Raw genomic sequence first — 115343 nt, 5'->3', positions numbered from 1 at the left:
GGGCAAAGGCCGCGCCGCTCGACAACGTCAGCACGCAGGCGAGCGCCATCGTCCCGAAGATCGGGCGCGAGCCGGCAATGTCGGCGCGGCGCTTCACGTCGTAACTCGAAGCCTCTCTGGACCGGCCGCAAGGCGCGCGCAGGCGCACCCGCCCGCGGACGGCGGGAAGTGGTTAACGGACGTTAAAGCGCTATGGTTAACGAGGTGTTGAGACGGCCGGGTCCGCTAGACCCAGCCCTGCAGCTCGCGGGCGACAACGTCGCGGATCACAGCCATGCCCTCGGCGGAATCGTTGAGGCAGGGAATCGCCGCGAAGTTCTCGCCGCCGTGCTCTCTGAAGATGCCGGCATTTTCCATGGCGATCTCTTCCAGCGTCTCGAGGCAATCCGACGAGAAACCCGGCGTGATGATGGCGAGGTTCTTGACGCCGCGCTGGGCCAAAGCCTCCACCGTCTTGTCGGTGTAAGGCTTGAGCCATTCCGCCGGGCCGAAGCGCGACTGGAAGGTCATCATCAACTGCGTGTCGTCGAGCTTGAGGCGCTCACGCAACAAACGAGCGGTCGCCGCGCACTGGCAGTAATAGGGATCGCCCTTGGCCAGATACTCTTCCGGCATGCCGTGAAACGAGGCGAGGATGACGTCCGGCTTGAAACTTAGTCCGGCCAGCGACGCCTGCAGCGAATTGGCCAATGCCTCGATATAGACCGGGTTGTTGAAATAGGCCGGCGCGATGCGAACCGCCGGCTGCCAGCGCATTTGCGCCAGCGCCTCGAAGGCCTTGTCGGCGACGGTGGCCGTGGTCGCCGCGGCATATTGCGGATAGAGCGGCACGACCAGAATGCGGTCGCAGCCTTGCGCCTGCAGCGCGTCGAGCCGCGATTTGATCGATGGATTGCCGTAACGCATCGCCCAGTCGACAACGAGGCGCGTATCGCCGCTCATGGTGGCGGTGAGCTTCTCGGCCTGCGAGCGCGTAATCGTCTTGAGGAAGGACTCGTTGCGCGCCTTGTTCCAGATCTTGTCGTAATCGCGGCCCTTCTTCGACGGCCGGAAGGTCAGCACGATCAGGTTGAGGATGAGCCACCACTTGACCGGGTTCTCCTCGATGACGCGGCGATCGGACAGGAACTCCTTGAGGTAACGCCGCATCGACCAATAGTCGGTGGCATCCGGCGTGCCGAGATTGACCAGAAGCACGCCGATCCGGCGCGGCGGTATCTTGGGATGATCGGGCGGGAGGTGGGGATTCTGGGCGTCGGTCATGTCCCGCTAATCAGCGGGAAATGCGCGAGGGCGTCAAGAGCGCTCACGACCTCTCCCCGGCATGACGGGGAGAGGTCTATCGGCGTCGCCTTGATTGCTCGAGGCGTTAGTCGGCAAGCAGTTTTTTCAGTTCGGCGCCGTATTGCGGGCTCGCCGCGAGAATGGCGGCCCAGCCGGCATCATTGGCCGTGGCGATAAACTTGGCCGCGTCGGCGGATGGCAAGGTCAAGACCTCGATCCCGGCCTTAGCCTGCTTTTCGGCCTCGGCTTTTCCTTCCGCCACATAGCTCTTCGACTGGTCCTCAAGCCAGGCCATCTGCTCCTTCAGAAAGGCCTGCTGGTCGGGTTCGAGGGCGCTCCAGCTCTTGAGACTCATGAAAATGCCGGTCTCGACCGCATAGAAACCGGGATCGACACGCACCTTGGTGCGCTCCTGCCAGCCAAGATCGAACACGCCGGCGATCGGCCAGCCGTAGCCGTCGATGACACCGCGTTCAAGCGCGGTGTAGACCTCGCCCGGCGCGATGGTCATGGGATTGGCACCCAGCGCCTTGAAGAATGCGTTGTAGACCGGCACCGAGCGCAAACGCAGGCCCTTGAAATCGGCATCGTTCGGCTTCTTCGTCAGATAGATATGATACTGGAGATGCTGCGCGTCGCGGCCGAGCCAGTAGATCTGCGCCTTGTCCTGATGAATCTTGTTCATCAGGTCGTAGGCGCCATTCTTGCGCAGTTCAGCTATCGGCTTGGTCGTCAGTGTCAATGCGACGGCTTCAGGCACCAGATTGGCATGAAAGACACCAGTGGTGTTCGCCAAATCGATCACGCCGCCTTTGAGAGCATTGCCGACCTGCAGCGGTGGCATGGCGTCTGGTCCGCCGAGCAACTTGATCTGCACCTTGCCTTTGCCTTGCGCATTGACGCGCTCGACGAAGGTCTCGAAATGGCGCGCGAAGAAGTTGCCTTTCGGAAAAACCGAAACGGCTTTCAGGGTCACTTCTGCGGCATTGACGCCGGTCGCGGTAAAACCAAGCAAGAGCGCCGTTAAGCCCAGCCGGATCATTCTTGTATTCATCGCCCACTCCATCGTTTGTGTCGCGTTCGTCAGTCAGTCGAGCAGTCCGGGTAGCCAATTGACCATGACCGGCCAGGCGAACATCAGCCCCAGCACCATGACTTCGATCACGATGAAGGGGAATGCCGCGCGATAGATTTGCGCCAGCGGCGTGCCGCGCGGTGCCGCGCCCTGCATGACCATCAGAAGAATGCCGAATGGCGGCGTCAACAACCCGATTTCGATCGCGACCAGCATCATGAGGCCGAGCCAGATCGTGTCGATATTCGCAGCCGCCGCCAGCGGCATGAAGAACGGCAGCGTCACGAGCATCATCGACACCTGATCGATGACGCAGCCCAGTAGCAGCAGCAACCCCAGCATCGCCAGCACCAGCATGTCGGGGCTCAAACGAAGGCTGCCAATGACCTCGGTAACGCCCGTCGTGACGCCGGAAAACGACAATATCTGCGAAAACGTAGTGGAGGCGGCAATGATGAAAAGAATGGAAACCGATACTTTCGCAGTTTCGAGAAGCGAGGTCTTCAAGGTCTTCAGGCTGAGCGCACCATAGCACGCGGTCGCGACGAGCGAGGCAACCGCGCCGAGCGCGGAGGCTTCGGTCGGCGTGGCCAGGCCGCTCAACATGCCACCGATAACCGCGACGAAGATCAGCGACAGAGGCATGACGTCTCGAATGAAAGGCCAGTAGCGCTCGCGGAAGCTGCCGCCGGAATGAATCTGCTCCCGAGGCGCCACATGCGGCCATAGCCAGCAGATCGCGAGGATGTATAGGAGGAAGCCGAGACTCATCAGCAGACCCGGCACGATGCCGCCGATCAGCAGCTTGGAAATCGAAATTCCGGACAGACTGCCGAGCATCACCGCCAGCGCCGACGGCGGAATAAGCACGGCAATGCCGCCGACCGCCATGACAGGGCCGAACGAAAGCGTTGGGCTGTAACCGCGGCGCAGCATGTCCGGAGACAACGTGCCGCCGAGCAGCGCCGTATTGGCGATGGACGAGCCGGACAAAGCGGCGAAGACCGTGCCGCCTGCCAGAGATACGACCGCGAGCCGCGCGGGCACACGCTGCAAAAGACGATCGATGGCATTGATCGAGCGGTAGGCCACGCCGGTGTGGAACAGGATTTCGCCCATCATCACGAAAAGCGGGATCGGCAATAGCGCGAACGAGTTCACCGAAACGCCGGTGTTGCGCACGAGCTGTTCCAGCCCCGCTTCGCCGCCGAGAAACACCCAGGCACCCGCCAGGTTGACGCCGAAAAAGGCGAGCGTCACCGGCATCCCGATGGCGAACAGCAGGAACAGGAACGATCCCAGCCCCAATCCGGCGAGCGCCCAGCTCATGGCAGGGCCTCGCGCTTTGCGAGGAAGCGTCCGACAAACTCGACCGTGCAAAGCGCGAAGCAGAACACGATCGGCGTCGTCAGGTACCACTCGGGGAACACCAGATTCTTGAACACCATCGAGCCGTCGGCATAGCTGCCGAGCAGCACGCGAAGCGCCTCATAGAGCAGGATCGCGGAGATGATCAGGCCAGCCCCATCGCAGGTTCGCGCCAAGGCGCGTTGGGCCGACGCAGACAGATTGGTCACGATGATGTCGATGTTGACGTGGCCGTGGTGGTGCAACACCCATGGCGCGCCGACAAAGGTCGCGAACGTCAACAGATACTCCGTCACCTCGTTGACCCAGGCCAGATTGGCAAGACGGAAACTTCGGGTCGCAATATCCGCGCTCACCAGGACGACAATGGCGCCCAAGAGAAGCGCCGATAACAAGCCGCAAAGATCGAAAATCGTTGTCAGCGCGGAATGGGGACGCGTATGCGAGGGTGAACTGGCCATACTCGATTTTCCGCGGCGGTTGATCGACCACGCTTTCGACGATTTATTTTAAGCATAAAATAACGGGGCAGCAAGCATTTGGCTGCCCTTTCGTCGGTCACCTGTTGCTGATTTGCGCGGCGTTGCGATGCCCGCACGTGCATATGTGAACGCCCGGTGGCTTAACCGACCGGCCGCTCGTCCGCGATCACCTTGCCGTCATTCGGCAGCGAGCCGGGCGAAACCAGCCTCACCTCGCCGCGCAGTTTGGTCACCGATTGCAGTGTCGCAGCGACCGCTTCGGCGAGCGCAGCGTCAGAGCCCGCCGCCTCGGCCAGCAGCGTCATGGTGTCCTGCTCAGCCTCGCGGCCAACCACCAGGCGCAACCGCTTCAGCTCGGCATGCCGCGCACCGACCTCGGCCACCTGCTTGGGATGCACGAACATGCCCTTTACCTTGGCGGTCTGATCGGCACGACCCAACCAGCCTTTGATGCGATGATTGGTGCGGCCGCACGGCGACAGACCCGGCAGGATCGCCGACAGGTCGCCGGTGGCGAGCCGGATCATGGGGTAATCCGGGTTGAACGAAGTGACGACCACCTCCCCGACTTCGCCGTCGGCAACCGGATCGCCGGTACCGGGCCGCACGATCTCGAGCATGAGGTGTTCGTTGACGACCATCCCCTGCATTGCGTCGGTCTCATAGGCGATGACGCCAAGTTCCGCAGTCGCGTAGCACTGGACCACGGCCACCCCGCGCGAACGCAACTCCTCGCGCAGCGAGCCCGGCAGCGCCGCGCCCGAAACGAGGCCGCGCTTGATCGAGGAAGCGTCCTTGCCCGTCTTCTGCGCGGTATCGAGCAGGATCTTCAGAAAATCCGGCGTGCCGATATAGGCCGATGGCCGGTAATGCGCGATGGCCTCAAGCTGCTGCTCGGTATTGCCGATGCCGCCGGGAATAACGGCGCAGCCGAGCTTGTGCGCGCCCGACTCGAGGATGAAGCCGCCGGGCGTCAGGTGATAAGCAAACGAGTTATGGACGATATCGCCCTCGCGCATGCCGGCAGCGAAGCAGGCCCGCGCGGCGCCCCACCAGTCATCGCCATGACATTCCGGCTCGAAGATCGGCCCCGGCGACATCAGCAGACGCTTGGCCCTGCCCGGCGGCGTGACGTTCAGGCCCCCGAACGGCGGATACTCTTTCTGTAGCGCGACGATGTCGGATTTGCGCAGCACCGGCAGCTTTGCCAGGGTCTCGCGCGAGGTGACATGCCGGACGTCGACGCCGGCCAAATGCTTGGCCCAACCCGGCGCCTTCATCGCGTGAGCGATAATGCCATGCAGGACAGCGAACTGTTCGCTGTCGCGCAGCGCCGCGCCGCGGGTTTCGAGATGGTCGTAGTGGTCGGGCATTGAACTCACTCCGTCATGCCCGGCCTTGTGCCGGGCATCTACGCCTTACTGAACTTCCACGCCGCAAGACGTGGATGGCCGGGACAAGCCCGGCCATGACAATTGATAGGCTGCGGCGATGAATGTTCACGCCAGCCACCGCTTGCGCCGGCGATAGTGCTTGCCCTCGCGGAACGACTTGCGGCGGCCTTCGGAGATGCCGAGGTAGAATTCCTTGACGTCTTCGTTCTCGGTGAGCGATTTGGCCTCGCCGTCCATCACCACGCGGCCGTTCTCGAGGATGTAGCCGTAAGTGGCGTATTTCAGCGCCATGTTGGTGTTCTGTTCGGCGAGCAGGAAGGACACACCCTCTTTCGCGTTCAGATCCTTCACGATCTCGAAGATTTCCTCGACGATCTGCGGCGCCAGCCCCATCGACGGCTCGTCGAGCAGGATCATCTTCGGTTTCGACATCAAGGCGCGGCCAACTGCGCACATCTGCTGCTCGCCGCCCGAGGTATAGCCGGCCAGCGAGCTGCGACGCTCGCGAAGACGCGGGAAATAGGCATAGACCTTTTCCATGTCGCGCTTGATCGCCGCGCCGCCGTCGCGCCGGGTAAAAGCGCCGGTCAGCAGATTTTCCTCGATCGACAGATGGCCGAAGCAGTGCCGGCCTTCCATCACCTGGATGCAGCCGCGCCGCACCAGATCGTTCGGCGACTGGTCCTGCACCTCGGCGCCGTCGAAAATGATGGAGCCCTTGGTGACGTCGCCGCGCTCGGCGTGCAGCAAATTGGAAATCGCCTTCAGCGTCGTGGTCTTGCCGGCGCCATTGGCGCCGAGCAGCGCCACGATGCCGCCCTTCGGCACTTCGAGCGACACGCCCTTGAGCACCAGAATGACGTGATCGTAGATCACCTCGATATTGTTCACGGAGAGGATGTTCTCCGTCGCGGGGGTGGGCGCTGTGCTTTCGGCGATCGACATGGGTGTTCCTCTTTACCCTCCCCCTTGTGGGGAGGGTCGGCGAGCGTAGCGAGCCGGGGTGGGGGTCAATGCGATATCGATCACCCCCACCCCGCTCACCTCACTCCGTTCGGCGAGCGACCCTCCCCACAAGGGGGAAGGTAAGAGTCCTCACGACGACTTGTCGCAGGGCTCCGTACGCTTCGGCCAGCCGGTGTTGGACTCAACGTAAGCCTTGGCCGCCGACTCGATCAGCGGACGAACCTTGTCCTTGATCGGCTCCATCCAATCCGACGACTTCACCCACTTGGTGCCGTCCCAGGTGGCCATGAAGACCTTGTGATGGCCGTTGTGGTCGGTGCAGGACGTGCGCACCGGCGCGGCAAAGCCCGCGGCGCCCATTTCCTTGAGACGCGCCTCGGTGACGTTGAGCTGCTCGAGACCACGCCGCACGTCTTCGCCGGTCACGACCTTCTTGCCGGTGATCTGCTGCGCAGTGCGGATCGCTTCCGCGATCAGCATCGAGTTGTAGACGCCGCGGTTATAGAGGTTCTCGCCGACCTTTTCCTTCTGGACCTGGCTCTTGCCCTTGTCGACCACGAACTTCTGGATGTCCTTGATGACCGGGAAGTCGGTGCCTACAGCGTGGAAGTCGAGCGACGAGTAGCCCTTGGCTCCGTCGCCGGCCGGCCGCGCGTCGTCATCGCCACCCGACCACCAGACACCGATGAGCTTGTTCATCGGGAAGTTGATCTTGGCGGCTTCCTTCACGGCCGTCGGGTTCATGGCGCCCCAGCCCTGCAGGTAGATCCAGTCCGGACGATCGCGGCGCACATTGAGCCACAGCGAGGACTGGTTCTGCATCTCGGAGGCCGGCACCGGGTACAGCTTCAGTTCGAAGCCATATTCCTTGGCGAGCGCCTCGAGCAGCGGGATCGGCTCCTTGCCGTAAGGCGCGTCGAGATGGACGAGGCCGAGCTTCTTGCCCTTGAGCTTGTCGAAGCCACCTTCCTTCTGCGCCGCGTATTTCACGAACACCGAGGCGCCGTCCCAATAGGTGACCGGCGGGTTGAACACCCACGGGAAGTTGGTGCCGTCAGCCGAAGCCGACAGGCCGTAGGCCATCGACAGCACCGGGATCTTGTCGACCGCGGCCTTCGGAATGAGCTGCAGCGTGATGCCAGTCGAGTAGGGATTGGTGATGACCGGCTTCTTACCCTTCGAGGCTTCGTAGCACTCGACGCCCTTCTTGGTGTCGTAGCCGGTTTCGCACTCCTCGATCTGCAGCTTGACGCCGCCGATGCCGCCATCACGCTCGTTGAGCATGGTGAGGTAGTCCGACATGCCGTTGGCAATCGGAATGCCGGAGCCGGCGAACGGGCCGGTGCGATAGGTGAACAGCGGTACGTAGATGGTGTCCTGCGCCTGCGCGGGGCGCGCATCGAAGGCGCCTCCGATCAACGCCGCAATGGCAGCGCCGAGTACGAGATGCTTCTTCCGCATCGTCTTTCCTCCTTTGTTTCCCTCCGAGGCCCGCGGCGGTTGCCGCGGCTCGTCTTATGGGCCCCGGACGGGGCTGTTTCCGGCCCCGTTCCCGGGGCGGAATTGGAAGCGATTGTGCGCCCTCAATAGGGGAAAGGCCACACCCGCAATTTCTGCTTTCCGATCTGCCAGAGCCGCGCCAGGCCATGCGGTTCGACGATCAGGAAGACGACGATCAGCGCGCCGACAATGATGAAGGTCAGATGCTCGACGGTGGCGGCATGCAGCGGCACGCCGAGTTCCGCCGGCACGAAGCGCAGAATAATCGGCAGGATATAGATCAACGCCGCGCCGAAGAACGAGCCGATCAGGCTTCCGAGCCCGCCGATGATGACCATGAAGAGGATGGTGAAACTCTGGTTGATGTTGAACACCTCGGCTTCGGCACCGCCGTACCACAGGAACACCATCATCGCGCCGGCCACGCCGCAGTAGAACGACGACACCGCGAAGGCGAGCAGCTTGGTATTGAGCAGGCGGATGCCGATCAGCTCGGCGGCGATGTCCATGTCGCGCACCGCCATCCACATCCGGCCGATGCGGCCGCGGATAAGATTGGAAGCAAGCCAGGTCATGACGATCACGATCGCCAGCACGATCATGTAACGCGTGAACGGCGTCGAATTCGGTCCGGTGATCGGGATATCGAAAAGTGTGTGCTGCGGCACCTCGATCGCGCCGGAGACGTTGTAATTGTACAGCCACGGCACGCGGATGAAGCACCAGGACAGGAAGAACTGCGCGGCGAGCGTCGCCACCGCGAGATAGAAGCCCTTGATGCGCAGCGACGGCAGGCCAAACAGAACGCCGACCGCGGCTGAGAAGAAGCCCGAACACACGATCCAGACGATGATGTTCACGTCCGGGAAGACCGAGGTCAGCTTGTAGCAGGCATAGGCGCCGACCCCCATGAAGGCACCGGTGCCGAGCGACAGCAGCCCCGTATAACCGGTAAGCAGATTAAGCCCGATGGTGGCGAGCGCGAACACCAGGAACGGGATCATCACCGCCTGCAGCAGGAAGTCATTGCCGAACAGCGGAATTACGACAGCGGCAATGAGAATGATGGCGACGATGCCAATCCGATCCTGCAGGATCGGAAACACCGCCATGTCCTTGGTGTAGTCGGTTTTGAACTGGCCGGCCTCGCGGTACAGCATGACTACTCTTTCTCGACCATGATCTTATCCGAAAACCGGCATCCACTTTTCGGGATCATGGTCATATCCGTTCGATGATCTTCTCGCCGAACAGGCCCTGTGGCCGGTACAGCAGGAACAGGAGCGCGATGAAGTAGGCGAGCCAGCTTTCGATGCCGGAGCCGAGCAGCGGGCCCCAATAAAATTCGCCGAGCTTCTCGCCGATGCCGATGATGAGTCCGCCAACGATGGCGCCGGGGATCGAGGTGAAGCCGCCGAGGATCAGCACCGGCAATGCCTTGAGCGCGATGATCTGCAGCGCAAAGGACACTTCCGAGCGCGCGCCCCACATGATGCCGGTCGCCAGCGCCACGACGCCGGCGGCGAACCAGACGATCACCCAGATCTGCTCCAGCGAGATGCCGACCGAGAGCGCCGCCTTGTGGCTGTCGGCGACGGCGCGCAGCGCGCGGCCGACTCGGGTTTTCTGGAAGAACACGGCGAGCGTCGCGACCATCACCGAGGCGATGACGGTGGCGGCAATGTCAATCTTCTGCAGCGAGACGAAGCCACCAAGCATGTTGACGTCAATCGTACCCTTGGGCAGGCCAAGTTCACTCGCGATCATGACCTTCGGATTGCCGCCGAACACCAGTTCGCCGAGACCGATCAGGAAGTAAGTGAGGCCGAAAGTGGCCATGAACAGGATGATGTCGGGCTGGTTGACCAGCGGTCGCAGCATCAGCCGTTCAACGCCAACCGCTAGAGCGAACATCACCGCGACAGTGATGGCGAGCGCGATGTAGGCCGGCACGCCCTTCTCGTGAAGCCCGACCAATGTCAGCGCCGCGAACACGACCATGATGCCCTGGGCAAAGTTGAAGACGCCGGAGGCCTTGAAGATCAGCACGAAGCCGAGCGCGATCAGGGCATAGAGCACGCCGGCGACCAGGCCGTCCCACAAGGTCTGCACCAGCAGATCCGGCGCCGCGCCCATCTGCACGAAGGGGTCGATGAATATCTGGTAGAGGATGTTCATCATCCGCCCCTAATGCGCCACGCCGAGATAAGCATCGATCACCGCCTGATTGCGCTTGACCTCGTCCGGCGTGCCGTCGGCGATCTTCTCGCCATGGTCGAGCACGACGACGCGATCCGACAGATCCATGACCACACCCATGTCATGCTCGATGAGCGCGATCGTGGTGCCGTAGTATTCGTTGACGTCGAGAATGAAGCGCGACATGTCTTCCTTCTCTTCGAGGTTCATGCCGGCCATCGGTTCGTCTAGCAGCAACAGCTCCGGCTGCATCGCCAGCGCGCGGCCGAGTTCGACGCGCTTCTGCAGACCGTAAGGCAGACGGCCGACCGGCGTGCGGCGGATGTCCTGAATCTTGAGGAAGTCGATGATCTCCTCGACGAAGCGGCGGTGCTCGACCTCTTCGCGCACCGCCGGACCGTGGCGGAACAGCTGCCAGAAGAAGCTGACATTCATCTTCAGCGTGCGCCCGGCCATGATGTTGTCGAGCGCCGACATGCCGCGGAACAGCGCCACGTTCTGGAAGGTGCGGGCGATGCCGCCGGTGGCCGCCTCATAAGGGCGCATGCGGCTGCGTGTCTGACCCTTGAAGGTGATACGGCCCTGCTGCGGGTGATAGAAGCCGTTGATGACGTTGAGCATCGACGTCTTGCCGGCGCCGTTCGGGCCGATGATGGCGCGTATCTCGCCTTGCCGGATGTCAAACGACACGCCGCTGATCGCCTTGACGCCGCCAAAGGCCAGCGACACGTCCTCGACCGAGAGTAGCACCTCGCCGATACGGGCCTTCGGTGAATCGTCGGGCGCTCTCATGCCGCCTTCTCCATCGCGGCGGCCGCAGGCTCGACCTTCATGTCGCGTATCTTGACGCGGGCGCTGATGACGCCCTTGCGGCCGTCCTCGAACGTCACCTCAGTAGAGATGTCGGCCTCGTTCGAACCGTCATAGAGCGCAGTGATCAGCGGCGCGTAACGCTCGGCGACGAAGCCACGGCGAACTTTCTGCGTGCGCGTCAGTTCGCCGTCGTCGGCGTCGAGCTCCTTGTGCAGGACCAGGAAGCGCCTGATCTGCGCGCCGGCCATCATCTTGTCCTGGGCGAGCGAACGGTTCACCTCGGCGACATTCTTCTCCAACATTTCGTAGACCAAAGGATGGCCGGCAAGCTCCTGATACGAGGCATAAGCGACGTTGTTGCGCTCGGCCCAGGAGCCGACCGCCGTGAGATCGATGTTCAGCATCACCGTGACAAAGTCGCGGTCATCTCCGTAAGCGACCGCCTCGCGAATATTGGGGAAGAACTTGAGCTTGTTCTCGATGTATTTCGGCGCAAACAAAGTTCCGTCCTTGAGCTTCCCCACGTCCTTGGCGCGATCGATGATCTTGAGCTGCCCGGTCTTGTCGTCGAAGAAGCCGGCATCGCCGGTCTTCACATAGCCGTCCGGCGTCATCACCTCGGCAGTCTTGGCGTCGTCCCGGAAGTAACCGGTGAACATCCCGGGCGACTTGAACAGCACCTCGCCATTGTCGGCGATGCGGATGTCGACATGCGGGGCGGCCGGACCGACCGTGTCGGAATAGATGGCGCCGTCGGGCTGGCAGGTGACGTAGAGGAAGGCCTCGGTCTGGCCGTAGAGCTGCTTCAGGTTGAGGCCGATCGAGCGATAGAAGGCGAACAGGTCCGGCCCGATCGCCTCGCCCGCGGTGTAGGCCGTGCGCACGCGGGTGAAACCGAGCACGTTCTTCAGCGGGCCGTAGACCAGAAGATTGCCGATGCCGTAGAGGATGCGTCCTTTGAGCGGCACGCTTTGGCCGTTGAGGATGCGTTCGCCATATTGCCGGGCAACGCCGATGAAATAGTGGAAGATCCTGCGCTTGAGCGGGCTTGCATCTTCCATGCGGATCATGACGCGAGTCAGCAAAGCTTCGAGCGTGCGGGGCGGCGCGAAATAGAAGGTAGGTCCGATCTCCCGCAGGTCGGCCATCGCGGTCTCGGCGTTCTCCGGACAGGCCATACAAAAGCCGGCCACCATGCCCTGGGCGAAATTGAGGTAGTGGTCGCCGACCCAGGCCAGCGGCAGATAGGCCAGCGCAACGTCGTTCTCGTCGAGATGGTCGAAATTCACCGTGTCGGTCGCGGCGGCGATCGAGCGCTCGCCCGACAGCACAACGCCCTTGGAGGTGCCGGTGGTGCCCGACGTATAGAGGATGATCGACGGATCGGAACCCCTGGTCGCGGCGATCTCGCCGTCGAGCCAGGCTCCGAGCTTGGCGTCGGCGGCCAGCGCCTTGCGGCCGTCGGCGATGATGTCGTCCATCGAACGCAGGCGGGCGTGGTCATAATCACGCAGGCCCCGCGGCTCGTCATAGAACATCCATGCGAGGTTCGGCAGCCGCTCCAGCACCGACTGGATTTTGTCGACCTGTTCCTGGTCTTCGACTGCAGCGAAGCGCACGTCGGCATGCTTGAGCACAAAGGCCAGTTCGTCGGCGACCGCGTCGGCATAGACCGGGACCGGGACGGCGCCGAGCGTCTGGGCCGCCAGGATCGACCAATAGAGCTTCGGACGGTTGGAGCCGACGATGGCGATGGTGTCGCCGCGCTTGAGACCGAGCCGCGACAGACCGACCGCATAGGCGCGAACGATGTCGAGCGTTTCGCTCCAGCTCCAGCTTTGCCAGATGCCGAGATCCTTGTGACGCATGGCCGGCCGCGCCGCGAATTCGACGGCGTTACGGACCAGCAGCTTCGGAAACGTATCTGCGCGCGCGGCGTTATTCGCCACAGCCAACCCTCCCAAAGACCGCGCGCTTGTCATCGCCGCGGCCGCATTTCCCCTCGCGCCCCTATTTGGGCCGTCTTGATTTCCGTCGATATGAAAACACCGCCCGATGCCGGTCAAGCCCGAGGGGCTCCGGTATTGGGCTGCGGGATGTGCTTAAACCGTTCCGCAGCCTTGCGAAGTTCTCTTGTTTCGACTGTCGTCTTTGCATTGCAGTGTGAAGCGAAACAGGCGTGCCGCAACAGGTCGCTTGACAGACAAGACCCCACCTTGTTGGCTATGTGTGCCGGGATGTCGACTCCCAATGTCGCACCGCACAATTTCGCACGAAGCAAATTCCGCTGCCGAAGCTCACGCACCGTAACGTGACAGCCGTTCCGTATCCAAAACCGTGATGCCGCCGTGCTCGACCCGCAGCAGACCCTTCTTCTCGAGAGTCTGCAGACTCTTGTTCGCCATCTGCCGCGACAGACCTGACAGCAGGCCAACTTCTTCCTGCGAGATCTCAAGATGCGGCGCCGGCTCGTGATACAGCACCGGATTAAACAGCCAGGCGATGCTGCGCGCGAGCCGCGCCGCCGCATCGAGGCTGCGGTCGTACTCAACAAAAGCGATGAACTGGCCAAGGCGCTCGTTGAGCTGGCGCACCAGAAGGCGATTAAAGCCGACGCTGTTCTCGAACAGCCACATGAAGGTTGCGCGCTCCATCAGCGCGAGGCGCGTGTCGCGCAGCGCGACAAGATCGTACTGACGGAGCTCGTTCTTGAGAACTGTGCCTTCGCCAAACCAGCCACCGGTCCGCATGCCGGCCAGCGTTATGGCTTTGCCGGAGCGAGAGATCGCGGCGACCTTCAGCAAGCCTTCCGAGACGCCGGTCCAGGCGTCGAAGCGGTCGCCGCGGTGAAAAACATAGCCGCCCTTGGCGTATGTCTTTTCGGCTATTCCGCGGCGCGCGCGCTCGAACTCTTGCTCAGGCAGCTCATGCGACCAGAACGCGATGCGCCGCAGATGATCGGCTGAAATCACGAGACAATGTCCTTCAGCAGCGGGCCTTCGGCTGTATGAAAAGCACTATGGCCCTGATCGAGCCCCCAACCAAGCGCCGCGCTCATTCGCACGCAGGACTGCGACAACTTTACTCCGCCGCTTTGAGGAAAGCCGTGGCGCCCGAGCGGAATTGCTCCCACAGGCCCTGCTCTTCCGCCTGCGCAATCTTCAGGTGGCGCGCCTTGACCGGGCCGTAACCGCGAATCTTCTCCGGGATCGAAGCAAGCGCCACCGCCGCCGGATAATTGGCCGGCGTCAGATCGGCGATCAGGGCGTCGAGCTTGTTCAGATATTCGCTCACCAGCCGGCGCTCGGTGCGCCGCTCCTCGGTATAGCCGAACGGATCGAGCGGCGTGCCGCGCAAGAATTTGAACTTCGCCAAAACGCCGAACGCCTTCAGCATCCACGGCCCGAACGTCATCTTCTTCGGCTCGCCGGTCGAAGGATCGTGCTTGGCCAGAAGCGGCGGCGCCAGATGGAATTCGAAACGCAAGTTGCCGGGTGCGAACTGGCCCTTCACGCGCTCGATGAAACCGGTATCGGTATAAAGCCGCGCGACTTCGTACTCGTCCTTGTAGGCCATCAGCTTGAACAGATAGCGGGCGACCGCTTCGGACAGCGCGCTCTGACCCGGCGCCTTCTCGGCTTCGGCGACCACGATCTTCTCGACCGCGGTGCGATAGCGCGCCGCGTAGCGCGCGCTCTGGTAGGCCGTGAGGAAAGCGACGCGGCGCTCCACCGTCTCCCCGAAGCTTTGCGACAGTTTCAGCGAGTCATTGTCTTCGGTCGGCGCCGGCGTGATGAGCTTCTCGAGCGCCACCGGATCGACCGCGGCTCTCCGGCCATAGCGGAAGGCCTGGATGTTCATCTTCACGGCCTCGCCGTTCATCTCGATCGCCTTCTCGATCGCCTCGGGCGACAACGGCAGCGCGCCGTTCTGATAGGCATAGCCGAGCATGAACATGTTGGCGCCGATCGAATTGCCGAGCAGGGCCGTCGCCAGACGCGAGGCATCGATGAAGTGACTGTTGTCGCGGCCGGCCGACGAGACGATGGCGCGCTTGAGGCGTTCGGTCGGCAGCGAGAAATCGGCGTTGCGGGTGAAGTCGCCGGGCAGGAATTCGGCGGTGTTGACGATCATCCTGGTATTGCCGGACTTCACCGCGCCCAGCACTTTCTTGTTGCCGACGACGACAATGTCGCCGCCCAGCACGAGGTCGGCGCCGGCGGCGGACACCCGGATGGCATGTATGTCGTCCGGGTTATTGGCGATGCGGATGTGGCTGTATACGGCGCCCCCCTTCTGGGCGAGGCCGGCCATGTCGATGATACCGACGCCCTTGCCTTCCAGATGCGCCGCCATGCCGATGATGGCGCCGATGGTGACGATGCCGGTGCCGCCGACGCCGGTGACGATGATGCCATAAGGATGATTGATCAGCGGCACGCTCGGCGACGGCAGTGCCGGCCAGTCGGCCGGCTCGGCGATTGCGTCGGCCTTCTTCGGCTTGGCGCCGTGCACCGTCACGAAAGACGGACAGAAGCCCTTTACGCAGGAGAAGTCCTTGTTGCAGCTCGACTGGTCGATGGTGCGCTTGCGGCCCCATTCGGTGGCGAGCGGCTGCACCGAGACGCAGTTCGACTTCACGCCGCAGTCGCCGCAGCCTTCGCAGACGAGGTCGTTGATGACGACGCGCTTGTCGGGATCGGGGAATGTGCCGCGCTTGCGGCGGCGGCGCTTCTCGGCGGCGCAAGTCTGGTCGTAGATCAGAATGGTGACGCCCGGCACCTCGGCGAGTTGCCGCTGCAGCAGGTCGAGTTCGTCGCGGTGATGCAGCGTCAGGCCCTTCGGCCAGTCCGTGTCTTTCGGATATTTCCACGGCTCGTCGGAGACGACGACGACACGTTTGGCGCCTTCGGCGGCGACCTGCGCGGCGATCTGCGGCACGGTCAGCCCGCCTTCATGGTGCTGGCCGCCGGTCATCGCCACCGCATCGTTGTAGAGAATCTTGTAGGTCATGGTCACGCCGGACGCGATGGCGGCGCGGATAGCGAGATAGCCGGAGTGATTGTAGGTGCCGTCGCCGAGGTTCTGGAATACGTGGTCGCGCTTCGAGAACGGCGCCTCGCCGATCCAGTTGACGCCCTCGCCGCCCATCTGCGTGAAGCCGAGCGTCTTGCGGTCCATCCACTGCGCCATGAAGTGGCAGCCGATGCCGGCATAGGCGCGCGAGCCTTCCGGTACGCGAGTCGAGGTATTATGCGGACAGCCTGAACAGAAATAGGGAATGCGCACAGCGACGTCGCCGGTTTCCGCCAGCGCGCGCTGCGCGCCCTTCAGCCGTGCCACATGCGCGGCGATCTCGTCATTGGCGCCGATGTGCTTGAGCACGCGCTCGCCGATGCAGATTGCAATATCGTTGGGATCGAGCGCGCCCTTGACCGGGAACAGCCAGTTGCCGCTCTCGTCCTTCTTGCCGATGCAGATCGGTTGGTTCGGCATGCCGTACAGCTCTTCGCGCACCTGCACCTCGATGAGCGAACGCTTTTCCTCGACGACGATGATGAGGTCGAGGCCGCGGGCGAAGTCGACCAGTTCCTCGCGCGGGATCGGCCACGGGCAACCGATCTTGAACAGGCGGATGCCGAGGTCGTTGCACTTGATCTCGTCGATGCCGAGTTCGTCGAAGGCCTGACGGACATCGAGATAGGATTTGCCGGTGGAGATAATGCCGATCTTCGGCGCGCGGCCGCCGGTCGTGATTATCTTGTTGATCTTGTTGGCGCGCACGAAGGCGAGCATAGCGTCGCGCTTGTAGTCGTGCAGACGCGCTTCCTGACCGAGGATGGTATCGGCGAGGCGGATATTGAGGCCGCCTTCGGGCATGGCGAAGTCGGTCGGCGTCACGATCTGAAGGCGCTCGAGGCTGCCGTCGATGACGCCGGTCGACTCGACCGTGTCGTGCATGCACTTGAGCGCGGTCCAGCAGCCGGTGTAACGCGACATCGCCCAGCCGAGCTGAGCGTAATCGACAATTTCCTGAACGCCGGCCGGGTTCAGGATCGGGATCATCACGTCGACGAAATGGAATTCAGACTGGTGCGCCGTGGTCGAGGATTCCGCGGTGTGGTCATCGCCCATCAGGGCCAGCACGCCGCCATGCTTCGATGAGCCGGCAAGATTGGCGTGGCGGAAAACGTCACCGGAGCGATCGACACCGGGGCCTTTGCCGTACCACAGGCCGAACACACCATCGAACTTGCCTTCGCCGCGCAGCTCGGCCTGCTGGGTGCCCCATAGCGCGGTGGCGGCAAGTTCCTCATTGAGCCCAGGCTGGAACTGGACGTCGGCAGCGGCCAGGTGCTTGCCGGCGCGCATGAACTGCTGGTCGAGGCCGCCGAGCGGCGACCCGCGATAACCGGTCAGGAAACCGCCGGTGTTGAGCCCGGCGCGGCGGTCGCGCTCCTTCTGCATCAGGATGGCGCGGATCAGGGCCTGGTAGCCGGTGACCAGGACATGCGTCTGGTTCAGGTCGTATTTATCATCGAGGCTCACCGGTCGGAGCGTCATTGAATGGCCTCCCGCCGGGCCTTCCGGCCCACGCCGTCACTGGCTTGAATACGATACCGGCTGCGCACGACATTCATATAGGCACTTGATGCGATAGGCAAAACCGATCCAGCCAGCCTATCCCCCGGAACATGCGGGTCAATTTCGTTGTCTCGCATGGCTCTAAAAGGAAATTTCCGCGACCCCGGCTGCGGCGCAGTTTTCGGCACGAAAGGCCGCGGTTTGACACACCTTGCACCCGGCAAGCCGCGTCCGGACCCGATCCTCGCTTGCCCGAATTGCGATGGTCTCGCCGGACCGCCGGACTACAACCGGAATGCCGGCCCCGTGCCTTTTGCAATGCTGCAAATTCCAGCCTCGATCGAGACCAGAAGCTCATGGCTGATCGCCGGCGTTGCGCTGACGACGCTGATGATGTCGTCCGGCGCCGCGTGGATCACCGCGGTCGGGCTCAAGGACATCGCCGCGGACGCCGGCGCGCGCTCGGTGCCCGCGCTTGCCAGTGCGCTTGCCTGGCTGGGCTCAGGCGTTGGCGGCATCATCCTCGGCCAGGTAGCCGATCGGGTGGGCACACGGTGGACGGTGGCCTGCGGCGCGCTGATGATCCTGGCTGGATTGTGGCTGTCGAGCCTCGGCCCATCCTGGCCACTGTGGATCGGCCACGGTCTGTTCATCGGCCTGATCGGGCTGGGCGGCATCAACGCGCCGCTCTACGTCTATGTCAGCCGCTGGTTCGACCGGCGGCGCGGGTCGGCGCTCGCGCTGATTTCGAGCGGCAACTATCTCGGCGGCGTGATGTGGCCGCCGCTGGTCGAGCACGCCATCTCGACGCATGGCTGGCGCGCGACGATGGAATGGTACGGCGTCCTCGAATGCCTTGTCGTCCTGCCGCTGGCGCTCATTTTCCTTCGCACTCCGCCCGATGCACCAAAAACCGCGGCCGTCGCCGCACCCGGCAATGCACCGGATCGGGTGATCGGCCTGCCACCGAACCTGGTATTCGCGACGATCTGCGGCGCCACGTTACTGTGCTGCATCCCGATGGCGATCCCGCACAGCCATCTGATCGCCTTCTGCACCGATCTGGGCGTTAGCCGAGCGACAAGTGCCGCGATGCTATCGGTGCTGCTCGGTTCGGCCTTTCTCACCCGCCAGTTCTGGGGCGTCATGGCCGATCGCGTTGGCGGGTTGCCGACCCTGCTCGCCGGCTCGGCCCTGCAATGCCTGTCGATGGTGGCGTTCCTGTTCACGCAAAGCGAAGCCGGCCTGTTCACCGTCGCCAGCCTGTTCGGCCTCGGTTACTCGGGCATCATACCGGCCTATATCCTGACGGTGCGCGAGCTGTTTCCGGCGAACGAAGCTTCGTGGCGCGTTCCGACCGTTCTCTTTTCGCTCGCCATCGGCATGGCCCTCGGTGGCTGGCTGGCCGGTGCGCTCTATGACAGCTTCGGCTATTACGCTCCGGCTTTCACCATTGGCATCGGCACCAACAGCCTCAACATTCTGATCGTCGGATTGCTCGTCACCAAACAGCGCGCCAGTTCCGCCCAGAGAAAAAGCTAGGACTGCGCGCTCCATAGTCAGGTACGTGCAACCGGTCCTCGATATTGCGACGCACTGTCACATTAATGCTTTGTGTTGCGCGCAAATGGCAGACGTATAAACTTTTACAAAAGGGTCGATCAAAAACGGGGGATTGCGATGGCGGGAGAAGCACTGGCCGCGGGTACGGCGGCCGTCCTGGGAGCGGTCGTGGCGGTGGCAGGCACCGCGCTCGTGATGTGGAAGTCGACCGCGGATCAGCGTACGAAATTCGTGACGCAGATCGAAACGCTCAACGCCAAAGTGGAGCGGACCAACGTCGCCATTGCCGACCTCGGCAAAGCATCCGCGAGCGGCGGCCCGGATATCGCCCTCGCCGGGCTCTCGGCCAAGCTCGATACCGCGAACAAATCGCTCGCCGCGCTGACCGCCAAGATCGACGCCACCGACAAGGCGCTTGCCGATATCAAGAAGGCCTCCGGCGGGGTCGGCGAACTCAAGACCGCGACGACCGCGCAGGAGCAGGCGCTGCAACGCATTGCGCTGTCGGTCGACAGCATCAAGGTCACGACCGAGGCGCAGAAAGCCGCCATCGCCTCCCTGAACATGTCGTCCACCACCGTCGCCAAGGACACCACGCAGGCGGAGACGGCGAAAGCGCCGGCCGAGCGCGAGTTGATCGTGGTCTATGTGCCGCAGGCGGCGGTTGCCGCTGCTGCTTCCGCCCCGCCCGGATTGTCAGTGCGCTTCGACCGGACCGCCAATGCGATTACCCAGACGCAGAAGCTGGCCGCCGATCTCAAGAAGATCATCGGCGACCGCAAGAGCTGCGTCGTGACGGTGGCCGGCTATGCCGACACGCTCGGCAGCGACAATGTCAATCTGGCCGTGTCGCGCGAGCGCGCGCAAGTCGTGGCCAACGGCCTGCGCAACGCCATGCCCGGCGTCGAGGTCAAGGAAGTCGCCTGGGGCGAACGCAGCCTTGCGGTGTGGACGCCCGACAACAAGGTCGAAATGGCCAACCGCCGCGTCGACGTCAACGTCGAATGCAAGTAGCCGAACCGTTCGTCCCCGCGCATAGCCGTTCGAAGAACGGCGTTCTTTCAGAACGCCTATGAGCGGGGACCCAGAATTCTAATCACTGGATTCCCGCTTACGCGGGAATGAACGGAGTTTGCGTCAGCGCCGAAAACACTTAGCCCTTCGTCGCCCCGAGCTTCCCCGACGTCTTCAGGATATAGGACAGCACCTCGGCCACCGCGCGATAGAGCTGTTCGGGGATTTCCTGATCCAGCGGCAATTTCGACAAAGCCGCGGCGAGCTGCGGATTTTCGATGAGCGGCACGCCGTGATGGCGCGCGATCTCCTGCATGCGTTCGGCCGTATCGCCCTGGCCCACGGCGGTGACACGTGGCGCCGTTTCATGGTCGTATTCCAGCGCCACCGCGAGCGGCGACTTCTGCGGAGGCTGGCCACTCATGAGGCGCGGTTCACGAACTGGCCTTGCGGCGCCGTGACCCTGGTCTGATCGTGACTGAGGCAATGCAGATCGCCCGGCTCCAGGCTAGCCTGCGCCAGCGCCGCCCGGAGCGAGCCGATGTCCTGCTGCAGGGCGGCGGCGCTTGCCGGCTTCTCCGCGACCATGGTTACGCTGGTCTTGCCGCCGATATGCGTCACACGCGCGCGCACGGGACCGATCGGCTCGATATCGACGGCGAAACGCACGCTGAGCACCGGCGCCTGGGCTTCGCGCTGCGGCGCATCGCGCTCGACCTGGACTTGCACGATGGTGGTGCCCTGCGGCGTCGCGAGCGGAATATCGAACACCAGGCGCACCGAGTGATCGTCGGGCGGATGCGACGGCTGCTGCGAGGCCGGCAGCGAGGCGATCTGCAGCATGACATGGCGGGCAATGGCCGCATCGGTTTGCGTCAGCATTGTCGTCGCCGCTTCGTGCAAGCTGGCGCCGGCGATCGTCGCTTGTATCGGAGGCTGCGCCACCGGCAGCGAGCCGCGGAATGGCGGCGGCAAGGGCGTGGCACGTTTGTCCGTCGGCACGCTGTCGACGCCAAGAAATCCCTTGAGCGCATCGCGCAAATTCTGCGTCGCCATCCTTACCGCAGCGTCGGCCATAGCCGCATCCGGTAGCAGGACGCCGAGCGGCAGCGCCGATGTCGCGCTGGGCAGTTGCGGCGTGGCAGCGAAGCGCAGACCGAGCAAGGCCTTGGCGGCGTTGCGGACCGTCTCGGGCAGATTGGGCTGCGCCAGCAGCGCATCGAGATTATCGGACAAAGGCTTCATGCCGTCCGCGCGCGCCGCCGCGGCGGCCGGGGCCGGGGCCGGGGCAAGAATCGTTTCGGTTTCCGACAGCATCGCCATCGCCGCCTGACGAACGCCCGGTTCCGCCACCACGGCAACCGCCTGCGGTGGCACCACGGCCGGCGCGCCGGGCGCCGGCGTTGCCGACGGCACTGCGAGGGACGCCGCAGAACTCGTCGCAACCGGCGCCGGGCCAGTATCAACCAGACTCTGCAGCACCGTGCGCAAATCCTGCAAAGCCGATTTGATATTGGCGGCGGGCGTCAGGCCCTTCGCCTGCACCGCTTCGAGAAACAGACCGGAGCGGCCGAGGGCCTGGCGCAATGTGCCGCCCTCAATCGCCGTGCTGGAGAGCCGCAGATTGAGCAGTGTCTGCGCGGCATTGCGCACCGCCTCGGGCAAATCGCTGCGGCCGATCAGTTCTGTAAGATTGGCAAAGAGGGGTGCCAGCCCGTTCTGACGCGCGGCCGCGGCGCTGAGCGCCTGCGACAGTGCGGCCATCAGAGGATCGAGCGGCGGCGCCTGGGTTCCGGTAGCGGAAGCCGCGGCAGCGGACGCAACGCCGCCCCCGCCATTGCCGACAACAACCGTCGGCTCCGGGCGCGCGCCGGTCGCGGCATAAGACAGGCCGGGCTGCACGGGCACGACGGACATCCAGGGGGCCCCATGATTCGGCAGTTATTTATTCTAGCCGATTTCACAGGGTCGCGCGCGGATTCGTCCGCCGCCTACCGGACGTTGCGCCGCCCCTCGCCCGGACCCCATTGCCAGAAGTCCTGGCCTTCCTGGCGCATGAACTTGGCGAGCACCATCATGTGCACTTCGGAGGCGCCATCGACGAGCTTCGCCGAGCGCGCATAGCGATAGATCCATTCGACGATGGTGTCCTTGGAGAAGCCCCGCGCGCCCTGCAGCTGGATGGCGACATCGGCGGCCTGATGCAGCGCATTGGCGACATGCACCTTGGCCATCGACACTTCCTTGCGCGCGCGCCCACCCTGATCGAGCATCCAGGCCGCGTGCATGGTGAGAAGGCGCGCGATCTGAATCTGCTGCGCGACCTCACCCAATTTGATCTGCACGCTTTCGCGATCGGCGAGCTTGATGCCGAAGCCCTCACGGTGCGCGATGTACTCCTGCGCGATCTCCATGCAGCGCTTGGCCCAGCCGGTCCAGCGCATGCAGTGCGTCAGCCGCGCAGGTCCCAGCCGCACTTGCATCAGGCGCAAGCCCTCGCCTTCGCCGAGCAGCACGTTCTCTTCGGGAATTTCCAGACCGTCGAATTCCAGCTCGCAGTGGCCGCCATGTTCTTCCGGGCCCATGATCTCGATGCGGCGCGTAATGCGCCAGCCCGGCTGGTCCTTGTGATAGAGAAACGCCGTTAGGCCCTTGCGCGCGTCGTCCGACGTACGCGCCATCAGGATGAAATGTTCAGCGCCGTCAGCGCCGGTGATGAACCACTTGCGGCCGTGGACGACATATTTGCCACCCTTCTTCTCGGCCCGGGTGCGGATCATGGTCGGATCGGAGCCGCCGCCGGGCGCCGGCTCGGTCATGGCGAAGGCCGAGCGCACCTTGCCGGCGACGATGGGCGCCAGCCATTTGTCCTTCTGCGCCTGTGTGCCGACGAGGCGCAGCATGTTCATGTTGCCGTCGTCCGGCGCCATGCAGTGGATGGCGAGCGGGCCGAACAGCGAGCGCGCGGCTTCCTCGTAGATCGCGGCCCAGGCGACCATCGGCAATTCCATGCCACCATATTCCTTCGGGCTTTGCGGCGCCCACAGACCCGCCGCGCGCGCCTTGGCCCGCACCGGCTCCAGCAGGCGGTGCGGAATGTTCTCGTGCTCGGAGAAACTTGCCGGGTCCTTCTCCAGCGGCAGAACTTCCTTGTCGATGAAGGCGCGGACTTTGAGGCGCAGCTCTTCGTGTTCGGGAGAGAGATTGAAGTCCATGATGCGTTTCCTCGTGAAGTCTTTTTATCCCTTGAGCTGCACCACCTGCCCGCCATCGACCACGATGGTGGCGCCGGTCATATAACGTCCGGCATCGGACGCCAGCAGCAGCAGCGCGCCGTCGAGATCGCCTTTTTCGCCGAAGCGGCCCATCGGGATGTCGCGCTTCATGGCGTGACCTGCCTCGCCGTTGAGATAGGTGTCATTGATCTCGGTCACGAACCAGCCCGGCGCGATGGCGTTGACGCGCACGCCCTTGAAGGCAAGTTCGATGGCCAGCGCCTGCGTCGCCTGCACCACCGCGGCTTTTGCCACCGCATAGGCGGCCGTACCTTTCGACACGCCGAAGCCGAGCACCGACGCAATGTTGATGATGGAACCCTGCTGGCCGGCGGCGATCATACGGCGCGCGCCCTCCTGCGCCCAATAGAACACGGCATCGAGATCGACATCTAGCACGCGCCGCCATTCCTCGGGCGCAACCTCGACGGCCCGCAACGGTTTTTGCGCCACGCCGGCATTGTTGACCAGAATGGTGACGGTACCGAGTGCCATTTCAGCATCGTCGAATGCGCGCAGCATGGCGTCGCGGTTCGTCACATCGGCTTCGATGGCGATGGCGCGCGCGCCGGTTTTTTCCAGTTCCGCCTTGAAGGCTTCGAGCCGGTCGGTGCGCCGCGCCACCAGCGCCACCGCCGCGCCGTTGTCGGCGAGCGCGCGGGCAAATTGCTGGCCGAGACCCGACGACGCGCCGGTGACCAGCGCGACGCGGCCCTTGAGGCTGAACATGTCGGCGGCGTTCATGGGGGATTCCTTTGGACGTTTCCTCTGGACGTTTTCTTTTGTCTCTACCGCCCATAAAACGCGTGCGGCAGCGCGGTGGCAAGCCCCGGCCAGAACCACAGAACCACGAGCGCGAAAAGCTGGATCGCCACGAAGGGGATGATGCCGACATAGATGTGCCGGGTCGCGATTTCCGCCGGCGCGACGCCGCGCAGGAAGAACAAGGTCGGCCCGAGCGGCGGGTGCATATAGGAGGTCTGCAGGTTCACCGCGATCATGATGCCGAGCCAGACGGGATCGATGCCCGGCAGTTTCAGCAGCGCCGGCGCGACGATCGGGATGACAACGAAAATGATCTCGAACGCATCCATGACGAAGCCGAGCAGGAACACCGCCAGCATCACGATCAGCACTGCGCCGCTAGCGCCGCCCGGCAGATCGGTGAGTGCATGCGAGACCATGTCGTCGCCGCCGAGGGCGCGGAACACCAGGCTGAACAGAGTGGCGCCGATCAGGATGAGGAAGATCATGGCCGTGATCTGCGCCGTCTTGTCGACCACCGGCCGCAGCATCGGCCAGAGCGGCGCGCGCCGCCAAGCGAGCAGGATCGCGCCGACCGCGCCGACCGAGGCGGCTTCGGTCGGTGTCGCGACTCCGAACAGGATCGAGCCGAGCACGGCGACAATGAGCACGACCGGCGCCAGCAGGACTTCGAGCAGGCTGCCCTGCGGCAAATCGGTCGTGGCGACGGCCGGCGCGCTGGCCGGCTTCAGCCAGGCGACGAGTGCGATATAGGCGAGATAGAGTACGACCAGCAGCAGGCCCGGTCCCAGCGCGCCGGCGAACAGATCACCGACCGAGACGACGTCCGGCGCGAAAGAGCCTTTGGCGAGCTGCGCCGCCTGAAAGGCGATGTTGATCTGATCGCCGAGCAGGATCAGCACGGTCGACGGCGGCACGATCTGCGCCAAAGTCGCCGAGGCCGCGACCGTGCCGGAGGCGAGTCGCGGATCGTAGCCGTGACGCAGCATCGACGGCAGCATGATGAGGCCCATGGTCACCGCCGTGGCGCCGACAAGGCCTGTGGAAGCCGCGAGCAGCGCGCCGACCAGCACGACCGCGTAGCCTAGACCGCCGCGCAGCGGACCGAACAGCCGGCCGACGCGCTCCAGCAGCTCCTCGGCGATGCGCGATTGCTCCAGCATGACGCCCATGAAGATGAACATCGGCAGCGCCAGCAGCACATCATTGGTCATGACGCCATAGATGCGCTGCGGCAGTGCGCCGAGAATGGCGATGTTCATCAGGCCGAGCGCGTCGCCCAGCAGCGCGAAGATCAGCGACACCCCGGCCAAAGTCAGCGCCACCGGATAACCAACCAGCAGAGCCGCTACCGCGGCAACGACGAGCAGGATGGAGAAAATTTCAGGAAGCGACATGCGGCTCCCCGGTGCGCAGCACGGCGAGACTGCGGATCGCCTGCGCGATGCCCTGCAGCGCCAGCATCAAGGCGAAAACGGGCAATAGCGACTTCAGCACGAAGACCAGCGGCAAGCCGCTCGCTTCCTGCGACCGCTCCAGGATTGCCCAGGACCGCGCCGCGAACGGCACAGACAGCCACAAAAGCGCCAGCGCGAACGGAACGAGCAGCAACAGCGCGCCGAGGAGATCGATCAGGGCGCGAGCGCGCGGCGAGGCATCGGCGTAGAATATGTCGACCCGGACATGGCCGCCGCTGCACAACGTCCAGGCCGAGGCCAGTAAAAAGAGCGCGGCGTGGCCATAGGTGACGCTTTCGGTGACCCAGATCGAACCGACGCCAAACAGATAGCGCGCCACCACGAGGGCGAACTGCAGCAGTACGATGACCAGTGCCAGCCATGCCACACCGCGGCCGATAAATGCCGAGACGCTGTCGATTGTGTCCGCAATCCGGTTCATGATGCTATGATGACATAGCAGCCGGCGCCGCGCGATGCGACCCGGGAGTATTCCTTTGAAAGCCTTTTGAATGTCGGCCTCCGATGAAGACCTGTTGCGGCTCGCTTTCGATGTCGCCGAACGCGCCATGGACAATGGCAATCATCCCTTCGGCGCCGTGCTGGCCGACGCCAACGGCGAGGTGCTGCTCGAGGTCGAGAACGGCTACCTGCCCGATGGCGACATGACCGGCCACGCCGAGCGGCTGCTGGCAACGCTGGCCTGCAAGACCTTCGAGCCGGAAGAACTGGCCGAGTGCACCATCTATTCCTCGGCCGAACCCTGCGCGATGTGTGCCGGCGCCATCTACTGGGCCGGCATCGGCCGCGTCGTCTATGGCTTGTCGGAGGAGCGGCTCAAGACCATTACCGGCAACCATCCCGAAAATCCGACCTTGTCCCTGCCCTGCCGCACCGTGTTCGCCGCCGGTCAGCGCAAGGTCGAGGTGATCGGGCCGCTGCTCGAGGATGAGGCGGCGGAACTGCACGACGGCGTTTGGGAGTGAGGCGCCTTTCGCGCCGCCGCCGGCCACGTTAGACTGCCGCCATGGCACACGATCACGACCACCATCATCACGACCACGACCATTCCGAGCTGTCGGAAACGCAGTTGCGCGTCCGCGCGCTGGAGACGATCCTGACCGAGAAGGGCTACGTCGATCCCAAGGCGCTCGACGCGATTGTCGAGATGTACGAGACCAAGATCGGCCCGCGCAACGGCGCGCGTGTCGTCGCCAAAGCCTGGACCGATCCGGCCTTCAAGCAGGCACTGCTCGACGACGCCACCAAGGCCATCAACACGCTCGGCCATGTCAGCCGTACCGGCGACCATCTGATCGCGGTCGAGAACACGCCTCAGCGGCACAACATGGTCGTATGCACGTTGTGCTCCTGCTATCCGTGGGAAATGCTCGGCCTACCGCCGGTCTGGTATAAGGCCTCGCCCTATCGCTCCCGCGCGGTGAAAGACCCGCGCGGCGTGCTCGCCGACTTCGGCGTCACGCTGCCGAAGGACATTGAAATCCGCGTCTGGGATTCGACCGCGGAGACACGTTTCATCGTGCTGCCCATGCGTCCCGCCGGCACCGATGGCTGGAGCGAGGAGCAACTCGCCGAACTCGTCACCCGCGATTCCATGATCGGCACGGGATTGCCGAAGAACCCGGCGGAGCTGACGTCATGAACGGCGTTCATGACATGGGCGGCATGGACGGCTTTGGAAAAGTCGAGGCCGAACCCAACGAGCCGACATTCCACGAAACGTGGGAAGGCCGCGTTATGGCCATGGTCCGCGCCATCGGCACCAATGGCGGCCTCAATATCGACTCGCAGCGTTTTGCCCGCGAGTCGCTGCCGCCCGAGGTCTATCTCGCCAGCTCCTATTACAAGAAGTGGTTTCTCGCCTTCGCGAACCAGCTCGTCGAGCGCAAGCTGGTCGGTGCCGACGAACTGGAAGCCGGCCATTCGCTGCATCCGAGCCCGCCGCTGGCACGCGGCCCGTTCACGCTCGATGATGTCAAGCGTTGCGAGACGCGCGCCAATTTCGACCGACAGCCCCAGGGTCCGGCCATCTTCAAGCCGGGCGACAGAGTGCGCGCAAAGAACATCAATCCGCTGACGCACACACGCCTGCCCCGCTACGTCCGCGGCCACACGGGCGTGGTCGAGCGCATCAACGGCTGTCACGTCTTCCCCGACACCAATGCGCATGGCCAGGGCGATCATCCGCAATGGCTCTACACCGTGGTGTTCGACGCCCGCGATCTGTGGGGCAACGACGCCGACCCGACGCTGAAGGTGTCGATCGAGGCTTTCGAGCCCTATCTGGAGAAGGCCTGATGGACCGCGCCGGAGCATTGAAGGCGGCGCGCGAAGTGCCGGGCGTGCCGCAGGACGACGACGGGCCCGTGTTCAAGGAGCCGTGGCAGGCGCAGGCTTTCGCCATGACTTTGGCGCTGCATGAACGCGGCGTTTTTACCTGGCCGGAATGGGCGGCGACGCTAAGCGACGAGATCAAGCGCGCGCAAGCGGCGGGCGATCCCGACACCGGCGAGACCTATTATCTGCACTGGCTGGCGGCGCTGGAGCGGCTGGTCGCCGAGAAAGGCGTCGCCTCGCGCGATACCCTGCACGACTATCGCCATGCCTGGGAGCACGCCTGCGATCGCACGCCGCACGGCAAGCCGATCGAATTAACGCCCGCCGACTTCCACCATTAAAGTTCGCACCAGTTCAGCCGCCGGCATTTCGCGCGCGCGCGTGACGCCACGCCCCGCCCACAGCGAGATGTAATCCGGCAAGCCCTTCTTGCCGGATTCGGTGCGCATCGGCCGCGTCAAATCGTTCTGCTGGCGGAACGGCAGCACCGGCACGCCGTCGCATTCGTCGATGAACAGATTACGCAGGCCGCGGGCGGCGCGACCGGAATAGACTCGCGTGATCACGGTGGTGTCGTCGCGCTTGCGCAGCGCGGCGCGGTACGGCTCGGGAATGCCGCTTTCCGGGCACAGCAGAAACGCCGTGCCGAATTGCGCGGCCTGCGCGCCCGCCTCGAAGGTCCGTTTCATATCGGCGCCATCCATCAGACCGCCAGACGCGAAGACCGGCAGTTTGGTCGTGGGCGCAATGGCGCGGGTGAGGTCGAGTGTCGGCACCATCGACTCCTCGGCGGAGCGCAGGAACGTGCCGCGATGCGCGCCGGCTTCCTCGCCCTGCGCGACGATGGCATCGACGCCGGCGTCGGCGAGCGCCTTGCCCTCCTCCAAAGTCGTCGCGGTGCCGCAGGTCGGAATGCCCGCCTTTCGCAACCGCGCCATCGCATCGGCCGATGGAATACCAAAGGTGAAGGAAAAGAGCGCAGGCTTTGCCTCGATGATCGCGTCAAGTTGATCATCGAACGGCGACGTCGGATTGGGCGGCAGCACAAGCGGCGCCAGGCCGAGCCGCTCATGCGCTTTCGCCACCACCGCCAGCATCGGCGCGGGATCGACCACACGATCCGGCTCATAGCCGCCGGCGAACAGATTGAGCGCGATGGGCTTCGATGTCAGCCCGCGAATTTCTTTCACCGTATCGAGGATCTGCTGCGGCGAGAGATAAGCCGCACCGAACGAGCCGAGCCCGCCGGCATTCGACACCGCGGCGACCAGCGCCGGGGACCCGGCCCCGCCGGCCATAGGGCCGAGCACGATGGGATGATCGACACCGATGCTGCGCAGAAACTCACCCGCCATGAGGCCCTCCCTGTCTCGCGCTTTTTGTTTGAGCATGATCTTTTCCGAAAACCGGTTTCCACTTTTCGGGATCATGCTCTAATGGCGCGGCGCACAGCCTGCCATTCTCCTTCGGCGATAGCAGCCTCAAAAATGCGCGATGGGATGATTGACCTTCATCAAACGCCGATCATGCGCTCGCTCACCATGTAGCCAGTGAGCAGCAGCACGCCGAAGATGACAATGGCGAATGCGGCCGCGGTTTCGATGCCGCGCAGCAGCAACAGACCGCCGCCGGACTTTGTGGCGGCGATCTTGCCGGCGACGCCGCGGGCCGCGACCGCCAGCATGGCGATGGCCGAGACGGTGATGGCGGTGCCGATGCCCATCACGAAGGTCGAGGCGATGCCGATCCAGAAAATGCCCTGCGCCAGCGCGAAGACGAGAACGATGATCGCGCCCGAACACGGCCGCAGGCCGACGGCGACGACGGCGGCGAGGCCGCGGCGCAGCCAGTGCTTGCCGGTCAGCTCGCTCGGCTCCGGCGCATGGGCATGACCCCAGGCGTGGCCGTCGTCGTGATCATGCGCATGATCATGCGCATGCGCGTGGTGATGATGATCGTGGTGGCTGTGCGGACCGTGATGGTGGTGACCGTGCGCACAGGCTTCCGTATGGACATGCGAATGGCCATGGTCGCCACCATGCGCGTGCGCATGCGCCAGTTGCGCCTCTTGTTGCGGCACCAGAAGCTTGAGGAAAGCGCGGCCTTTGACCCAGACCAGCCGCAGGCCGATCAGAACAATGAGGCCATAGCTGACGATCTCGATGATGCGCACCGTGTCGCCCATGACTTTCGACGTCGCGCCCAGCAGCACGGCGGCAATGCCAACAATGGCGACGGCGGTCACGGCCTGCAGCACCGCCGAGATGAAGGACAGTGCAATGCCGCGCTTCCAGGTCTCGTTGTTGGCGACGAGATAAGACGAGATCACTGCCTTGCCGTGGCCCGGGCCGGCGGCGTGGAAGATGCCATAGGCGAACGAGATGCCCATCAGGCCGATGGCCGCCGTGCCGTCCGCCTTGGCGGCGCGGATCGCACCCGACAGCATGCGATAGAAACGCGCCTGCTCGGCGAGAATCCAGCCGGTGAAGCCGTCGACCGGCTGCGGCGCGCCGCCCGCCGCGGCGCCGAACGGCGCGGCCAATGCCGCGTCGATCAGCCCGGCGATGCCCAGGACAATGGCGACAAGCAGAAGCGATTGCGTGAAGGCGGAGCGCCGTGCGAACCAAATCATCGAAGATTTCCCCGGATCGCCGCCCCGCGACTAATCAGATGCAGCTCAAGGACAGTGCACGAGAATCTTGTTGGCGAACTCGGCGCCGATGGCCATCGCGACATTGGGCTGATCGGCCGGTATCTGGCTGAGCGCCTTGCCCTCGGCAAAGGTCATCTCGCGCGGCAGCGCGACGTCGAGCTTGCAGCCCGCCGGAGCATCAACCAGCTTGGCCGGGTTCTGCTTGGCGAAAGAGAAATCGACGAAGATCGACGGATCGTAGACATCGACCACCATCTCGCGCGTCTTCGCCGGCTGCTCGAAAGGCAGCGTGAAGTGCAAGGTCAGCACCGCATCCTTCCAGTCGAGATAATAGCCGGGCGCCGGCTCCTTGAGCTTCACCTTCTTGCCGTCGATCTTCACGTAGGTGAAATAATCGTAGTCCTTCAGCGACTCGACATTGACCTGCGCCAGCGGCTGCAGCTCCTCGCGGGTGAACTGGCCTTTCACCTTGCTCTCATAGCCCTGCGTGGCGAAGGCCGAGAACATGTCGTCGAAGGCCCAGGCGTGGCGGATGCCGGTGATGGTGCCATCGGGCGCATAGACCAGCTCGGACTGCATGGTCACCCAGACATGGGGGTGGGCGTGGGCCGGCCCGGCGGCAATGATGACGCCGTAGACGGCGGCCAATACGGCGAGGAAGCGAGAGCCGGTCATAGGAATCCTGTTTGCGAGCCTGTCCGGGTCCGAATAAGGCGCCACCATTAGCACAGTCTGCGGCGGAAACGGGGCGGCCGGCCGAAACAGGGCTAACGGGCCGCCGCCGCGTGGCAGGCGGTGGCGCAGGCGCCCCGATCTTCCATCTCGATCTGAACGGTGCTGTGACCAATGCCGAAACGGTGCTCCAGCTCGGCCGCGATTTTATGCAGGAAGGCGTCGCCCGGATGGCCAGCCGGCGTAACGAGGTGCGCCGTCAGCGCGTTCTCGGTCGTGCTCATGGCCCAGATGTGCAGGTCGTGAACGCCGGCGACCTCCGGCAAGCCTTCGAGGTATCCGCGCACGACGGCCGGGTCGATATCGCGCGGCGCGGCGTTGAGCGTCAGCCGCAGCGAGTCGCGGAGCAGCCGCCAGGTGCCGATCAGGATCACGACCGAGATCAGAAGGCTCACCGCCGGGTCGAGCCACTGCCAGCCGGTCAGCCAGATGCCGAAACCGGCGGCGATGACGGCGACGGATACGGCGGCATCCGCCACCATGTGCAGGAAAGCGCCATGCATGTTGAGGTCGGACTTGCTGCCGCGGCTCAGCAGCCAGGCCGACGCGCCATTGACCGCGACGCCGACGGCGGCAATTAGCATCACCGTGCCGCTGGCGACCGGCTGCGGCGCGGCGAAGCGCTCGATCGCTTCCCAGGAAATCACCGCCACCGCGCCGATGAGCAACAGGGCGTTGGCCAGCGCGGCAAGGATCGAGGCCGCGCGCATCTGATAGGTGTAGCCGCTCGACGGCCGCCAGCCGGCGAAAGCGAAGGCGGCCCAGGCCAGCACCAGCCCCATGACGTCGCTGAGATTGTGGCCGGCGTCGGCAATCAGCGCCAGCGAATTGGCCCACAGGCCGAAGCCGAACTGCGCAACGACCAGCGCGACATTGAGGCCGGTGGCGATCGCGAAGGTGCGGCCGAAATTCGTCGGCGCGTGATGATGACCGCCGATACCGTGGCTGTGCGAATGAGCGTGATCATGGAGATGAGAATGGTCGTGCGGCATGCGACTGACATAGCGCGCACGAAAACGAATACTAGAACGTGATAGTAGAACGCTGATGAAGAATGGCGAGCGCGTCAGACGCGCTTCCCCTCTCCCCTTGAGGGAGAGGGGAAGCGAGAACGCCGCGCTGCATGCGATTCAATTATCAAACAGCAGGCGTGTTTCATCGCCCCTGTTCTTGAAGGCCCGGGGCGGCCTGCCTTCCCTTCCGTTCCCCTCGGAGACGCCGAGGGGATGGAGCGCCGCGAGGCGCTCTTTTGATTTCGCACCTTGCGGTGCGCGGTCTCTCCTTGCGATCGGAGAAACCCGCGCCCCGCGGCGCTCCATCGCGGTGTCGTTACGATGACGGGCCGCGCTTCTGGCGGCTGATCCGCTTTCGCGGGTAGCGCTCACCATCAGCAAGCTCCTTGCAGGAGGTCATAGTGCCTCCGGGCGGAGCCCCGTCGCCGCCCGAGCCCGGAGGTTGCGTTACCTCCCCCGGCCGCGGGCACCGCGCCCTGCTCCGTCAAAAAGACGCCTCTAGATGACGCCCTCGGCCGAGCAGGACGGGGTGAGCCTATACTATCCTAGGAATTATAGTCAAGGATTATTTTCTAATGAGTGCGACCGGTTGTAGCCCGGGTGAAGCGAAGCGAAACCCGGGACAACAATCACCGTCGTCCTCCGCGAAAGCGGAGGACCCAGTGTTTTCTAATTCGCCAAAAACGCTGGATCGCCCACCTACGCGGGCGATGACGCCGAGAGGCACCGCCCCGGATTTCGCCATCGGGCGACGCTTCGCTCCGGCCCGTTGGCTCATCCGGGCTACAGCCTTGAGCGGTAGCTCACACCCCCGCCGCGCCGCCGTCGGCGCGCGGATCATGGCCGCCTTCGAGCGTGCCATTCGCATGCAACACCACGGCGCCGGCATGGCCCATGGTGTCGGAGTAATCGGCGTCCAGCACTTCGACGTCGTGCCGTGCCGAGACCAGCCGGTCGATGAGGTCTTCATCGAAGCGCCGCTCCAGCCGCAGATTCATGTGCGACGAACCCCAGGTGCGGCCCAGCAGCCAGCGCGGCGCATCGAGCGCGCGCTCGAGCGGCTGCTTGTAGGTAACGTAGCGCGTGAACAGCGCGCTCTGCGTCTGTGGCTGGCCCTCGCCGCCCATGGTGCCATAGGCCATGACGCGGCCATCCTTCAGCACGGCGAGCGCCGGATTGAGCGTGTGGAACGGCCGGCGGCCCGGCGCCAGCGCATTGAGCGCCTTGTCATTCAGCGAGAAGCTGGCGCCGCGATTCTGCATCAGCACGCCCGTTTTCGGCAGCACGACGCCGGAGCCGAACTCCCAGTAGATCGACTGGATGTAGGACACGACGAGGCCGGATGAATCCGCAGCGCCCATCCAGATGGTGTCGCCGCGCGCCGATGGATCGGGCCACGGCGCGGCTTTCTTCATGTCGATTGTCGCCGCCTCGCCGTCGAGGAACGGCGCGTCGAGATACCGCGACAGCGGACCCTCGACACGATCCGGATCGGTCACGACGCGGTCGCGCACCAGAAAGGCGCGCTTGGTGGATTCGATGAGGCCGTGGATATGGGCAAAGCTCTCGCCATCGGCGACGCGCAGGCGATCGAACAGCGCGAGAATGATCAAGGACGCCAAACCTTGCGTCGGCGGCGGCGAATTATAAAGCGTGCCCGAGCTGACCGCGACACTCAAAGGATCGGTGATCAGCGCCTCGTACTTCGTGAGATCCTCGCGCGTCACCGGCGAGCCGATGCGTTCGAGGTCGGCGGCCATTTCGCGACCGACATCGCCGCGATAGAAATCGGCAAGACCCGCATTGGCGAGATGATCGAGCGTCGCGGCGAAAGCCGGCTGCTTCATCGTCGCGCCTTCGTCCGGCGCCTTGCCGTCGATCAGAAAAGCCTCGCGGAAGCCGGGCACTTTTTCCAGCTCAGCGAACTTGTCGCGCGTGAGCGCGGCCTGGCTGCGCGTCACCTTGTAGCCGTCGCGGGCATGTTTGATCGCGGGAGAGAGCAGAAGATCGAGCGGCAGCTTGCCCCGATGCGCGCGCGCCGCGTCGAACGCCCGTTGCCAGCCGGCGATGGCGCCGGGCACGGTGAGCGCAGCGCGCGGCCCGCGCGTCGGCATCTCGTGATGGCCGGCATCGCGGTAGAAACGGATAGTCGCTTTCGCGCCGGCGCGCCCGGCGCCCATGATGGCGCGCACGCGACCATTGGGTTCGCGGATCAGCCAGAAGCCGTCGCCGCCGATATGGTTCATGTGCGGATAGACGGCGGCGATCGAGGCCGCCATGGCGATCATCGCTTCGATGGCGTTGCCGCCCTCGGCGAGAATGGCACGGCCGTCTTCGACGGCGGCGGAATGCGGCGCGGCGACGACGCCACGGCGATGGCCGGCGGTGTGGAGATTCATGCCGCGTCCGCCAGCCCGCGCTTCTTCAACAGCGCATCGACCGACGGCAGCTTGCCGCGGAAGGCCTTGTAGGCCTCGGCCGGGTCGCGCAGGTTGCCGGCGCTGTAAATGAAATCGTGCAGCCGCTTGGCGGTACCGGCATCGAAGGCATTGCCGGTTTCCTCAAAAGCCTCGAAAGCGTCGGCGTCGAGCACCTCAGACCACATGTACGAGTAATAGCCCGCGGCATAACCATCGCCGGAGAACAGATGCTGGAAGTGCGGCAGGCGATGCCGCATCACGATCTCGGCCGGCATCTGGATGGCGGCCAGCCGATCCTTCTCGAATTGCGTAACGTCGAGCTTGTCGGCGACACCCTTGGCATGAATGTCGAGATCGACCAGCGCGCAGGAAGTGTACTCGACTGTGGCGAAGCCCTGATTGAAGGTGCGCGTCGCCAGCACCTTGTCGAGGAGCGCCTTCGGCATCGGCGCGCCCGTTTTCGCATGGCGGGCATATTTCTCGAGGATCGCCGGCACTTCCAGCCAGTGCTCGTAAAGTTGCGACGGCAGCTCGACGAAGTCGCGCGCCACCGCGGTGCCTGAGAGCGTGGGGTAAGTCACGTTCGACAACAGGCCGTGCAGGCCGTGGCCGAATTCGTGGAAGAGCGTGCGCGCATCGTCGAAGGACAACAAAGCCGGCTCGCCCGCCGCGGGCTTGGAGAAGTTGCAGACATTGAGGATGACCGGCCGCGTGTCGCCGGTGAGCCGCTGCTGGTCGCGCAGCGACGTCATCCAGGCGCCGGAATGCTTCGAGGCGCGAGCAAAATAATCGCCGATGAACAGGCCGACATGATTGCCCTTGGCGTCACTCACGTCCCAGGCGCGGGCGTCGGGATGATAAAGCGGCACGGTCACGGGCCTGAACGACAGGCCGAACAGCCGCGTCGCGGTGTCGAAGGCGGCCTCGATCATCTTGTCGAGCTGGAAATACGGCTTGATCTCGGACTCGTCGAGATCGTATTTCGCCTTGCGCAGCTTCTCGGCGTAAAAGCGCCAATCATGCGGCGCCAGCGCGAAGTTGCCACCCTCGGCGGCGATCATTTCCTGCAGCGCGTCGCGCTCGCGGCCGGCCTTGGCACGGGCACGGCCCCAGACTTCGTTCAGGAGTTCGCGAGCCGCGTCCGGCGTCTTGGCCATCTGGTCCTCGAGGCGGTAGTCGGCGAAGGAGGCAAAGCCGAGCAACCTGGCGCGCTCGTCGCGCAACTTGACCATCTCGGCGATCAAAGCGCGGTTGTCGGTTGAACCGCCATTCTCGCCGCGTTTGATCCAGGCGTCGAACACCTTCTCGCGCAAATCGCGGCGTGAGGAGAATTGCAGGAAGCCCTCGCAGGACGAGCGCAGCAACGTAATGGCGTATTTGCCGGGATGGCCGCGATCGGCTGCCGCCGCGCCGGCCGCGGCCTTGGCGAAGTCCGGCAGGCCGGCAAGATCGCCCTCCTCCAGGATCAGCGCCCAGGACTTCTCGTCGGCGAGCACATTCTGGCCGAACTGGGTGCCGAGCGAGGCGAGACGCTCATTGATGGCAGCGAGGCGGTCCTGCTTGTCCTTGTCGAGCGCGCCGCCGGCGCGGACGAAGCGCGAATGGATGCGGTCGAGGAGACGGGCCTGCTCGTCGTTGAGGCCAAGCGTGTCGCGGCGGGCGTAGAGGTCGGCGATGCGGGCGTAGAGCTGACGATTGAGATAGAGCGCGCTGGAATGGCGGGCGAGCAGCGGCGAGATATCGCGCTCGATGGCCTCGATCTCGTCGCCGGTATCGGCGCCGGCCTTGATGAAGAAGACATTGGCGACCTTGTCGAGGTCCCGGCCGCTTTTCTCCAGCGCCTCGATGCTGTTGGCGAAGGTGGGCGCGGCCTTGTCGGCCGCGATGGCGTCGATCTCGGCGCGATGACGCGCGAGGGCGGCGTCAAAGGCCGGGCGAAAGTGCTCCGGCTTGAGGTCGTTGAAGGACGGCAGGCCGAAGGCCTCCGTCCAGTCGGCGAGCAGGGGATTCGTGGCGGTGTTTGTCATGCTCCTGATCTAGGCCATGCGGGCGTCAGATAGAAGCCTCCCGGGGGCAGCATACAGAAAGGCCCCGCGCCATATCGGCCGGGGCCTTTCCGGATCGCCGCGGCGTCCTGCCTGACCGGGCGATCTCACTGCCCGCACGCGGGCAGCACTTTGCGACGCCAATCAGGCGGCCAAATCACGCAGCCAAATTACGCAGCCTTGGCGTTGATGCCGCGCTCGGCGAGGCCGGTCAGCTTCATGTCGGCCGCCTTCTCTTCCTTCAGCGTCTGCTCCAGCACACTGGCGCAGTCATTGCGGCCGAGCTGCCTGGCCCAGGCGATCAGCGTGCCATAGCGGGTCATCTCGTAATGCTCGACGGCCTGGCTGGCGGCAATGATGGCGGCATCGAGCACCTTCTTGTCCTCGACTTCGCCGGCGATCTCATTGGCTTCCTCGATGATGCCGTCGATGGCCGGGCAATCGACGCCCTCGGCCTTCACCCCATGCATCTTGAACACCTGTTCCAGCCGCGAAACATGGTTCTTGGTCTCGCCGAGATGAGCCTGCAGGCCCTGTTTGAGGCCGGAGTCGCTCGCCTTCTCGATCATCTGCGGCAGCGCCTTCAGGATCTGGTTTTCGGCGTAATAGATGTCCTTCAGGGTGTGGACGAACAGATCGTCCATGGTCTTGATATCTTTGCTGAACAGGCCCATGGGGTCCTCCTTGTTCACAGCGGTTTTGTGGAAGCCGGCGCGCCCGGTCGTGCTGTCAATGCACGAGAAGCAGGCACGTTCCTGTTCCGACACAAAAGCGTGGGGGAACTCAGCCGCGCAAGGCGCGTAGCGCATTGAAGATGACGGCGACGTCGATCACTTCCTGCAGCAGCGCGCCCTCGACCGGCTGCAGATGACCGGCGGCGGCGGCAAGCATGGCGGCGATCGACAATCCCATGCCGACGACGACGCTTTGCAGAGCGATGGCACGCGAGCGGCGGGCAATCGCCATCGCCGGCAGGATGCGGTCGAGATGATCGACCAGCAGCACCACGTCTGCGGCTTCGGAACTCGCGGCGGCGCCGCGCGCGCCCATGGCAACACCGAGATCGGCGGCCGCTAGCGCCGGCGCGTCGTTGACGCCGTCGCCGATCATCATCACCGGGCCGTTCTTGCGCTCGGACAGCACCACCAGGACCTTCTGGTCCGGTGTCAGGTCGGCGCGCACCAGATCGAGGCCGAGGCCGGTGCTGACGAAGCGGGCGACGTCCATGCGGTCCCCGGTCGCCAGCACGATGCGCTCGATACCGCCCGCGCGCAGCCGGCGCAGCAGTTCCTCGCTCCCTTCGCGCACCGTGTCGGCGAGGATGATGAGGCCGGCGGCCTTGCCGTCGATGGCAACGGCGACGCCGACCGCGCCGGGGTGCCGGTCGCGGCTCAGCTTGCGCAGCTCGGCGTCGCCGACGCGAGCCGAGACATATTGGAAGCCGCCAACCGAGACCAGCCGTCCGTCGACCCGGCCGGTCAGGCCGGCACCGGGCGTATCCTCGACCGTGGTCGGAACCGACAGCGCCAGCCCCTGTGCCCGCGCCGCCGCGACCAGGGTTTCGGCAATGATGTGCTTGGAGGCCTGATCGAGCGAGGCGGCCATGCGCAGCAGTTCGGACGGCGAGATGCCGGGCGCGACGTGGGTATCGACGATGTGTGCGGTGCCGGCGGTCAATGTTCCGGTCTTATCGATGACCAGAGCGCGCACGCGGGCCAGCATCTCCAGCGCCTTACCGCTCTTGATCAGGATGCCGCTCTTGGCGGCGCGCGAGATGCCGGCCATCAGCGCCACCGGCACGGCGAGGATCAGCGGGCACGGCGTCGCCACCACCAGCACCGCGACGACGCGGACCGGCTCGGCGGTCAGCCAGCCCGTCAGGCCAGCCAGCAGGACAGTCACGCCGAGGAACACCATGGCGTACTGGTCGGCCATGCGCGCCATCGGCGCGCGCGAGCGCTGCGCCTCCTCGGCGAGGCGCACGACGCCGGCATAGGTCGAGTCGGCGGCAGTGCGGGTGGCCTCCAGGTCGAAGGCGTCGCCGGCATTGGTCGAGCCGCTGAGCACGTCGTCGCCGTCGCCGAGGCGCACGGGCATCGATTCCCCGGTCAGCGCCGACTGATCGAGCACGGCGACACCACCGGCGACCCGGCCGTCGACCGGCACCACGTCGCCGCGGCGGACGAGCAGCCGGTCGCCCGGCTCGATGCGCTCGACCGGCACCTCTTCCAGCGCGCCGTCCACATGGAGCATCGCGCTGCGCGGCACCCGGGCGAGCAGCGCCGTCATCTCTCGCTGGGCGCGCCGCTCGGCGAAACCCTCCAGGTACTGGCCGCCGGCATACATCAGCGCGACGATGGCGGCGGCGAGGTGCTCGCCGATGACGATCGCCGCCGACATCGACAGCGCCGCGACGATATCGAGGCCGAAGTCCCCGCGCCGCAGTCCGCCCACGATCTCGGCGAGCAGCACGGCGAGGACCGGCGCGCTGGCCGCAATCCAGAGGGCGGAGGCTAGGCCGTCATGGCCGGCCCAACGCGCGGCAAGACCGGCGGCGAGCCCGATCAGGGGCCAGACCACCAAAAAAGGCCGCAAACGGCTGACAAACGGGTCTTGTGTCATGGCGACACTCTGGACGGTTCGCCTCATTTTGCCCATGAGGCAGATCAAACGCTGCCATCGGGTCGGCCCAGCGGGCTTGATCGGCGGGGCCAATTCGGAGAGATTGCGCCCGCTCAAGAGGAGAATGAGATGGCTACTGGCCGCCGCATCAACTGGCTCAACGTGTCGACCGTCGTCTCGGCGGCGATTCTGATCGGCGCCGAGGTGTTCGGCGCGGCCTTCGCCGGCTCCTGGGCGCTCGCCACCTTGTTCGAACTTGGCACGACCGGCCAGCGCATCCTCGACGTCGCCTTCGTGCTTGGCGGTCTCGTCGTGATGACACAGTTCGTGCGCTTCGCGCACCGCATCGAGCCGTTTACGTCGCGCTCGTAACGCGACGCCGCGTCGTTCGGCGACGAAGCAGCGACCACTCAGCCAAAAGTTAAGGATGAATTGTCGCGCGGCGAAGAAATTCGCTTGCAACCAGCGCGAAAGGTGTTATTTCCACTCTTGCCCAATTTCGCACGTGCCTGTGGTCGTGTGTCAATCGGTAGGTAGCGGGACAAGAGGCCCGCCAGCCGCCTGAGGCAAGCGAGCTCCTCCTACGGGAGAAGTAAGTAGCCTCAAGTTTTCTGATTGGCAGCCGGAGGCGAAACCGGCGCACTCTGCTCTCCGCAGGGGACGCGACTTAAAGCAACGACGGAGCGGGCTTCTTTGGTCTCTGCTGGCCTTCCACCGCCAGCGACGGGTTACCGACGAGGCTTGTCCATCTTTGCCAACAGTGCGGCGGGGATCCCCCACCAATCTCACGGCAGCACCTAGCGGTTAAGAGCCTGCGGCACGGCTGCGTCCCCAAAGCGCACCTGCTCGAGGCTCCCAAACGCATCATCCGGGCGACGGACGTCGCCCCTTGAGCTGGGAGTTTGCGCCAATGACCGAGCGCATCCGTGAGTTTCTGCGCGACCGCCGCGAGCGCGGCATCGACGAAGGCCCCGTCCTGGTCGTCGACCTCGACGTGGTCAAGGACAACTACAACGCCTTCGCCAAGGCGCTGCCGGACACGCGCGTGTTCTACGCCGTGAAGGCGAACCCGGCGCCGGAAGTGCTCGCGCTTCTGGCCAAGCTCGGCTCGTGCTTCGACACCGCCTCGGTCCAGGAGATCGAGATGGCGCTCGCGGCCGGTGCCACGCCGGATCGCATCTCGTTCGGCAACACGATCAAGAAGGAACGTGACGTCGCGCGCGCCTACGCGCTCGGCATCCGTCTCTTCGCGGTCGACTGCCAGGCCGAGGTCGAGAAGGTAGCGCGCGCCGCCCCCGGCTCGAAGGTCTTCTGCCGCATCCTGTCGGACTGCGCCGGCGCCGAATGGCCGCTGTCGCGCAAGTTCGGCTGCGAGCCCGGAATGGCCGTCGATGTCCTGGAGCACGCGCTCCGCAACGGCCTCGAGCCCTACGGCGTGTCGTTCCATGTCGGTTCGCAGCAGCGCAACCAGCATGCCTGGGACCGTGCGCTCGCTTCGGCGGCGTCGGTGTTCAAGGAGTGCGGCGAGCGCGGCATCAACCTGTCGATGGTCAACCTGGGCGGCGGCTTCCCGACCAAGTACCTGAAGAACGTGCCGACGGTGAAGACCTATGGCAACGCCATCTTCAAGGCGCTTCGGAAGCACTTCGGCAACCGCATCCCGGAAACGATCATCGAGCCGGGCCGCGGCATGGTCGGCAACGCCGGCATGATCGAGACCGAAGTCGTTCTCGTCTCCAAGAAGAGCGAGGAAGACGACGTGCGCTGGGTGTACCTCGACATCGGCAAGTTCGGCGGTCTCGCCGAGACGATGGACGAATCGATCCGCTACGCGATCAAGACCCCGCGTGACGGCGACATCCTGGCCCCGTGCGTGCTCGCCGGTCCGACCTGCGACTCGGCCGACGTGCTGTACGAAAAGCAGCCCTACCCGCTCCCGGTCAGCCTGGAGATCGGTGACAAGCTGCTGATCGAAGGCACCGGCGCGTACACGTCGACCTACTCGGCGGTGGCGTTCAACGGCTTCCCGCCGTTGAAGACGATCCACATCTGATCGCTCCGCGATCTGAGCGTTAAGGGAGGCGGTTCTCCGCCTCCCCCTTTCCTCCGAACTTGAACTGACGGCGCTCATCGCGCGCGTGCACGCACGCGCCTTGAGCGGGGAAGGAGTACGACCATGATCCAGATTCGCCACGAACGGCTCGCCGATTTCGACGCGCGCGAGGCGCTGCTCGACGCTTCGTTCGGCGAGACCCGCTATCGCAAGTCGTCCGAACGCCTGCGCGAAGACCGCCTGCCGGCCGAAGGCCTGTCCTTCATCGCCGCGGAAGGCCGCCGCGTGATCGGTACCGCGCGCCTGTGGGACGTCTCGATCGGCAACGGACGCCGGGCGCTGCTGCTCGGCCCGGTGGCCGTGGCGGAGGACTGCCGGAGCAAGGGCCTCGGCGGCGCCATGGTGCGCCGCGCGATCCAGACGGCGCGCAAGCTCGGCCATGACGCCATCGTGCTGGTCGGTGACCCGGAATACTACAACCGCTTCGGCTTCTCCGGCGAGAAGACCGGTGCGTTGTGGATGCCCGGCCCGTTCGAACGCCGCCGCCTGCTCGGCCGCGAGCTGACTGCCGGCGCGCTCGACGACGCCCGCGGCATGATCGCGCCGGCCGGCCGTTTGGCCCCGACGCCGGACCTCCACGAACTCGTGGCGCAGGATGCCCGCGCCAACGGTCTTCGTGGTGCGCGTCCGCGCGCCGCGTAAACCTCGGCAGACCTGACGATGGGACGCTCCGCCACAGCGGGGCGTCCCTTCCGTTTGTCACACAGGGCGGCTATCACGACCTGATTATCTGGAGGAAATTAGAAATGACCGATTGGCCCGTCTACGCCACGATCACCGGACCCATAGTGATGGTCGGCTTCGGCTCGATCGGCAAAGGCACGCTGCCGATGATCGAGCGCCACCTCAAATACGACAAGTCGCGCATGGTCGTTCTCGACCCCAAGGACGAGGGCCGCAAGGCGCTCTGCGAGAAGCACGGCGTCAAGTTCATCCAGAAGGGCCTGACCCGCGACAATTACCGCGAGATCCTGACGCCGCTGCTGACCGCGGGCGGCGGCCAGGGCTTCTGCGTCAATTTGTCGGTCGACACCGGCTCGGTCGACATCATGGAGCTGTGCAACGAACTGGGCGCGCTCTACATCGACACGGTCAACGAGCCGTGGCTCGGCTTCTACTTCGACAAGTCGAAGGGCGCGGCGGCGCGTTCGAACTATGCGCTGCGCGAGGCAACGCTCGCCGCCAAGAAGGCGCGCAAGCCGGGCTCGACCACGGCCGTGTCGTGCTGCGGCGCCAATCCCGGCATGGTGTCGTTCTTCGTCAAGCAGGCGTTGCTCAACGTCGCGGCGGACCTGAAGCTCAACGTGCCCGAACCGAAGACCAAGGGCGAATGGGCGGACCTGATGCGTCATGCGGGCGTCAAGGGCATCCATATCGCCGAACGCGACACCCAGCGCTGCAACAAGCCGAAGCCGCCGGAAGTATTCGTCAACACCTGGTCGGTCGAGGGCTTCCTGTCGGAAGGCATGCAGCCGGCCGAACTCGGATGGGGCACGCACGAGAAGTGGATGCCGGCGAACGCGCATACGCATGAGACGGGATCGCAGGCCGCCATCTATCTGATGCAGCCCGGCGCCAACACGCGCGTGCGCACCTGGTGCCCGACGCGCGGCGCGCAATACGGCTTCCTGGTGACGCACAACGAGTCGATCTCGATCTCGGATTATTTCACGGTGCGCGATCAAACGGGCAAGGCCGTTTACCGGCCGACCTGCCACTACGCCTATCACCCGGCGGACGACGCGGTGCTGTCACTGCATGAGCTGTTCGGCTCGGGCAAGATGCAGGAGAAGCACCACATCCTCGAGGAAGACGAGATCGTCGACGGCATCGACGAGCTTGGCGTGCTGCTCTACGGCCACGGCAAGAATGCCTACTGGTTCGGCTCGCAGCTCTCCATCGAGGAGACGCGCGAACTGGCGCCGTATCAGAACGCCACCGCGCTACAGGTCACGTCGGCGGTGATCGGCGGCATGGTCTGGGCGCTGGAGCACCCGAACGAGGGCATCGTCGAAGCCGACGAGATGGACTTCCATCGTTTGCTGGAAATCCAGTTGCCTTATCTCGGCCCGGTGAAGGGCTATTACACCGAGTGGACGCCGCTGACCGGCCGCCCCGGGCTGTTCCCCGAGGACATCGACACGTCCGACCCGTGGCAATTCAAGAACGTGCTGGTGGGGTAAGGAAATAAAAAGGGCGGCCTGCGGGCCGCCTTTTTTTGTAGCCCGGATGAGCGCAGCGAAATCCGGGCTACAAGAATTTACAGCGTCAACACCCTTGCGTCGCCCTGCTCGGTACCAAAGGCCAGCACCTGGCCGCTTTGATCCCACGACAAGGCGCTGATCGGCTGGCCGTCAGCCTCGCGCGCGAGGATGAGCGCGCCGTCCTCGAGACGCACCAGCAGCACCGTGCCGTCGGCGAATCCCGCCGCGGTGACCGGCTGCTTCGGATGGCAAGCCACGCGGGTACAGCGTGACGGCGACGGCGCGAACATGGTCGGCTGCTTGCCCATCGGGCCGTCCTTGCCATCGAACGGCCAAAGAATGAGCTGCTCGGAGCCGGAGGTCGCCAGCAAGCCGCCGTCATGCGACCACGACAGCGAGCGCACGCGCGCCGAATAGCCGGACATGCGCATGTGCTTGGAGTCGACAAGCCGCCAGCCGTGCAAGGTCGGCTCCTGCATCTGGGTGATGAGGAAGCGGCCGTCGGGACTCAGCGTGACGCCGAGATGCGAGCCCTTCCATTCCAAGGTCTCGGGCTTGGCGCCCGCGGCATTGGGAAACCAGAGCGTCACGCCATTGTAGTGCGCGACGGCAACGCGAAAGCCCTTGGGAAAGAAAGCGAGGCCTCCGACCGTCGACGTCGCCTGTATTTCGCGGACCTCACCCTTGCTGGTGCGGACGCGCGCGATCTTGCCGGTGGACCACGCCACCGCGCCATCGGGGCCGAGCGCGACCTGATCGATCCAGCGCTTGCGCTCGTCGGTGGCGAGCGTCTCGGTGTTGCCGTCCTTGTCAGTGGCGACGAGCTTGCCGTCGTCGCCACCGGTGACGATGCGCAGCGGGCCGGCGGCGCTCGCCAGGATGCCGCCGTCATGCACCATAACGCGCGTGCGCTTCTCGGCCGGCGCAAACAGCAGCGCCTCCTCGCCGAGCACGAAGACCGGCGTCTGGCGCAGGAAATGCACGCCGACAATCGCCTGGCCTTCGGCTTCGGAAACGATGCGCGCGCGGTCGGCGAGCGTGAGCATGGTGGAGGTTGGGTCGGTCATGAGTGTCGCGCCGCTTGCGCCCTTCACCCTCCCCTGGAGGGGGAGGGTCGACGCGCGAAGCGCGTCGGGGTGGGGTGGTGATATTTGACAGCTTCAATTGAGAAGGTCACCCCCTCCCGGTTCGCTAACGCGAACCGACCTCCCCCCTCCAGGGGGAGGTGAAGAGAGGGTGCGGCAACTCATCAAGCTACGCAGCTCTCAAAACCCTTGCGGATCTTCTCTTCCGGCAGATGGCGGCCGATGAAGACGGCGCGGCTGATGCGCTCCTCGCTGTCCTTCCATTTGCGCTGGTGATCGCCGTCCAGGATCATGTGCACGCCCTGGAAGACGAAACGCTCGTTGTCGTCCTTGAACGACAGGATGCCCTTGCAGCGCAGGATGTCCTTGCCGTCGGTCTGCACCAGTTCCTGAATCCACGGGAAGAACTTGTCCGGGTTGAGCGGCTTGTCCGACGACACTGAAATGCTCTGCATTTCCTCGTCGTGATAGTGCTTCAGGCCGTGATGATGGTGGTGATGGCCGTGATCGTGGTCATGATCATGGTGATGATGATCGTGGTCATGATCGTCGGCTTCGAGGAAGGCCGGCTCGATCTCGAGAATGCGGTCGAGATCGAAGGCGTTGCGGCCGAGCACGTCCTTGATGGCGACCTTGGCGCGTTCGGTGCGATGCAAGGTGGCGTAAGGATTGATGCCGCGGATGCGCGCCTCGACTTCGTCGAGTTCGGCGGGCGTGACAAGATCGGCCTTGTTGAGCACGATCACGTCCGCAAAGGCGATCTGGTTCTTGGCCTCCGGCGCATCCTTAAGGCGATCTTTGAGCCATTTGGCGTCGGCGACCGTGACGACGGCATCGAGCTTGGTCTTGGCGCCGACATTCTCGTCCATGAAGAAGGTCTGGGCGACCGGGGCCGGATCGGCGAGCCCGGTGGTCTCGACGATGATGGCGTCGAACTTGCCCTTGCGGCGCATCAGGCCATCGATGATGCGGACGAGGTCGCCGCGCACCGTGCAGCAGATGCAGCCATTGTTCATCTCGAACACTTCCTCGTCGGCGTCCACGACGAGGTCGTTGTCGATGCCGATCTCGCCGAATTCGTTGACGATGACGGCGAACTTCTGGCCGTGCGGCTCGGTCAGGATGCGGTTGAGCAGTGTGGTCTTGCCGGCGCCGAGATAGCCGGTGAGCACGGTGACGGGGATCTTGCCGGCCGGATCGGCCGCGGAATTGGCGTCGGTCATGAGAAATGGGCTCCCTTGCCGCGCACATATAAGGGCTCGCAGCGGGAGGTGCAAAAGCGCTCTTTTCGCGCTCCGAAACGCAAAAGGCCGCCCGAAGGCGGCCTTTCCGTCCGTCGAATGGAAAAAATCTTAGCGGCAGCGCACGTAGTGACGGCGGCCGTAACGGTCGTGATAGTAGCAGCGGCCCGGACGGGTCGCGTCCGCGATGATCGCGCCGGCCGCAGCACCGATCAGACCACCGGCAACCGCGCCGCCAGCCGACCTGCTGGCGAGACCGCCAATCAGCGCGCCAGTGCCGCCGCCGATCAGGGCGCCACCCGCCATACGATCCTGCCGCGCGGTTTCACAACCGCCGAGTGCGAGGGCCAAGGCACCCACCACCAACACCTTCTTGAGCATGTTCATTCTCCCGGGATGTCGAATTGACGTAAGACGCGAAACAGGCCGTCAGATTGAGTTCGCAATATGGCCCGCCCCGGTAATGCCCGAAAGCGCGCTTGGGTTCCGGCGGCCCTGCGCCGAACGGACGTGTTACCGCTGACCGATTAACGATTCTGCCGGACGATCATGAAATTGGAGTGGTATCGAGCCACCCGCGGCTACCACCGGAGTAAAAAGCGCCCGAGCAACGCGCCGGCGAGGGTCACGCCACCGATTGCGATCGGATACCAGACGGCGACGAAGAGCGGCGAATCATCGGGGCAATGGGTGGCATAGAGGACGGCCGCGAGGCCGCTGGCGGCGAGACCGGCCACCGCCCCCGCGACAGTGCTCGAGGCCGGCGCGCCGCGCCTGAGAACAACCATGAACGCCGCCAGCAGCGGCAGTGACATTAGCGGGATCGCGGTCAGGCAGACCCGCGAATTGGTGCCCACCAGCCGGACGAGCCACTGGCTCGAGGGGACGGTGAGCAGCTCGGCGACAACCGCGACCGCCAACAATACCGGAGCCGCCGCAAGCGCGGCGACACGCCAGCCCGGCGCCGGCACGGGTCGGCCAACCTGCAAGACAAGAGCGAAAGCCGTCGTCGCCAGCAGGATCACCTCGACGATCTTGATGTCGAAGCGCACCGTGCCAAGCGCTCCGGCGATATCGGCGCGTGGGGCGAGCACCAACAGAAATCCGGCTGCCGACAGGACAAGTCCCGAGCCGAGTGCCCAAGCGAATTGCCTGCCGAGCGGCGGTGCTGCCGCTGCGCGATCGGCCACCAGGGCCTGAACCAGATCGTCCGTCCGCATCTCAGTTCTGTCCCAGTTGTTTCGCCAGCGCCGCCAGACCGCGATGCAACGCGACCCGGACCGCACCCGCCGTCATGCTCAAGCGCTCTGCCGCTTCGCCGATCGAACGGCCTTCGACCGCGATCGCCTGCACCACACTGCGCTGCCCGGTCGGCAGACGCTCCAAGTGGCGCGCAACCTCGCCCGGCGACGCAGACGGCTCAGGCTCCTCGGCCGCCAGCGTCTCGGAGAATTCGTCGATCGACAGATCGAATTTTCCGGTGCGCCGGCGCAACGCATCGACGACCTTGTAACGGGCGATCGCATGCACCCAGGGCTCGATCGGGCGTTCGCTGTCCCATGTATGCCGCTTCAGATGCACGGCAAGCAGAACCTCCTGAACCACGTCTTCCACGTCAGCGGCCGAGCGTCCCGCACGCAGCAGATTGCGCCTGATCGGCGCGCGCAACGCCGCGGCGATCGCGCGCAGCAGGCGCTCGTAGGCCTCCGCATCGCCGCCATTGGCGGCGCGCATCAGGTCTGACCAACCGGCGTCGCTCAAGCCCGCTCCTTAATCTTCATTCGTATGATTTGGGTCTTTGTTACGCGCTTCATTGCAAAAAATAGCATTCGTGGCGAGGCAACACAAAAACGTGAGCGGTGTAACGCGGACGGCCTCCACCGCGAAAGACCGAATGTGAGCCGGGAGAGACCCGCGCCACATCGGTAAACGCCTCACGAGGAAGGATCATCCTATGACGAAGACTGCCATCGCCGCCACGACGCTCGCCGGTTCGCTGGCCGCCGCTTTTACCATGATCTCGGTCGCTTCGGCCGGGCCGGCGCCTGTCCAGGCAAACGCCGACAAGTGCTACGGCGTCGCGCTCGCCGGCAAGAACGACTGTGCGGCCGGCCCCGGCACCACCTGCGCCGGCACCTCCAAGGTCGACTATCAGGGCAATGCCTGGAAGTACGTCGCCAAGGGCACCTGCACCACGATGAAGACGCCGAAGGGCATGGGCTCTCTGACCGCCATCAAGAGCTGATCTCTCACTCTCGGGAGGCGCGATCCCCGCGCGCCTCCCCCCTCTCTTATCATTCCGCGAGCCCGAGCATGCCCATCGCATCCTGCCTTCCCGCCGCCGCCGGCGTCGGTTTCAAGCCGCAGCATCTGGCCGACATTCTCGCCGGCGAGGCACCGATCGGATTCATCGAAATTCACGCCGAGAACTATATGGGCGACGGCGGCCCACCGCATGCGCAACTGAACGCTCTGCGCGAGCACTTTGCGCTGTCGGTGCATGGCGTCGGCCTGTCGATCGGCGGCGCCGGTCCGCTCGACCGCGCACATCTCACCCGGCTCAAGACCTTGTGCGACCGGCATCACCCAAAGAGCTTCTCTGAGCATCTCGCGTGGTCGTCGCACGGCGAATTCTTCTACAACGACCTGCTACCGCTGCCCTATACCAAAGAGACGCTGGCGCGGGTCTGCGAGCATATCGACACAGTGCAGAGCGTGCTCGGCCGCGAGATGCTGCTGGAAAATCCGTCGACCTACGTCACCTTCGTCGACAGCACGATCCCGGAAACCGAATTCCTAGATGAAGTGGCGCGGCGCACCGGCTGCGGTCTGCTGCTCGACGTCAACAACGTCTTTGTCAGCGCCACCAATCACGGCACCGACCCGGCGGCCTATCTCGCCACGTTTCCGCTGGCGCGCGTCAAAGAGATTCATCTCGGCGGCCACGACGCGCAGAGCGACGACGCTGGCGCGCCGCTGCTGATCGACGCCCACGGCACGCCCGTCGCCGATCCAGTCTGGTCGCTCTATGAGGCGGTCATCGCCCGCACCGGGCCGGTCGCCACCTTGATCGAATGGGACAACGACGTGCCGGCCTGGCCGGTGCTCGCCAATGAGGCGCGCGCGGCGGCCCGCATTCTCGAACGTGCCGTGGCACAGGAGGCCGCATAATGAGCGCATTCCAGACCCAGGACCAGTTTGCCGGCGCGCTGCTCGATTCGGAGCGTCTCGTGCCGCGGTCTGTTTCGTCACATACGGCCCGCACACCGCAGAAGCGCTTCGCGGTCTATCGCAACAATGTCATTGTCGGTTTGAGCGAAGCCCTGCGCACGCAGTTTCCGGCGACGGAAAGAATCGTCGGCACAGAGTTCTTCATGGGCCTGGCGCGCGTCTATGTTTCCAGCGAGCCGCCGCGCTCGCCCGTCATGATGAATTACGGCGAGCGCTTTCCCGCATTCATCGAGCGGTTCGGGCCGGCGGCGGAAATCCCGTATCTTGCCGACGTGGCGCGGCTCGAATTCGCGCGCACGCAGGCCTATCACGCCGCCGACGCCGCGCCGCTCGATGCCGCGGCGTGGCAGGGCGTCGATACGGATAGGCTGGGCGAACTCCGCGTCGTGCTGCATCCGTCGCTCCGTATTGTGCGTTCAGCATTTCCGGTAGTGACGATCTGGTCGATGAATTCCGGCAACATGGAGCCGGCTTCGATCGAGGATTACGGGCCGGAGGATGCGATTATCGCACGGCCGCGCGGCGACGTCGAAATACGTCAGCTTCCGCGAGGCGGTGCGGCGTTTCTCGAGGCGCTCGCCTCCGGCATGCCGCTCGGTGAAGCAGCCACTGCCGCAACCAACGCAGACGCCGCTTTCGATCTTGCCGTCAATCTCGCCGGACTGATCGGCACCGAATTGGCAATCAGACTTGTTATTCCTTCGTCCATGAAAGACACCGCATCATGAGCCAGACATTGACGACAACGTCGACACCCATGCCGGCCGCGCTGGTGAAGCGCGCCATCTCTTTGATGGAAGCCATCCCGTACTGGTTTGTGGCGCTGATCACACGGATCGCAATCGCCGGCGTGTTCTGGCAGTCCGGGCAGACGAAGGTGGATGGTTTCCGATTATCGGAAAGCGCCATCGAGCTGTTCCGCAGCGAATATCGTCTGCCGCTGATCGACCCGGTGCCGGCGGCCTATCTCGCGGCCATCGCCGAACATCTGTTTCCGGTACTGCTGGTCTTCGGCCTCGCCACGCGCTTCTCGGCGCTGGCGCTGCTCGGCATGACTTTGGTGATCGAGATTTTCGTCTATCCGGACGCCTGGCCGACCCACGGCACCTGGGCGGCCTGCTTCCTGCTGCTGATGACACGCGGGCCGGGACCGGTGTCACTCGACCACCTCGTCGCCAAACGGTGCGGCTGACGGATGCGCGACCGGCGCCGCGATCGCGGCGCCGCAAGCCGGCTCAGATCACCTTGACCGTCGCGCCGATCGGCACGCGCTCATAAAGGTCGAGGATGTCCTGGTTGAACAAGCGGATGCATCCGCTCGACACCGCCGTACCGATCGTCTCCGGCTCGATGGTGCCGTGGAGACGGAAATAGGTGTCCTTGCCGCCGCGGTAGAGATAAAGCGCGCGCGGACCGAGCGGGTTTTCGGGACCGCCCGGCATGCCGCCGGCATAGGCACGGTAGCGCGGAATCGCCGACATCATGGATTCGGTCGGCGTCCAGTGCGGCCACTTCTCCTTGCGGCCGATCACGGCGGTGCCGCGGAAGTTGGCGCCCTCGCTGCGGCCGACACCGACGCCGTAGCGGATCGCCCGGCCACCGCCCTGCACCAGGTAAAGCCGGCGCTGGCCGATATTGACCACCACAGTGCCCGGCTTCTCATTGCCCGTCCAAGCGACCTCGGTCCGCATCAGGCTCGGGTCGACATTCTCGACCGCGGAAATGGCATGGCCACCATCGCTGACATAGCCGTAATTGGCGGTCATGCAGCCGGCCGCGAACAAGGGCAGGCCCAGGGTAAACGCGCGACGGGACAGACGAACGGCGGATTCGGTCGTGATTTTCGGGCGATTCATGGGGCACTCTGATGATTTGCGCGCATATTGCTGAGCATCGCCCAGCCATGCAACACGCCGGCGACGAAACCCACACCGGTGTGTCCTCAGGGCGACAGCCGGCTACGGCGTAATCCCTGCGGTTTCTGCATGAACGGGCCAGGGCCTGGCGCGTGCGGCCCTTTACCACGCCGCTTAACCACCAGATGAGACTACGGAACGCGGCGCCATGGCCCCTTGGTAGTCTGCCGCCAGCCCGACAGATTAGTGATGCCGTTTGTCCGGGCCAGAGGCAGCCGGGTGGTCTAACATCCGGCTGCCTCGCTAGACTCCGACTCGGCCCCGCCCCTCGCCCTCGGCGCCGCACCGCCAAAGTTTAGCGGCCGCTTTTCAGGTTTGTTCACTCTTGAAGCCTAGGCTCAATCAGCCACGGGCACCGCCCGGGCGCGTCTTCGTTATCCTTGAGGCCGTCATGTCGTTAGCCGCTGTTGAGAATTTCCTGCAGAACGCGCGAGCCCAGATCTCGCAGCGGGACATCAACGAGAGCTATCTGCGGGCCCTCACCGAGATGACCCGCGAGATCAAGCGGTTGGAAGACGAAATCCGCCGGGTGCAGCGCGACGTCCGCGTGGGCCGCCGTTTCGGTTGATTTGCTCGCAATTCCGGACGGAAAACCGGCTTCCACTTTTCCTGTAATTGCTCGCTAGCGCTTGCGCAGCTCGTAGCGCCCTTCCGCGACAATCTGAACGAGATCGCAGCCACAATCATTGGCGAAGGCGCGCAAGGCCGCGCGTGAGAACGGGTCCGGCTCGCCGGGTGGAAATAGGCCTGCAAATTGCTCGTAGGGCAGGTCGAAGATGTGCCCGGCCGGCATCTCGGCCAGATAGCTTGCCAGCACGTCCCGGTTCAGCGTCGCCATGATTTCGATCCAATTGGCCCGGCCGTCGCTCCCGGCGCGGGGTCGTGATAGCGCCCCTTAAGGCCCTGATCAAAGAGGTAAAAGCGAGCAAGACAGCAACTTGAGCGCAAAGCTGGAGAAGCGGGCTTGTCAGAGGAAATGTTATAATATTACAGTCCGGCAACCGTCCTCCACCCCTGAAGAGGTTGCCATGCGCGCCCGCTCCATCGTTCATTTCGCGGCCTTTGTCGCGCTTCTCGCCCTGCCCTTTGCGTCCGCCCAGGCCCAGACCGCCGGCGGCCCCCTCAAGGTCCTGGCCGCCGAAAATTTCTACGGCGGCATCGCCGCCCAGATCGGCGGCGCCCACGTCTCCGTCTCGAACATCATCGCCAATCCTGACCAGGACCCGCATTCCTTCGAGGCCACGCCCGGCCAGGTGCGCCAGGTCGCCGACGCCAAGATCGTGATCTTCAACGGCGGGCACTATGACGAGTGGATGGAGAAGCTGCTGAAGGCCTCGCCGCGCAAGGACCGCATCACCGTCGAAGCCGCCAGGGTCGTGAAGGCCAAGCACGGCGGCAACCCGCATCTGTGGTACGCGCCCGCGACCATGCCGGCGGTGGCCAAGGCCATCGCCGCCGCGCTCACCAAGGCCGATGCCGCCCACGCCGCCGACTACGGCGCCAACCTCGACAAGGTGCTCGCCGACCTCGAGCGCATCACCCAGCGCGTCGCCCAGCTCCGCGACAAGCACAAGGGCAAGCCGGTGACCGCCACCGAGCCGGTGTTCGGCCTGATGGCGGAGGTGCTTGGCCTGACCATGCGCAACGAGAAATTCCAGATGGCGCTGATGAACGAATCCGAGCCGAGCGCCCGCGACATCGCCGCCTTCGAGACCGACCTGAAAACCCGAAAGGTGAAGGTGCTGCTCTACAATTCGCAGGTCTCGGAGAAGCTGGCACAGCGTCTGGTCGATATCGCCAAGGAGGCCAAAATCCCCGTGGTCGGTGTCACCGAGACCCAGCCGGCAGACAAGTCCTTCGTCGACTGGATGCTGAGCCAGCTCGACGCCCTCGACAAGGCACTGGATACGCAGAATTCGTGATACTCTTCTTGTCATGGCCGGGCTTGTCCCGGCCATCCACGTCTTCCTAAAAACTTGGAAGAAAGTCGTGGATGCCCGGCACAAGGCCGGGCATGACGGATGAGAAGCCTTGCCAATGACCACCAACGCCATCATCGAACTCGACCACGCCACTATCGCGATTGGTGGCCGCGCGGTGCTGCGTGACGTGAGCTTCGCGATCGCGCCGGGCGAATTCATCGGCGTGCTCGGCCCCAACGGCGCCGGCAAGACGACGTTGATGCGTTCGATCCTCGGGTTGCTTCCACCAAGCGCAGGATCGCTCCGGGTGTTCGGCGCACTTCCGAAGCGCGGCAATCCCGCCATCGGCTACCTGCCGCAACTGCGCACCGTGCTGCCCGATTTGCGCGTGCGCGGTCTCGATTACATCGCCAGCTCGCTCCACGGCGAGCGCTGGGGCCTGCCTTCGCTGAAAGCTGCCGACCGGCACGCCATCGAAGACACACTCCACGCCGTCGGTGCGCAGGACCTGGCGCGCCGGCCGCTATCCGATATGTCGGGCGGCGAACGGCAACGGTTGCTGCTGGCGCAGGCGCTGATGGGCCATCCGAAGCTGCTGCTGCTCGACGAACCGCTGATCAGCCTCGACGCCCGGCATCAGGAAGTCGTCATCGACGTGGTGCGCCGGATCGCCCGCGAGCGCGGCATCACGGTTTTATTCTCGGCGCATGAACTCAACCAGTTGCTCGGCGCCATCGACAAGGTGCTCTATCTCGGCAACGGCCATGCGGCGCTCGGCACGGTGGATGAGGTCGTCACGGCGCCGGTGCTGTCGCGGCTCTACGACACCGAGATCGAGGTCGTGCGCGCCGCCGGGCATATCTTCGTGATGTCGCGCGGCCGTGATGTCGAGCGCGACGCGCATATGCATGACCACGATCATGGGCATGATCACGGGCATGGCCACGACCACCACGGACATCAGCACTAGGGCAGCGGCACCGTGTTCCAATACGACTTCGTCATCAACGCCTTCATCGCCGCCGGCATGGTCGCCGTGGTGTCGGGCGTGACCGGTTACTTCCTGGTGCTGCGCGGGCAGACCTTCGCCGGTCACGCGCTGTCGCATATCGGCTTTGCCGGCGCGACCGGCGCCGGGCTGATCGGCCTGTCACCGCTCGCCGGGCTGGTCGGCTTCACGCTGATCGCCGGCGTGATCATGGGGCTGATGAGCGAGCGGCTGGCCAACCGCGACGTCGCCATCGGCGTGGTGCTGTCGCTGTCGCTCGGCTTCGGCATCCTGTTTCTATATTACTACACCTCGTTCGCGACCCAGGCGACGGCGCTGCTGTTCGGCAATGTGCTCGCCGTCGACTTGCCGATGATAAAGGCGCTGGCCGCGCTCGGCGTTGCGACGCTGCTCCTGCTCGCGCTCATCATGCGGCCGCTGATCTTCGCCACGCTTCAGCCGGAACTTGCCGAGGCCAAGGGCGTGCCGCTGCGTTTCATCTCGACCGTATTTCTCGCTTTGGTCGCGCTCGCGGTCGCCGCCTGCGCGCAGATCGTCGGCGTGCTGATGGTGTTCACGCTGATGGTAGGCCCGGCGGCGGCGGCGCAGCGCCTGGTCAACGGACTGTGGAGCGGGCTAGCGCTGGCCGCGCTGCTGGCGCTCGCCGAGGCCTGGCTCGGCATTGTCATCGCCTATCACACGGACTGGCCGGTCAGCTTCTGCATCGCGCTGCTGAGCGCGCTCGTTTATTTCGCCGCCATAATGAAGCCCGCCGCATCGAGCCATGAGCATTGATTGCATCGCGGCCCAGGGACTAGACTGACGGCGCCGGCTCGCCTCCAGATTTAAATCATGCCATCACCCCTGTCCGTTGTCTTCGCCGCCAGCGATGCCGGCTTGTGGCGCATTGACCGCATCACACCGGTCATCGGCGATACTCTGCCGGCGGCCTCCTGTCTGTCGGTTCATGAGAACGGCGCAGCGCCCATGGCGGCGGCGTGGTCGCTGCGCGGCACGACAAGCAACACACGGTATACGACCCGCGCCGAAACCGGAGCGTTGGCGTCCCGGCAGGAAGGCCTAGGCCGTCCGGCCGCGACATTGGCCGCGTTGATCCCGATCCGTAAGACCGAAGCGTGGTGGGCACTGGCGCAGGACGAACGGCGGCACATCTTTGAGGAAAGCTCGCGTCATATCGCCATCGGGCTCGAGTATCTCCCCGGCATCGCCCGGCGTCTGCATCACTGCCGCGAATTCGCCGAACCGTTCGATTTTCTCACCTGGTTCGAATACGGCCCGCAGGATGCGGGCGCCTTCGAAGATCTTGTCGCGCGTCTGCGCGCCACGGAAGAGTGGCACTATGTCGATCGCGAGGTCGATATCCGGCTGTCGCGAAGCGCATAAAAAAACGGCCCCGCCGAAGCAGGGCCGTTGAACCGCGTGTGCCTAAATCCGGCAACCCTTACATCTTGGCGCCTTTTTCCTTGAAGTACTTCACGGCGCCCGGATGCCACGGGATCGGCGAGTAGTCCTTGACCTGGTTCTCGACGCTGAAGTTCTTCGCTTCGCCGTGGACGGCGACGAGATCGGCCTTCTTATCGATAACGGTCTTCACGATGTCATAGGCCATCTGGTCGGGCATATTGGCGTTGGCGACCAGGATGTTCCACACCACCGTATTGACGTTGTCGGTGGTCTGACCGGGATAGGTTCCGGCCTTGATCGTGCTCGACGCGTACAGATTGCCGTACTTCTCGTTCATCTTCTTGGCGAGATCGCCGTGATCGACCAGCTTGAGCTTTACGCCGGGCGTGGCGCCGAGGTCGGTCACCGCTGCCGTCGGAAGACCACCGACCCAGAAGAAGGCATCGATCTTCTTGTCCTTGATCGCGTTCACCGACTCGGCAACGCCGAGACGCTCACGCGTCATATCCTTGTCCTTGTCGAGACCGGCGGCCTCGATGACGCGGAAGGCCATGACCTCGGTCGCGCTGCCGCCCGAACCGGTCGACACGCGCTTGCCTTTAAGATCAGCCATGGTGTTGATGCCGGTCCCTTCGATGGTCACGACATGCATCTGGTTCGGATAGAGCACCATCAAGGTGCGCACCGGAACCGGGCTGCCGCTGAACTTGCCCTTGCCTTTTTCAGCATCGAGCGCCGCGTCCACCATCGAGAAACCGAGTTCGCTGCGGCCGGCTCCGATCAGCTTGAGATTGTCAACCGAACCGCCGGTGACTTCGGCGGTTGCCTGCAGGCCCGGGATCGACTTGGAGAGAACATTGGCGAGGCCACCGCCCATCGGGTAATAAACGCCACCGGTACCACCGGTGCCGATCGAAATGGTCTTTTGCTGCGCCTGGGCGCCGCCGAAAATCACCGCGACCGCGGCGGCTGCGCCCAGCGCGATGCTTAGTGCACGCTTCATCTTATTTTCCTCCACTCTTTGTTATCAGCCGGCAGCCTGCGCTTGCGCGGGCAACGGCCGTTTCCACTGCCATAGCAGCAAACTCACTCCCAAGATTAGCCCGAACGGGGCGGGATAGGGAATATCCCTGCCGGTCAGCAATTCGGCGAGCGCCTCGAGCAGGCTCGGGAAAACCAGCAGCAGGCCGGATAAAACGAACAGGAACTGCTCAATCCGCGTGGTGCGACGAATGGCCCAGCCTTGCGCCGCGGCGGCAAGCGCCGCGAGGCCGGCGGCCGTGACAAACGTGATCCAGAAAATGTCGGTCACCGAACCGCCCTTGGGAATTTTCATGAGCAGCCCCAGACCCTGCGGATCGAGCACGAAGACGAAGGGTACCAGGAAGGCCGGCAGCGTGTATTTCCACGCCTGCAAGGTCGTCTTGTAGGGATCGCCGCCGGTGATCGCGGCCGCGGCGAAGGGCGACAGCGCGGTCGGCGGCGAGACCTCCGAGAGCACGGCGTAATAGAAGATGAACATGTGCGCGGCGAAGTCCGGCACGCCGAGTTTGGTCAAAGCCGGTGCGGCGATGACCGCGCAAATGATGTAGGAGGCGGTGACGGGCACCGCGAGGCCGATGATCCAGACGACAAGGCCGGTATAGATCGCAGTGAGCAGCAGACTGCCGCCAGCCATGTCGATGACGATCGACGAGAACTTCAGCCCGAGACCTGTCAGCGTCACGACGCCGACGATGATGCCGGCGGAAGCACAAGTGGTCGCCGCGCCGAGCACGCCGATGGCGCCTTCGGAGAAGGCCGCGGTCAGTTTCTTCGATTCCGGCATGACGCGCTGCCCGACCGGGAACAGGCCGACGACAGCGGTCACCACCATCGCAATGAGGACCAGAAGCGGAAAGTAGGATTCGAAGACCTTGATGACGGCGATGCCCGACAGACCGGGGATGAGCGCGCCCGCGATCGCCACGATGCCGATCGCCAACAGCGGGATCAGCACGCGTCGCGGACCGAGCGCGGTTTCCGGCGCCAGCCCGCTCATCACAAAGGCCAGCAAGGTCGACAGGAACACCGACAGCATCGGCGAGTAGCCGACTATCATGAAAACGATGACGGCGATCAGCGAGACGAAGTGGAAGCCGTAGCGCCGCACCATCTGGCCCAGCGGCATTTCGGTCTTGAAGACGACTTCACGGGCGCCGAAGCGGAATGCGTCGAGTTCGACCATGAACAGCAGCGACAGGTAATAGAGGCAGGTCGGGATCACCGCCATCCAGATGACGTCGAGATAGCTGATCTTGAGAAATTCGGCGATCAGGAAGGCGGCGGCGCCGAGCACCGGCGGCGAGATGATAGCACCGAGACCGCCGGCGGCGAGCAGGCCGCCCGCGGCATTCGCCTTGAAGCCGGCCTTCTTCAGCATCGGCCAGGCGACCGTGCCGATCATCACCGTGGTGGCGACGCCCGAACCGGACGGTCCTCCGAGCAAGAACGAGGAGGCCACCACCGAGCGGCCGGCGCTCGACGGCTTGTTGCCCATGACGGCGAGCGAGAAATCGATGAAGAACTTGCCCGCACCGGAATGCAGCAGGATGGCGCCGTAGATCGTGAACATCACGATCAGGGTCGCCGACACATCGAGCGCGACGCCGAAGATGCCTTCGAGCGTGATGAACATGTGACCGACCAGGCGCGCAACGTCGTAGCTGCGGTGGGTCCATGGCGGCGGCAGATATTCGCCGAACAGCGCATAGGCGAGAAAAAGAATGCTGACGACCGGCATGATCGGCCCGGCCGTGCGGCGCGAGGCTTCCAGAACGAGCACGATCAGCGCCACACCGAGGACGACGTCCCACTGGTTCGGCACCGCAGCGCGATCGGTGAAGTCGTCGCCACCCATAAGCGCGTAGGCCATGATGCCGATGGCGAGGAGACCGGCCAGAACATCGAACCATTCGATGCGGTTGCGGAAGCGTGCGCTCAGCGGGAACAGCAGGAAGGTAAGGACCAGAACGAAAGCAAGATGGGTGTAGCGCAGCGGCTGCGTCGGCACGATCTCGTAGGCCGCGTAAAGATGAAACACGGTCATCGCCACGGCGATGGCCGTGACGGCGATAGCAACCCAGCCGGTCAGCCGGTTCCCGGCGCCCTCTTCCTGCTGGACATATTCTTCCGCCTTGCGCAGCGCTTCGGCCGAAATCTCGTCCTCGGCAGCAATGACAGCCTTCTGGTCGGCGCTCATCTTTCCCCCACAATTCTCGCGTCTTTTCGAACGGCCGGCCGGAACTTTGCGCCCCTTGCCGGGATCGTCTGCCCCGAACCGCCCATATCACGTTTGGCCAACGGGCAAAACCTCCGCCACGTTGCGCCGCAAAATGAAAAGGGCGCTGCCTTTAATTTCGGCAGCGCCCGAAGTTCGATCTCAGATGATATTGTATCTGCGGATCAGACCAGCACGTCGTTGTCGATGCCGGCCGGCGCGCCCGCATATTGCTGCGGCATGAGGTCGAGCGGCTCAGCCACCGGGGCCAGCGGCGCGAAATCGCGGTTGCCGGCAACCTCGTTGGCGCTCGGCGCGTCGACCGGACGATCGAGGCGGCGCGAGGAGCCTTCGAACACAACGTTCGGCTCGATGCTGAGCGACTTGTTGTAGACCTCGCCCTCAATCCGGGCGTTGCCCTGGAGCTTCACGGTGTTGCCGTGGACGGTGCCCTTGAAAAAGCCCTGCACGATGACGTCGAGCGCGGTGACGTTGCCCTCGACATAGGCCCCCTCGCCGATGATGAGATGCGCGGCGCGAATGTCGCCGAGCACGCGGCCGAACACCTGAATGGCGCCGGCGCAAGTGACATTGCCGGTCACCAGCATGCCGGGACCGAAGGTGGTGACGATATCGGGCTGCATCTTCGGCGTGGAACCCGGACGGGCCTCAACGGCGGCATAATCCTTGGACATGAAGCTCACGACAGCACCCTGTTGGTTGGCGATCCCTATCCCGCTATAAAAATACCGCGGCCGCCGAGACCGGCCAGCGCAAAGCCGATTCATCACTAATGCTGCGCGGCGTTAACTTAACGGCCGTCGATCAGGACTGCCGAACTTGATTAAAGCGCCGGTCAAACGCTTAATGTCGGCATGCGAAGCCCTGTGGTGACCAAGGCGAAATCGACCCAGACGGCGCGGGACAAGGCCATCGAGGCCGCCGTCAGCCAGTTCATGAAGTCGATCGACCACGCCACGCGGCGCGAGATCGAAAAGCGCCTGCGCAAAGCCATCGCCGACGGCATCGTGAAGCCCGGCGACAGCGTCACCGCTGGCATGGGGCTGAAAAGCCCCGATGCCGATCTCGACGTCGCCGTGTTCGGCAAGATCAAGCTGTAGCGCCTGACCTATTCCGCCGGTACCGCGGCCTTCGGCACACGCGCCTCGGCCGGCTGCCGCGACAGCGCGAACAGGAAGCCAGCGACGATCAGATAAGCGAGCGTGATCTGCGGCTGCACGCCGAATCCCTTGCCGATGCCGATCGCTTCGCCGTGCATGAAGCCGAAATAGGTCAGCACCGCGCCGGCCAGCGCAAAGCCCGCCGCATTGGCGAATTTCTTCTCGATGACAAAGACGCCGATGGCGCCCAGCACCAGCCCGACCAGGATCGAGCCGCCGCCCATCAGTTCGAGGCCGTGCGCCAGCACGCCGTTCTGCGCCATCTTGCCGACGAAGTCGGGCGCGTGCTGCGCACCGAAATTCATGCCCGCGGCCCCTAACGCGCCGGACAGCAGCACGGTCGCCCAGGCCGCGAGATGCGGCGTGATGGCGAGCGCAATGGCCGGCGCATGTTCGCGCGGCGTGGTCTGGAACGCCTGCGCGCAGATCAGCATGCCGATGTACAAAAGGATCGGCGAGATCGCGACCACCGGCACGATGGCGAGCATCAATGAGATGACACCGAACCAGGACAGCACGATCACCATCAGGCCAGTCGCCGCCGAATAGCCGATGCGGCCGCCCATCGCCTTCCAGCCGGGATGACCGATATAGACGGCGTTGATGAAGGGATTGCCCATCAGGCAGCCGATCAGGCTGACGACGCCGTCGGCAGTGAGCACGCGCGTGGTCGGATAGGTGTCGCCCGCGGCTTCGGCGCTTTCGACATTGTCCATCGCCTCGACCAGATCGTAGATGCCGTAAGGAATGGCGGTGACGAGGATGATGGCGAGATAATCAAAGCCGGAGAAGACGTGACCGAAAGCCGGCAGCGGCACCGAGAAACCGAAATTAGCGAAGGCCGCGCCGACGCCGGCGACGCTGACGCCGCCGATATTGAGCCCGAACAAGGTCGAGCCCCAGGCGATCAGCATGCCGACGCCGATGGCCACGAGCCCCGCCGGAATGCCCTTGGGATATTTGTAGCCGCCGAACCAGCTCACCAGGATGATGGCGAAGCAGGTCAGCCCGATCACCGGGGTCATGAACATTTCCAGCGCCGGGCGCATCGAGATGAAGGCGATGGAAACGCCGGCGAGCGTGCCGAGCAGCGCGGCGCGCGGCGTGATCTTGCGAATGATGGGCGCGATGAAGCCGCCGATCATCAGGATGAAGCTCTGGAAGAACACCCAGACGAGGCCCGCCTCCCAGCCCTTGATGGGATCGCCGGTCGAGATGGTGATCGGCAGCATGATCACGAAGGTGACGATGAACATATGCGGCACGCTGATGCCCGACGGCAGCGCGCAGACATCGGTGCGTCCGGTCTTCTTCGCCAGGCTGTAGGCCAGATAGGCGTAGTAGAAGGTCGACAGGCACATCATCAGGCCCATCGCCGGCAAGATGCGGCCGAACACGATGGCGTCCGGCATCTTCAGCACGAAGCGCAACAGGCCGGTGAGCACCAGCATGTTGACCAGAATATTGGTGCCGAAGCCGAAGAAGGCATTCCAGTCGCCGGGCGTCCACAATGCCGGCGCCGCCGTGGTCTTGGTCTTGGCCATGTTCGTTACTCCCCGTTGTCCCCTTAAGCCGCCATCGCCTTGAGCAATTGCTGCGAACCCGTGACCCAGCCGAAAATGCCGCCCTGCGCCTTGATCATGGCGAGGCCGGCTTCGTGAAATTCCGGAAAGTAGGAAGCGCAGCAGTCCGACAGAACGATGCAGCGGTAGCCGCGATCATTGGCCTCGCGCACCGTGGTGTTGACGCAGACTTCGGTGGTGACGCCGGCCACCAGCAGATTCTCGATGCCGCGATTGGTGAGGATCAGCCCGAGATTGGTGGCGTAGAACGCGCCCTTGCCGGGCTTGTCGACCACCGGCTCACCGGGAACCGGATAAAGTGCGTCGATAATGTCGTGGCCGGCTTCGCCTTGAATGAGGATGCGGCCCATCGGGCCGGGATCGCCAATGCGTTTACTCGGCGAGCCGCGCTCGACCTTGGCCGGCGGCGCATCATGCATATCGGGGCTATGGCCTTCGCGGGTGTGAATGACCAACATGCCGGCGCCGCGCGCGGCTGAAAGCACCGCCTTGCAGGGCGCCACCGCGGCATTCAGCAGCGACACGTCATTGCCGAGCGTCTCGCCGAAGCCGCCCGGCTCCAGAAAGTCGCGCTGCATGTCGATGATGATCAGCGCTGTGCGCGCCAGATCGATGTCGATCGACGCGGGCTCGGCGGCAATCCGGGTGACCAAGGACTTTCCCTCCTTCAGGGAAAACGACGCCTTGGTCTCATCTCAGCAAGCGGCGTGCCAATCGGTACACAATCGCAAATTACTGCCCTTCAATTGATCAGATCGACCGATTCAACAAAAATTCCATCGGCTTAACAGGAAGATTGCAGCTGCCAATAAAACGGGCGGCGCATGGCTGGATCGTATAATGCCAGTCAAAAAATAGGCGACGGCGCGCAAAGCCGCGCCGTCTGCGCCAAAGCTTGTCATCGCCGGGCTTCACCTCGAGCGTGCGGTCAGGCCGGCGAAACTCCCTACTCCGCCGGCATGCCCTGCTTCGCCAGCCGCCGCGCGGCGCGGCGCTCGCGCCAGCGGTCCCGCTTTTCGGCGAGGTTGGCGATGGCCATCAGTGCCGCCGGCGTCACGATCAACGTCAACACCGTCGCGAAGCCGAGACCAAACACGATCGCCGTGGACAGGCTGATCCACCACTGCGTCGCTGGCGCACCGATCGTGATTTCGCGATTGACGAATTCGAGATTGACGCCGAAGGCGATCGGCAGCACGCCGAGGATCGCCGTGACCGCGGTGAGCACGACCGGTCGCGCACGCTCACGACAGGTCTCAAGGATGGCTTCGTAGGCGTTCTGTCCTTCACGGCGAAGTCGGTCGTACGTATCGATCAAAACGATATTGTTATTCACAATGACACCGGCGTTGGCGATCACGCCGATGCCGGTCATAACGACACCGAATGGCTGGCCCATGATCATCAGGCCAAGCAGCACCCCGATAGTCGACAAGACCACGGCCGACAGCACCAACCCGACCGAGATGAAGCGGTTGAACTGCGCCAGGAGGATCGCGAAGATCAGGAACAGCGCGGTGCCGAAGGCCTTGCCGAGGAAGGCGCCGGCCTTCTCGCGCTCCTCGTCCTCGCCCTTGAGCTTGAAGGTGACGCCGTCGCCCAATTTCATGCTGCCGAGCGTGTCGATGATCTTCTTCTGTACCACCGCGTTCTGCACGCCGTCGGCGATGTTCGACGAGACGGTCATGACGCGGTTCGCATTGACGCGGTTGATGTAGCCGACCCGCTGCGCCGGCACGCGCTCGACGAAATTGCCGATCGGCACATAGCCGGCCTGGGTCTGCACGCGCAGTTCGTCGATCTCATCGAGGCTGCGGCGGTCTTCCGGGAAGCGGACGATGATATCGACCGCCTTGTCATTGTCGGAGGGCCGATATTCGGTGACCTTGACGCCATTGGTGACGAGCTGCACGGCGTTGCCGACGGCGGTCAGTCCGGCGCCGTACTTCGCCGCTTCGGTCTTGTTGACATTGATCTTCCAGTCGATGCCCGGCAGCGGCAGGCCATCGTCGAGGTCGCGGACTTCCGGCATCTTCGACAGCGCCTCGGCGACCATCTTGGCGGCGGCGGGCAGTTTGGCCGGATCGAGCGCGGCAAGCTGCACCTGGATCGGCTTGCCGGTCGGCGGGCCGGCGCGCGGCGCCGTCACCTCGATCAGGACGCCGGGGATCGACTGCGTGCGCTCGCGGATCTGGTCCATGATGGCGTGGGCCGGCAGGCGCTTCTGCCAGTCGGCGAACTCGAACTGGATGACGCCGATCGTGTCCTCGGTGATTTCGCTCGAGCCGCGCGGCTGCTCGCCGACGCGCGTATAGACAGTCGCAAGGCCGTCGGTCGCAAGCACGGTCTTCTCGACCTGGGCCAGCGTCTTGTCTTTTTCCTCGAGAGACAGGTTGCCGCGCGCATGCACGATGACCTGGCCGTAATCGGGCTCGACACTCGGGAAGAATTCGACGCCATTACCGAGCTTGCCGTAAGCGCCGATCACCACGACCAGCAGCCCGACGGCGAGACCGAGAATGAGGACAGGCCGGTGCAGTGCAAAGCGCACCGTCCGCATGTAGAGCCCCTTGTCTGAGGCGCGATCGTCATGCGGCACCGGCGAGGCGCGGCCGAGCAGCGCGCCTAAGGTCGGCGTGAAGAACAGCGCCACGGCGAGCGAAGCCGACAAGGTCGCGATCAAGGTGATCGGCATGTATTTCATGAACTCGCCGACGATGCCGGGCCAGAACAGCAGCGGCGAGAAGGCCGCGACACGCGTCGCGGTCGCCGCGATCACCGGGCCGGACATGCGCACCGCCGCCTGGGCATAGGCCTCCTTCGGCGGCATGCCTTCCGACATGCGCCGCTCGGCATACTCGGAGACGATGATGGCGTCGTCGACCAGCATGCCCACGGCCAGAATGAGCGAGAACAGCACGACGATGTTGACGGTCAGGCCAGCGAGCTGAAGGCCGAGCACGCCGGCCAGGAACGACGCCGGAATCGCGATGCCGATGAACAGCGAGGCGCGGAAGCCGAGCGCGAACAGGATGATGACGGCGACCAGCAGCACGCCTGTGGCAACAGAGTTTTGCAGGTCGGCCAGCATCTGGCGGATAATTTTGGATTTGTCCTGGGTGAAGCCGACTTCGACGCCTTCGGGCCATATCTTCTGCATCACGGCGACCTGTTTCTTCACCGCATCGACGGTTTCGATCAGGTTGGCGCCAGTGCGCTTGGAGACTTCGATCGCCATGGCCGGCTGGCCGTTGACGCGCGTCACCGAGGTCGCGTCCTTGAAGGTCGGGCGCACGGTGGCGATATCGCCGAGCGACACCGATGCACCGGCGGTCGAGGCGATGGGGATATTGAGCATGTCCTGCGGCCGCTCGATCAGACCCGGCACCTTGACGGCAAAACGGCCGGTCGCGCTTTCCAGCGCACCGGCCGCGATCAGGCTGTTGGACTGCTGCGTCACCTGAATGAGCTGGTCGATCGAAATGCCATAGCTCTTCATCAGCATCGGCTCGGCGACGACCTCGACGGCCTCGTCTCGCGCGCCGCGCAGTTCCGCCTTGAGCACACCCGGCTGCTGCTCGATCTGATTCTTGGCCTCGCGCGCGATGCGCAGCAGGGTACGTTCCGGGACGCTGCCGGCCAAAGTCACCACGAGCACCGGATAGAGCGACAGGTTGACTTCCTGCACCGACGGTTCGTCGGCGTCGCGCGGCAGATCGCGCTTGGCCTGATCGACCTTGGCGCGCACATCGGCGAGCGCGGCGTCGGAATTGAAGCCGGCCTCGAACTCGAGGAGCACATAACCGCCGCCTTCATAGCCGGTGGCGCGCATTTCCTTGACGTTGGTCACCGACTTGAGCTGCGTCTCGACCGGGCGGATCAATAGGCGCTCGGCGTCTTCGGGGCTGATGCCGCGCTGCGTCAACTGCACATAGATAATCGGCACCTTAACGTCGGGCTCGGCCTCTTTCGGGATGGTCTGGTAGGCGATGAGGCCCGCGACCAACAAAAAGGCGAGCGTCGCCAGGGTCAGGCGCGCATGCGAGATGGCGTAGTTGATGAAGGTGGACATTTAATCGCCCGCTACTTCGCCGCTGTTTCCGCCGGCGCTTCCGTCGCCTCGACCTTCTGCCCTTCGCGCACGAAGTCCTGACCGCGCACGATCACGCGCGCGCCGTCGGGGATGCCCGACAGCCACATCGTGTCCTGCAGATCCTCGACGATCTTCACCGGCACGAACTGCACCTTCTGCTCGGCATCGACGATACGAACGCCGATGTCACCGGAGGAGGCAATGGTCAGAGCCGAGCGCGGCACCTGGGCCGCCGGCTCCGGCTGCAGCGACACCGCGACTTCCGCGGTAATGCCATCGGGGATCGCGCCCTTGGCATTCTCCATCTCCACCTCGACGCGATAAGTGCGCGTCGTAGCGCTGGCGGACTTGGCGACATAGCGCACGCGACCGGTGACGGTCTGGCCGGTAATCAGCTTGACCTGTGCTGCCTCTCCGACCTTCACGCCGGCAAGCTTGCGCTCGGAGACCTCGACCACCGCCAACATCGGATCGAGTGCGACCAACGTCGCGACTTCCTTGCCGGCCATCGAGAAGGCGGCGCCGCCGACTTCGGCCGGCACATCGGTAATCACGCCGGCCCAGGGTGCGCGCACCACACTGCGCTCCAGTTCGGCGCGCGCGGCGCTGAGCGCAGCTTCCGCCGCCTTATGCTGCGATTCCAGATTGACCATGTCGAGCTTGGGCAGCGCGCCGCTTTGGATCAATGTCCGCTTGGCATCGAGCTCGGCCTTGCGTTGTTCGACCAGCGCCTCGGCTTGCGCAACTTGAGCCTTGCGCGCGTCATCGGATAGCACGGCGACGATCTCGTCCTTCTCGACATGCTGGCCACGCTTGACGCGCAGTTCCACCAATGTGCCGCCGGTGCGCGCGGTGATGGCGACTTTGCGGTCGGCTTCGGTGCGGCCCGACAAGGTCAGTTTCGGCGCGTGCTGTTCGACCTTCACCGGCGCGACCGAAACGCGGAACAGCGCCTGTTGTTTGGCTTCGCCGGGACGCACGGCCGCTTCGCCCTTGGCACTTTCGTGCGGGAAAAGATGGCCCGATGCGATCCAGACTACCGCAGCGGCGACGATGCCGACGGCAGCGATACGACTGGCTTTCATCATGATTTCATACCGTTCCTGGATCGGTTGCCGTTCGCAGCCTTGGGCGGCGCCAGCAGACCATGCACCATTTTGAGAACAAGCGGCAGCGACGCCTCGGCGCTGAATTTCGCGTCGACCGAGCGCCGCCACGACATGCCGTCGCCGATCGCGAGCAGGAGACCGGCGACGGCATCGATATCGACGTCGTTGCGGATTTCACCACGTTCGGCGGCGTGCGAGAGCATCGCCGCGATCCGATCGCGGACCTCATCCTCGATGGTCTGGTAGATTTTGGCGATGTCCGGATGACGGCGGCTCTCGGCCATGATCTCCGCACAGATCGACACCTCGGCATCGGTGCGGTCCACGAGGTGATATTGAGCAAGGCCGGCAAGCGCCTCGAAGAAGTCGGGCGCGTCCTTAACCTGATCGAAGCTGTCCACCGCGTCGGCCCGGTTGCGCTCGCAAATGCCGGAGATCAGCGCCTCTTTCGACGGAAAGTAGCGGTAGAGGTTACCGGGACTCATCGCCGCTTCCGCGCAGATGTCCTGCATCGACGCCCGATGAAATCCCGATCGGGCAAAGCAGCGCTCGGCGGCGTCGAGAATTTCAGCGCGACGGTCCGACTGCCGCTGCTGGTTCGGATGGCGCATGGATTGTCCTGAAGCGTTCGTATCGAAGCACTATTGTGCGCCGCAACATAATGAGAATGAACGTTCACTCTGGTATTTATAATGCACGAGATTGTCAACGGAATACCGACGCCGGGCCAATTGACCGAACATGCGGGAGGGCCTTTTCTGGCCTCAAGGCGCGGCGAATGCGGAAGGGTGAAAGAGAAACATGGCCTATCTGATGGTTTTCATCGGCGGCGGCATCGGTGCGGCGTTGCGCCACGGCGTCAATCTCGGCACGGCCCGGCTGTTCGGGACGTCGTTCCCTTACGGAACCCTCACCGTGAATATCGTGGGCTGTCTGGTGATGGGGCTGCTGACCGGCTATTTCGCCTTCAAGGGCGATGTCGGCCAGCACTGGCGCTTGTTCATGACGACCGGCATTCTCGGCGGTTTCACGACGTTTTCAGCGTTCTCGCTCGATGTCGCCCTGCTCTACGAACGCGGCGAAATCGGCCTCGCGGCAACTTATATCCTCGCCTCGGTGGTGGTTTCGCTGGTTGCGGTTTTTGCCGGGCTCGCGCTGATGCGCAGCCTGACGTGATGGCCGTCGCATTGAGGCGATCCGCCCGGCGTGGTAATTCTGCCTTAAATTCAGTCCAAACGACGCACCACTCAGCTTGGAGACGAGCTTTTCGGGGAGAAACGCCGTGGTGAGATTAGCGATCGCAGCTTTGATGGCAGCCGGTTTGACGGCCGGACTCTGGTCTCAGCCTGCCGAGGCACAAGGCCGCAAGCCATTCCACGCCATGTCCAATGACGAGAAGAATGACGTGAAGACGGCCGAGACCGTCGATGCGCAGTATCGCAATGCGCTGGAGCGGACGCGCAAGGACACCGCGCCGGTGCAGGTCGACCCCTGGTCGAACATGCGCGGCACCGAAACGACTCCGAAGAAGAAATAACCGGCGCTTTATTCGCGCATGATCTTTTCCGAAAACCGCCGCACACTTTTCGGGATCATGCTTTGTTTGCGCATGATCTTTTCCGAAAACCGCCGCACACTTTTCGGGATCATGCTTTACCAGCGATAGCGCGGTCCCCAATAGGGGCCGAAATAGTGCCGCCGATAATAGGGCCCATAATAAACGGGCGGCGGCGGCACTTCGTAATAGATCGGCGGTTCCTCGACATAATAACGCGGCCGCGACACGCGCCGCGGCGGCACGCGGCCGGTGAAGTCGATCGCGGTCTGAATGGCATAGCCATTCTTGTCCTGCCAGGTCACGGCACACCAGCCCGCGGTGCATTCGCCGACATCGATCAGGCTGCCGCTCGGGATCTTGCCGAGGATGTCCTTGTCAGTGCCGGGCCCCGACCGCAGATTGACAGTCGAGGGTACATAAGCCGGCTTGGCGACCGCCGGAGCAGCTGCTGCTGCCAACACCAGGGCCACCGCGAAAGCCATGAAGACGCGCATTGCCGTCGTTCCGTTCTGGGGCATTTCAGCCCTTCACACCGGGCCGGACCATAACATGACAAAGGCTAAAAGCGGCAGCATCGCGGCGCGCCGTGCAGGCCGCCGGCGCTTGCATGGGGCCTTCCTCCTGTGAGAGAAGGCGCGCATGTCCAAGACCGATAACACAACCCCGACCTCCGCTGCCGATGCGCTGCCCGACCGCCTGTCGACCGACCCGCGCAGCCCTTACTTCAACGCCGACATCCTGTCGCGCGACATCGGCATCCGCTTCAAGGGCATCGAGAAGACCAATGTCGAGGAGTACTGCGTCAGCGAAGGCTGGATCCGCGTCGCCGCCGGCAAGGCGCTCGACCGCTATGGCCAGCCGCTGACCATCAAGCTCACCGGCACGGTTGAACCCTACTTCCGCGATAAGGCCTAAGGGCCGGCAAGGCGTAGAGGGCATCCGGAGCGCGCCGATGAACGACGAGCTCGCCCATTCCGAAATCGCCCGGCTGGAAGAGCGGATCGAGGAGCTTCGCCAGGCGATCGAGCGCTGCGACAAGCTGGCCTGGGCCGCCAGAATCGCCATCACCGGCGGCGCGCTGTGGTTCGTGCTGGCGCTGCCCGGCATCCTGACCTTTTCGGCAACCGGATTTGCCGGCGCGCTGGCCGCGCTGCTCGGCGGTTTCGTGCTGGCCGGTTCCAACAAGACGACGCGCGAGCAAACCGAGGCGGCGCTGCAGGAGGCCGAGGAGCGGCGTCGCGCGCTGATCGACACCATGCGGCTGCGGCTGGTCGAGACGCTCGGTATTACGGTGCATTGAGCCCGACGCCGATACGGTTAACGCCGATCGATAAATTCGTCGCGATTGCCTCCCGACAATCTTAACGGCCGCGTTGCAATATCCGCGCGTGGACGAGAAGTGGGAGATCGAACTGTGATCCGGATCAAAATCAAAAAGGGAAACATCGACGCGGCGCTCGAGGAGTTCAACGCGGCGAAGAAAGAGCAGAACCGGAAGTTCGACGAACAGGTCGCCGCTTTCTTCGCGCCGAAAGGTGAGGGGGAGGCCGAAGCCGGGCAGAAGCCGGCGGCCCCGCGCGCCCCGAGCTACCAGAGCATTCTGTCGCGCTCGCGCCGCATCGGCTGAGACGCGGCGGCGCCGCCACAGGCCAGCGTCGGACATGAAAATGCCCCGCCAAGCGGGGCATTTTGCTTTTCGGATTGGCGTAACGATAAAGCGCCCTACTCCGCCGCTTCCATCTTCGGCCGCACGGCCTCGACCTTCGCCGCGCAGAATTTGAACTCCGGAATCTTGCCGAACGGATCGAGCTTCGGGTTGGTCAGGAGGTTCGCCGCCGCTTCCACGTAGGCGAAGGGGATGAACACGACACCATCCGGCACCGCATCGTCCTGCCGCGCCTGCAATTCGACCTCGCCGCGCCGCGTCGACACCCGCACCATGTCGCCCGGCTCGATACCGAGCTTCTCGATGGTGCCGCGCGACAGCTGCGCGATCGCGGTCGGCTCGAGCGCGTCGAGCACCTTGGCGCGGCGGGTCATCGAGCCGGTGTGCCAGTGCTCGAGCTGGCGGCCGGTAGAGAGGATGAACGGATAGTCGTGATCCGGCACCTCGTCGGGCGGCGTGAGCTTAGTGGCGACCAGCTTGGCGAAGCCGCCCGGGCGCGGGAAGCCGTTGTCGAACACGACGTCGCGACCCGGAACATCCGGTCCGTCGACCGGATAGGTCACGGCGTATTCGCGCTCGACGCGCTCCCAGGTGATGTTGGCGAGCGCCGGCATCAGCGAGGCCATCTCGGTGAAGACCTCGCCGACATGCTTGTAGTTCCAGCCGCAGCCGAGCCGGTTGGCGATGTCCTGGATGATCCAGAGGTCCTGGCGCGCATCGCCCGGCATCGGCACCGCGGCGCGGCCCATCTGGACCTGGCGGTTGGTGTTGGTGACGGTGCCGTCCTTCTCCGGCCAGCCGGAGGCCGGCAGCACGACATCGGCGTAAACGGCGGTTTCGGTCAGGAACAGGTCCTGCACCACGAGGTGCTCGAGATGGGCCAGCGCCTGACGCGCGTGGTTGAGATCGGGGTCGGACATCGCCGGGTTTTCGCCCTCGATATACATGCCCTTGATTTCGCCTTCATGGATCGCGTCCATGATCTCAACGACGGTCTTGCCGCGCTTCGGCGGCAGCTTGACGCCCCAGACACGTTCGTACTGGCTGCGGATTTCCGGATTTTCGACCGACTTGTAGTCCGGGAAGAACATCGGGATCAGACCCGCGTCGGAGGCGCCCTGCACGTTGTTCTGGCCGCGCAGCGGATGAAGCCCGGTGCCGGGACGGCCGATCTGGCCGGTAATGAGCGCCAGCGCGATCAGGCAGCGGGCGTTGTCGGTGCCGTGGGTGTGCTGGGAGACACCCATGCCCCAAAAAATGATCGAAGACTCGGCCCGCGCATAGGCACGCGCAACTTCGCGCAAGGTGTCGGCATCAATGCCGCAGATCGGCGCCATCTCTTCCGGCGTGAAGTCCTTGATGTTTTCTTTCCAGGCGTCGAAGCCTTCGACGTAGGTCTGGATGTATTGCTCATCGTATAGCTTCTCGGTCACGATGACGTTGAGCATGGCGTTGAGCATCGCCACGTCGGTGCCGTTCTTGAACTGCATCATCTTCCAGGCATGGCGCTTCATCGCCGTGCCACGCGGATCCATGATCACGAGCTTGGAGCCGCGCTTGGCGGCCTGCTTGAAATAAGTCGCCGCCACCGGATGGTTCTCGGTCGGGTTTGCGCCGATGACGATGATGACTTCCGAGTTCTTCACTTCGTTGAAGGTCGCCGACACCGCCGCCGAACCGACGCCTTCGAGCAGCGCCGATACCGACGAGGCATGACAGAGCCGCGTGCAATGATCGACGTTATTGGTGCCGAAGCCCTGCCGCACCAGCTTCTGGAACAGATAGGCCTCTTCGTTCGACCCTTTGGCCGAACCGAAACCGGCCAGCGCCTGCGAGCCGTCGCGATCGCGGATGGTCTTGAGACCGCCCGCGGCGCGATCAAGCGCTTCTTCCCAGGTCGCCTCGCGGAAATGGGTCCACGGGTTCGACGGGTCGATGAATTCGTGCGGAATCTTCGGCACGCCTTCCTTGCGGATCATCGGCTTGGTCAGGCGCTGCGGATTGTTGACATAGTCGAAGCCGAAGCGGCCCTTGACGCAGAGCCGGTTCTCGTTGGCCGGACCGTTGCGGCCGGTGACGGCGACGATCTTGTCGTTCTTGATCTGGTAGGTGAGTTGGCAGCCAACGCCGCAATAGGGACAGACCGAGTCCACCGTGCGATCGGGAGCGCCGAGATAGATGTTGTTGTCATCGACCATGGTCGACGGCATCAGCGCGCCGGTCGGGCAGGCCTGCACGCATTCGCCGCAGGCGACGCAAGTCGACTGACCCATCGGATCGTCGAAATCGAACACGATCTTTTCGGTGTGACCGCGGCCAGCCATGCCGATCACGTCATTGACCTGTACTTCGCGACAGGCACGGACGCAGAGATTACACTGGATGCAAGCGTCGAGATTGACCGCCATGGCCGGATGCGAGCGGTCGGGTTCCGGCACGATGATCGCATCGCGCTTCGGAAAACGGCCCGCCTCGGCGTGCTGCCGTTTGGCCGTCTTCCAGAATTCTGAGTCGCGATCATGAGCGACGTCCATCGCCGGCTGGTCGGTGACCAGCAACTCCGCCACCATCTTGCGTGCGGTCTGGGCGCGATGGGTGTCGGTCTTCACCTTCATGCCGGGCGACGGCGTGCGGATGCAGGACGCCGCCAGCACGCGTTCGCCCTCGATCTCAACCATGCAGACGCGGCAATTACCGTCGGCACGGTAGCCGGGCTTCGGCGAGTAGCACAGATGCGGCAGCTTGATGTCGAGACGACGCGCGGCGCGGAAGATCGATTCACCCTCGCGGATGTCGATTTCGTGGCCGTCGATAAAGAAGGTTTTCGCCGGCTGTTCCGTCATGGCGCGAGATCCTGAAGCGGCTTTTCGAGGTCTTCGGGGAAATAAGTGAGCACCGACAACAGCGGATTGGGCGCTGCCTGGCCGAGGCCGCAGATCGACGCATCGCGCATCAATGTCGACAATTCGGTCAGCAAACCGACGTTCCAGGGACCGTGTTCCATTAGCTTGACGGCCTTTTCGGTGCCGACACGGCATGGCGTGCACTGGCCGCAACTTTCATCCTCGAAAAACTTCATGAGGTTGAGCGCGACCGCCTTCATGTCGTCCTTGTCGGACAGGATGACCACCGCGTGCGAGCCGACGAAGCCGCCATGCTTTTCGAAAGTACCGAAATCGAGCGGATGCTCGGCGAACGAGGCCGGAAAGATGCCACCCGAAGCGCCGCCGGGCAGAAAGCCCTTGAGCCTATGGCCGTCCTGCATACCGCCGCAGTATTTGTCGATCAGTTCGCGGATCGTGGTCCCGGCCGGAGCGACTTTCACGCCAGGGTTCTTCACGCGGCCCGATACCGAAAAACTGCGGAAGCCGGTGCGATCCGGCTTGCCCTGCGAGGCGAACCACTGCGGACCTTTCTCGATGATGTCGCGGATCCAGTACATCGTCTCGACGTTCTGCTCGAGCGTCGGACGGCCGAACAGGCCCTTCTGCGCGACATAAGGCGGACGATGGCGCGGCAGGCCGCGCTTGCCTTCGATCGACTCGATCATCGCCGATTCTTCGCCGCAGATATAAGCGCCGGCACCGCGGCGCACATGCACCTTGGTGTGCGGCGACAGACCGGCGGCCGCGACCTTGTCGAGCTCCTCGATCAGCATCAGCCGGATCTCGGGATACTCATCGCGAACGTAGAGATAAGTGTCGGCAGCTTCGACCACGAAGGCGGCGATCAGCATGCCTTCGATGAAACGATGCGGATCGCGCTCGAGATAGAAGCGGTCCTTGAAAGTGCCTGGCTCGCCCTCATCGCAGTTCACCGCGAACAGGCGTGGCGCCGGTTCGGCGCGCACCAGCGACCATTTGCGCCCGGTCGGGAAGCCGGCGCCGCCGAGGCCGCGCAGGCCGGCATCGCTGACGAGCTTGATCAGCTCATCGGTTGTGCGCTTGCCGGCGAGGAGATCCTTCAGCAGCGAGTAGCCACCCGCCTTCTGGTAGCCGGCGAAATCCGTCTGCGGTTTCCAGGCATGAGGATGCGGATGCGTCTTCACTGCCGCCGCGACCTTGTCGGCGGTGGCATTGAAGGTCTGCATGTGGCCGACAGCGACAGCAGGCGCGTGATCGCAGGCGCCCATGCAGGGCGCACGCACGACACGCACATCCTTGCCGAGCTTGCCCGGCAGTTCATGGAGCAGCTTGTCGGCGCCCGCCATACAGCACGACAGGGAGTCGCAGACGCGCACAGTGACCGGCGCCGGCGGCGTGCCGCCTTCCTTCACCACGTCGAAATGCGAATAGAAGGTCGCGACCTCGTAGACCTCGGCCTGCGCCATACGCATTTCCTGCGCCAGCGCGGCGAGATGCGGCGCGGAGATATGGCCGTAATGATCCTGAATGAGGTGCAGATGCTCGATGAGCAGATCGCGCCGGCGCGGCTTGTCGATCAGCAGCGCTTGCACTTCGCTCAGCGCTTGCGGGTCGACCTGTCGGCCTTTGGGGGTGCGCCGCGCTTTGCGTCGGCCGCCCTGACCCGGGCCGTTGCCGCCGGTTTTCGGCGGATTATGAATATTCATCAGCTTCTCCCAGAGGGCTTTTTTGAAGCCGTTCCAGAGAGTGGACAAGCCCGTCCCCGGTATGGGTTAATAGCCAAAAGCTATCGTGAGAGTGGCGATTGGCGCGCAAGATTGATGCGTGCGCGGGCGGCCTGTGTTAAGTTAAGGTTCTGATTCAGAAGGATTATTCCTTTGATCGACAAACTCGAGTTCCTGCTGGCGCTGGCACGGGAAAAGCACTTCGGCCGGGCCGCCGAGGCCTGCGGCGTAACCCAGCCAACCCTGTCGGCCGGCGTGAAGCAACTCGAGGAGCAGATGGGCGTCCTGCTGGTCAAACGCGGCTCGCGATTCCAGGGCTTCACACCGGAAGGCGAGCGTGTGCTCGACTGGGCGCGCCGCATCGTCGGCGACAGCCGCGCCATGCGCGAGGACATCAAGGCCCTGCGTCACGGCCTGACCGGGCGGCTGCGCATCGCCGCGATCCCGACGGCGCTGCCCATGGTGGCCGCGCTCACAACGCCCTATCGCGAGCGCCACCCCCATGTGCAGTTCACGGTGCTGTCGCGAACCTCGATCGAAATTCTCGACCTCCTGGAAAATCTCGAGATCGATGCCGGCATCACCTACATCGAGAACGAGCCGATCGGCCGGGTCAACATCGTGCCGCTCTATCAGGAGCATTACCGGCTGTTGACGTCTGCCGACGCCCCGCTCGGCGATCGCGAGAGCGTCACCTGGGCGGAGCTGGCGCAGGTGCCGCTGTGCCTGCTGACGCCCGACATGCAGAACCGCCGCATCATCGATCGCCTTCTCAAAAGCGCCGGCGCCGAAGCCCGGCCGACGCTGGAATCGAATTCGATGATCCTTTTGTACAGCCACGTGCGCACCGGACGATGGGCGAGCGTGATGCCGGAGAAGATCGCGCAGACCCTCGGGCTCACCGAAACGATCCGCGCCATCCCGATTCTGGAACCCGACGCGTTTCAGACGATCGGCCTCGTGGTACCGCGGCGCGAACCGATGACGCCGGCAACCGCGGCGCTCGTCACTGAAGCCAAGCGCCTCGCGCCGTCGCTAGCGTGACGGCTCCGAGACGACCTACTTCTTCGCGGTTCTCTTGACGGCTTTCTTGACGGTCTTCTTGCGCGCCTTGCTTTTGGCCCGCTTGATGCCGTCGACGATCAGCGTTTCGGCCTCGCGCGCATCGAGCCATTTGACGATCGATACCCACTTGCCCTTTTCCAGATCCTTGTAGTGCTGGAAGAAGTGCGCGATCTGCTCGATCATCACGTCCGGCAAATCGCGATAGCTGGTGATGCCGCGATAGAACGGATGCAGCTTGTCGACCGGCACTGCAAGAATCTTCTCGTCGCCGCCGGCTTCGTCTTCCATCAGCAGCGCGCCGACCGGGCGCACGCGAATTACGGCGCCAGGCACCACCGGCACCTGCGTGATTACCAACACGTCGCAGGGATCGCCATCGTTCGACAAAGTATGCGGGATGAAGCCGTAATTGCCGGGATAGAACATCGCGGTGTGCAGGAAACGGTCGACGAACAACGCGCTGGAGGCCTTGTCGAACTCGTATTTTACCGGCACGCCGCCAAGCGGCACCTCGATCACGGCATAAACGTCGTGCGGCGGGTTGAGGCCAGACGGTATCTTTGTGAGGTCCATGGGCAGCGTCCTGTTTAATCGGACTTTAACACGGTCAAACGCAAAAGAACCATGAACGCGGCTATCTCATCCGCTGTCATGCCCGGGCTTGTCCCGGGCATCCCGCTTATGGACGCACTGTGCCTACCTAAGCGAGATGGCCGGGTCTCGCCCTTCGGGCGGCCCGGCCATGACAACTTGGCGGCGGAAGACGCTACATCACCTTCTCGTGCATGTGGCGGAACATCGCCTTTTTGGCCTCGTCGTCGAATTCGGTCTTGAAGGTGTGCTTGTCCTTGATGGCGACGGCGCGGGCCGAGGCCGGGCGCGCGTTGATCTCGTCCACCAGGCGCTTGAGGTTCGGGAATTTGGCCCAGTAACTCTCGCCGAGCGCCACGGGAATGAGCCGCGCCCAGCCCCATAGCGCCATGTCGACGATCGTGTAGCTATCGCCGACCATGTATTTCTGTTTGCCGAGCCGCGCGTCGATGATGCCATAGTGCCGCTGCGCCTCGTACATGTAGCGGTTGATGGCGTATTCGATCTTGTCCGGCGCGTAATTGCGGAAGTGCACCGACTGCCCCGAGTACGGCCCGACGCCGGAGGCGATGAACATCAGCCACGACAACAGCTCGCCGCGCAGCTTGTCGCCCGAGGCCGGCATGAACTCGCCGGTCTTTTCGCCGAGATAAAGCAGGATGGCGTTGGAATCGAACACGGTGACGTCGCCATCGACGATCGCCGGCACCTTCGCATTCGGATTGATCGCCAGATATTCCGGCTTGTGCTGGTCGCCCTTGCGGGTGTCGACAGGGATCGCCTCGTAGGGCAGCCCAGCCTCTTCGAGGAACAGCGCCACCTTCATCGGGTTCGGCGCGCCGGAATAGTAGAACTTGAGCATAGTGTTTCCCCTTGGGTAACCCGGTTTCAAATCGGCGCGCAGTCGATCACTCTGCTGAAGCCTACGCAAGCAGGCAAATTCGCAAAACTCTGTGAGTAGCCATGCTTGCCGCAAGGTTGGCGTCGTCAGTGTCCGGACAGGTGCTGCTTCAGCATAAGCCGGATTTCGTCCAGCACGGCACCACGGCCTTCTAGATCCGGCTCGCCTTCGATCGCCACCGCAACCCGCAACAGATGCAGGATGACAATTGCCAAAGCCTGCGCGCGGGAACGCGGGACGGGCGGCTCGGCTTCGGTCAGCAGCCGAACGATCTGGCCGCGCAGCTTCTGGCGCGTCGCCTTCTTGCGTTTGGGATCGATGCTGCGCCGATCGGCAAGAGCGACGAAAGCCGGATGATCCGAAAGAAAATCAGAAAATTCAGCAAATAAGACATCGGCCAGCGCTTCGGCCGGCTTGCCTGCCAGGCGCGGAGCCAAGCCGTCGAGCATCGTCTCCAGCGCCTCGGCATTGCTGGCGTGAAGCGCCTCGGCGAGCAGTTCCTTGGTCGGAAAGAATTGATAAAGCGACCCGATCGACGCACCGGCCCGCGCCGCGATCTCCGTCATCGTCGCTGCGTCATAGCCTTTCTCGGCAAAGACTTCGGTGGCGGCCGCAAGCAGCGCCGCGACGCGAGCGCGGCCGCGCTCGCGTTGTGGGACGCGTGGCTCGGCATTAGCACTTGACTTTTGTGAGGCCATCCTCATATATCTCAAATATGAGCCTACCCTCATATAGGGCCGGGCCAATGCCGAGGAAATACGGATTCGCGGCAACGCGCGTCCGCCTCACAGCTTTTTTGGAACCTGAAAGCAGAACTTCATGCTCGACCTCGACCCGAAGAAGACCGCGCTCATTCTCATCGACCTGCAGAGAGGCATTCTGGCGCGCCCGCTGTCGCCCTACTCGGCCGACGACGTCGTGGCCACGGCCGCCGCGCTCGGCAAGGCCGCCGTCGCTGCCGGTAGCCTCGTCGTGCTGGTAAATGTCCATTTCGGCGCAGACATGAGCGTGGCGCCGCGCGGGAAGACCGACCTGCCGCTCGCCGTACCGTCGGGCGGCTTGCCCGCCGACTGGGCCGAGATCGTGCCGGAAGTCGCGAGCCTGCCACATCTGCCGATCACCAAGCGGACATGGAGCGCTTTCTTTAACACCGAACTCGACCTTCAACTGCGTCGACGCGGCATCGACACGATCGTCATTGGCGGTGTCGCCACCAATTTCGGCGTCGAGCAGACTGCCCGAGATGCCTGGCACCTGAACTACAACGTCGTCGTCGCCGAAGATGCGTCAACCAGCATCGTCGAAGGCTTGCATGCCGTTGCGATCGAGAAAATTCTGCCTCGCGTTGCACGGGTACGAAAGAGCAACGAGATCATCGGTTCATTGACGGCATAGCGACCGCGCAAAGAAAAGCGGCCGCCGGCGGTCAACCGGCGGCCGCATGTATCTTGCAACAAGATCGTATCAGAACAGCCCGACGATCTTGCCATCCTTGACGTCGATGACGTCGGCCGACGGGGTCTTCGGCAGGCCCGGCATGGTCATGATCTCACCGCAGACCGCGACGACGAACTCGGCGCCGGCCGAGAGGCGGACCTCGCGCACCGGGATATTGAAACCGGTCGGCGCGCCCTTGGCGTCCGGGTTGGTCGAGAATGAATACTGGGTCTTGGCGATGCAGACCGGCAGCTTGCCGAAGCCCATCTCTTCCCACTGCTTGAGCTGATCCTTGACCGATTTGTCGGCCGTCGCATCATCGGCGCGGTAGATCTCCTTGGCGATGGTGCGGATCTTCTCGAACAGCGGCATCTCGTCCGGATAGAGGAACTTGAGGTTAGCCTTGCCCTCGTCGATGGTCTTGACCACGGCCTTGGCGACATCGGCCGCGCCCTCGCCGCCCATGGCCCAGTGATCGGCCATCAGCGCCTCGACGCCAAGCGCCTTGCACTTGTCCTTGACCAGCTTGATTTCGGCTTCGCTATCCGCCGAGAAGCGGTTGATCGAGACCACCGCTGGCAGACCGAACTTCTTGAGGTTCTCGATGTGCCGCTGCAGGTTGGACATGCCGGCCTCGAGGGCCTTGAGGTCCTCCTTCTTGAGGTCTTCCTTCTTGACACCGCCATGCATCTTGAGCGCGCGGATGGTGGCGACGATAACCACGCAATCCGGCTTGAGCCCGGCTTTGCGGCACTTGATGTCGATGAATTTCTCGGCGCCGAGATCGGCGCCGAAGCCGGCTTCGGTCACCACATAGTCGGCAAGCTTGAGCGCGGTCGCGGTCGCGGACACCGAGTTGCAGCCATGCGCGATATTGGCGAAGGGACCGCCGTGGATGAAGGCCGGCGTGCCTTCCAGCGTCTGCACCAAGTTCGGCGCGATGGCATCCTTAAGCAGCGCCGCCATGGCGCCGTGGGCGTTGAGCTCCCGGGCGCGGATCGCTTTGCGGTCACGGGTATAGCCCACGATGATATTGCCGAGGCGCTCCTTGAGGTCTTCGAGATCGCGCGCCAGGCAGAAGATCGCCATCACTTCGGAAGCAACCGTGATGTCGAAGCCGGCCTCGCGCGGATAGCCGTTGGCGACGCCGCCGAGCGAGCAGACGATCTCGCGCAGCGCGCGGTCGTTCATGTCCATGACGCGGCGCCAGGTGACGCGGCGGCTGTCAATGCCGAGGGCGTTGCCCCAGTAGATATGGTTGTCGATCAGCGCCGAGAGCAAATTGTGCGCCGAGGTGATGGCGTGGAAGTCGCCGGTGAAGTGGAGGTTGATGTCCTCCATCGGGATCACCTGCGCGTAGCCGCCGCCGGCGGCGCCACCCTTCACGCCGAAGGACGGTCCGAGCGACGGCTCACGCAGGCAGAGCATCGCCTTCTTGCCGATGTAATTGAGCGCGTCGGTGAGGCCGACCGTTGTGGTCGTCTTGCCTTCGCCCGCCGGGGTCGGCGAAATCGCCGTCACCAGGATCAGCTTGCCGTTCGGCTTGCCGGCCAGCGACTTGACGTAATCCATCGACACCTTGGCCTTGTAATGGCCATAGGGTTCGAGGTTTTCCGCGGCGATGCCGAGCTTTTCCTTGGCGACGTCGAGGATCCGCCGCTTGGTGGCGGCCTGGGAAATTTCGATATCCGATTTCGGGTTCTGGTGCTGCGAGGCGGGCATGGTGCGTTTCCGTTGGTGACTTTGTGAACCGGCTATTCTTTCCGTGTCATGCCCGCGAAGGCGGGCATCCAGCCCTTTGAAGTGCTGGGTCCCCGCTTTCGCGGGGACGACGTCTTCAACTAAATCTTGTCTTCAGCGCGAGATTGACCGACTTTGCCCACTCGCCCGCGCTCACCTTCTTGCCGCCCTCGGCCTGAACGCGGGTGACGTTGAAGCGGCCATCGGCGCAGACGACGGTGATGCTGTTGTCATCCATGGCGACGATCTCGCCGAGCTTGCCGCCGATGCCCTTGGGATCGCGCGCCGGCAGCGGCTTGGCGTCGAACACCTTGACGGTGGCGCCATTGAGCGTGGTCCAGGCACCCGGCGCAGGATTGCAGCCGCGGATCAGGCGGTCGATCTGCTCCCAGGGCTTGCCCCAATCAATCTTGGCGTTCTCGGCGCGGCACAGGCCTTCATAGGTGGCCTTGGATTCGTCCTGCTTGATCTTCGGCGCCTTGCCGGCCTTTACGAGATCGACGCCTTCGAGCATGGCGTCGACGCCCATCGGGAACAGGCGATCGAAATAGACGGTGCCGAGCGTGTCGGTGTCGGAGATCGGCGTCTTCTTCTGGATGAGGATATCGCCGGTATCGAGGCCGTTGTCCGGCCAGAAGATCGACAGACCGGTTTCCTTCTCGCCCTTGATGATCGGCCAGTTGATCGCGGATGCACCGCGATAGGCCGGCAGCAGAGAGGGATGATACTGGATCGAGCCGTAAGTCGGAATGTTGAGGAACTCCTCCGGCACGAAGAGCGTGACGAAAGCCATGACCTGGAGGTCGGGCTTCATCGCCTTGAACTCTTCCCACACCTTCGGGTCCTTGTAGGACGACGGCTGATGCACCGGCAGCCCGGCGGCGAGCGCGGCTTCCTTCAGCGGATCGGCCTTGGCGCCTTCCTTCTCAGGAGCGACATAGACGGCGATGACCTCGTCGCCGCGCTTGAGCAGCGCTTCCAGCACCGCCTTGCCGAAGGCCTGCTGGCCGTGAACCACGATACGCATTCAATAGCCTCCCAAACACTCCGCCGTCATGCCCCGCGAAAGCGGGGCATCCAGCGCTTAACCCGCAAGAGCTGGATCGTCCGCTTTCGCGGACGATGACAGCATCCTTCGTTAAGCCGCCTTTTCCTTCTTCTCCGGCGCGCTGAGAGCGCCGGAGTTCTTGATCTCCGCGATCTCGGCCGCCTTGAAGCCGAGCACGTCGGACAGGATTTCGTCGGTGTGTTCGCCGAGCAGCGGCGAGCGCTTCACCTCCGAGATCGAATCCGACATCTTGATCGGATTGCCGACGCTCAGATACTTACCGCGCACCGGATGATCGACCTCAACGACGGTGCCGGTATCGCGCAGCGACTTCTCCTCGGCGATCTCCTTCATCGACAGGATCGGACCGACCGGGATATCGACCGCGTTGCAGGCGTTCATGACCTCGAACTTGGTCATGGTCATGGTCCATGCCTCGATACGCGCGAAGATCTGGTTGAGCTTCGGCAGCCGGGCCTTCGGCGTAGAGAACTCCGGATCGGTCTTCCAGGTCGGCTCGCCGATGATGTCGCAGATTTCGCCCCACACCGGCGCCTGGGTGATGAAGTAGATGTAGGCGTTCGGATCGGTCTCCCAGCCTTTGCACTTGAGAATACGGCCGGGCTGACCGCCACCGGAGTCGTTGCCGGCGCGCGGCACGGCATCGCCGAACGGAACGCCTTCGCCGTATTGCGAGTATTCGGTCAGCGGGCCGTGGGCGAGGCGTTGCTGATCGCGCAGCTTGACGCGTGACAGATTGAGCACGCCGTCCTGCATGGCGCACAGCACCTTCTGGCCGCGGCCGGTGCGGTTGCGCTGATACAGCGCCGTGACGATGCCAAGTGCGAGATGCAGACCTGTCCCTGAGTCGCCGATCTGCGCGCCGGTCACAAGCGGCGGACCATCGCGGAAGCCGGTGGTCGAAGCCGAGCCGCCGGCGCATTGCGCGACGTTCTCGTAGACCTTGCAATCTTCATATGGGCCGGGGCCGAAGCCCTTGACCGAGGCGACGATCATGCGCGGGTTGAGCTTGTGGATGTAGTCCCAGGTCAGGCCCATGCGATCGAGCGCGCCGGGCGCGAAGTTCTCGACCAGCACGTCGCAGCTCTTGATGAGCGCGTTGAGCACGCGCATGCCCTGCGGATGCTTGGAGTCGATCGTGATCGAGCGCTTGTTGTGATTGAGCATGGTGAAGTAGAGCGAATCCGCGCCTTTCACATCGACGAGCTGGCCGCGCGTGATATCGCCGACGCCGGGGCGTTCGACCTTGATGACGTCTGCGCCGAACCAGGCGAGTAGCTGCGTGCAGGTCGGACCGGACTGCACATGCGTAAAGTCGAGGATGCGCACGCCGTCCAGGGCCTTGCCCGCCTGGCCGAAGGGCTTTGACGACGGCTTCGGATAAGCGCCGTTGCCGTTGGCCTTCTTCGGCGCGGTCTTCTTCGCGGCCGGCTTCTTGGCGGCGAGTTTGACCACCTTGCGGGCGGGCTTTTTCGCAGCCGTTTTTGCTTTAGCTTTCTTCTGTTTCTTCTTCGCCATCTGCTTGCTCCACTCTCGGCTGTCATGCCCGCGAAAGCGGGCATCCAGCTCTTATGCTCCAAGGGCTGGGTCCCCGCTTTCGCGGGGACGACACATTCACTTCTTCTTCAACTGGCTCTGCGGGTTTAGATTGCCGATACGGCCGGACTCGCTGCCGGCGGCCGGATCGAGCACGGCGTTGATCAAGGTCGGCTTGCCCGAATCCATCGCCGCGTTGACCGCCCGCTTCAGCTCATCCGGCGAGGTCGCGTTGACGCCGACACCACCGAAGGCTTCCATCATCTTGTCGTAGCGCGCGCCCTTGACGAACACCGTGGTCGCCGGATCATCGCTCGCCTTGTTGACGTCGGTGCCGCGATAGATGCCGTCATTGTTGAAGACGACGATGCAGACCGGCAGGTTGTAGCGGCAGATAGTCTCGATCTCCATGCCGGAGAAGCCGAACGCCGAGTCGCCCTCGACGCACAGCACGCGCTGGCCGGTCTCAACCGCGGCGGCGACGGCATAGCCCATGCCGATGCCCATGATGCCCCAGGTGCCGACGTCGATGCGCTTGCGCGGCTTGTAGATATCGATGATGCCGCGCGCGAGATCGAGCGTGTTGGCGCCTTCGTTGACCAGGATGGCGTCCGGGCGCTCCTTGACGATGGTGCGTAGCACGCCAAGCGCGCCGTGATAATCCATCGGCACGTTGTTGTTCATCAGCCGCGGCGCCATCTTGGCGATGTTGTCGTCGCGCTTCGAGGTTACCGTCTTGATCCAGTCGGCGGCGGGCGCGGGCCACTTGTCGCCCATGCCCTTGAGCAGCGCGTCGACGCAGGAGCCGATATCGCCGACCACCGGCGCCACGATCTCGACGTTTGAGTCCATTTCCTTGGGTTCGATGTCGATCTGGATGAACTTTTTCGGCGCATCGCCCCAGGCCTTGCCCTTGCCGTGCGACAGGAGCCAATTGAGGCGGGCACCGATCAGCATGACGACATCGGAATCCTTCAGCACGGTCGAGCGCGCCGCGCCGGCGCATTGCGGATGGGTGTCGGGCAAGAGGCCCTTGGCCATCGACATTGGCAGGAACGGCACGCCAGACTTTTCGACCAGCGCCTTCACGGCGTCATCGGCCTGAGCATAGGCCGCGCCCTTGCCGAGGATGATCAGCGGCTTCTTGGCGCTCTTGAGTACATCGAGCGCGCGCTTGATGGAGTCGGGGGCCGGGAGCTGCGCCGGCGCCGGATCGATCACCTTGACCAGCGACTTCCGGCCGGCCTCGGCATCCATCACCTGGCCGAACAGCTTGGCCGGCAGGTCGAGATAAACGCCGCCCGGGCGGCCGGACACCGCGGCGCGGATCGCGCGGGCGAGACCGATGCCGATGTCCTGGGCGTGCAGCACACGGAACGCGGCCTTGCACAGCGGCTTGGCGATGGCGAGCTGATCCATTTCCTCATAGTCGCCCTGCTGCAGATCGACGATCTCGCGCTCGGACGAGCCGGAAATCAGGATCATCGGGAAGCAGTTGGTGGTCGCGTGGGCGAGCGCCGTCAGGCCGTTGAGGAAGCCCGGCGCCGACACCGTGACGCAGATGCCCGGCTGCTTGGTCAGGAAGCCCGCGATCGAGGCCGCATAGCCGGCGGCCTGCTCATGACGGAACGACAGGACGCGCAGCCCCTCCGCCTGCGACATGCGCAGGAAGTCGGTGATCGGAATGCCCGGCACGGCGTAGAGCGTCTTGACTCCGTTGAGCTTGAGCGCGTCGATGATGAGGTTGAAGCCATCGGTCAACTCACGTTCGTCGCCAGCGTCCTGCTTCACCGCTGCTTCCGCCATTTTACTCGCTCCCTCTTCTTTCATGCTGCGGCCGCCGCTCGCGCCGGGCGCCACGCGGGCCGCTCAAGTTCGATGTCAGTCCAGATAATCGGCGAACTTCGCCACATGCTCGGCCAGGCCGAGCGCATGGTCGCGCACCAACTCTTCGGCGCGCTTGGTGTTGCGCGCTTCCAGTGCCTCGATAATCGCCATGTGATCCTTGATCGACCGGTCGGCGCGATCCTTCTCGCCGATGGTGGTGCGGCGGATCATCCGCATATGCGTGAACAGGTTGGCCGCCAGATCGATCAGCACGTGATTTTTGCTGAGCCGGATGATGGTCTGGTGGAATTCGATGTTGGCGTCGGAATATTCGTCGAGGTGGGCGCGCAGCTTGCCGTCGATGAAGGCCGCGAACATCTCGCGCAGGCCGGCAATCTCGTCGTCGGTCGCCGCCTGGGTAATAAGCCGCGCCGCCATGCTCTCGAGTGCCGCCCAGGCCGTGATCATCTCGATCACTTCCTGCTTGGTCTTGCGCACGACATAGATCCCGCGGCGCGGCACCGAGCGCACGAACCCTTCGCTTTCGAGCTGGGCCATCGCCTCACGCACCGGCGTGCGGGAAATGCCGAAGTCCTGCGCCAGCCGGCGCTCGTCGAGGCGGATCTCGTCGCGGCTGTGGTAGATGTCCATCGCAACGATGGCGTTCTTCAGCGCGGTATAGGCCTTGTGCTTGAAGCTCGGCGACTCCTCGATCGGCGCCAGCACCGGACGCTCGATACCGGCAGGGGTGCGCGCGGCGTTGCCGGCGCGTCCGCGCGGGGAAACATTCCGGGTACTGACGCCTTTGGTGCTCATGTCCGACCGGTGGTCAATCTGGTATACAATATGCCAGAGGCGCGGGAGAGCCGCAACTGTGTTCCCTCCCGCTCCGCTTTATTCCGCTGCTCGCGGCTCGGGAGCCGATCCGCGCAACCGCGACCACGCACCCTGGATGATCGGCCAGAACAGTGCGATCAGGCCCAGCGTCATGATCGTGCCGACCAGGGCGTTGGAGAAGAAGACGCCAAGCCCGCCCTGCGAGCCGAGCAGAGATTGCCGGAAGGACTCTTCGGCCTTGTCGCCCAGCACGATCGCTAGCACCATCGGCGCCAGCGGATAGCCGGTCTTCTTCATCAGATAGCCGACCACGCCGAACACCAGCATCATCACGACGTCGAACGTGTTGTTATGGACCGTGTAAGCGCCGATGGCGCACAACACGAGGATGATCGGCGCGATCACGCTGAACGGGATGCGCAGGATCGCGGCAAACAGCGGCACGCAGGTCAGCACCACCAGCAGGCCGACGATGTTGCCCATATACATTGACGCGATCAGGCCCCAGACGAAGTCTGGCTGTTCGGTGAACAGCAGCGGACCGGGCTGCAGACCCCAGATCAGCAAGCCGCCGAGCAACACCGCCGCCGTCGGAGATCCGGGCACGCCGAGGGCCAACATCGGCAGCAGAGCGGCCGTACCGGCGGCATGCGCGGCGGTTTCCGGCGCCACGACGCCTTCGATCTGACCGGTGCCGAACTTGTTGCCCCGCTTGGAGATGCGCTTGGCAATGCCGTAGCTCATGAACGATGCCGGCGTCGCGCCCGCGGGCGAGATGCCCATCCAGCAGCCGATGAGGCAGGAACGCAGCGACAGCATCCAGTACTTCGGCAGTTCCTTCCACGTATCGAACACCACGCGCAGGTTGATCTTGGCCGCCTTGCCGCGGAAGCTCAGCCCCTCTTCCATCGTCAACAGAATTTCGCCGATACCGAAGAGACCAATGACCGCGATCAGGAAGTCGAAGCCGCTGAGCAGCGTTTCGAAGCCGAAGGTCAGACGGAGTTGGCCGGTCATCTGATCGAGACCGACCGCGCCCAAAGCGAAGCCCATCATCATCGCCGCGATCGTCTTGAACGGCGGCTCCTTGCTGAGGCCGACGAAACTGCAGAAGGCCAGGAAGTAGACCGAGAAGATCTCGGCGGGACCGAAGCGCAAGGCGAAGCTGGCCACGAGCGGTGCGACCAGCGTGATCATGATGACGGCAAACAGGGCACCGACGAAGGACGACGTAAAGGCCGCGGTGAGCGCCTCGCCCGCCCGGCCCTGCTGAGCCATCGGATAGCCGTCGAATGTCGTTGCGACCGACCAAGGTTCGCCAGGTATGTTGAACAGGATGGAGGTGATGGCACCGCCGAACAGCGCGCCCCAGTAGATACAGGACAGCATGATGATCGCCGATGTCGGCGACATCGAGAATGTCAGCGGCAAGAGGATCGCCACGCCGTTGGCGCCGCCGAGGCCCGGCAGCACGCCGACGATGACGCCAAGGACGATGCCGAGCACCATCAGAAGAATGTTGTGCGGCTGCAACACGACCCCGAAGCCGTGCATCAGATTGCCGATATCTTCGATCATTGCCTATTCCCTCAACGCGCCGCCGGCCACAAGACCGCCCCTGAGCCAGGGCCGATCATCCAAGGCGCGGCTCTCCCATCGTTTCTTTTCGATCAGGCTTCTTGTCGATCGGCATGCCGGCCCCCGCCGCCGGACACGCCTAGAATCCCAACATGCGCTCGAGCGGCCCCTTCGGCAGCGGCACCAGGAACCAGCGCTCGAACATGACGAAGGCCATGACCGGAACGAGCACGCCGACCGCGGCCGCCATGGTCCACCGATACTTGCCGAACCACCGCATGAACGCGGCGATCAGCAGGGCGGATGCCACGTAGATGCCGATATACGGCAGGACGGCTACGTAAATCGCCGTCGGGATAACGACCGACACGACCTTACCGAGCTGATCCCATGAGGCGAAGACGCCATGGTCTTTATCGCCGATGAACAGGTTAGCGAAATTGACGACCGAGGCGATGATGATGATGAGGCCGATATAGAACGGGAAGAATCCGGCCATCGGCCCTTCATCGCCCCAGCCGATACCGACTCTCAGGCTACCGAGAACCGTTATAAGGCCAAGAACTCCGGCAGCGACGGCAACACCCGCCTCGACGCTCCGGTGGGACGGACCAGCCCCACCGGATTCATGTGCAGCTTCGCTCATTGCTTTCCTCGCGCGTACTGTTCTGTGCGTCCGACCGACGTTAATTGGTCTTCGCGAGGAAGCCGGCTTCCTTCATCAAGGCTTCATGCTGCTTTTCGGCGTTGGCGACCCACTTCGCATACTCGTCGCCGGTCATGAAGCTCTGGTTGAAGGCGCCATCGCTCATGAGTTTCTTCCACTCAGGAGTTTCACGCACCTTCTTCATGAGGTTGACGTAATAGTCGACGGCTTCCTTGCTGACGCCCGGAGGCATGAAGTAACCGCGCAGCATCACGTATTCGACATCGAGGCCAGCCGACTTGCAGGTCGGGATCGAGTCCCAGGCCAGATCGCCGGCAATCTTGTCGTGATAGTCGAGCTTCTTGCTGTCGAAGACGCACAGCGGCTTGAGCTTGCCGGCGCGCCAGTGCGCCACTGCCTCGATCGGGTTGTTGACCGACGAATCGATATGGCCGCCAACGAGCTGGACGGCCACGGCACCACCGCCCTTCTGCGGGATGTAGATCATCTTCTTGCCGGTCGCCTTCTGAAGCGCGACAGTGATGATCTGGTCTTCCTGCTTGGAGCCGGTGCCGCCCATCTTGAAGGTGTTGTCCGGCGCTGCCTTGATCGCGTCGACATAGTCCTTCGCCGTCTTGTAGGGCTTCTCGGCATTGACCCAGAGGATGAACTCGTCGAGCGCCATCATCGCGACCGGCGTAAGATCTTTCCAGGAGAACGGGATGCCTGTCGCCATCGGCGTCGTGAACAGGTTCGACAAGGTGATGATCAGCTTGTGATCGTTGCCTTGGGAGTTCTTGACGTCGAGGAAGCCTTCCCCGCCCGCGCCACCGGACTTGTTGATCACCACCACCGGCTGCGTCGTCAGATTGTGCTTGCTGATGATGCCCTGCATCGTGCGCGCCATTTGGTCGGCGCCACCGCCGGTGCCGGCCGGCACGATGATTTCGATGGGATGGCTGGGCTCCCATGCCTTTGCCGGCAGGGTCGACAGCGCGAATACGCCGCTCGCAAAAGCAGCGGTACCGATCGTCAGAATCGTCTTGGCAACGGACATCGCATCCTCCCTGTTAGGATCGTTCATTAGAGCCGACGTTTACCGCCGTCCCTGCGCTTGAACGCCGATTATTTCTTTTGGCGCGTATTATACATTATACCAATATAATCGCGGGCGGTCCGCAAGCGGAAAAGTACCAATTCTTATCGTGCAAGCGCAGCAAACGTCGCTGCAACGCACCCATTCTAATTAAAAAAGCCGATCAGAAAGTCCTCGGTCACTACTCGCAATTCCATTGATATGTTTCTCAGCGCTTATCATTTCAGCCGAACGTGCAGTTCGGAGAGAAATTTCTCGATTTAAAATTTTGACTCGGGAAAAAACGCGCGTTTTCGGAGACTGCGTCGCACGCAGCGCACAACGCTGCTCGGAGGCCTACGATTGTTTCTGGACGGACGAACATCGCATCGCAGAAGCGCGCAGAACGGGATGCGCAGGCCGGCCCGGCCTAGATCCGACCAAAGCCTGCAGTTCTAGCGCCAGTCAGCGACTCGCTGGAGTTCCGCGGCGTTGAGTATGGTGAGCGTGCGGCCGCCGATCTCGACCATGCCGGCACGCTGCAATTCGCCGAGAATCTTACTGACATGAACCGGCGTCAAACCGGTCGCGTCGGCAATATGACGCTGGCGCAGCGGGAAGTCGAAGGTCTGCGTTCGTACCGTCGAGCGCTTGGCGACCTTTTCCGAGAGCCTGAGAATAAGGCGGGCGATGCGTTCGTCGGCGCGGCGGCGGCCCAGATCGAGAGCGAGTTGATCGGCGCGCGTCTTCGCCTCGTTCCAGAGCTTGAACAGCCGTTCGAGCAGATCCGCACGTCCAAACAGAAAATCCTTGAGTTCGTCGCGCTTGAACTTCCGGTACGTCACCTCGGTGATCGCTTCGACGGCGTGGCCGGACAGCGGGGCAATCAGGCTCCCGATCGAAACGATGTCGCCTGGCAACAGGAAAGAGATGATCTGCCGCCGCCCGTCCGGCAGCGCAATCGACGACATGGCCCAACCACTGCAGATGATCGGCACGTATTCCGACCACTCCTTAGGATGCAGGATCAGCCGGCGTGCCGGAATGGTGTGGAGCGAACTTGCGACCGGCATCGCCTGCAGTTCGGCGTCGGCATCCTTGCCAAGGCCGGCGCAGAGAAGGTTGTGAACCGGGCAGAGGGAGCAAGCCCTGTCGCATGACACGGCGCACATCGTTGCCGCCATCTTCGAATCGTCGGGGGACTGCGGCGAGGCCGAGCCAATCATCGCTTCGGCCAACTGGGTACCGAAGACTCCGGTGCCGCCGAACGAAGAGGTCTCAACCACTGACTTGGGGGAATTTCGGGTCGCGAAGTTTGCCACGGGATGCAGGTCCGGTTGTCGATAACGGAAATCGTTCACGCGAACGCGTTACAACCGCGGGTAGATTTGCTTAGTTATCGCAATTTCTACGTTCCGCATCCTGAACATTGCGGCGGGAACACCAAGGTTTCCTCGAATCGCCAGCCGCTAGTTCCCAATTAACATACGTCTTCTACATTTGGAGTACAGTAAAAAGACATTAAACTGGATTGCGACTCCCTAACTCCGCACCGCAATACATTCGAGACCATAGAAAGACTTGGATTGGCCGCGATCGGGCAGTTACCGCTCCCGATATTCAACGCCAATATAATGTTAAATAGGGTCGTTTCGGGGATCGCCACCGCCGGCTCGCCTCCGGGGCGATCAACGCTTTGTTTATCATTCTAGATTGTCATGTCTGAGCCACGACCCTCTTAACGGCTCATTATCCGGAATCGGCAAAATTGGGTGGAACCCGCCGAGAACCACAACGCACGACAATAGCGACAGCAATCTGTTTTCCGAATTCCAAATCGCGCGATTGATCGTTCGGTCTCAAGGCCAGGAATGAAAAACTCGACCATCAATTTGCGCGACCTGCTCATCCTCGTCGCCGACCCGAATTCTTACCTGCGCCGTGTCATCAACGGCATGCTGCGCGGTTTCGGCGCCAACAAGGTTATGGAAGTCGACAGTGCCACCGGTCTGTTTCAGGCACTGACAAGCCAGAAGGTCGACATCCTGCTGTGCGACATGCGACTGCCCCCGCACGGCGGTCTGAAGCTCACGCGCACCATCCGCCGCAACGCCGACAATGAAAACCGCACCATGCCGATTCTGCTGATGTCGAGCGACACCAGCGAATCGACCGTGAAGAACGCTCGCGATGCCGGCGCCAACATCGTGGTCGCAAAGCCGATGTCGCCGAGCGGCCTCTACGACCGCCTGGGCTGGATCGTGTTCAACCCGCGTCCCTTCGTCGACTGCGCGACCTATTTCGGCCCGGATCGCCGGTTCAAGATCGAGGGCTATCCGGGCGGCGTCGGCCGCCGCAAGGGCGACAAAGTGATCGAAGTCGCTGCGGAAGAAGGCCCGAGCCTCAACCAGAACGACATCGATAGCCTGTTCTCGAACGCCCGCGCAGGACAAGACTGATGGCCAAGCAAGGCGACACGGAAGCCAACATCTTCTACGCCGACACGCGGTTCGAGCGGATGGCCCGGCGTCCCGGTGGCGTCAGCCGCGAGGAGGCGATCGAGCGCGCACAGAGCGCGGTCCAGGAACTCAAAACCGATTTCATCGCCTGGATCGACGAGCAACTCGGCGAGCTCAGCATCACTCTGGACGACCTGGCCCATAATCCCGGCAACAAGGCAGCCTTGGAGCGTGCGCATCAGAAGAGTGCCTATCTCCGCGATGTGGGCGGCACCATGGGCTATACGCTGGTGACCTTCGTCGCCTCGACGTTATGCGACATCCTCGACGCCTATATCGCAGGTGCGCCGTTCGACAAGAACGTCACCGACTGCCATATGGATGCTTTCTTGCTCGCTCGCACCGACGAATACCGTCACATGCGTCCGCAGGAAGTGCCGGAACTGGCCAAAGGCCTGCTCCGTGTGGTCGAGGTTTCGAGCATCGTGCCGCCCGTCGACGGCAAGGAATAAGCAATCGCGGCGGCTCAGCTAGGCCGCTTGCTGCGCTGGAATGCGATGACCTGCGCTGCGGTTTCGGGCTTGAGCTTATTGTAGATTGTGCGGCAATTGTCGACCGTATCGGCGGCGAGCCCGCTGCGGCCAGCGCACAACATCAGGATAGCGCGCGTCGTCGCCCAGGACAGACCAATCGCCTTGGCGACCAGCAGAATCGTTTCTTCACGATCGAAAATCATGGCGCGCTCGACAAGGTTCAGCGGCATATCCCCCATCATCGACAGCGCTACTGCCGTCTCCTCGAACTTGCCTGCGCGCGCAAAGGCATCGACATCACGTTCGGTGAGGTTGTCCGCGCGCTTCATGTTCTCGATGAGGTCGCGCGCAGCAGTATAGTCGTGAGACAGCACGGCCTTCATCTGAATGTCGGAGGCGACCTTGTCGACGACGCTCTCGACATGGCTGGCGATCTCGGGATGCGCGGTTTGCAGCGCCTCACGCACCGCGTTCGATGCCGTCGAGAGGAGACGCAGGAAGTGCTGGCGCGGAATCTCCGGCCGGGCTCCGACCGTACGTGCCAATTCGTCGTCGCCCTGGGAGCGCTTCACCAGCCGCAGATAGCCGGTTTCGGAGAACCGGGCACCCTTGTTACGGGCAACGTTGAGAGCAACATCGCGGTCACCGCGCTCAACCAACACGTCCGTAACTGTTTCGGCGATTTCCTTGCGGTTCGAGATCGCCATGAGATGCGGCTGGCTCTTGGTGCGGGCGGTCTCGACCAGCGAGGCATTGTCGATGCGGCTGGATTCAGCAAGCACGGGTCCGGCCACGGAAATATCGTCGTCCATCGCCAGGTCGCGAATGACGCCAACCGGCGCATTCGGCACCGATTTGAGCCGCTCCGCCAATGCCGCACGCGCCGATGTCTCGATGTCCGCCATCAGATGGCGAAACACCTGATCGAACATCTTGACGTGATCTTCCGAGAAATGGCTGGAGCCGAATACGAACAGGTCGGTCACCCGACGCAGCGTCTTGGCGCGCTTGTCGGCCGGCCCATTGGTGAGCACTTCTTCCAACTCGGTGAGGAAGGCATTATTCGACATTTGCGTCTCCTATGCCGGGGGCCAAGGCGTCAGTAAACGACGTCAAGGCCGATCTCCGCCACCTGTTCGGGTGAAACTTCGGGCAACATCACGTCATCCAGATCCGGCTGCAGGCGGCTGAGCAACCGTTCCTTGAGGTCGGCGACCGTGATGTCACCAATGACGGTGTGGCCAAGCCGCGCGCGCGCTTCCCCGCTTTCGGGAGTCGAAGGGTGCGCCTGAGCATACCGGGCCAGCGTTTCGGCGAGCGCCTCAAACTCCTGCTTCAAGCGGTCGAAGCTCTGCAGAACAACAACAGTGTCGCGGTCAGGCTTATGGCTCATAACAAAGTCCGTCACGCGCCCGACCGTCTCGTCGAGGCGCCAGACATTGTCGAGCATCATGGCGGCCAGCACCGCCAGGAACGCGCTCACATCGTTGTCTGCATCTTCCGCTGCCACGAATCTACCTCTGCCCGATTCAACGTCCGGTTCGCTTACGACAGCTTGCCGATAACCGCTTCGATCTTGTCGCGCAAAATCGCCGATGTGAAGGGCTTGACCAGGTAGTTGTTCACGCCGGCCTGCGCGGCCTTGACCACCAGTTCGCGGTCGCCGCGGCCGGTGAGCATGATGAAGGGCACCTTGCGGGCGACCGGATGACCGCGCACCGCGCGCAGCAGGCCGAGCCCGTCCATCTCCGGCATGTTGTAGTCGGAAATGATCAGGTCGAGCGGCTGCACCGCTGCCGTTTCCATCGCCTGAACGCCGTTCTCCGCCTCGTGGATGTGGCGGAAACCGATCTCTTCGAGCGCCATGCGGGTCATTTGCCGCACGCTGTTCTGGTCGTCGACGACGAGAACCTTGATTGCTCCGGGTACTGGCATCTTCTTACACTCCTTAAAGCGGACCGCGTTTGTTTGTTCTAGTTCAAGGCGGGTTGAGCCGCTCTGCTGGTTGCGTGGTTGGTGATGGGCGTCTGGGCGGCGAGATCGGCCAACTTCTCGACGTCGAGAATGAAGGCGACCCGGCCGTTGCCGAGAATCGTCGCCGCGGCAATGCCGGGAACGGCGCCGTAGCTTTCCTCAATGCTCTTGATCACGACCTGCTGGTGGCCGAGCAACTCGTCGACCACCAGGCCGATACGCGAGCCGTCACCGTTGTCTGTCACGATCACGACGCGCTCGCTATTATTGCCGGGCGCCGACTCGACACCGAGCAGGTCCGACAGCAGGATGATCGGTACGAACTCGCCGCGCAATTGCAGCATCCCGTGGGTGCCGATCAGGGCGCTGATTTCGCCGCGCGACGGCCGCAAGCATTCGACGATCGCCGACAACGGCATGACATAGGTCTGCGTCCCGACCTTGATCACCATGCCGTCCATCACCGCGAGCGTCAGTGGCAGAGCGAGCTGGATGGTCATGCCTTGACCACGCACCGACTTCAGCGTGATGCGCCCGCCGAGATCCTGAATATTGCTGCGCACGACGTCCATGCCGACGCCGCGGCCGGAGATGTCCGATATCACCTCGGCGGTCGAGAAACCCGGCATCATGATCAGATTATTGATTTCGTCCTCGGTGAGTTGCGCGTCGGAACCAACGAGGCCCTTCTCGCGCGCGATCTTGAGCACACGCTCAGAGTTGATGCCAGCGCCATCATCCTTGATTTCGATAACGATGCGGCCGCCACGGTGCTCAGCGGAAAGACGGATCACGCCTTCCTCCGGCTTGCCGGCAGCGATGCGCGCCGCCGGCGCCTCGACGCCGTGGTCGACAGAATTGCGGATGATGTGCGTGAGCGGATCGCCAAGGCGCTCGATGATCGAGCGGTCGACCTCGGTGGTTTCACCGTGCATTTCCAGACGCACCTTCTTGTGCGTCTTGGCCGCCACCTCGCGGACCAGTCGCGGCATGCGCTGAAACACCGAGCCGACCGGCTGGGCGCGCATGGACATCACGCTGTCCTTGAGTTCACGCGTGTGATGCGCGACCTCATCGAGAATCTGAATCAGGCGCATGCTGGTCGATTCCGGCAGGTCCTGCACGATCTGGCCCAGCATGGCCTGCGAGATCACGAGTTCGCCGACCATGTTGACGACGCGGTCGATACGGTCGAGCTCAATACGGGTCGTGGTTGCCGCGGGCTTGCCGCGGCCGGCACCGCCACCCGTTTCACCTTCCGGCTTCGCGGCAACGGGCTTTATCTCGGCCTTCGGGGCCGGCATGGCAAGCGCCACAGGAGGCGCCTCGATCACCGGCAGAGTCGCGATTGCTTCCGGCATTACCGGGTCGGTGACAGCGGCCATCGGCGTGGCAGCGACAGGCGGCGCCTCTTCTTCGATCGACAGATCGCAGTCACCCATCACGAATTCGAACACTTCGTCGACTTTGGCGCGCTTCTCTTCCGTTCGCAGCGTGATCGTCCACCACAGATAGGGGACGTCGACTTCGAGCTCCGACAGCGCGGGCAGATTATCGGAATTGGCTTCTATTTCCGCCTCGCCAAGCTTACGCAGCTCACGAAGCACATAGAGCGGCTCATTGGCCTTCTTCAGCATTTCCGGCTTCGGCCGGAACACGATCTTGTAGACGCTGCGGCCATCGCAAGCAGGGGGCTCGTCGGCGGCCAAGTCGTCGAGATTGACGGCAACCGGCATGAAGTCGAGGCCCTCGAACTCGGCCGGAGCGATATCGCCGTCGCCGCCAGCGCTGCCGCCCCCCTGCTCGATGATCTGTTCGAGACCACTGCGCACCTCGGCGCCGAAGCCCTCGGCAATGGTTTCACCGCCGCGCGACATCTGCACCAGGTCGGAGAGCACGTCGCTCGCTGACAGCAGGACATCGAGATTTTCCGGCGTCGCCGTGAGGCTGCCGTTGCGTAGGCCGTCGAGCACTGTCTCGAAGACATGGGCAAATTCGACAAGCTGTTCGAAGCCGAAGATTCCGGCGCCACCCTTGACCGAGTGAACCCCGCGAAACACGGCATTGATCGTCTCGTCATTGCCCTCGCCCGACCGGATGTCGGTGAGACCAATCTCGATCTGCTGCATCGCTTCGTCGCATTCGTCGAAGAATGTCTTCTTCAGATCGTCCAAGCTTGCCATGTCGTCGAGCCTTGTCAGTCAGCCTTGGTTCATCGAGCGGTTCAGGGCGCCACTTTACGTACGGTGGCGACAAGACGGTCCGGATCGAATGGCTTGACCATCCAACCGGTAGCACCGGCCTCGCGGGCCAGATTCTTCTTGTCGCCGTCGCTTTCAGTGGTGAGCACGAGGATCGGCTTTGATTTGTAGGCCGGGTCCTTGCGCAGATTTCGGATTACCTCATAGCCATCCATGCGCGGCATGTTGATGTCGGTGATGATGACATCGACTTCCGCCGTTTCCTTCGCGAGCACGTCAAGGCCGTCCTGACCGTCAACGGCCTGGATGACGTCAAAGCCCGCTTCGACAAGCGTGAGCATCAGCATGTCGCGAATCGTCTTCGAGTCGTCGATGGTGAGAATTCGCTTACTCATGACCTTCTCGCTAATTGGAGGAAGTTCGTCGTCGGTAATGACCGTGATTTGCGCCGGCGCGGCGCTCGTGTCCTCGCCGGAGTATTCCTTTGCGTCGGCAGGTTGGCTGTGGTCGAGATAGGTCTTCCAATCCAAACCGAAATCTTCGAAAGCGGCCACGAAGGCCGCCGAAGGATCTTTGATTCTGATGCTGTCGCTTCCGCGCACCGCCGACAGAATCACTTGCGTACAGGGCAAGGTGAGCACTTCGACGTCGGACGCATCGAGCGCGAGCGGCGCGTCGCCTCTCGTTCGCTGCCGCATCTGCTCGAGAAACATCTCGGCGGCAGCCTGATCGAGGGCGCCCGGCAGTTTCAGCGTATTCTGTTCGGCGTTGATCATATTCGGCTCACTTATGCCCGGACCGCGGATTTGGCGGAGGACTCGCAGGCTTCCATGATCGCGTCAGCCATGTGCGAGAGCGACACCTGCTTCATGACGGCGCCGCGCTCGAATGCCACGCGCGGCATGCCATAGATGAGGGCCGAGCTTTCGTCCTGGCCGAGCGTGTATGCGCCGGCCTTGCGCATGGCGAGCAGGCCTTCCGCGCCGTCCTTGCCCATACCCGTAAGGATTGCTCCGACGGCACCGCGACCGACGGTATCGGCGACCGAGCGGAACAGCACATCGACCGAAGGCCTGTGGCCGGAGACAGGCGCCGATTCGCTCAGCGTGCAGCGATATTGATTCGAGACCCGCACGACCTCGAGATGATGCGAGCCGGGCGCAATATAGACGTGCCCCGGTTCAATCGGATCGTTGTGCTTGGCCTCGGAGACCCTCATTGGACATTCGCGGTTGAGCCGCTCGGCAAAAGCCGCGGTGAATCGCGGCGGCATGTGTTGGGTGACGACAATCGGCGGGCATTGTGCCGGAAGGTCCATTAATACCGTCTTTAGAGCTTCGACACCGCCCGTCGAAGCGCCGATGGCCACGAGCTTTTCCCCGCCGGCGCTGTAAATTCGTGTCGTCGTCTTGCGCGAAACCGACGGCGCCGCACCGCGTCCGATTCGCGCGCGTGCGGCCTGCTTGACCTTGGCGCGCAATTCACCGGCAATCTCCGTCAATCCGTGCGCCACGTCGTGAACCGGTTTGGCGATGAAATCGACAGCGCCTATTTCCAGCGCCTCGAGTGTGGTTTCGGCACCCGCCTGCGTGAGGGTCGAGACCATCACGACCGGCATCGGTCGCAACGTCATGATTTTGCGCAGGAAGGTGACGCCGTCCATGTTCGGCATCTCGACGTCAAGCGTCACCACATCCGGATTGAGCGCCTTGATACGATCGCGGGCAATCAGCGGATCGCCAGCGGTGCCGACGACCTCGATCTCCGGATCCTCCGACAGCAGCATCGACAGAAGCTGACGGATGACGGCGGAATCGTCGACGATGAGAACCTTGATTTTCTTGTCCATTGGCGTTTCCTGAAATCAGTCGAACAGCGTAATTTCGCCGCCGGTCTGGCGTTTCGAGATACGGCTGACGTATTCCTTTTCCTCGCGCGCGACCGCCGGCGACTCGCCGGAGCCGAGCAGGCGACGGATCACCTTGCCGGTCGAAGGCGTGTAATGGATGCGGCGCGGCAGGTTGCCGCGCAAATCCTGGGCGACGCAGCGAAGCCCTTCGGCCTCGAGATAGCGCAGTATGAAGTCCGAGTTGTCGGTGCCGATGGCATTTTGCGTATCGGTAACGTTACCGCCGCCGAAAACCTTGATCTCGAGCGAATTGCGGGAACAACCGGCCTTCAGCAGTTCGTTGATGAGCTTTTCCATCGCGAAATTGCCGAAGCGCGTCGACTGCATGTCGCCGGCCCAGTTGCCGGCCTTCGAATGCGGCAGCATGAAATGATTCATCCCACCAATGCCGAGCTTCGGATCGCGGATACAGGCGGCAACGCATGAGCCGAGAATGGTGACGAGAACTTCGTCCGGCTTCGAGGTGACGTAGTATTCGCCGGGGAACACCTTCACCATCCATGTCTGGCTCACGGCGTCGAAGAACTTGCGCGAGGCGAAGGCCGCGCTGGTGTCCGATCCCGGGTCACTCGACCGCGCAATTGTGGCGATACTCATCAAACCCTCCGGTAAATGGTGCGGCCGACCAGACTGATGCCGGGATGCGCGCCGTTGAGCGATTCCGAATGCCCGATGTACAGGAAGCCGCCGGGTCTGATCTTTTCAGTGAAGCGTTCGATCAGCTGCGCCTTGGTCGGAGCGTCGAAATAGATCATGACGTTGCGGCAGAAAATGGCGTCGAATGGCCCCTTGAACGGCCACGTCTCCATCAGATTGAGCCGCTTGAACGCGATCAGGCTGCGTACGCTTCGGTTCACCACCAGCGTGTTGGCTTTGCCGGGCACCCGCTCGAAATATTCCTGGTAGGCACGCGGGACTTCGTCGAGCGAGTTTTCCGGATATTCGCCGCGGGTACCGCGCGCGACCATCTCGGTATCGATGTCGGTGGCGAGGATGCGGACATCCTGACGTTCGACGTCGCGGATTTCGCGCTTGAGCACCATGGCGATGGTGTGCGGCTCCTCACCGCTCGAGCAGCCGGCCGACCAGACGCGCAGACGGCCCGTCGAGCGATTACGGCTGAACGGAATGGCGATCTCGTCACGGAAGTGGTCGAAGTGATGCGACTCGCGGAAGAATTTTGTCAGGTTCGTCGAGATCGCATTGATGAAATTTTCGCGCTCGCTCTCGGTCGCCTCGAGATACTCGCGATAATCGCTGAACGACTTCATGCCGAGGACGCGGAGCCGGCGCGACAGGCGGCTGTAGACAAGATTGCGCTTGCTGTCGGAAAGGGCGATACCGGCAAATTGATAGGCGAGATCGACCAGGCCGCGGAAATCGGCATCCGAGAACTGGAACTCGCGCGCCGAGTCGTTGACGTCAGGCAACGCGAAGGTCGCGGAGGCGGCGGCGCCGGCTTTGCCAATCGATTTCGATGCAGTTGACTGCAGGGCCTTCATCGTTAGTGCTCTTTCCACGCCTCAGCGGATGCCGACGGCACGGTCCCTTGTCTGATGATCGCGACAGAAGCGGCCGCAAGCAAAACATCCGCAAAGCCACCACAAGCTGTGAACCATCGCCTCATTGAGAATTCTCGATTCCTGCTTCCGTTAGAGTCCGGGCCGCTAGATAGCGGCCCGGAAATTCATGTTCGTCCGTTGCGCGACTGATCAGAATTCCTTCCAGTCGTCGGTGTTGACGGCCTTGGCGAGGGCGGTCTGCATGCTGCGCGCCGGACCGGCATTGACGGTCTTGCGGACCGGCACGGCCTTGGCCGGCGCAGCGGGCTTGGCAGAAGCGACCTTGGCGACAGCCGGCTTGGCCACCGGTCGGGCGGGTTCGGCCCGCGTGGTCGCCGCCGGCTTGTAGCCTTGAGCGTCGTGACCGGCCGCGATCTGAAAGAACGCGACCTGCTCGTCCATCGATTTGGCCTGATGCTCCAGCGTCTTGGCGGTGGCGGCGTTCTCCTCGACCAAAGCCGAGTTCTGCTGCGTCACCTCGTCCATCTGGTTCAGCGCACGGTTAATCTCGTCGATGCCGGTGGCCTGCTCGGCCGAGGCATTGGCGATTTCCGACACCACCGACGCCACCTTCTTGATCGATTCCACGATCTCGGTCAGCGACTGGCCGGCGCGGTTGACCAGATCGACGCCATCCTTCACCTGACCATTCGAGTTGGTGATCAGGTCCTTGATGTCTTTCGCCGCCTGCGACGAGCGCTGCGCCAGGCTGCGCACTTCGGAGGCGACCACGGCGAAGCCACGGCCGGCTTCGCCGGCGCGGGCCGCTTCGACAGCCGCGTTGAGGGCCAAGAGGTTGGTTTGGCGCGCGATCTCGTCGATGACACCGATGATGTCCGAAATCTTGCGCGATGATTCTTCGATCTTCGCCATGGCATCGACCGCCTTGGCGACGACCTGACCGCCGCGATCGGCGACCTCGCGGGTGGCGTTGGCGTCCTGGTTGGCGAGCTGGGCGTTCTCGGCGTTCTTGCGCACGGTGGCGGCGAGCTCTTCCATAGCAGCCGAGGTCTCTTCGAGGCTGGCGGCCTGCTCTTCGGTGCGCTGCGACAGATCCGTGGTCGAGGCGGCGATCTCGGCCGAGGCGTTGGTGACCTCGCGGCCCGAGGCCTTGATCTCGGCGATGGTGGCTGAGACCTTCTGCGCCATGGCTTCGACGGCGTGGGCGATCTGGCCGACTTCGTCCTTGCGCTCCGCGCCCGGCACCTGGATGGCGAAGTTGCCCTCCGCAACACTCTCAAGCGGACGAATCAAGGCCCGCAGCGGACGCGCGATCATCACGGTGCCAAGCAAGGCGGTGAGGGCGATAACACCGATCGTTACGATGCCGAGGACGATCGTGACGAGGGTCGCAAAGCTCACGGCCTGCTGCGCTTCGGCTTTGGATTCTTCCGCAGTCTTGGTCGTCGCAACGACGATCTCGTCGGTCATCTTGATGATGGCCTGGGCGGCCGGGATAGCCAGAGTCGCGCCCTTGGACGCGGAATCTTCCAGTTCGGCAATCCGCGCTTTGTCGGCTTCCGACAAGGCGCTTCCCTTAGCTTTATCCTGAATGGCGATGATCTCGCGGCGGCCGGCCTGAAGGTCTCCAACGACTTTGGCGTAGATCGCGCTGTTCGCCTTCATCTGCTTCGTCTGCTCGATCCGCGCGGGAATCGTGGTCGTCGAAGCGATGTGGTCGACCTTCTCGATGAACTCGGCGTAGGCCTTCTTGTATTCGTCAAACTGCGTTTCGAGAGACTTGATATCGTTTGCTTGGCGAATGTAGGTGGCGGCGATCCGCATTCCGCGGACCGCACCCTTGGCCAGGGCCGCATCGAGCGCGAGATCAGTCCGGCGGTCCGTGTTGATATTGGCCTGCTGAATGTGCGCGCCGGTCAGTAACTGGCTGACGATCAGGATACCGACAAGAAGGATCGTGATACCCGACATGATCGCCAATTTGGCACCAATGCGGATATTCGAAAGGCGGGGCATTTTCAGGAAGCTCCAGGGCAGAGGAAGTCTGGTCTTGATCACAAAGAATGCGGAGATTCTTCACCCCCGCACGCCGCCGTCAGTGCTCGGTTGCGCCCTCGTCCTGCACCGTGAGCAGGTTGGGTAGGTCGATCAGCGCGATCATCACGTTGTCGTGGGTCACAAGGCCGGAAAGGAAATCGGTCTGCTGGGCGTTGCCGGTGCGCGGCACCTTCTGGATTTGCGACGCGTCGACCGAGACAATGTCGAGCACCCGATCGCCGATCAGCCCGATCTGGCGCCCGCCGATCTGGACGATAATGACGATGTGCAGCGGAGTTGTTTCAGTGAGGCCCTGGCCGAAGCGACAGCGCAGGTCGACGATCGGCACGATGGCGCCGCGAAGGTTGAGCACGCCGCGAACATATTCGGGCTGCTTCGGCAGGTGGGTAATGTCCGACCAGCCCTTGATTTCGCGAACCGCCATGATGTCGACGCCATACTGGTCGTCACCGATGGCGAAGCTGATGAACTGGGTCTGATTGCCCGCGACTTGCGCGCCAGCCGATCCGTTCCACTCGGCCGGCTGAACGGTGGGAGCAGCGTCTTGCGAAACGGCTATCTGGCTCATGAGATCGTGACTCACCCGTAGTGGCCCTTCACAAGGCCTGTGACCAAGAACGCCGATCCGGTCACACCTCAGCGAACGTCCAGTACTGGTGGAAATTCACAAGGCGCCGTCGGCTGCGGGTCTCGCGCGCGCGATTCCCACACGACCACTGTATTTACGCGCCATGAGTAAAGACTTTACGAGGCCCTAGAAGTGGACCGATCAATCAAATTAATAAAATAGATTAAACTTTACGAAATTCTAACCATTGTGGCGGCGGCCATGAGCCGCCGCCTGGCACTCCGGTCTGGAATTAGAATTCCTTCCAGTCATCGGTGTTGACGGCCTTGGCGAGTGCGGTCTGCATACTGCGCGCCGGACCGGCATTGACGGTCTTGCGGACCGGCACGGCCTTGGCAGGCGCGGCCGGCTTGGCAGAAGCGACCTTGGCGGCGGCGAGCTTGGCCACCGACCGGACCGGTTCGGCCCGCGTGGCGGCAGCCGGTTTGTAGCCCTGAGCATCGTGACCGGACGCGATCTGGAAGAACGCGACCTGTTCGTCCATCGACTTGGCCTGATGCTCCAGCGTCTTGGCGGTGGCGGCGTTCTCCTCGACCAAAGCCGAGTTCTGCTGCGTCACTTCGTCCATCTGATTCAGCGCGCGGTTGATCTCGTCGATGCCGGTGGCCTGCTCGGCCGAGGCATTGGCGATCTCCGACACCACCGACGCCACCTTCTTGATCGATTCCACGATCTCGGTCAGCGACTGGCCGGCGCGGTTCACCAGATCGACACCGTCCTTCACCTGGCCGTTCGAATTAGTGATCAGGTCCTTGATGTCCTTCGCCGCCTGCGACGAGCGTTGCGCCAGGCTGCGCACCTCCGAGGCGACCACGGCGAAGCCGCGGCCGGCTTCGCCGGCACGGGCCGCTTCGACAGCCGCGTTGAGGGCCAAGAGGTTGGTCTGGCGCGCGATCTCGTCGATGACGCCGATAATGTCCGAAATCTTGCGCGAGGACTCCTCGATCTTCGCCATGGCGTCGACCGCCTTGGCGACAACCTGACCGCCGCGATCGGCGACCTCGCGGGTGGCATTGGCATCCTGGTTGGCGAGCTGGGCGTTCTCGGCATTCTTGCGCACGGTGGCGGCAAGCTCTTCCATCGCCGCCGAAGTCTCCTCCAGGCTCGCGGCCTGCTCCTCGGTGCGCTGCGACAGGTCGGTGGTCGAGGCGGCGATCTCGGCCGAGGCGTTGGTGACCTCGCGGCCGGAGGCCTTGATTTCGGCGATGGTGGCCGAGACCTTCTGCGCCATGGCCTCGACGGCATGCGCGATCTGGCCGACTTCATCCTTGCGATCGGCACCCGGCACCTGGATCGCGAAGTTGCCCTCCGCAACGCTCTCCAGCGGACGGATCAGCGCCCGCAGCGGACGCGCAATCATGGATACGCCCAGGAAAGCAGTCGCGATCAGAACCACGCCGGCAAGAATACCGAGTCCAATGGCCAGCTGATTGGCAAAAGCGCGGGCTTCGTCAGCCTCCGCCTGCGCCGCGTGGCGAGCTGCGGCAGCTGACTGGGTCAACTCGTCGAGCAGCTTCTCCGCTTCGGCGGCTGCCGGCGCCGCATCCACGGCGATTCCGATCTGCTGGGCATCGAGCATATCGATGTCCATGCCGAGCATCAGGTATTCGTTGGCGTTGTGAACGCCGACCTGTTTCTGCTTGGCTTCGGTACCAAATCGCTCGGTTTTCACCGGAACGACTTCCTCCATGACCTTCAGGTATTTCTCACTCGCCGCAACGAGCTTCTCGAGTCGGGTGCGATCTTCGGCGTTCGTCACGCGCCCGGCGAGCGGAATCGCTTCGTCGCGAAGTTCCTTCATCCGCGCCTTCGTTACGACCACTGCCTTCTGCATATCGACGGGATTACGGGCGACCAGGATCTGCTGGCCCGCCAGTTGCAAGCCGCGCAGCGACACCTTCGCCACCATGATGTTTCGACCAATTTCCCCCTGCGCGTCGGCCCTGGCATCCGACTGCGCCACAAGATAGCTGCCGGATAGCTGACCCGCGATCATGCCCGCGACCAGCAGAAGACTCAGGCCGGACATAATCGCCAGCTTCGTGCCGATACGAATGTCGGAAAGTCGAATCATCACTATCCCCCCTTGACCGGAATTCCGCGCGCTTGGCTGCGCGCAGGTCCGGATGCCAACGGATTCCAGCCTCTTCGTGCCGGCCGTTCTCGCGGCGAGACCCAATACGGCTGAGTGGACACGCCGGATATCCATACCCGCCAATGAATTTACGGGGAGTTGCTAAGCAGAATCCTACCAGCGGAAATATTTCTGGCGGTTCCGGCTAACAAAATGAGCTTCTTAAAAAATTAATCTATCGTTAGCAGACAGCGGCGGCCGCTTGAATGTGGCCGCCGCTGCTGTCGTTTCGATCCTAGAATTCTTTCCAGTCGTCGGCGTTGACCGCGGTCGCAAGTGCGGTCTGCATGTTGCGTGCCGGGCTTGGGTGAGCCGCAGCGCGCTTCTTGTCAGCCTTGTCCGGCGCCATCTCGACAGCCGGTGCCTTGGCAACAGTTGCGATTGCCGGCTTCTTGGCCGCTGGCGCGGACCTGACCGCCGGCGCCGCCGACTCGGTGCGGGCCGGTGCCGAGACAATGTCGTGGCCGGCCGCGATCTTGAAGACCGAGACCTGCTCGTCCATCGCCTTGGCCTGATGTTCCAGCGTCTTGGCGGTGGCCGCATTTTCCTCGACCAAAGCCGAGTTCTGCTGCGTCACCTCGTCCATCTGGGTGAGAGCCTTGTTGATCTGGTCGATGCCGGTCGCCTGTTCAGCAGAGGCGTTTGCGATATCCGAGACGACAACCGCGACCTTCTTGATCGACTCCACGATTTCGGTCAGCGACTCACCGGCCTTGTTGACCAGTTCAACGCCGTCCTTCACCTGACCGTTCGAATTCGTGATCAGGTCCTTGATGTCCTTCGCCGCCTGCGAGGAGCGCTGGGCGAGGCTACGGACTTCCGAAGCGACCACCGCAAAGCCGCGACCGGCCTCACCGGCGCGGGCCGCTTCCACAGCCGCATTGAGCGCCAAAAGGTTGGTCTGACGCGCGATCTCGTCGATGACACCGATGATGTCGGAGATCTTGCGCGAAGAGTCCTCAATCTTGGCCATCGCGTCGACCGCCTTCGCGACGACGGCGCCGCCGCGATCCGCAACCTCTCGGGTCGCATTGGCGTCCTGGTTGGCGAGTGCGGCGTTCTCGGCGTTTCGCCGGACGGTCGCAGCAAGCTCTTCCATCGCGGCTGAAGTCTCTTCGAGACTTGCGGCCTGCTCTTCGGTGCGTTGCGACAGGTCGGTGGTCGACGTCGAGATTTCAGCCGAAGCGTTGGTGACCTCGCGGCCCGAGGCCTTGATCTCGGCTATCGTGCTCGACACCTTATGAGCCATGCCCTGTACCGCATTGGCGATCTGACCGACCTCGTCCTTGCGGTCGGTACCGGGAATCTCGACAACGAAGTTGCCGCTGGAAATCTCCTCGAGAGGCTTGACCATGGCCTTGAGCGGACGCGCGATGGTCAGAGCGCCGAAGAATGCTGCGCCGATCATCAGCATGACCGCCACCAGACCGACCGACAGTCCGATCCATTCTGCCGTAGCCATCGCACTGGCGGCCTCCTGGGCTTCGCGATTCGCCAGTCGCTCCGCGACCTCTCCGGTCTTTTCGAGCACACTCATGAGTTCGGCAGCGATCGGCAGCGTGCGCTCGCGAGCGAAAGTTTCGGCCTGCGCGTTGATACCAGCGATTTTCGCCGACTTGTCGGCGTCGCTCGAAGCACCGAGTGCGATAGCGTCGTTGCGGATCATGGAAATCTGCTTGGCGCCATCGGCATAGGCGTCGACGAGCTTGCGCGCCTTGTCGAGAAACCCCTTGATCTCGGCGTCACGGGTCTTCTCGAAAATCGGGTCAATGTACTTGTGGGCGACGGCTTGCTGGTCCGTCAGAAACTTGACGGCGCGAGCCATCGCCTCGGGAGTTTGCGCGAGCCGAATGTCGCGGACGCCGATTTGCATCCCATTCTCAGCGGCCTTGGCTGACTGGACGTCCCGCGCAGCGTGCAGTTCGTGGGCCGCTTCGTTGTTCGCTTCCTTGATGTGCTGATTGCTCCACATCATCGAGCCAATCAAGCACGCCACCAACAGAATGCTGATGCCCGAGATGGCCGACAATTTGAAGCCGATGCTCAGATTCGACAGCCGGAACATTGCGTATCCCCCAAGATGGTTTTCGTGCAGCGGCGCCCGTGCCTGGAACGGCAAAGACGTATTATGATTCAGTGCACGCCTTCGACGTCCGAAAGCGCGAGAAGGCTGGGCAGGTCGATCAACGCGATCATGCCGTCCTCGACCGTGACGAGGCCGGAGAGGAAGTCGGTCTGGTGACGGCTGTCGGTGCGCGGTACTTTCTGGATTTCCGACGCGCCGACCGAAACGATGTCGAGCACGCGATCGCCGATCAGGCCGATCTGGCGGCCGTCGATCTGAACGATGATGACGATATGCAGCGGCGTGGTTTCGGTGAGACCTTGACCGAACCGGCAACGCAGGTCGACGATCGGCACGATGGCCCCGCGCAGATTGAGCACGCCGCGAACATATTCGGGCTGCTTGGGCAGGTGGGTGATATCCGACCAGCCCTTGATCTCGCGAACCGCCATGATGTCGACGCCATACTGGTCGTCACCGATCGCGAAGCTGATGAACTGGGTTTGCGACGCGGCGGCCTGCGCAGCAGCAGTTACCGCGGCGTCGGGCAAAGGATTGGTCGCGACGATATCGGCTGCGGCAGTCTGGTTCATGATCCCCTCTCGTTTCCTCGCGCGACTGGCGTACGATTGACGCTACTTGCGCTCTTGCCATCGCGTATTTGTCTTGGCGACGTGCAATTCACATAAGAGTCCGGCAATAGAAGTTGTCTTATGGTATTAGGATGGCGCTGAGTGTTCGGTGTAATTTGATGCAAATTTTTCGCATCAAAACGGAACGCAATCGCGATTGCAGATGACGTTTAGCGGTTGTTAACTTTCAGCGTGCCGGCCGCGACAGCCAAAATCTGAGGTAAGAATCTGCGATCTCTATATTTTTGCGCGGCTGTTTTCGCGCGAGGAGCTGTCACGCCGGTCTTGGCGTGCCCTGGCGGCCGACGAAAAATATTTCACCGCAGCCTTGTGTCGCCGTCCGCGGGTTTCCGATCGCCTCTCGGATGCCCTGCGAATCCCCGCATGGCGCACTCGCCTAAGGTCGGCGATTCGGCGTTCCGGGCCCGCCCCGCAGTCAATAAGGCGCGTCATAATAGGGTGTTAATTCAAATTTGCTGTTGTAGCTGGGACGTCCAGCCAAAACCGGGCGTCGGGCCTCGTGAGTACAGAGGTATTCCGCGCAGGAACGCAGATGTCGATGGCTACGCAGTCACTGATCATGGAGCTCGATGCCGCGCTCAGCAAGGCAACGAACCATCGTCAATTGGAGATTCTGCGTCGGGTCACCGACCTTTTCGTCATTGGCGCCGATAAATATACCGATGAGCAGGTCGAGATTTTTGACGACGTCATCGCCCGCCTGATCGCGAAAATGGACCAGCGCGCATTGCGGGAATTGTCGGCACGTCTGGCCGACGTCGCCAATCCGCCCAAGGGCGTGGTGGCGCACCTCTCCGGCTCGGACGACATTGCGATTTCGGGGCCGGCTTTGGAAAAGTCGGAGGGCATTAGCGATGAGGCCCTGGTAAGCATCGCGAGCAGCAAGAGCCAGAAGCACCTCAAGGCGATCGCCGGCCGTCCGAAACTGAGCGAGGTTGTCACCGACGTCCTGGTCGACCGCGGGGACTCGGAAGTCTCGCGGCGCGTCAGCGCCAATCTCGGCGCCCGGCTGTCGGAGATGGGTTTCGTCAAGCTGATCAATCGCGCCAAAAAGGACCGCAACCTGGCCGATGCCATCGCGATGCGGGATGACCTGCCGCCGGAACTCGTGCCGTTCCTCAAGCTGGCGCTCGAGCCGCAATAGGCCGAAGTCGAGGCCACCCTTCCCGGCTGGCCCAAATCGTCTCCAAGTATCCCGTTCTGCCAAGCTGGCCAAATACCTCGGTCAGGCGGTGTTTTGCCTCGACACTGTCGCTGGGTCGCTGCCTTCGCGGGGGCACATTCGCCCCAAAACGACTTAGGGCCCTGCCGAAGCCGGCGGGGCCCTAAGTCGTGCGCTCATGTTGGTTGCGGGGGCAGGATTTGAACCTGCGACCTTCAGGTTATGAGCCTGACGAGCTACCGGGCTGCTCCACCCCGCGTTAAACCTGCTCATTTGAGCTGGAAAGCGACCGCTCCGGCCCGGCGGCTTGGCCTCGGGCTTGAACGCGTGCCGGGGCTATGTAGCAATGGCCGGGCCGGATGGGAAGGGCAAAAACGGCCTTATTTCATCAACTTGTCACTTAATCACGGGAAAAGGCCGCTATGGCAGAGACCGGTGCAAGCGGCCCGAAACGAGAGAAGAAGCGCCCCCAAAAGGTCGCCCCGGCGGACGAAATGCCCAGTCCAGCCCCGGGACTCGGCGGGGGTCTCGCCAGGGCCGCAGTTGCCGTTCTCGACGATGCCCGTACGGCCCTGACAGACCCCAAGCTGACCGAGGCCGAAGCCGTTCACGACTTGCGCAAGGCGCTGAAACGCTGGCGCGCCCTGATGCGCCTGTTATCGGGGCCGGTCGGCGAACCGGCCGACCGGATGCGGATCGAAGCCCGCGACCTGATGCGAGCATTGTCCGTAACCCGCGATGCCCAGGCAGCGCTCGATGCTCTGGCCGATCTTAGCAAATCGAAACTGCCGTTTTCCGCGACATCGACGAAGACGATAGAGGCGCGGCTCACGAAGCTGCGCGGCGAGGCGGAAGCCGCAGGGTTCACGCCCGAGCTGCGCCAGCGCATAACCCAGTATCTCGATTTTGCAGCGATGACGGTGGAGCGCTGGGGGCTGGCCTCCATCCCCTTCGGCGCGATCGCCGATGAGCTGACCTATACCTATCGCCGTGCGCGCCAGCTCATTCCGGGCGAGTGGCCTGAAGCCGAGGCGGAAGAGCTTCATAAGCTGCGCAAGCGCGTCGTCGAACATCGCCATCAAATGGAATTGCTCGAGCCGCTCTGGCCAAAACTCGTCAGGCTTTGGGCTGAGGAGGCGCAGCGGCTGCGCGAGCGGCTTGGCGCGATTCAAGACCTTACCGTACTCCAAAGCTTCACTGCGCCGCATGGTCCACTTGCGCCATGGCGCACCAAGCTCGCACCCCTGATCGCTGAACGGCGCGAGCGTCATCTCATGGCGGCGGCCAAAATTACCGGCCGACTTCTTGCCGAAAAACCAAAGGCCTTTCGTGCGCGCATCAGCGCGCTGTGGGACGCGCGGCAGGTGAACGGTCAATAGCCGTACAAAGGAAAAGCCGCCGCGGATCCCCCACGGCGGCTTCCTTGTTTTTGGAGGGCAGCTCCAAAAACAAAACGGCCACCATCTCTGACGGCCGTTTTTCGAATGCCTCAATGCCTGCCCCTTGTAGTCAGGCAGGGGTGGGGTGGCAAGGTTTTACGACCCCGCCCCGATCACGATTTTGTGCCATTTTATGTCGAAAAATCAATTAGTTATCTGGAAGGACCGAGTTCCATTACAGCCGGAAGACCCGCTCCGCCGTGGTCTGGAAGAAGGCCTTCTTGTCGGCGTCGCTGATGGGTAATGCATCCTGGGCGCGAACTTCGTCGTGGACATACTGATACGGGTAATCCATCGCGTACATCACACGATCCATGCCGATCACGGACTGGGTGAAGCCGATCGCCGGCGCCCAGGGCATGCCGCTGGTCGTGTAATAGAAGTTGTCGCGCAGATACGCGCTGACCGGCTTCTTCAAAGGCTTGAGGAAATCATAGCGGCCCGACGACACGGTGCCGCGATGCATGTAGTCGAGGCGGAAGAGCCAGAACGGCAGCGCTTCGCCCAGATGGCCAAGGATCACCGTGAGATCGGGATAGCGATCAAACACGCCCTTCACGATCAGCCGAAGCGCGTGCAATCCGGTCTCGACCGCGAAGCCGTAAAGCGCGCCATCGAGACCCGACTCCAGAAACGGCTCGATCATCTTCTTCGACGGCGTGTTGGGATGCAGATAGACAGGCACCTTCAGCGCGGTGGCCGCCTCGAAGATCGGGTAGAACTTCGGATCGTCGAGATATTCGCCGAGTGTGTGCGAGTTGATGATGACGCCCTTCATGCCGAGCTTGGTGACGGCGCGCTCCAGTTCTTTCGCGGCCTCCGCCGGATTCTGCGGCGCGACGGCAGCCAGCGCGGCAAAGCGCGTCGGATGCCGTCGCACCGCTTCGGCGGCCTGATCGTTAGCCAGCCTGGCCATTGCCACGGCGGCGTCGGGCTTGAGTACCTGCACGCCGGGCGACGTCAGCGACAATATCTGCATGTCGATGCCGGCCGAATCCATGTCCGCTAGCCGGCGTTCACCGAGGTCCTGCAGGCGCTCGCTGACATTGCGCGCGCGTTCGCTCGGATGGCCGAGATAGTAACCGATCAGGCTGTTGAAACCCGGATCGTCGACGGATCCCGACGCGACCAGTTCGCGATACATGCGGTGAAGCTCGGACGGAATGAAGGCTTCTTCGGTCGCGATACGGCGATAGCCTTTGGCGGGCCCGACAGGCGAAACGGTCGACATGCTTGAACACTCCCGGTCTTGCAAGGACGCGGAGTGTAGAAGCATTTCTCGCTCAAGGTCGAGCGCCGCGGTGCGGGCGACGCACATGTGAATCATATGGGGCCTTTGCCCACTCGCCGTGGGACAAATCGCGACACTCCGATCCTGTCGCCTTTTGTCGTGCACGCACTTGCTTCGACTGCGGTTCGGCGATGAAATGGCGGCACCAAGAACAAAGTTATCGGGAGGATTTCCATGCGTCGGATCGCGTATGCCGTGTCGGCTGCACTGCTTGCCGTCATTTCGTGGATCGGAGTTTCGCAGCCGGCGCTCGCCTATCCGGATCGGCCGATCCGGCTGATCGTGGTGTTCCCGCCTGGCGGCAGCAGCGATTCGATGGCGCGCATCGTGCAGAACTTCGTTGAAAAGCAGCTCGGGCAATCGATCGTCATTGAGAACCGTCCCGGCGCTGGTGGTGCCGTGGGGCTCGAAGTGCTGAAGAAAGCCGAACCCGACGGCTATACGATCGCCATGGCCGGCGCCGGCGCGCTGGTGACGGACGTCGAATCCAGGCAGGCCAGCTACGATCCGCGCAAGGACTTCACGCCAATCACCGGTATCGGCTCGTCGCCCTTCCTCCTGGCGGCCTCCAAGTCGTTCGGCGAGAAGCCGTTGAAAGACGTGATCGCCATCGGCAAGAAACGAGGCGCTTCGCTGATCGCGCACGGCGGCAACGGCACGCTGATGCATCTCACGGCCGAGATGTTCAACCAGCAAGCCGGCACCTATTTCGACCTGGTGCCCTCGCGCGGCATGGCGCCGGTGTTGAACGACCTCATTGGCGGCCATATCCCGCTCGGCATTCTCGATCCGCCGACGGCAAAAGGCGCGATCGACGGCGGGCAGATCAATGTCATCGCCATTACATCGAAGGCGCGCTTCAGCATTCTGCCCAATATTCCGACGATGGCAGAAGCCGGCTTGCCGGGCTTCGAGGCGGCGGGCTGGTTCGGTATTGTTGCGCCGCGCGGCGTGCCGGATGCGGTCGCATCCAAACTGAACGCAGCCTTCGTCGCTGCACTCAAGGATCCGACCATCGCCGAGAAGATCCGCTCACTCGGCAGCGAACCCATGCCGATGACGTCGGCGCAGTTTCGCTCCTACATCGACGCCGAAATCGAGAAGTGGGCGGCGGTGAGCAAGGCCGCGGGAAAGCCGGCGAAATGACGAAAGGGACCTCCTCGTTGCGCGCAGAACGCGCGCAACGATAGGCACACGGCATCGCACGCTGCATCGCCCCACAACGAAAAAACCCTCCGCGCGAACGCGGAGGGTTTTTTTAGTCGATCATCGTTTTGAAGAAGTCTTCGTTTTTGGCAGGACTGGCAGCGACCTACTCTTCCGAGCCTTGAGACTCAGTACCATTGGCGCTGGGGAGTTTTACGGCCGAGTTCGAGATGGGATCGGGTACAGGCCCCCGCTAAGGCCACCAGTCCGGCGAAAAACGAAGTGAAGCAAACTGTTTTCTAATCTACGTCTTTTCCACTTCATGCCTTGCGGCATGAGATGGGATCCGTAGCCACGACACCGCTTCGCAGCGGCGCGTGAGCATTGGAAATGAGAGCAATCAAGCCAATCGAGCTATTAGTACCGGTAAGCTACACGCATTACTGCGCTTCCACACCCGGCCTATCAACGTGGTGGTCTACCACGGCTCTCAAGGGAGAACTCGTTTCGAGGTGGGTTTCTCGCTTAGATGCCTTCAGCGATTATCCCGTCCGTACATAGCTACGCTGCATTGCGGCTGGCGCCACAACAGCTCCACCAGAGGTACGTTCATCCCGGTCCTCTCGTACTAGGGACAAATCCTCTCAATTCTCCTACACCCACGGCAGATAGGGACCGAACTGTCTCACGACGTTCTGAACCCAACTCACGTACCACTTTAATTGGCGAACAGCCAAACCCTTGGGACCTGCTCCAGCCCCAGGATGTGATGAGTCGACATCGAGGTGCCAAACGATGCCGTCGATATGGACTCTTGGGCATCATCAGCCTGTTATCCCCGGCGTACCTTTTATCCGTTGAGCGATGGCCCTTCCACACGGGACCACCGGATCACTATGACCGACTTTCGTCTCTGCTCGGCTTGTTGGCCTTACAGTCAGGCAGGCTTATGCCATTGCACTCAACGAGCGATTTCCGACCGCTCTGAGCCTACCGTCGCACGCCTCCGTTACTCTTTGGGAGGCGACCGCCCCAGTCAAACTACCCACCATGCAATGTCCTGGCCCCGGATAACGGGACGCAGTTAGACAGCCGTAACCGTCAGGCTGGTATTTCACATTGCGACTCCACCCGAGCTGGCGCCCGAGCTTCAAAGTCTACCAGCTATCCTACACAAACAGTCACAGATGCCATTGCAAAGCTATAGTAAAGGTGCACGGGGTCTTTCCGTCTAACCGCAGGAACCCCGCATCTTCACGGGGAATTCAGTTTCACTGGGCCTATGTTGGAGACAGCGGGGAAGTCGTTACGCCATTCGTGCAGGTCGGAACTTACCCGACAAGGAATTTCGCTACCTTAGGACCGTTATAGTTACGGCCGCCGTTTACCGGGGCTTCGATTCAAGGCTTGCACCCCTCCTCTTAACCTTCCGGCACCGGGCAGGCGTCAGACCCTATACGTCCTCTTCCGAGTTCGCAGAGCCCTGTGTTTTTGTTAAACAGTCGCCACCCCCTGGTCTGTGCCACCCCTCGATGGTTGCCCAACGAGAGGTCCTCCTTATCCCGAAGTTACGGAGGTAATTTGCCGAGTTCCTTCAACATAGTTCGCCCAAACGCCTTGGTATTCTCTACCAGTCCACCTGTGTCGGTTTCGGGTACGGTCTATGTGGGAGCTATTTCCTGGAACTCCTTCGCGGCCCTCAGAATCCAATAACCGAGGACAACTTACAGAATTCGTCACTACCCACTGGCTGCAGAATATTAACTGCATTCCCATCGACTACGCCTTTCGGCCTCGCCTTAGGGACCGGCTAACCCTGCGCAGATTAGCTTTACGCAGGAACCCTTGGACTTTCGGCGGGAGTGTCTTTCACACTCCTTTTCGTTACTCGTGCCAGCATTCGCACTTCCGATACCTCCAGGAGCCCTCACGGGTCTCCCTTCACAGGCTTACGGAACGTTCCGCTACCGCTCATCTTGCGATGAACCTAAAGCTTCGGCTCGTGGCTTGAGCCCCGTTACATTTTCGGCGCAGGAACCCTTAATTAGACCAGTGAGCTGTTACGCTTTCTTTAAAGGATGGCTGCTTCTAAGCCAACCTCCTGGTTGTTATGGGATTCCCACATCCTTTCACACTTAGCCACGAATTAGGGGCCTTAGCTGTTAGTCAGGGTTTTTTCCCTCTCCACAATGGACGTTAGCACCCACTGTGTGACTCCCGGATAGTACTTATGAGTATTCGGAGTTTGGTTAGGTTTGGTAAGACGGTAAGTCCCCCTAGCCTATCCAGTGCTCTACCCCTCACAGTATTCGTCCGAGGCGATACCTAAATATCTTTCGCGGAAAACCAGCTATTTCCCAGTTTGGTTGGCCTTTCACCCCTAGCCACAGTTCATCCGAGGCTTTTTCAACAGACACCGGTTCGGTCCTCCAGTGGGTGTTACCCCACCTTCAACCTGACCATGGCTAGATCACTAGGTTTCGGGTCTAATCCGACGAACTGAACGCCCTGTTCAGACTCGCTTTCGCTGCGCCTACGCCTATCGGCTTAAGCTTGCTCGTCAAATTAAGTCGCTGGCCCATTATACAAAAGGTACGATGTCACCCAGAACGTATCTTGGGCTCCATCTGTTTGTAAGCATTCGGTTTCAGGTCTCTTTCACTCCCCTCGTCGGGGTGCTTTTCACCTTTCCCTCACGGTACTAGTTCGCTATCGGTCGCTGAGGAGTACTTAGGCTTGGAGGGTGGTCCCCCCACGTTCAGACAGGATTTCACGTGTCCCGCCCTACTCGAGAATAATCCTTCGCGTTACGCATACGGGGCTGTCACCCACTAAGGCGCGTCGTTCCAAACGCTTCTGCTTGTCTTAGGATTATTACTGGCCTGGTCCGCGTTCGCTCGCCACTACTAGCGGAGTCTCTGTTGATGTCCTTTCCTCCGGGTACTGAGATGTTTCAGTTCTCCGGGTTAGCTTGAAATCCCCTATTTTATTCAGAGATCTCATACTTCCTTTTGATAACGGAAATCCGAAGTCCCCGATCTCTTTCGAAATCGAGAACCTCAGAATTCCGTTATCGGAAGTGGGTTTCCCCATTCGGAAATCCGCGGATCAAAGCTTCTTC

Annotated in this window: 104 protein-coding genes, 1 tRNA gene, 2 rRNA genes and 1 pseudogene (2 of these 108 cut by a window edge); 32 read left to right on the top strand and 76 right to left on the bottom strand. The window is 63.2% G+C overall.

The genetic code is table 11. The features are described from left to right. From E8Q40_RS05465 to E8Q40_RS05395, 14 genes are all read right to left on the bottom strand, one after another. Nucleotides 1-97: the start of an outer membrane beta-barrel protein gene (locus tag E8Q40_RS05465; RefSeq protein WP_137043425.1), read on the bottom strand. The gene continues 1526 nt to the left of window position 1, outside the view; 97 of the gene's 1623 nt are visible here — the first part of the coding sequence; it begins with the start codon at nt 95-97; its stop codon lies off the left edge, out of view. Nucleotides 98-225: 128 nt separating this feature from the next. Next, nucleotides 226-1263, bottom strand: coding sequence for a ferrochelatase (hemH, locus tag E8Q40_RS05460; protein WP_137043424.1), 1038 nt, complete (start codon nt 1261-1263; stop codon nt 226-228). Between the two features lie 106 nt (nt 1264-1369). After that, the gene (dctP, locus tag E8Q40_RS05455; RefSeq protein ID WP_205995699.1) at nt 1370-2338 is read right to left on the bottom strand and encodes a TRAP transporter substrate-binding protein DctP; all 969 of its coding nucleotides are present in this window, start codon (nt 2336-2338) and stop codon (nt 1370-1372) included. Between the two features lie 33 nt (nt 2339-2371). Continuing rightward, a complete protein-coding gene (locus E8Q40_RS05450) occupies nt 2372-3688 on the bottom strand; it encodes a TRAP transporter large permease subunit (RefSeq protein ID WP_137043423.1) in 1317 nt (438 codons plus the stop codon). Further along, nucleotides 3685-4188 carry a TRAP transporter small permease gene (locus E8Q40_RS05445; RefSeq protein WP_137043422.1) on the bottom strand — a complete coding sequence of 168 codons (504 nt, stop codon included), beginning with the start codon at nt 4186-4188 and terminating at the stop codon, nt 3685-3687. The genes E8Q40_RS05450 and E8Q40_RS05445 overlap by 4 nt, the downstream gene beginning before the upstream one ends. A gap of 161 nt (nt 4189-4349) precedes the next feature. Beyond that, on the bottom strand, nt 4350-5582 hold the full coding sequence (locus E8Q40_RS05440; protein WP_137043421.1) for a phenylacetate--CoA ligase family protein: 1233 nt from the start codon (nt 5580-5582) through the stop codon (nt 4350-4352). A gap of 126 nt (nt 5583-5708) precedes the next feature. Then, nucleotides 5709-6548 carry an ABC transporter ATP-binding protein gene (locus tag E8Q40_RS05430; protein WP_137043420.1) on the bottom strand — a complete coding sequence of 280 codons (840 nt, stop codon included), beginning with the start codon at nt 6546-6548 and terminating at the stop codon, nt 5709-5711. Nucleotides 6549-6698: 150 nt separating this feature from the next. Further along, nucleotides 6699-8030 carry an ABC transporter substrate-binding protein gene (locus tag E8Q40_RS05425; protein ID WP_137043419.1) on the bottom strand — a complete coding sequence of 444 codons (1332 nt, stop codon included), beginning with the start codon at nt 8028-8030 and terminating at the stop codon, nt 6699-6701. Nucleotides 8031-8152: 122 nt separating this feature from the next. Beyond that, entirely contained in the window at nt 8153-9229 is a 1077-nt protein-coding gene (locus E8Q40_RS05420) for a branched-chain amino acid ABC transporter permease (RefSeq protein WP_137043418.1), read from the bottom strand. A 61-nt stretch (nt 9230-9290) separates the two neighbouring features. Then, nucleotides 9291-10247, bottom strand: a complete 957-nt coding sequence (locus E8Q40_RS05415; protein ID WP_205995774.1) for a branched-chain amino acid ABC transporter permease — start codon at nt 10245-10247, stop codon at nt 9291-9293. A 9-nt stretch (nt 10248-10256) separates the two neighbouring features. Next, a complete protein-coding gene (locus E8Q40_RS05410) occupies nt 10257-11060 on the bottom strand; it encodes an ABC transporter ATP-binding protein (RefSeq protein ID WP_137043417.1) in 804 nt (267 codons plus the stop codon). Continuing rightward, nucleotides 11057-13063, bottom strand: a complete 2007-nt coding sequence (locus tag E8Q40_RS05405; RefSeq protein WP_205995697.1) for an AMP-binding protein — start codon at nt 13061-13063, stop codon at nt 11057-11059. Before E8Q40_RS05405 ends, E8Q40_RS05410 begins: the two co-directional genes overlap by 4 nt. Nucleotides 13064-13378: 315 nt before the next feature. Beyond that, nucleotides 13379-14053 carry a Crp/Fnr family transcriptional regulator gene (locus E8Q40_RS05400; RefSeq protein WP_137043415.1) on the bottom strand — a complete coding sequence of 225 codons (675 nt, stop codon included), beginning with the start codon at nt 14051-14053 and terminating at the stop codon, nt 13379-13381. Between the two features lie 109 nt (nt 14054-14162). Beyond that, nucleotides 14163-17645, bottom strand: a complete 3483-nt coding sequence (locus E8Q40_RS05395) for an indolepyruvate ferredoxin oxidoreductase family protein (RefSeq protein WP_137043414.1) — start codon at nt 17643-17645, stop codon at nt 14163-14165. 222 nt (nt 17646-17867) lie between these two features. Between E8Q40_RS05395 and E8Q40_RS05390 the strand changes: the two genes are divergently transcribed. Both E8Q40_RS05390 and E8Q40_RS05385 read left to right on the top strand, forming a co-directional pair. Continuing rightward, nucleotides 17868-19208, top strand: coding sequence for an MFS transporter (locus E8Q40_RS05390; RefSeq protein ID WP_168197742.1), 1341 nt, complete (start codon nt 17868-17870; stop codon nt 19206-19208). A 138-nt stretch (nt 19209-19346) separates the two neighbouring features. Next, nucleotides 19347-20243, top strand: a complete 897-nt coding sequence (locus E8Q40_RS05385) for an OmpA family protein (RefSeq protein WP_137043412.1) — start codon at nt 19347-19349, stop codon at nt 20241-20243. A 139-nt stretch (nt 20244-20382) separates the two neighbouring features. Here E8Q40_RS05385 and E8Q40_RS05380 read toward each other — a convergent pair whose 3' ends face one another. From E8Q40_RS05380 to E8Q40_RS05350, 6 genes are all read right to left on the bottom strand, one after another. Beyond that, nucleotides 20383-20667, bottom strand: coding sequence for an EscU/YscU/HrcU family type III secretion system export apparatus switch protein (locus tag E8Q40_RS05380; RefSeq protein WP_137043411.1), 285 nt, complete (start codon nt 20665-20667; stop codon nt 20383-20385). After that, nucleotides 20664-22160, bottom strand: a complete 1497-nt coding sequence (locus tag E8Q40_RS21900) for a flagellar hook-length control protein FliK (RefSeq protein ID WP_168197741.1) — start codon at nt 22158-22160, stop codon at nt 20664-20666. Before E8Q40_RS21900 ends, E8Q40_RS05380 begins: the two co-directional genes overlap by 4 nt. Before the next feature lie 74 nt (nt 22161-22234). Continuing rightward, entirely contained in the window at nt 22235-23458 is a 1224-nt protein-coding gene (locus tag E8Q40_RS05365) for an acyl-CoA dehydrogenase family protein (protein ID WP_137043408.1), read from the bottom strand. A 24-nt stretch (nt 23459-23482) separates the two neighbouring features. Continuing rightward, nucleotides 23483-24262, bottom strand: a complete 780-nt coding sequence (locus E8Q40_RS05360; protein WP_246663006.1) for an SDR family NAD(P)-dependent oxidoreductase — start codon at nt 24260-24262, stop codon at nt 23483-23485. A gap of 44 nt (nt 24263-24306) precedes the next feature. Beyond that, complete coding sequence (locus E8Q40_RS05355; RefSeq protein ID WP_137043407.1) at nt 24307-25680, bottom strand: TRAP transporter large permease subunit; 1374 nt, start codon at nt 25678-25680, stop codon at nt 24307-24309. Continuing rightward, a complete protein-coding gene (locus tag E8Q40_RS05350) occupies nt 25667-26182 on the bottom strand; it encodes a TRAP transporter small permease subunit (RefSeq protein ID WP_137043406.1) in 516 nt (171 codons plus the stop codon). Before E8Q40_RS05350 ends, E8Q40_RS05355 begins: the two co-directional genes overlap by 14 nt. A gap of 70 nt (nt 26183-26252) precedes the next feature. On the opposite strand from E8Q40_RS05350, the gene E8Q40_RS05345 reads away from it, so the two are divergent. Genes E8Q40_RS05345 through E8Q40_RS05330 form a run of 4 tightly spaced genes read left to right on the top strand, consistent with a single transcriptional unit; the run spans nt 26253 to nt 28439 of the window. Next, nucleotides 26253-26726 carry a nucleoside deaminase gene (locus E8Q40_RS05345; RefSeq protein WP_137043405.1) on the top strand — a complete coding sequence of 158 codons (474 nt, stop codon included), beginning with the start codon at nt 26253-26255 and terminating at the stop codon, nt 26724-26726. 41 nt (nt 26727-26767) lie between these two features. Continuing rightward, complete coding sequence (gene nthA / locus E8Q40_RS05340; protein WP_137043404.1) at nt 26768-27403, top strand: nitrile hydratase subunit alpha; 636 nt, start codon at nt 26768-26770, stop codon at nt 27401-27403. After that, nucleotides 27400-28059, top strand: coding sequence for a nitrile hydratase subunit beta (nthB, locus tag E8Q40_RS05335; RefSeq protein ID WP_137043403.1), 660 nt, complete (start codon nt 27400-27402; stop codon nt 28057-28059). Before nthA ends, nthB begins: the two co-directional genes overlap by 4 nt. Beyond that, a complete protein-coding gene (locus tag E8Q40_RS05330) occupies nt 28059-28439 on the top strand; it encodes a nitrile hydratase accessory protein (RefSeq protein ID WP_137043402.1) in 381 nt (126 codons plus the stop codon). Before nthB ends, E8Q40_RS05330 begins: the two co-directional genes overlap by 1 nt. Here E8Q40_RS05330 and E8Q40_RS05325 read toward each other — a convergent pair. From E8Q40_RS05325 to E8Q40_RS05290, 8 genes are all read right to left on the bottom strand, one after another. Then, entirely contained in the window at nt 28413-29453 is a 1041-nt protein-coding gene (locus tag E8Q40_RS05325; RefSeq protein WP_137043401.1) for a nitronate monooxygenase family protein, read from the bottom strand. The genes E8Q40_RS05330 and E8Q40_RS05325 overlap by 27 nt on opposite strands. Before the next feature lie 158 nt (nt 29454-29611). Continuing rightward, entirely contained in the window at nt 29612-30730 is a 1119-nt protein-coding gene (locus E8Q40_RS05320; RefSeq protein ID WP_137043400.1) for a nickel/cobalt transporter, read from the bottom strand. A 45-nt stretch (nt 30731-30775) separates the two neighbouring features. Further along, nucleotides 30776-31426: a DUF1007 family protein gene (locus E8Q40_RS05315; protein WP_137043399.1), complete on the bottom strand. Its 651-nt coding sequence runs from the start codon at nt 31424-31426 to the stop codon at nt 30776-30778. Nucleotides 31427-31518: 92 nt separating this feature from the next. Beyond that, nucleotides 31519-32475 carry a cation diffusion facilitator family transporter gene (locus E8Q40_RS05310; RefSeq protein WP_137043398.1) on the bottom strand — a complete coding sequence of 319 codons (957 nt, stop codon included), beginning with the start codon at nt 32473-32475 and terminating at the stop codon, nt 31519-31521. An 824-nt stretch (nt 32476-33299) separates the two neighbouring features. Beyond that, nucleotides 33300-34895 carry a gamma-glutamyltransferase family protein gene (locus tag E8Q40_RS05305; RefSeq protein ID WP_137043397.1) on the bottom strand — a complete coding sequence of 532 codons (1596 nt, stop codon included), beginning with the start codon at nt 34893-34895 and terminating at the stop codon, nt 33300-33302. Next, complete coding sequence (locus tag E8Q40_RS05300; RefSeq protein WP_137043396.1) at nt 34892-36943, bottom strand: M3 family metallopeptidase; 2052 nt, start codon at nt 36941-36943, stop codon at nt 34892-34894. Before E8Q40_RS05300 ends, E8Q40_RS05305 begins: the two co-directional genes overlap by 4 nt. A gap of 188 nt (nt 36944-37131) precedes the next feature. Next, nucleotides 37132-37635: a ferritin-like domain-containing protein gene (locus tag E8Q40_RS05295; RefSeq protein WP_137043395.1), complete on the bottom strand. Its 504-nt coding sequence runs from the start codon at nt 37633-37635 to the stop codon at nt 37132-37134. A gap of 109 nt (nt 37636-37744) precedes the next feature. Beyond that, complete coding sequence (locus tag E8Q40_RS05290) at nt 37745-39583, bottom strand: heavy metal translocating P-type ATPase (protein WP_137043394.1); 1839 nt, start codon at nt 39581-39583, stop codon at nt 37745-37747. A gap of 129 nt (nt 39584-39712) precedes the next feature. On the opposite strand from E8Q40_RS05290, the gene E8Q40_RS05285 reads away from it, so the two are divergent. The 4 genes from E8Q40_RS05285 to E8Q40_RS05270 all read left to right on the top strand — a co-directional run bounded on the left by E8Q40_RS05285 (nt 39713) and on the right by E8Q40_RS05270 (nt 43879). Further along, entirely contained in the window at nt 39713-39955 is a 243-nt protein-coding gene (locus E8Q40_RS05285; RefSeq protein WP_137043393.1) for a hypothetical protein, read from the top strand. Between the two features lie 538 nt (nt 39956-40493). Further along, nucleotides 40494-41636 carry a type III PLP-dependent enzyme gene (locus E8Q40_RS05280; RefSeq protein WP_137043392.1) on the top strand — a complete coding sequence of 381 codons (1143 nt, stop codon included), beginning with the start codon at nt 40494-40496 and terminating at the stop codon, nt 41634-41636. Between the two features lie 123 nt (nt 41637-41759). After that, a complete protein-coding gene (locus E8Q40_RS05275; protein ID WP_137043391.1) occupies nt 41760-42338 on the top strand; it encodes a GNAT family N-acetyltransferase in 579 nt (192 codons plus the stop codon). Between the two features lie 104 nt (nt 42339-42442). After that, nucleotides 42443-43879 carry a homospermidine synthase gene (locus E8Q40_RS05270; RefSeq protein ID WP_137043390.1) on the top strand — a complete coding sequence of 479 codons (1437 nt, stop codon included), beginning with the start codon at nt 42443-42445 and terminating at the stop codon, nt 43877-43879. A gap of 77 nt (nt 43880-43956) precedes the next feature. Here the strand turns inward: E8Q40_RS05270 and E8Q40_RS05265 are convergent, their stop codons facing one another. The 5 genes from E8Q40_RS05265 to E8Q40_RS05245 all read right to left on the bottom strand — a co-directional run bounded on the left by E8Q40_RS05265 (nt 43957) and on the right by E8Q40_RS05245 (nt 47960). After that, nucleotides 43957-44967 carry a WD40 repeat domain-containing protein gene (locus tag E8Q40_RS05265; protein ID WP_137043389.1) on the bottom strand — a complete coding sequence of 337 codons (1011 nt, stop codon included), beginning with the start codon at nt 44965-44967 and terminating at the stop codon, nt 43957-43959. 182 nt (nt 44968-45149) lie between these two features. After that, nucleotides 45150-46208, bottom strand: coding sequence for a GTP-binding protein (locus tag E8Q40_RS05260; RefSeq protein ID WP_137043388.1), 1059 nt, complete (start codon nt 46206-46208; stop codon nt 45150-45152). A 129-nt stretch (nt 46209-46337) separates the two neighbouring features. Then, nucleotides 46338-46607 carry a bacteriocin gene (locus E8Q40_RS05255; RefSeq protein ID WP_137043387.1) on the bottom strand — a complete coding sequence of 90 codons (270 nt, stop codon included), beginning with the start codon at nt 46605-46607 and terminating at the stop codon, nt 46338-46340. A 200-nt stretch (nt 46608-46807) separates the two neighbouring features. Further along, the gene (locus E8Q40_RS05250; protein WP_137043386.1) at nt 46808-47446 is read right to left on the bottom strand and encodes an NrsF family protein; all 639 of its coding nucleotides are present in this window, start codon (nt 47444-47446) and stop codon (nt 46808-46810) included. Nucleotide 47447: 1 nt separating this feature from the next. After that, complete coding sequence (locus tag E8Q40_RS05245) at nt 47448-47960, bottom strand: sigma-70 family RNA polymerase sigma factor (protein WP_137046596.1); 513 nt, start codon at nt 47958-47960, stop codon at nt 47448-47450. 220 nt (nt 47961-48180) lie between these two features. On the opposite strand from E8Q40_RS05245, the gene E8Q40_RS05240 reads away from it, so the two are divergent. The 4 genes from E8Q40_RS05240 to E8Q40_RS05225 all read left to right on the top strand — a co-directional run bounded on the left by E8Q40_RS05240 (nt 48181) and on the right by E8Q40_RS05225 (nt 50649). After that, the gene (locus E8Q40_RS05240; RefSeq protein WP_137043385.1) at nt 48181-48471 is read left to right on the top strand and encodes a DUF2282 domain-containing protein; all 291 of its coding nucleotides are present in this window, start codon (nt 48181-48183) and stop codon (nt 48469-48471) included. 68 nt (nt 48472-48539) lie between these two features. Beyond that, nucleotides 48540-49397 carry a DUF692 domain-containing protein gene (locus tag E8Q40_RS05235; protein WP_137043384.1) on the top strand — a complete coding sequence of 286 codons (858 nt, stop codon included), beginning with the start codon at nt 48540-48542 and terminating at the stop codon, nt 49395-49397. Continuing rightward, complete coding sequence (locus tag E8Q40_RS05230; protein WP_137043383.1) at nt 49397-50185, top strand: DUF2063 domain-containing protein; 789 nt, start codon at nt 49397-49399, stop codon at nt 50183-50185. Before E8Q40_RS05235 ends, E8Q40_RS05230 begins: the two co-directional genes overlap by 1 nt. After that, a complete protein-coding gene (locus E8Q40_RS05225) occupies nt 50182-50649 on the top strand; it encodes a DoxX family protein (RefSeq protein WP_137043382.1) in 468 nt (155 codons plus the stop codon). Before E8Q40_RS05230 ends, E8Q40_RS05225 begins: the two co-directional genes overlap by 4 nt. A gap of 43 nt (nt 50650-50692) precedes the next feature. On the opposite strand, the gene E8Q40_RS05220 is transcribed toward E8Q40_RS05225, so the two are convergent. Beyond that, nucleotides 50693-51313: a L,D-transpeptidase gene (locus E8Q40_RS05220; protein ID WP_137043381.1), complete on the bottom strand. Its 621-nt coding sequence runs from the start codon at nt 51311-51313 to the stop codon at nt 50693-50695. A gap of 451 nt (nt 51314-51764) precedes the next feature. On the opposite strand from E8Q40_RS05220, the gene E8Q40_RS21895 reads away from it, so the two are divergent. Next, nucleotides 51765-51941, top strand: coding sequence for a hypothetical protein (locus E8Q40_RS21895; protein WP_168197740.1), 177 nt, complete (start codon nt 51765-51767; stop codon nt 51939-51941). A gap of 54 nt (nt 51942-51995) precedes the next feature. Here E8Q40_RS21895 and E8Q40_RS05215 read toward each other — a convergent pair whose 3' ends face one another. Next, nucleotides 51996-52211 carry a hypothetical protein gene (locus E8Q40_RS05215; protein ID WP_137043380.1) on the bottom strand — a complete coding sequence of 72 codons (216 nt, stop codon included), beginning with the start codon at nt 52209-52211 and terminating at the stop codon, nt 51996-51998. A 190-nt stretch (nt 52212-52401) separates the two neighbouring features. Between E8Q40_RS05215 and E8Q40_RS05210 the strand changes: the two genes are divergently transcribed. From E8Q40_RS05210 to E8Q40_RS05195, 4 genes are all read left to right on the top strand, one after another. Continuing rightward, a complete protein-coding gene (locus E8Q40_RS05210) occupies nt 52402-53295 on the top strand; it encodes a metal ABC transporter solute-binding protein, Zn/Mn family (protein ID WP_137043379.1) in 894 nt (297 codons plus the stop codon). A 115-nt stretch (nt 53296-53410) separates the two neighbouring features. Next, nucleotides 53411-54265 (top strand): metal ABC transporter ATP-binding protein, encoded by an 855-nt coding sequence (locus E8Q40_RS05205; protein WP_137043378.1) that lies wholly within the window; start codon nt 53411-53413, stop codon nt 54263-54265. Nucleotides 54266-54277: 12 nt separating this feature from the next. Further along, nucleotides 54278-55078 (top strand): metal ABC transporter permease, encoded by an 801-nt coding sequence (locus E8Q40_RS05200; RefSeq protein WP_137043377.1) that lies wholly within the window; start codon nt 54278-54280, stop codon nt 55076-55078. Nucleotides 55079-55135: 57 nt separating this feature from the next. Beyond that, nucleotides 55136-55687: a chlorite dismutase family protein gene (locus E8Q40_RS05195; protein WP_137043376.1), complete on the top strand. Its 552-nt coding sequence runs from the start codon at nt 55136-55138 to the stop codon at nt 55685-55687. A gap of 58 nt (nt 55688-55745) precedes the next feature. On the opposite strand, the gene E8Q40_RS05190 is transcribed toward E8Q40_RS05195, so the two are convergent. From E8Q40_RS05190 to E8Q40_RS05180, 3 genes are all read right to left on the bottom strand, one after another. Then, nucleotides 55746-56711 (bottom strand): TAXI family TRAP transporter solute-binding subunit, encoded by a 966-nt coding sequence (locus E8Q40_RS05190; protein ID WP_137043375.1) that lies wholly within the window; start codon nt 56709-56711, stop codon nt 55746-55748. A gap of 24 nt (nt 56712-56735) precedes the next feature. Continuing rightward, on the bottom strand, nt 56736-58949 hold the full coding sequence (locus tag E8Q40_RS05185; RefSeq protein WP_137043374.1) for a TRAP transporter fused permease subunit: 2214 nt from the start codon (nt 58947-58949) through the stop codon (nt 56736-56738). A gap of 203 nt (nt 58950-59152) precedes the next feature. Further along, nucleotides 59153-59662 (bottom strand): polymer-forming cytoskeletal protein, encoded by a 510-nt coding sequence (locus tag E8Q40_RS05180; RefSeq protein WP_246663076.1) that lies wholly within the window; start codon nt 59660-59662, stop codon nt 59153-59155. Between the two features lie 195 nt (nt 59663-59857). Here E8Q40_RS05180 and E8Q40_RS05175 point away from each other — a divergent pair, with 195 nt between their 5' ends. Beyond that, a complete protein-coding gene (locus E8Q40_RS05175; RefSeq protein WP_137043372.1) occupies nt 59858-60088 on the top strand; it encodes a DUF6494 family protein in 231 nt (76 codons plus the stop codon). Between the two features lie 8 nt (nt 60089-60096). On the opposite strand, the gene E8Q40_RS05170 is transcribed toward E8Q40_RS05175, so the two are convergent. From E8Q40_RS05170 to E8Q40_RS05150, 5 genes are all read right to left on the bottom strand, one after another. After that, on the bottom strand, nt 60097-61692 hold the full coding sequence (locus E8Q40_RS05170) for a regulator (protein WP_137043371.1): 1596 nt from the start codon (nt 61690-61692) through the stop codon (nt 60097-60099). A 23-nt stretch (nt 61693-61715) separates the two neighbouring features. Then, nucleotides 61716-62384 carry a cysteine hydrolase family protein gene (locus E8Q40_RS05165; RefSeq protein ID WP_370455233.1) on the bottom strand — a complete coding sequence of 223 codons (669 nt, stop codon included), beginning with the start codon at nt 62382-62384 and terminating at the stop codon, nt 61716-61718. 293 nt (nt 62385-62677) lie between these two features. Beyond that, nucleotides 62678-65803, bottom strand: coding sequence for an efflux RND transporter permease subunit (locus tag E8Q40_RS05160; protein WP_137043369.1), 3126 nt, complete (start codon nt 65801-65803; stop codon nt 62678-62680). Between the two features lie 11 nt (nt 65804-65814). Continuing rightward, nucleotides 65815-66912, bottom strand: coding sequence for an efflux RND transporter periplasmic adaptor subunit (locus E8Q40_RS05155; RefSeq protein WP_137043368.1), 1098 nt, complete (start codon nt 66910-66912; stop codon nt 65815-65817). Then, nucleotides 66909-67544, bottom strand: a complete 636-nt coding sequence (locus E8Q40_RS05150; RefSeq protein WP_137043367.1) for a TetR/AcrR family transcriptional regulator — start codon at nt 67542-67544, stop codon at nt 66909-66911. Before E8Q40_RS05150 ends, E8Q40_RS05155 begins: the two co-directional genes overlap by 4 nt. 190 nt (nt 67545-67734) lie before the next feature. On the opposite strand from E8Q40_RS05150, the gene crcB reads away from it, so the two are divergent. Then, a complete protein-coding gene (gene crcB, locus E8Q40_RS05145) occupies nt 67735-68109 on the top strand; it encodes a fluoride efflux transporter CrcB (RefSeq protein WP_137043366.1) in 375 nt (124 codons plus the stop codon). A 133-nt stretch (nt 68110-68242) separates the two neighbouring features. After that, nucleotides 68243-68470 carry a hypothetical protein gene (locus tag E8Q40_RS05140; RefSeq protein ID WP_205995695.1) on the top strand — a complete coding sequence of 76 codons (228 nt, stop codon included), beginning with the start codon at nt 68243-68245 and terminating at the stop codon, nt 68468-68470. Nucleotides 68471-68586: 116 nt separating this feature from the next. Here the strand turns inward: E8Q40_RS05140 and E8Q40_RS05135 are convergent, their stop codons facing one another. Continuing rightward, nucleotides 68587-69009: an SH3 domain-containing protein gene (locus tag E8Q40_RS05135; protein WP_137043364.1), complete on the bottom strand. Its 423-nt coding sequence runs from the start codon at nt 69007-69009 to the stop codon at nt 68587-68589. Nucleotides 69010-69130: 121 nt separating this feature from the next. Here E8Q40_RS05135 and E8Q40_RS05130 point away from each other — a divergent pair, with 121 nt between their 5' ends. From E8Q40_RS05130 to E8Q40_RS05120, 3 genes are all read left to right on the top strand, one after another. Further along, a complete protein-coding gene (locus E8Q40_RS05130) occupies nt 69131-69406 on the top strand; it encodes a DUF3297 family protein (protein ID WP_137043363.1) in 276 nt (91 codons plus the stop codon). Between the two features lie 37 nt (nt 69407-69443). Next, nucleotides 69444-69791 (top strand): hypothetical protein, encoded by a 348-nt coding sequence (locus E8Q40_RS05125; RefSeq protein ID WP_137043362.1) that lies wholly within the window; start codon nt 69444-69446, stop codon nt 69789-69791. A 114-nt stretch (nt 69792-69905) separates the two neighbouring features. Beyond that, nucleotides 69906-70118, top strand: a complete 213-nt coding sequence (locus E8Q40_RS05120; protein WP_137043361.1) for a hypothetical protein — start codon at nt 69906-69908, stop codon at nt 70116-70118. 95 nt (nt 70119-70213) lie between these two features. Here the strand turns inward: E8Q40_RS05120 and fdhF are convergent, their stop codons facing one another. Together fdhF and E8Q40_RS05110 are read right to left on the bottom strand one after the other, a co-directional pair. Next, a complete protein-coding gene (gene fdhF / locus E8Q40_RS05115; protein ID WP_137043360.1) occupies nt 70214-73000 on the bottom strand; it encodes a formate dehydrogenase subunit alpha in 2787 nt (928 codons plus the stop codon). Further along, nucleotides 72997-74727: an NAD(P)H-dependent oxidoreductase subunit E gene (locus E8Q40_RS05110; protein WP_137043359.1), complete on the bottom strand. Its 1731-nt coding sequence runs from the start codon at nt 74725-74727 to the stop codon at nt 72997-72999. The genes fdhF and E8Q40_RS05110 overlap by 4 nt, the downstream gene beginning before the upstream one ends. A gap of 171 nt (nt 74728-74898) precedes the next feature. On the opposite strand from E8Q40_RS05110, the gene E8Q40_RS05105 reads away from it, so the two are divergent. Beyond that, complete coding sequence (locus tag E8Q40_RS05105; RefSeq protein WP_137043358.1) at nt 74899-75789, top strand: LysR family transcriptional regulator; 891 nt, start codon at nt 74899-74901, stop codon at nt 75787-75789. Nucleotides 75790-75804: 15 nt separating this feature from the next. Here the strand turns inward: E8Q40_RS05105 and ppa are convergent, their stop codons facing one another. From ppa to E8Q40_RS05090, 3 genes are all read right to left on the bottom strand, one after another. After that, nucleotides 75805-76383, bottom strand: coding sequence for an inorganic diphosphatase (gene ppa, locus E8Q40_RS05100; RefSeq protein WP_137043357.1), 579 nt, complete (start codon nt 76381-76383; stop codon nt 75805-75807). 193 nt (nt 76384-76576) lie between these two features. Then, nucleotides 76577-77263, bottom strand: coding sequence for a glutathione S-transferase family protein (locus E8Q40_RS05095; RefSeq protein WP_137043356.1), 687 nt, complete (start codon nt 77261-77263; stop codon nt 76577-76579). Between the two features lie 125 nt (nt 77264-77388). Further along, nucleotides 77389-77868, bottom strand: coding sequence for a TetR/AcrR family transcriptional regulator (locus E8Q40_RS05090; protein WP_246663005.1), 480 nt, complete (start codon nt 77866-77868; stop codon nt 77389-77391). 253 nt (nt 77869-78121) lie between these two features. Between E8Q40_RS05090 and E8Q40_RS05085 the strand changes: the two genes are divergently transcribed. Next, a complete protein-coding gene (locus tag E8Q40_RS05085; RefSeq protein ID WP_137043355.1) occupies nt 78122-78697 on the top strand; it encodes an isochorismatase family protein in 576 nt (191 codons plus the stop codon). A gap of 69 nt (nt 78698-78766) precedes the next feature. On the opposite strand, the gene E8Q40_RS05080 is transcribed toward E8Q40_RS05085, so the two are convergent. From E8Q40_RS05080 to E8Q40_RS05040, 9 genes are all read right to left on the bottom strand, one after another. Next, on the bottom strand, nt 78767-80461 hold the full coding sequence (locus tag E8Q40_RS05080) for a formate--tetrahydrofolate ligase (protein ID WP_137043354.1): 1695 nt from the start codon (nt 80459-80461) through the stop codon (nt 78767-78769). A 115-nt stretch (nt 80462-80576) separates the two neighbouring features. Beyond that, the gene (locus tag E8Q40_RS05075) at nt 80577-81506 is read right to left on the bottom strand and encodes a methionyl-tRNA formyltransferase (protein WP_137043353.1); all 930 of its coding nucleotides are present in this window, start codon (nt 81504-81506) and stop codon (nt 80577-80579) included. A 111-nt stretch (nt 81507-81617) separates the two neighbouring features. Continuing rightward, a complete protein-coding gene (gene frc / locus E8Q40_RS05070; RefSeq protein WP_137043352.1) occupies nt 81618-83066 on the bottom strand; it encodes a formyl-CoA transferase in 1449 nt (482 codons plus the stop codon). A gap of 96 nt (nt 83067-83162) precedes the next feature. Continuing rightward, nucleotides 83163-84890 carry an oxalyl-CoA decarboxylase gene (gene oxc / locus E8Q40_RS05065; protein ID WP_137043351.1) on the bottom strand — a complete coding sequence of 576 codons (1728 nt, stop codon included), beginning with the start codon at nt 84888-84890 and terminating at the stop codon, nt 83163-83165. A gap of 75 nt (nt 84891-84965) precedes the next feature. Continuing rightward, the gene (locus tag E8Q40_RS05060; RefSeq protein ID WP_370455249.1) at nt 84966-85649 is read right to left on the bottom strand and encodes a GntR family transcriptional regulator; all 684 of its coding nucleotides are present in this window, start codon (nt 85647-85649) and stop codon (nt 84966-84968) included. Nucleotides 85650-85805: 156 nt separating this feature from the next. Continuing rightward, a complete protein-coding gene (locus E8Q40_RS05055; protein ID WP_137043349.1) occupies nt 85806-87326 on the bottom strand; it encodes a tripartite tricarboxylate transporter permease in 1521 nt (506 codons plus the stop codon). 139 nt (nt 87327-87465) lie between these two features. Further along, entirely contained in the window at nt 87466-87972 is a 507-nt protein-coding gene (locus tag E8Q40_RS05050; protein WP_137043348.1) for a tripartite tricarboxylate transporter TctB family protein, read from the bottom strand. Between the two features lie 40 nt (nt 87973-88012). Further along, on the bottom strand, nt 88013-89029 hold the full coding sequence (locus E8Q40_RS05045; protein WP_137043347.1) for a tripartite tricarboxylate transporter substrate binding protein: 1017 nt from the start codon (nt 89027-89029) through the stop codon (nt 88013-88015). Between the two features lie 473 nt (nt 89030-89502). Continuing rightward, nucleotides 89503-90408, bottom strand: a complete 906-nt coding sequence (locus E8Q40_RS05040) for a Crp/Fnr family transcriptional regulator (RefSeq protein ID WP_137043346.1) — start codon at nt 90406-90408, stop codon at nt 89503-89505. Between the two features lie 510 nt (nt 90409-90918). On the opposite strand from E8Q40_RS05040, the gene E8Q40_RS05035 reads away from it, so the two are divergent. Further along, the gene (locus E8Q40_RS05035; RefSeq protein ID WP_137043345.1) at nt 90919-91506 is read left to right on the top strand and encodes a response regulator; all 588 of its coding nucleotides are present in this window, start codon (nt 90919-90921) and stop codon (nt 91504-91506) included. Beyond that, complete coding sequence (locus E8Q40_RS05030; RefSeq protein ID WP_137043344.1) at nt 91506-92018, top strand: hypothetical protein; 513 nt, start codon at nt 91506-91508, stop codon at nt 92016-92018. The genes E8Q40_RS05035 and E8Q40_RS05030 overlap by 1 nt, the downstream gene beginning before the upstream one ends. A gap of 14 nt (nt 92019-92032) precedes the next feature. Here the strand turns inward: E8Q40_RS05030 and E8Q40_RS05025 are convergent, their stop codons facing one another. The 14 genes and pseudogenes from E8Q40_RS05025 to E8Q40_RS04965 form a co-directional block, all read right to left on the bottom strand. After that, nucleotides 92033-93109 (bottom strand): DUF2336 domain-containing protein, encoded by a 1077-nt coding sequence (locus tag E8Q40_RS05025; protein WP_137043343.1) that lies wholly within the window; start codon nt 93107-93109, stop codon nt 92033-92035. Between the two features lie 29 nt (nt 93110-93138). After that, nucleotides 93139-93549: a hypothetical protein gene (locus tag E8Q40_RS05020; RefSeq protein WP_137043342.1), complete on the bottom strand. Its 411-nt coding sequence runs from the start codon at nt 93547-93549 to the stop codon at nt 93139-93141. Nucleotides 93550-93584: 35 nt separating this feature from the next. Further along, entirely contained in the window at nt 93585-93974 is a 390-nt protein-coding gene (locus tag E8Q40_RS05015; RefSeq protein ID WP_137043341.1) for a response regulator, read from the bottom strand. A 38-nt stretch (nt 93975-94012) separates the two neighbouring features. Continuing rightward, nucleotides 94013-96196, bottom strand: a complete 2184-nt coding sequence (locus E8Q40_RS05010; protein ID WP_137043340.1) for a chemotaxis protein CheA — start codon at nt 96194-96196, stop codon at nt 94013-94015. 41 nt (nt 96197-96237) lie between these two features. Next, the gene (locus E8Q40_RS22185) at nt 96238-96609 is read right to left on the bottom strand and encodes a response regulator (RefSeq protein ID WP_246663075.1); all 372 of its coding nucleotides are present in this window, start codon (nt 96607-96609) and stop codon (nt 96238-96240) included. Between the two features lie 189 nt (nt 96610-96798). Next, a pseudogene (locus tag E8Q40_RS22180) lies at nt 96799-96912 on the bottom strand (hypothetical protein); the annotation flags it as partial. A gap of 89 nt (nt 96913-97001) precedes the next feature. After that, complete coding sequence (locus E8Q40_RS05000) at nt 97002-98063, bottom strand: chemotaxis response regulator protein-glutamate methylesterase (protein WP_137043338.1); 1062 nt, start codon at nt 98061-98063, stop codon at nt 97002-97004. Nucleotides 98064-98078: 15 nt separating this feature from the next. After that, on the bottom strand, nt 98079-98720 hold the full coding sequence (locus E8Q40_RS04995; protein WP_137043337.1) for a chemoreceptor glutamine deamidase CheD: 642 nt from the start codon (nt 98718-98720) through the stop codon (nt 98079-98081). Then, entirely contained in the window at nt 98720-99625 is a 906-nt protein-coding gene (locus tag E8Q40_RS04990; protein WP_137043336.1) for a protein-glutamate O-methyltransferase CheR, read from the bottom strand. The genes E8Q40_RS04995 and E8Q40_RS04990 overlap by 1 nt, the downstream gene beginning before the upstream one ends. 210 nt (nt 99626-99835) lie before the next feature. After that, entirely contained in the window at nt 99836-101662 is a 1827-nt protein-coding gene (locus E8Q40_RS04985) for a methyl-accepting chemotaxis protein (RefSeq protein WP_137043335.1), read from the bottom strand. Between the two features lie 79 nt (nt 101663-101741). Next, nucleotides 101742-102272: a chemotaxis protein CheW gene (locus tag E8Q40_RS04980; RefSeq protein ID WP_137043334.1), complete on the bottom strand. Its 531-nt coding sequence runs from the start codon at nt 102270-102272 to the stop codon at nt 101742-101744. Between the two features lie 292 nt (nt 102273-102564). Further along, nucleotides 102565-104406: a methyl-accepting chemotaxis protein gene (locus E8Q40_RS04975; protein ID WP_168197737.1), complete on the bottom strand. Its 1842-nt coding sequence runs from the start codon at nt 104404-104406 to the stop codon at nt 102565-102567. A 295-nt stretch (nt 104407-104701) separates the two neighbouring features. After that, nucleotides 104702-106531 (bottom strand): methyl-accepting chemotaxis protein, encoded by a 1830-nt coding sequence (locus E8Q40_RS22105; protein WP_137043332.1) that lies wholly within the window; start codon nt 106529-106531, stop codon nt 104702-104704. Nucleotides 106532-106599: 68 nt separating this feature from the next. Then, the gene (locus tag E8Q40_RS04965) at nt 106600-107124 is read right to left on the bottom strand and encodes a chemotaxis protein CheW (RefSeq protein ID WP_137043331.1); all 525 of its coding nucleotides are present in this window, start codon (nt 107122-107124) and stop codon (nt 106600-106602) included. Nucleotides 107125-107716: 592 nt separating this feature from the next. Here E8Q40_RS04965 and E8Q40_RS04960 point away from each other — a divergent pair. Next, nucleotides 107717-108328 carry a DUF2336 domain-containing protein gene (locus tag E8Q40_RS04960; RefSeq protein WP_137043330.1) on the top strand — a complete coding sequence of 204 codons (612 nt, stop codon included), beginning with the start codon at nt 107717-107719 and terminating at the stop codon, nt 108326-108328. Between the two features lie 200 nt (nt 108329-108528). On the opposite strand, the gene E8Q40_RS04955 is transcribed toward E8Q40_RS04960, so the two are convergent. Next, nucleotides 108529-108605, bottom strand: a tRNA-Met gene (locus E8Q40_RS04955). A 163-nt stretch (nt 108606-108768) separates the two neighbouring features. Here E8Q40_RS04955 and E8Q40_RS04950 point away from each other — a divergent pair. Then, nucleotides 108769-109725 (top strand): CHAD domain-containing protein, encoded by a 957-nt coding sequence (locus E8Q40_RS04950; RefSeq protein ID WP_137043329.1) that lies wholly within the window; start codon nt 108769-108771, stop codon nt 109723-109725. A 235-nt stretch (nt 109726-109960) separates the two neighbouring features. On the opposite strand, the gene E8Q40_RS04945 is transcribed toward E8Q40_RS04950, so the two are convergent. After that, a complete protein-coding gene (locus E8Q40_RS04945; RefSeq protein ID WP_137043328.1) occupies nt 109961-111016 on the bottom strand; it encodes an amidohydrolase family protein in 1056 nt (351 codons plus the stop codon). 234 nt (nt 111017-111250) lie between these two features. On the opposite strand from E8Q40_RS04945, the gene E8Q40_RS04940 reads away from it, so the two are divergent. After that, the gene (locus E8Q40_RS04940; protein ID WP_137043327.1) at nt 111251-112222 is read left to right on the top strand and encodes a tripartite tricarboxylate transporter substrate binding protein; all 972 of its coding nucleotides are present in this window, start codon (nt 111251-111253) and stop codon (nt 112220-112222) included. Nucleotides 112223-112375: 153 nt separating this feature from the next. Here the strand turns inward: E8Q40_RS04940 and rrf are convergent. Further along, nucleotides 112376-112489 (bottom strand): 5S ribosomal RNA (rrf, locus tag E8Q40_RS04935). Between the two features lie 129 nt (nt 112490-112618). Beyond that, nucleotides 112619-115343 (bottom strand): 23S ribosomal RNA (locus E8Q40_RS04930); it runs 90 nt beyond the window's last position.

The organism is Pseudolabrys sp. FHR47 (assembly GCF_005153485.1).
GTDB lineage: Bacteria > Pseudomonadota > Alphaproteobacteria > Rhizobiales > Xanthobacteraceae > Pseudolabrys.
The sequence above is the reverse complement of the archived record's forward strand: the minus strand, read 5'-3'. Positions and strand labels throughout refer to the sequence as shown.

Bases quoted from the DNA above. Each gene is read 5' to 3' on its own strand.
- fdhF (WP_137043360.1), bottom strand. From the start codon at position 73,000: ATGACGGAACAGCCGGCGAAAACCTTCTTTATCGACGGCCACGAAATC.
- E8Q40_RS05010 (WP_137043340.1), bottom strand. From the start codon at position 96,196: ATGGCAAGCTTGGACGATCTGAAGAAGACATTCTTCGACGAATGCGAC.
- E8Q40_RS05085 (WP_137043355.1), top strand. From the start codon at position 78,122: ATGCTCGACCTCGACCCGAAGAAGACCGCGCTCATTCTCATCGACCTG.
- E8Q40_RS05080 (WP_137043354.1), bottom strand. From the start codon at position 80,461: ATGCCCGCCTCGCAGCACCAGAACCCGAAATCGGATATCGAAATTTCC.
- E8Q40_RS05050 (WP_137043348.1), bottom strand. From the start codon at position 87,972: ATGAGCGAAGCTGCACATGAATCCGGTGGGGCTGGTCCGTCCCACCGG.
- E8Q40_RS05135 (WP_137043364.1), bottom strand. From the start codon at position 69,009: ATGCCCCAGAACGGAACGACGGCAATGCGCGTCTTCATGGCTTTCGCG.
- E8Q40_RS05235 (WP_137043384.1), top strand. From the start codon at position 48,540: ATGCCCATCGCATCCTGCCTTCCCGCCGCCGCCGGCGTCGGTTTCAAG.
- E8Q40_RS05300 (WP_137043396.1), bottom strand. From the start codon at position 36,943: ATGACAAACACCGCCACGAATCCCCTGCTCGCCGACTGGACGGAGGCC.
- E8Q40_RS05000 (WP_137043338.1), bottom strand. From the start codon at position 98,063: ATGGACAAGAAAATCAAGGTTCTCATCGTCGACGATTCCGCCGTCATC.
- nthB (WP_137043403.1), top strand. From the start codon at position 27,400: ATGAACGGCGTTCATGACATGGGCGGCATGGACGGCTTTGGAAAAGTC.
- E8Q40_RS05230 (WP_137043383.1), top strand. From the start codon at position 49,397: ATGAGCGCATTCCAGACCCAGGACCAGTTTGCCGGCGCGCTGCTCGAT.
- E8Q40_RS04940 (WP_137043327.1), top strand. From the start codon at position 111,251: ATGCGTCGGATCGCGTATGCCGTGTCGGCTGCACTGCTTGCCGTCATT.
- E8Q40_RS05410 (WP_137043417.1), bottom strand. From the start codon at position 11,060: ATGAGAGCGCCCGACGATTCACCGAAGGCCCGTATCGGCGAGGTGCTA.
- E8Q40_RS05275 (WP_137043391.1), top strand. From the start codon at position 41,760: ATGATCCAGATTCGCCACGAACGGCTCGCCGATTTCGACGCGCGCGAG.
- E8Q40_RS05420 (WP_137043418.1), bottom strand. From the start codon at position 9,229: ATGCTGTACCGCGAGGCCGGCCAGTTCAAAACCGACTACACCAAGGAC.
- E8Q40_RS05395 (WP_137043414.1), bottom strand. From the start codon at position 17,645: ATGACGCTCCGACCGGTGAGCCTCGATGATAAATACGACCTGAACCAG.
- E8Q40_RS05415 (WP_205995774.1), bottom strand. From the start codon at position 10,247: ATGAACATCCTCTACCAGATATTCATCGACCCCTTCGTGCAGATGGGC.
- E8Q40_RS04975 (WP_168197737.1), bottom strand. From the start codon at position 104,406: ATGATTCGACTTTCCGACATTCGTATCGGCACGAAGCTGGCGATTATG.
- E8Q40_RS04945 (WP_137043328.1), bottom strand. From the start codon at position 111,016: ATGTCGACCGTTTCGCCTGTCGGGCCCGCCAAAGGCTATCGCCGTATC.
- E8Q40_RS04950 (WP_137043329.1), top strand. From the start codon at position 108,769: ATGGCAGAGACCGGTGCAAGCGGCCCGAAACGAGAGAAGAAGCGCCCC.
- E8Q40_RS05325 (WP_137043401.1), bottom strand. From the start codon at position 29,453: ATGGCGGGTGAGTTTCTGCGCAGCATCGGTGTCGATCATCCCATCGTG.
- E8Q40_RS05315 (WP_137043399.1), bottom strand. From the start codon at position 31,426: ATGACCGGCTCTCGCTTCCTCGCCGTATTGGCCGCCGTCTACGGCGTC.
- E8Q40_RS05155 (WP_137043368.1), bottom strand. From the start codon at position 66,912: ATGATGAAAGCCAGTCGTATCGCTGCCGTCGGCATCGTCGCCGCTGCG.
- E8Q40_RS05450 (WP_137043423.1), bottom strand. From the start codon at position 3,688: ATGAGCTGGGCGCTCGCCGGATTGGGGCTGGGATCGTTCCTGTTCCTG.
- E8Q40_RS05210 (WP_137043379.1), top strand. From the start codon at position 52,402: ATGCGCGCCCGCTCCATCGTTCATTTCGCGGCCTTTGTCGCGCTTCTC.
- E8Q40_RS05075 (WP_137043353.1), bottom strand. From the start codon at position 81,506: ATGCGTATCGTGGTTCACGGCCAGCAGGCCTTCGGCAAGGCGGTGCTG.
- E8Q40_RS05250 (WP_137043386.1), bottom strand. From the start codon at position 47,446: ATGCGGACGGACGATCTGGTTCAGGCCCTGGTGGCCGATCGCGCAGCG.
- E8Q40_RS05280 (WP_137043392.1), top strand. From the start codon at position 40,494: ATGACCGAGCGCATCCGTGAGTTTCTGCGCGACCGCCGCGAGCGCGGC.
- E8Q40_RS05345 (WP_137043405.1), top strand. From the start codon at position 26,253: ATGTCGGCCTCCGATGAAGACCTGTTGCGGCTCGCTTTCGATGTCGCC.
- E8Q40_RS21895 (WP_168197740.1), top strand. From the start codon at position 51,765: ATGTCGTTAGCCGCTGTTGAGAATTTCCTGCAGAACGCGCGAGCCCAG.
- E8Q40_RS05270 (WP_137043390.1), top strand. From the start codon at position 42,443: ATGACCGATTGGCCCGTCTACGCCACGATCACCGGACCCATAGTGATG.
- E8Q40_RS05330 (WP_137043402.1), top strand. From the start codon at position 28,059: ATGGACCGCGCCGGAGCATTGAAGGCGGCGCGCGAAGTGCCGGGCGTG.
- E8Q40_RS04960 (WP_137043330.1), top strand. From the start codon at position 107,717: ATGTCGATGGCTACGCAGTCACTGATCATGGAGCTCGATGCCGCGCTC.
- E8Q40_RS05110 (WP_137043359.1), bottom strand. From the start codon at position 74,727: ATGAATATTCATAATCCGCCGAAAACCGGCGGCAACGGCCCGGGTCAG.
- E8Q40_RS05290 (WP_137043394.1), bottom strand. From the start codon at position 39,583: ATGACACAAGACCCGTTTGTCAGCCGTTTGCGGCCTTTTTTGGTGGTC.
- E8Q40_RS05385 (WP_137043412.1), top strand. From the start codon at position 19,347: ATGGCGGGAGAAGCACTGGCCGCGGGTACGGCGGCCGTCCTGGGAGCG.
- crcB (WP_137043366.1), top strand. From the start codon at position 67,735: ATGGCCTATCTGATGGTTTTCATCGGCGGCGGCATCGGTGCGGCGTTG.
- E8Q40_RS05170 (WP_137043371.1), bottom strand. From the start codon at position 61,692: ATGGCCAAGACCAAGACCACGGCGGCGCCGGCATTGTGGACGCCCGGC.
- E8Q40_RS05055 (WP_137043349.1), bottom strand. From the start codon at position 87,326: ATGATCGAAGATATCGGCAATCTGATGCACGGCTTCGGGGTCGTGTTG.
- E8Q40_RS05320 (WP_137043400.1), bottom strand. From the start codon at position 30,730: ATGATTTGGTTCGCACGGCGCTCCGCCTTCACGCAATCGCTTCTGCTT.
- nthA (WP_137043404.1), top strand. From the start codon at position 26,768: ATGGCACACGATCACGACCACCATCATCACGACCACGACCATTCCGAG.
- dctP (WP_205995699.1), bottom strand. From the start codon at position 2,338: ATGAATACAAGAATGATCCGGCTGGGCTTAACGGCGCTCTTGCTTGGT.
- E8Q40_RS05445 (WP_137043422.1), bottom strand. From the start codon at position 4,188: ATGGCCAGTTCACCCTCGCATACGCGTCCCCATTCCGCGCTGACAACG.
- E8Q40_RS05015 (WP_137043341.1), bottom strand. From the start codon at position 93,974: ATGCCAGTACCCGGAGCAATCAAGGTTCTCGTCGTCGACGACCAGAAC.
- E8Q40_RS05360 (WP_246663006.1), bottom strand. From the start codon at position 24,262: ATGAACGCCGCCGACATGTTCAGCCTCAAGGGCCGCGTCGCGCTGGTC.
- E8Q40_RS05035 (WP_137043345.1), top strand. From the start codon at position 90,919: ATGAAAAACTCGACCATCAATTTGCGCGACCTGCTCATCCTCGTCGCC.
- E8Q40_RS05130 (WP_137043363.1), top strand. From the start codon at position 69,131: ATGTCCAAGACCGATAACACAACCCCGACCTCCGCTGCCGATGCGCTG.
- E8Q40_RS04995 (WP_137043337.1), bottom strand. From the start codon at position 98,720: ATGAGTATCGCCACAATTGCGCGGTCGAGTGACCCGGGATCGGACACC.
- E8Q40_RS05350 (WP_137043406.1), bottom strand. From the start codon at position 26,182: ATGAACCGGATTGCGGACACAATCGACAGCGTCTCGGCATTTATCGGC.
- frc (WP_137043352.1), bottom strand. From the start codon at position 83,066: ATGGCGAAGAAGAAACAGAAGAAAGCTAAAGCAAAAACGGCTGCGAAA.
- E8Q40_RS22105 (WP_137043332.1), bottom strand. From the start codon at position 106,531: ATGTTCCGGCTGTCGAATCTGAGCATCGGCTTCAAATTGTCGGCCATC.
- E8Q40_RS05195 (WP_137043376.1), top strand. From the start codon at position 55,136: ATGCCATCACCCCTGTCCGTTGTCTTCGCCGCCAGCGATGCCGGCTTG.
- E8Q40_RS21900 (WP_168197741.1), bottom strand. From the start codon at position 22,160: ATGTCCGTCGTGCCCGTGCAGCCCGGCCTGTCTTATGCCGCGACCGGC.
- ppa (WP_137043357.1), bottom strand. From the start codon at position 76,383: ATGGACCTCACAAAGATACCGTCTGGCCTCAACCCGCCGCACGACGTT.
- E8Q40_RS04980 (WP_137043334.1), bottom strand. From the start codon at position 102,272: ATGAGCCAGATAGCCGTTTCGCAAGACGCTGCTCCCACCGTTCAGCCG.
- E8Q40_RS05310 (WP_137043398.1), bottom strand. From the start codon at position 32,475: ATGCCGCACGACCATTCTCATCTCCATGATCACGCTCATTCGCACAGC.
- hemH (WP_137043424.1), bottom strand. From the start codon at position 1,263: ATGACCGACGCCCAGAATCCCCACCTCCCGCCCGATCATCCCAAGATA.
- E8Q40_RS05380 (WP_137043411.1), bottom strand. From the start codon at position 20,667: ATGAGTGGCCAGCCTCCGCAGAAGTCGCCGCTCGCGGTGGCGCTGGAA.
- E8Q40_RS05220 (WP_137043381.1), bottom strand. From the start codon at position 51,313: ATGAATCGCCCGAAAATCACGACCGAATCCGCCGTTCGTCTGTCCCGT.
- E8Q40_RS05150 (WP_137043367.1), bottom strand. From the start codon at position 67,544: ATGCGCCATCCGAACCAGCAGCGGCAGTCGGACCGTCGCGCTGAAATT.
- E8Q40_RS05265 (WP_137043389.1), bottom strand. From the start codon at position 44,967: ATGACCGACCCAACCTCCACCATGCTCACGCTCGCCGACCGCGCGCGC.
- E8Q40_RS05305 (WP_137043397.1), bottom strand. From the start codon at position 34,895: ATGAATCTCCACACCGCCGGCCATCGCCGTGGCGTCGTCGCCGCGCCG.
- E8Q40_RS05285 (WP_137043393.1), top strand. From the start codon at position 39,713: ATGGCTACTGGCCGCCGCATCAACTGGCTCAACGTGTCGACCGTCGTC.
- E8Q40_RS22185 (WP_246663075.1), bottom strand. From the start codon at position 96,609: ATGAGTAAGCGAATTCTCACCATCGACGACTCGAAGACGATTCGCGAC.
- E8Q40_RS05190 (WP_137043375.1), bottom strand. From the start codon at position 56,711: ATGAAGCGTGCACTAAGCATCGCGCTGGGCGCAGCCGCCGCGGTCGCG.
- E8Q40_RS04990 (WP_137043336.1), bottom strand. From the start codon at position 99,625: ATGAAGGCCCTGCAGTCAACTGCATCGAAATCGATTGGCAAAGCCGGC.
- E8Q40_RS05430 (WP_137043420.1), bottom strand. From the start codon at position 6,548: ATGTCGATCGCCGAAAGCACAGCGCCCACCCCCGCGACGGAGAACATC.
- E8Q40_RS05160 (WP_137043369.1), bottom strand. From the start codon at position 65,803: ATGTCCACCTTCATCAACTACGCCATCTCGCATGCGCGCCTGACCCTG.
- oxc (WP_137043351.1), bottom strand. From the start codon at position 84,890: ATGGCGGAAGCAGCGGTGAAGCAGGACGCTGGCGACGAACGTGAGTTG.
- E8Q40_RS05045 (WP_137043347.1), bottom strand. From the start codon at position 89,029: ATGTCCGTTGCCAAGACGATTCTGACGATCGGTACCGCTGCTTTTGCG.
- E8Q40_RS05180 (WP_246663076.1), bottom strand. From the start codon at position 59,662: ATGTCCAAGGATTATGCCGCCGTTGAGGCCCGTCCGGGTTCCACGCCG.
- E8Q40_RS05225 (WP_137043382.1), top strand. From the start codon at position 50,182: ATGAGCCAGACATTGACGACAACGTCGACACCCATGCCGGCCGCGCTG.
- E8Q40_RS05140 (WP_205995695.1), top strand. From the start codon at position 68,243: ATGGCAGCCGGTTTGACGGCCGGACTCTGGTCTCAGCCTGCCGAGGCA.
- E8Q40_RS05255 (WP_137043387.1), bottom strand. From the start codon at position 46,607: ATGCTCAAGAAGGTGTTGGTGGTGGGTGCCTTGGCCCTCGCACTCGGC.
- E8Q40_RS04965 (WP_137043331.1), bottom strand. From the start codon at position 107,124: ATGAACCAGACTGCCGCAGCCGATATCGTCGCGACCAATCCTTTGCCC.
- E8Q40_RS04985 (WP_137043335.1), bottom strand. From the start codon at position 101,662: ATGCCCCGCCTTTCGAATATCCGCATTGGTGCCAAATTGGCGATCATG.
- E8Q40_RS05185 (WP_137043374.1), bottom strand. From the start codon at position 58,949: ATGAGCGCCGACCAGAAGGCTGTCATTGCTGCCGAGGACGAGATTTCG.
- E8Q40_RS05440 (WP_137043421.1), bottom strand. From the start codon at position 5,582: ATGCCCGACCACTACGACCATCTCGAAACCCGCGGCGCGGCGCTGCGC.
- E8Q40_RS05260 (WP_137043388.1), bottom strand. From the start codon at position 46,208: ATGACCGACGCCAATTCCGCGGCCGATCCGGCCGGCAAGATCCCCGTC.
- E8Q40_RS05245 (WP_137046596.1), bottom strand. From the start codon at position 47,960: ATGCGCGCCGCCAATGGCGGCGATGCGGAGGCCTACGAGCGCCTGCTG.
- E8Q40_RS05365 (WP_137043408.1), bottom strand. From the start codon at position 23,458: ATGGACTTCAATCTCTCTCCCGAACACGAAGAGCTGCGCCTCAAAGTC.
- E8Q40_RS05205 (WP_137043378.1), top strand. From the start codon at position 53,411: ATGACCACCAACGCCATCATCGAACTCGACCACGCCACTATCGCGATT.
- E8Q40_RS05125 (WP_137043362.1), top strand. From the start codon at position 69,444: ATGAACGACGAGCTCGCCCATTCCGAAATCGCCCGGCTGGAAGAGCGG.
- E8Q40_RS05355 (WP_137043407.1), bottom strand. From the start codon at position 25,680: ATGTCGCTTCCTGAAATTTTCTCCATCCTGCTCGTCGTTGCCGCGGTA.
- E8Q40_RS05095 (WP_137043356.1), bottom strand. From the start codon at position 77,263: ATGCTCAAGTTCTACTATTCCGGCGCGCCGAACCCGATGAAGGTGGCG.
- E8Q40_RS05090 (WP_246663005.1), bottom strand. From the start codon at position 77,868: ATGACGGAGATCGCGGCGCGGGCCGGTGCGTCGATCGGGTCGCTTTAT.
- E8Q40_RS05025 (WP_137043343.1), bottom strand. From the start codon at position 93,109: ATGTCGAATAATGCCTTCCTCACCGAGTTGGAAGAAGTGCTCACCAAT.
- E8Q40_RS05405 (WP_205995697.1), bottom strand. From the start codon at position 13,063: ATGACAAGCGCGCGGTCTTTGGGAGGGTTGGCTGTGGCGAATAACGCC.
- E8Q40_RS05215 (WP_137043380.1), bottom strand. From the start codon at position 52,211: ATGGCGACGCTGAACCGGGACGTGCTGGCAAGCTATCTGGCCGAGATG.
- E8Q40_RS05240 (WP_137043385.1), top strand. From the start codon at position 48,181: ATGACGAAGACTGCCATCGCCGCCACGACGCTCGCCGGTTCGCTGGCC.
- E8Q40_RS05030 (WP_137043344.1), top strand. From the start codon at position 91,506: ATGGCCAAGCAAGGCGACACGGAAGCCAACATCTTCTACGCCGACACG.
- E8Q40_RS05295 (WP_137043395.1), bottom strand. From the start codon at position 37,635: ATGGGCCTGTTCAGCAAAGATATCAAGACCATGGACGATCTGTTCGTC.
- E8Q40_RS05425 (WP_137043419.1), bottom strand. From the start codon at position 8,030: ATGCGGAAGAAGCATCTCGTACTCGGCGCTGCCATTGCGGCGTTGATC.